This window comes from Streptomyces sp. 891-h (genome assembly GCF_022760275.1).
GTDB classification, from domain to species: Bacteria; Actinomycetota; Actinomycetes; order Streptomycetales; family Streptomycetaceae; genus Streptomyces; species Streptomyces spirodelae.
Genome location: NZ_CP050693.1, coordinates 3,718,211 through 3,833,553, shown reverse-complemented (window position 1 = coordinate 3,833,553; position 115,343 = coordinate 3,718,211). Strand labels below are relative to the sequence as shown.

101 protein-coding genes, 3 tRNA genes and 1 pseudogene (2 of these 105 running past the window's edge) are annotated in these 115,343 nt (G+C 70.9%); 56 read left to right on the top strand and 49 right to left on the bottom strand.

Annotated elements, in window-relative coordinates:
- Window positions 1–88, bottom strand: partial view of a single-stranded DNA-binding protein gene (locus HC362_RS16680; protein WP_243084742.1) — the start only. It extends 497 nt beyond the left edge of the window; 88 of the gene's 585 nt are visible here — the first part of the coding sequence; it begins with the start codon at window positions 86–88; its stop codon lies off the left edge, out of view.
- A gap of 136 nt (window positions 89–224) precedes the next feature.
- Window positions 225–515: a 30S ribosomal protein S6 gene (rpsF, locus tag HC362_RS16675; protein ID WP_209266072.1), complete on the bottom strand. Its 291-nt coding sequence runs from the start codon at window positions 513–515 to the stop codon at window positions 225–227.
- Between the two features lie 245 nt (window positions 516–760).
- Here rpsF and HC362_RS16670 point away from each other — a divergent pair, with 245 nt between their 5' ends.
- The 3 genes from HC362_RS16670 (at window position 761) to HC362_RS16660 (ending at window position 3,403) form a co-directional block, all read left to right on the top strand.
- Window positions 761–1,063 carry a hypothetical protein gene (locus tag HC362_RS16670; RefSeq protein ID WP_243084741.1) on the top strand — a complete coding sequence of 101 codons (303 nt, stop codon included), beginning with the start codon at window positions 761–763 and terminating at the stop codon, window positions 1,061–1,063.
- Window positions 1,064–1,175: 112 nt separating this feature from the next.
- A complete protein-coding gene (locus HC362_RS16665) occupies window positions 1,176–2,306 on the top strand; it encodes a peptidoglycan bridge formation glycyltransferase FemA/FemB family protein (protein WP_209266070.1) in 1,131 nt (376 codons plus the stop codon).
- Window positions 2,307–2,371: 65 nt separating this feature from the next.
- Window positions 2,372–3,403, top strand: coding sequence for an alanine racemase (locus tag HC362_RS16660; RefSeq protein ID WP_243084740.1), 1,032 nt, complete (start codon window positions 2,372–2,374; stop codon window positions 3,401–3,403).
- 169 nt (window positions 3,404–3,572) lie between these two features.
- On the opposite strand, the gene HC362_RS16655 is transcribed toward HC362_RS16660, so the two are convergent.
- Window positions 3,573–4,655 (bottom strand): inositol-3-phosphate synthase, encoded by a 1,083-nt coding sequence (locus tag HC362_RS16655; RefSeq protein WP_209266068.1) that lies wholly within the window; start codon window positions 4,653–4,655, stop codon window positions 3,573–3,575.
- A gap of 50 nt (window positions 4,656–4,705) precedes the next feature.
- Complete coding sequence (locus HC362_RS16650) at window positions 4,706–5,362, bottom strand: PadR family transcriptional regulator (protein ID WP_243084739.1); 657 nt, start codon at window positions 5,360–5,362, stop codon at window positions 4,706–4,708.
- Between the two features lie 376 nt (window positions 5,363–5,738).
- Here HC362_RS16650 and HC362_RS16645 point away from each other — a divergent pair, with 376 nt between their 5' ends.
- The 3 genes from HC362_RS16645 to HC362_RS16635 all read left to right on the top strand — a co-directional run bounded on the left by HC362_RS16645 (window position 5,739) and on the right by HC362_RS16635 (window position 11,532).
- The gene (locus HC362_RS16645; RefSeq protein WP_243084738.1) at window positions 5,739–8,441 is read left to right on the top strand and encodes a transglycosylase domain-containing protein; all 2,703 of its coding nucleotides are present in this window, start codon (window positions 5,739–5,741) and stop codon (window positions 8,439–8,441) included.
- 127 nt (window positions 8,442–8,568) lie between these two features.
- On the top strand, window positions 8,569–10,092 hold the full coding sequence (locus HC362_RS16640) for a glycosyltransferase 87 family protein (protein WP_243084737.1): 1,524 nt from the start codon (window positions 8,569–8,571) through the stop codon (window positions 10,090–10,092).
- 90 nt (window positions 10,093–10,182) lie between these two features.
- Complete coding sequence (locus HC362_RS16635; RefSeq protein ID WP_243084736.1) at window positions 10,183–11,532, top strand: MFS transporter; 1,350 nt, start codon at window positions 10,183–10,185, stop codon at window positions 11,530–11,532.
- Here HC362_RS16635 and HC362_RS16630 read toward each other — a convergent pair.
- On the bottom strand, window positions 11,486–13,063 hold the full coding sequence (locus tag HC362_RS16630) for a CCA tRNA nucleotidyltransferase (protein WP_243088640.1): 1,578 nt from the start codon (window positions 13,061–13,063) through the stop codon (window positions 11,486–11,488). The two genes, HC362_RS16635 and HC362_RS16630, sit on opposite strands and share 47 nt — an antisense overlap.
- A 204-nt stretch (window positions 13,064–13,267) precedes the next feature.
- Between HC362_RS16630 and HC362_RS16625 the strand changes: the two genes are divergently transcribed.
- The 7 genes and pseudogenes from HC362_RS16625 to trxA all read left to right on the top strand — a co-directional run bounded on the left by HC362_RS16625 (window position 13,268) and on the right by trxA (window position 23,675).
- Window positions 13,268–15,670, top strand: a complete 2,403-nt coding sequence (locus tag HC362_RS16625; RefSeq protein WP_243084735.1) for a DUF6049 family protein — start codon at window positions 13,268–13,270, stop codon at window positions 15,668–15,670.
- A gap of 38 nt (window positions 15,671–15,708) precedes the next feature.
- Window positions 15,709–17,973 (top strand): murein biosynthesis integral membrane protein MurJ, encoded by a 2,265-nt coding sequence (gene murJ, locus HC362_RS16620; protein ID WP_243084734.1) that lies wholly within the window; start codon window positions 15,709–15,711, stop codon window positions 17,971–17,973.
- Between the two features lie 133 nt (window positions 17,974–18,106).
- Window positions 18,107–20,197, top strand: coding sequence for a protein kinase family protein (locus HC362_RS16615; RefSeq protein WP_243084733.1), 2,091 nt, complete (start codon window positions 18,107–18,109; stop codon window positions 20,195–20,197).
- A 52-nt stretch (window positions 20,198–20,249) separates the two neighbouring features.
- Window positions 20,250–20,939: pseudogene (sigM, locus tag HC362_RS16610) on the top strand (RNA polymerase sigma factor SigM); the annotation flags it as partial.
- A gap of 215 nt (window positions 20,940–21,154) precedes the next feature.
- Entirely contained in the window at window positions 21,155–22,168 is a 1,014-nt protein-coding gene (locus HC362_RS16605) for a hypothetical protein (RefSeq protein WP_243084732.1), read from the top strand.
- Between the two features lie 105 nt (window positions 22,169–22,273).
- Window positions 22,274–23,260: a thioredoxin-disulfide reductase gene (gene trxB / locus HC362_RS16600; RefSeq protein ID WP_243084731.1), complete on the top strand. Its 987-nt coding sequence runs from the start codon at window positions 22,274–22,276 to the stop codon at window positions 23,258–23,260.
- Window positions 23,261–23,345: 85 nt separating this feature from the next.
- Window positions 23,346–23,675 carry a thioredoxin gene (gene trxA, locus HC362_RS16595; protein WP_209266057.1) on the top strand — a complete coding sequence of 110 codons (330 nt, stop codon included), beginning with the start codon at window positions 23,346–23,348 and terminating at the stop codon, window positions 23,673–23,675.
- A 135-nt stretch (window positions 23,676–23,810) separates the two neighbouring features.
- Here the strand turns inward: trxA and HC362_RS16590 are convergent, their stop codons facing one another.
- From HC362_RS16590 to rpmH, 9 genes are all read right to left on the bottom strand, one after another.
- Window positions 23,811–24,431 (bottom strand): GNAT family N-acetyltransferase, encoded by a 621-nt coding sequence (locus tag HC362_RS16590; protein WP_243084730.1) that lies wholly within the window; start codon window positions 24,429–24,431, stop codon window positions 23,811–23,813.
- Between the two features lie 104 nt (window positions 24,432–24,535).
- Window positions 24,536–25,717, bottom strand: a complete 1,182-nt coding sequence (locus tag HC362_RS16585) for a ParB/RepB/Spo0J family partition protein (protein ID WP_243084729.1) — start codon at window positions 25,715–25,717, stop codon at window positions 24,536–24,538.
- Window positions 25,714–26,967 (bottom strand): ParA family protein, encoded by a 1,254-nt coding sequence (locus HC362_RS16580; RefSeq protein ID WP_243084728.1) that lies wholly within the window; start codon window positions 26,965–26,967, stop codon window positions 25,714–25,716. Before HC362_RS16580 ends, HC362_RS16585 begins: the two co-directional genes overlap by 4 nt.
- 330 nt (window positions 26,968–27,297) lie before the next feature.
- Window positions 27,298–28,062: a 16S rRNA (guanine(527)-N(7))-methyltransferase RsmG gene (gene rsmG / locus HC362_RS16575; RefSeq protein ID WP_243084727.1), complete on the bottom strand. Its 765-nt coding sequence runs from the start codon at window positions 28,060–28,062 to the stop codon at window positions 27,298–27,300.
- Window positions 28,059–28,571, bottom strand: coding sequence for a R3H domain-containing nucleic acid-binding protein (locus tag HC362_RS16570; RefSeq protein WP_209266052.1), 513 nt, complete (start codon window positions 28,569–28,571; stop codon window positions 28,059–28,061). Before HC362_RS16570 ends, rsmG begins: the two co-directional genes overlap by 4 nt.
- Before the next feature lie 20 nt (window positions 28,572–28,591).
- The gene (gene yidC, locus HC362_RS16565) at window positions 28,592–29,767 is read right to left on the bottom strand and encodes a membrane protein insertase YidC (protein WP_243084726.1); all 1,176 of its coding nucleotides are present in this window, start codon (window positions 29,765–29,767) and stop codon (window positions 28,592–28,594) included.
- A 4-nt stretch (window positions 29,768–29,771) separates the two neighbouring features.
- A complete protein-coding gene (yidD, locus tag HC362_RS16560) occupies window positions 29,772–30,062 on the bottom strand; it encodes a membrane protein insertion efficiency factor YidD (RefSeq protein ID WP_243084725.1) in 291 nt (96 codons plus the stop codon).
- On the bottom strand, window positions 30,059–30,487 hold the full coding sequence (gene rnpA, locus HC362_RS16555; protein ID WP_243084724.1) for a ribonuclease P protein component: 429 nt from the start codon (window positions 30,485–30,487) through the stop codon (window positions 30,059–30,061). Before rnpA ends, yidD begins: the two co-directional genes overlap by 4 nt.
- Window positions 30,488–30,511: 24 nt before the next feature.
- Window positions 30,512–30,649 carry a 50S ribosomal protein L34 gene (gene rpmH, locus HC362_RS16550; protein ID WP_016472057.1) on the bottom strand — a complete coding sequence of 46 codons (138 nt, stop codon included), beginning with the start codon at window positions 30,647–30,649 and terminating at the stop codon, window positions 30,512–30,514.
- Between the two features lie 455 nt (window positions 30,650–31,104).
- Between rpmH and dnaA the strand changes: the two genes are divergently transcribed.
- The 14 genes from dnaA to HC362_RS16480 all read left to right on the top strand — a co-directional run bounded on the left by dnaA (window position 31,105) and on the right by HC362_RS16480 (window position 50,323).
- The gene (dnaA, locus tag HC362_RS16545; RefSeq protein ID WP_279240110.1) at window positions 31,105–33,264 is read left to right on the top strand and encodes a chromosomal replication initiator protein DnaA; all 2,160 of its coding nucleotides are present in this window, start codon (window positions 31,105–31,107) and stop codon (window positions 33,262–33,264) included.
- A 902-nt stretch (window positions 33,265–34,166) separates the two neighbouring features.
- A complete protein-coding gene (gene dnaN, locus HC362_RS16540; protein ID WP_243084722.1) occupies window positions 34,167–35,297 on the top strand; it encodes a DNA polymerase III subunit beta in 1,131 nt (376 codons plus the stop codon).
- Window positions 35,298–35,373: 76 nt separating this feature from the next.
- A complete protein-coding gene (gene gnd / locus HC362_RS16535; protein ID WP_243084721.1) occupies window positions 35,374–36,312 on the top strand; it encodes a phosphogluconate dehydrogenase (NAD(+)-dependent, decarboxylating) in 939 nt (312 codons plus the stop codon).
- Window positions 36,313–36,322: 10 nt separating this feature from the next.
- Window positions 36,323–37,438 (top strand): DNA replication/repair protein RecF, encoded by a 1,116-nt coding sequence (gene recF / locus HC362_RS16530; protein WP_243084720.1) that lies wholly within the window; start codon window positions 36,323–36,325, stop codon window positions 37,436–37,438.
- 98 nt (window positions 37,439–37,536) lie between these two features.
- Entirely contained in the window at window positions 37,537–38,019 is a 483-nt protein-coding gene (locus HC362_RS16525) for a DciA family protein (protein ID WP_243088638.1), read from the top strand.
- A gap of 262 nt (window positions 38,020–38,281) precedes the next feature.
- Window positions 38,282–40,345 carry a DNA topoisomerase (ATP-hydrolyzing) subunit B gene (gene gyrB, locus HC362_RS16520; RefSeq protein WP_279240109.1) on the top strand — a complete coding sequence of 688 codons (2,064 nt, stop codon included), beginning with the start codon at window positions 38,282–38,284 and terminating at the stop codon, window positions 40,343–40,345.
- Between the two features lie 91 nt (window positions 40,346–40,436).
- A complete protein-coding gene (gyrA, locus tag HC362_RS16515) occupies window positions 40,437–43,046 on the top strand; it encodes a DNA gyrase subunit A (RefSeq protein WP_243084719.1) in 2,610 nt (869 codons plus the stop codon).
- A gap of 18 nt (window positions 43,047–43,064) precedes the next feature.
- The gene (locus tag HC362_RS16510) at window positions 43,065–43,649 is read left to right on the top strand and encodes a DUF3566 domain-containing protein (RefSeq protein ID WP_243084718.1); all 585 of its coding nucleotides are present in this window, start codon (window positions 43,065–43,067) and stop codon (window positions 43,647–43,649) included.
- 70 nt (window positions 43,650–43,719) lie between these two features.
- A tRNA-Ile gene (locus HC362_RS16505) sits at window positions 43,720–43,793 on the top strand.
- Between the two features lie 299 nt (window positions 43,794–44,092).
- Window positions 44,093–44,989 (top strand): DUF5707 domain-containing protein, encoded by an 897-nt coding sequence (locus HC362_RS16500; RefSeq protein ID WP_243084717.1) that lies wholly within the window; start codon window positions 44,093–44,095, stop codon window positions 44,987–44,989.
- 208 nt (window positions 44,990–45,197) lie between these two features.
- Window positions 45,198–46,361 carry a YhjD/YihY/BrkB family envelope integrity protein gene (locus tag HC362_RS16495; protein WP_243084716.1) on the top strand — a complete coding sequence of 388 codons (1,164 nt, stop codon included), beginning with the start codon at window positions 45,198–45,200 and terminating at the stop codon, window positions 46,359–46,361.
- A 129-nt stretch (window positions 46,362–46,490) separates the two neighbouring features.
- Window positions 46,491–46,625, top strand: coding sequence for a DLW-39 family protein (locus HC362_RS16490; RefSeq protein ID WP_019356762.1), 135 nt, complete (start codon window positions 46,491–46,493; stop codon window positions 46,623–46,625).
- A gap of 204 nt (window positions 46,626–46,829) precedes the next feature.
- Entirely contained in the window at window positions 46,830–48,836 is a 2,007-nt protein-coding gene (locus HC362_RS16485; RefSeq protein ID WP_243084715.1) for a VWA domain-containing protein, read from the top strand.
- A gap of 41 nt (window positions 48,837–48,877) precedes the next feature.
- Window positions 48,878–50,323, top strand: coding sequence for a hypothetical protein (locus HC362_RS16480; protein WP_243084714.1), 1,446 nt, complete (start codon window positions 48,878–48,880; stop codon window positions 50,321–50,323).
- Between the two features lie 47 nt (window positions 50,324–50,370).
- Here HC362_RS16480 and HC362_RS16475 read toward each other — a convergent pair whose 3' ends face one another.
- Together HC362_RS16475 and HC362_RS16470 are read right to left on the bottom strand one after the other, a co-directional pair.
- A complete protein-coding gene (locus tag HC362_RS16475) occupies window positions 50,371–51,573 on the bottom strand; it encodes a serine/threonine-protein kinase (protein WP_243084713.1) in 1,203 nt (400 codons plus the stop codon).
- Window positions 51,574–51,595: 22 nt separating this feature from the next.
- On the bottom strand, window positions 51,596–52,147 hold the full coding sequence (locus HC362_RS16470) for a helix-turn-helix transcriptional regulator (RefSeq protein WP_209266036.1): 552 nt from the start codon (window positions 52,145–52,147) through the stop codon (window positions 51,596–51,598).
- A gap of 130 nt (window positions 52,148–52,277) precedes the next feature.
- Here HC362_RS16470 and HC362_RS16465 point away from each other — a divergent pair.
- Window positions 52,278–52,350 (top strand) — tRNA-Ala (locus tag HC362_RS16465).
- Window positions 52,351–52,425: 75 nt separating this feature from the next.
- Here the strand turns inward: HC362_RS16465 and HC362_RS16460 are convergent.
- Window positions 52,426–53,070, bottom strand: coding sequence for an LUD domain-containing protein (locus HC362_RS16460; RefSeq protein WP_243084712.1), 645 nt, complete (start codon window positions 53,068–53,070; stop codon window positions 52,426–52,428).
- Between the two features lie 178 nt (window positions 53,071–53,248).
- Here HC362_RS16460 and sigJ point away from each other — a divergent pair, with 178 nt between their 5' ends.
- Window positions 53,249–54,313 (top strand): RNA polymerase sigma factor SigJ, encoded by a 1,065-nt coding sequence (gene sigJ, locus HC362_RS16455; protein ID WP_243084711.1) that lies wholly within the window; start codon window positions 53,249–53,251, stop codon window positions 54,311–54,313.
- On the opposite strand, the gene HC362_RS16450 is transcribed toward sigJ, so the two are convergent.
- Window positions 54,273–56,393 (bottom strand): regulator, encoded by a 2,121-nt coding sequence (locus HC362_RS16450; RefSeq protein WP_243084710.1) that lies wholly within the window; start codon window positions 56,391–56,393, stop codon window positions 54,273–54,275. The two genes, sigJ and HC362_RS16450, sit on opposite strands and share 41 nt — an antisense overlap.
- A 237-nt stretch (window positions 56,394–56,630) precedes the next feature.
- Here HC362_RS16450 and HC362_RS16445 point away from each other — a divergent pair, with 237 nt between their 5' ends.
- Window positions 56,631–57,131 (top strand): STAS domain-containing protein, encoded by a 501-nt coding sequence (locus HC362_RS16445; RefSeq protein ID WP_347568447.1) that lies wholly within the window; start codon window positions 56,631–56,633, stop codon window positions 57,129–57,131.
- Between the two features lie 52 nt (window positions 57,132–57,183).
- Here HC362_RS16445 and HC362_RS16440 read toward each other — a convergent pair whose 3' ends face one another.
- A complete protein-coding gene (locus HC362_RS16440; protein WP_243084709.1) occupies window positions 57,184–58,053 on the bottom strand; it encodes a DUF5324 family protein in 870 nt (289 codons plus the stop codon).
- Window positions 58,054–58,267: 214 nt separating this feature from the next.
- Between HC362_RS16440 and HC362_RS16435 the strand changes: the two genes are divergently transcribed.
- Window positions 58,268–58,801, top strand: a complete 534-nt coding sequence (locus HC362_RS16435; RefSeq protein ID WP_243084708.1) for a peptidylprolyl isomerase — start codon at window positions 58,268–58,270, stop codon at window positions 58,799–58,801.
- Window positions 58,802–58,955: 154 nt separating this feature from the next.
- The gene (locus HC362_RS16430) at window positions 58,956–59,855 is read left to right on the top strand and encodes a rhomboid family intramembrane serine protease (protein WP_209266031.1); all 900 of its coding nucleotides are present in this window, start codon (window positions 58,956–58,958) and stop codon (window positions 59,853–59,855) included.
- 284 nt (window positions 59,856–60,139) lie between these two features.
- Here HC362_RS16430 and crgA read toward each other — a convergent pair whose 3' ends face one another.
- Entirely contained in the window at window positions 60,140–60,403 is a 264-nt protein-coding gene (crgA, locus tag HC362_RS16425) for a cell division protein CrgA (RefSeq protein ID WP_243084707.1), read from the bottom strand.
- Window positions 60,404–60,505: 102 nt separating this feature from the next.
- Between crgA and HC362_RS16420 the strand changes: the two genes are divergently transcribed.
- The 6 genes from HC362_RS16420 to HC362_RS16395 all read left to right on the top strand — a co-directional run bounded on the left by HC362_RS16420 (window position 60,506) and on the right by HC362_RS16395 (window position 65,398).
- The gene (locus HC362_RS16420; protein ID WP_243084706.1) at window positions 60,506–61,243 is read left to right on the top strand and encodes a DUF881 domain-containing protein; all 738 of its coding nucleotides are present in this window, start codon (window positions 60,506–60,508) and stop codon (window positions 61,241–61,243) included.
- A gap of 26 nt (window positions 61,244–61,269) precedes the next feature.
- Window positions 61,270–62,067: a class E sortase gene (locus HC362_RS16415; protein WP_243084705.1), complete on the top strand. Its 798-nt coding sequence runs from the start codon at window positions 61,270–61,272 to the stop codon at window positions 62,065–62,067.
- Window positions 62,068–62,173: 106 nt separating this feature from the next.
- Window positions 62,174–62,389 (top strand): hypothetical protein, encoded by a 216-nt coding sequence (locus tag HC362_RS16410; protein ID WP_243084704.1) that lies wholly within the window; start codon window positions 62,174–62,176, stop codon window positions 62,387–62,389.
- Entirely contained in the window at window positions 62,386–63,057 is a 672-nt protein-coding gene (locus HC362_RS16405) for an aminodeoxychorismate/anthranilate synthase component II (RefSeq protein ID WP_209266026.1), read from the top strand. The genes HC362_RS16410 and HC362_RS16405 overlap by 4 nt, the downstream gene beginning before the upstream one ends.
- The gene (locus HC362_RS16400) at window positions 63,054–64,466 is read left to right on the top strand and encodes a class E sortase (RefSeq protein WP_243084703.1); all 1,413 of its coding nucleotides are present in this window, start codon (window positions 63,054–63,056) and stop codon (window positions 64,464–64,466) included. Before HC362_RS16405 ends, HC362_RS16400 begins: the two co-directional genes overlap by 4 nt.
- Before the next feature lie 230 nt (window positions 64,467–64,696).
- Entirely contained in the window at window positions 64,697–65,398 is a 702-nt protein-coding gene (locus tag HC362_RS16395) for a class E sortase (protein WP_243088633.1), read from the top strand.
- A gap of 134 nt (window positions 65,399–65,532) precedes the next feature.
- Here the strand turns inward: HC362_RS16395 and pknB are convergent, their stop codons facing one another.
- From pknB to HC362_RS16365, 6 genes are all read right to left on the bottom strand, one after another.
- Window positions 65,533–67,515: a Stk1 family PASTA domain-containing Ser/Thr kinase gene (gene pknB, locus HC362_RS16390; RefSeq protein ID WP_243084702.1), complete on the bottom strand. Its 1,983-nt coding sequence runs from the start codon at window positions 67,513–67,515 to the stop codon at window positions 65,533–65,535.
- Window positions 67,516–67,696: 181 nt separating this feature from the next.
- Window positions 67,697–69,187 carry a penicillin-binding transpeptidase domain-containing protein gene (locus tag HC362_RS16385; protein WP_243084701.1) on the bottom strand — a complete coding sequence of 497 codons (1,491 nt, stop codon included), beginning with the start codon at window positions 69,185–69,187 and terminating at the stop codon, window positions 67,697–67,699.
- Window positions 69,184–70,587: an FtsW/RodA/SpoVE family cell cycle protein gene (locus tag HC362_RS16380; RefSeq protein WP_243084700.1), complete on the bottom strand. Its 1,404-nt coding sequence runs from the start codon at window positions 70,585–70,587 to the stop codon at window positions 69,184–69,186. Before HC362_RS16380 ends, HC362_RS16385 begins: the two co-directional genes overlap by 4 nt.
- A 16-nt stretch (window positions 70,588–70,603) precedes the next feature.
- Window positions 70,604–72,307, bottom strand: a complete 1,704-nt coding sequence (locus HC362_RS16375) for a Stp1/IreP family PP2C-type Ser/Thr phosphatase (protein WP_243084699.1) — start codon at window positions 72,305–72,307, stop codon at window positions 70,604–70,606.
- Between the two features lie 21 nt (window positions 72,308–72,328).
- Entirely contained in the window at window positions 72,329–72,835 is a 507-nt protein-coding gene (locus HC362_RS16370) for an FHA domain-containing protein (RefSeq protein ID WP_209209364.1), read from the bottom strand.
- 10 nt (window positions 72,836–72,845) lie between these two features.
- A complete protein-coding gene (locus HC362_RS16365) occupies window positions 72,846–73,670 on the bottom strand; it encodes a DUF3662 and FHA domain-containing protein (protein WP_243084698.1) in 825 nt (274 codons plus the stop codon).
- A 414-nt stretch (window positions 73,671–74,084) separates the two neighbouring features.
- Here HC362_RS16365 and HC362_RS16360 point away from each other — a divergent pair.
- Window positions 74,085–74,168, top strand: a tRNA-Leu gene (locus HC362_RS16360).
- A gap of 145 nt (window positions 74,169–74,313) precedes the next feature.
- Here the strand turns inward: HC362_RS16360 and HC362_RS16355 are convergent.
- On the bottom strand, window positions 74,314–74,970 hold the full coding sequence (locus HC362_RS16355; RefSeq protein ID WP_243084697.1) for an NAD(P)H-dependent oxidoreductase: 657 nt from the start codon (window positions 74,968–74,970) through the stop codon (window positions 74,314–74,316).
- Window positions 74,971–75,078: 108 nt separating this feature from the next.
- Between HC362_RS16355 and HC362_RS16350 the strand changes: the two genes are divergently transcribed.
- From HC362_RS16350 to HC362_RS16340, 3 genes are read left to right on the top strand one after another with little or no spacing between them, the layout of a single operon-like run.
- A complete protein-coding gene (locus HC362_RS16350; protein WP_243084696.1) occupies window positions 75,079–75,492 on the top strand; it encodes a helix-turn-helix domain-containing protein in 414 nt (137 codons plus the stop codon).
- 52 nt (window positions 75,493–75,544) lie between these two features.
- The gene (locus HC362_RS16345; protein WP_243084695.1) at window positions 75,545–76,366 is read left to right on the top strand and encodes a J domain-containing protein; all 822 of its coding nucleotides are present in this window, start codon (window positions 75,545–75,547) and stop codon (window positions 76,364–76,366) included.
- The gene (locus HC362_RS16340) at window positions 76,363–76,710 is read left to right on the top strand and encodes a rhodanese-like domain-containing protein (protein ID WP_243084694.1); all 348 of its coding nucleotides are present in this window, start codon (window positions 76,363–76,365) and stop codon (window positions 76,708–76,710) included. Before HC362_RS16345 ends, HC362_RS16340 begins: the two co-directional genes overlap by 4 nt.
- Before the next feature lie 36 nt (window positions 76,711–76,746).
- Here the strand turns inward: HC362_RS16340 and HC362_RS16335 are convergent, their stop codons facing one another.
- From HC362_RS16335 to paaA, 6 genes are all read right to left on the bottom strand, one after another.
- Window positions 76,747–77,850, bottom strand: coding sequence for an acyl-CoA dehydrogenase family protein (locus tag HC362_RS16335; protein ID WP_243084693.1), 1,104 nt, complete (start codon window positions 77,848–77,850; stop codon window positions 76,747–76,749).
- A 99-nt stretch (window positions 77,851–77,949) separates the two neighbouring features.
- A complete protein-coding gene (locus HC362_RS16330) occupies window positions 77,950–79,026 on the bottom strand; it encodes a 2Fe-2S iron-sulfur cluster-binding protein (protein ID WP_243084692.1) in 1,077 nt (358 codons plus the stop codon).
- A gap of 2 nt (window positions 79,027–79,028) precedes the next feature.
- Complete coding sequence (paaD, locus tag HC362_RS16325) at window positions 79,029–79,595, bottom strand: 1,2-phenylacetyl-CoA epoxidase subunit PaaD (RefSeq protein ID WP_243084691.1); 567 nt, start codon at window positions 79,593–79,595, stop codon at window positions 79,029–79,031.
- Window positions 79,589–80,311: a 1,2-phenylacetyl-CoA epoxidase subunit PaaC gene (gene paaC / locus HC362_RS16320; protein ID WP_243084690.1), complete on the bottom strand. Its 723-nt coding sequence runs from the start codon at window positions 80,309–80,311 to the stop codon at window positions 79,589–79,591. The genes paaD and paaC overlap by 7 nt, the downstream gene beginning before the upstream one ends.
- On the bottom strand, window positions 80,308–80,592 hold the full coding sequence (gene paaB / locus HC362_RS16315) for a 1,2-phenylacetyl-CoA epoxidase subunit PaaB (protein WP_209209372.1): 285 nt from the start codon (window positions 80,590–80,592) through the stop codon (window positions 80,308–80,310). The genes paaC and paaB overlap by 4 nt, the downstream gene beginning before the upstream one ends.
- Window positions 80,589–81,611 carry a 1,2-phenylacetyl-CoA epoxidase subunit PaaA gene (paaA, locus tag HC362_RS16310; RefSeq protein ID WP_243084689.1) on the bottom strand — a complete coding sequence of 341 codons (1,023 nt, stop codon included), beginning with the start codon at window positions 81,609–81,611 and terminating at the stop codon, window positions 80,589–80,591. The genes paaB and paaA overlap by 4 nt, the downstream gene beginning before the upstream one ends.
- Before the next feature lie 196 nt (window positions 81,612–81,807).
- Here paaA and HC362_RS16305 point away from each other — a divergent pair, with 196 nt between their 5' ends.
- Genes HC362_RS16305 through HC362_RS16295 form a run of 3 tightly spaced genes read left to right on the top strand, consistent with a single transcriptional unit; the run spans window position 81,808 to window position 84,584 of the window.
- Window positions 81,808–82,485, top strand: a complete 678-nt coding sequence (locus tag HC362_RS16305) for a DUF5819 family protein (protein ID WP_209266009.1) — start codon at window positions 81,808–81,810, stop codon at window positions 82,483–82,485.
- Window positions 82,486–82,502: 17 nt separating this feature from the next.
- The gene (locus tag HC362_RS16300; protein WP_243088632.1) at window positions 82,503–83,831 is read left to right on the top strand and encodes an HTTM domain-containing protein; all 1,329 of its coding nucleotides are present in this window, start codon (window positions 82,503–82,505) and stop codon (window positions 83,829–83,831) included.
- Window positions 83,832–83,840: 9 nt separating this feature from the next.
- Window positions 83,841–84,584, top strand: coding sequence for a TrmH family RNA methyltransferase (locus HC362_RS16295; RefSeq protein WP_243084688.1), 744 nt, complete (start codon window positions 83,841–83,843; stop codon window positions 84,582–84,584).
- A gap of 33 nt (window positions 84,585–84,617) precedes the next feature.
- On the opposite strand, the gene HC362_RS16290 is transcribed toward HC362_RS16295, so the two are convergent.
- From HC362_RS16290 to pdhA (HC362_RS16245), 10 genes are all read right to left on the bottom strand, one after another.
- Window positions 84,618–85,184, bottom strand: coding sequence for a proteasome activator (locus HC362_RS16290; protein ID WP_243084687.1), 567 nt, complete (start codon window positions 85,182–85,184; stop codon window positions 84,618–84,620).
- Between the two features lie 51 nt (window positions 85,185–85,235).
- A complete protein-coding gene (locus HC362_RS16285) occupies window positions 85,236–86,177 on the bottom strand; it encodes a hypothetical protein (RefSeq protein WP_243084686.1) in 942 nt (313 codons plus the stop codon).
- 334 nt (window positions 86,178–86,511) lie between these two features.
- Window positions 86,512–87,495: an NAD(P)H-quinone oxidoreductase gene (locus tag HC362_RS16280; RefSeq protein WP_243084685.1), complete on the bottom strand. Its 984-nt coding sequence runs from the start codon at window positions 87,493–87,495 to the stop codon at window positions 86,512–86,514.
- Between the two features lie 55 nt (window positions 87,496–87,550).
- A complete protein-coding gene (locus HC362_RS16275) occupies window positions 87,551–87,718 on the bottom strand; it encodes a hypothetical protein (RefSeq protein WP_243084684.1) in 168 nt (55 codons plus the stop codon).
- A gap of 135 nt (window positions 87,719–87,853) precedes the next feature.
- Window positions 87,854–88,936 (bottom strand): potassium channel family protein, encoded by a 1,083-nt coding sequence (locus tag HC362_RS16270; RefSeq protein WP_243088631.1) that lies wholly within the window; start codon window positions 88,934–88,936, stop codon window positions 87,854–87,856.
- The gene (locus HC362_RS16265; protein WP_243084683.1) at window positions 88,933–90,642 is read right to left on the bottom strand and encodes a molybdopterin molybdotransferase MoeA; all 1,710 of its coding nucleotides are present in this window, start codon (window positions 90,640–90,642) and stop codon (window positions 88,933–88,935) included. The genes HC362_RS16270 and HC362_RS16265 overlap by 4 nt, the downstream gene beginning before the upstream one ends.
- Window positions 90,639–91,559, bottom strand: coding sequence for a DUF6457 domain-containing protein (locus HC362_RS16260; RefSeq protein ID WP_243088630.1), 921 nt, complete (start codon window positions 91,557–91,559; stop codon window positions 90,639–90,641). Before HC362_RS16260 ends, HC362_RS16265 begins: the two co-directional genes overlap by 4 nt.
- Window positions 91,560–91,692: 133 nt before the next feature.
- Entirely contained in the window at window positions 91,693–93,039 is a 1,347-nt protein-coding gene (locus tag HC362_RS16255) for a dihydrolipoamide acetyltransferase family protein (RefSeq protein WP_243084682.1), read from the bottom strand.
- Entirely contained in the window at window positions 93,039–94,133 is a 1,095-nt protein-coding gene (locus HC362_RS16250) for an alpha-ketoacid dehydrogenase subunit beta (RefSeq protein ID WP_243084681.1), read from the bottom strand. The genes HC362_RS16255 and HC362_RS16250 overlap by 1 nt, the downstream gene beginning before the upstream one ends.
- Window positions 94,130–95,329 carry a pyruvate dehydrogenase (acetyl-transferring) E1 component subunit alpha gene (gene pdhA / locus HC362_RS16245; RefSeq protein WP_243084680.1) on the bottom strand — a complete coding sequence of 400 codons (1,200 nt, stop codon included), beginning with the start codon at window positions 95,327–95,329 and terminating at the stop codon, window positions 94,130–94,132. The genes HC362_RS16250 and pdhA (HC362_RS16245) overlap by 4 nt, the downstream gene beginning before the upstream one ends.
- A gap of 264 nt (window positions 95,330–95,593) precedes the next feature.
- On the opposite strand from pdhA (HC362_RS16245), the gene HC362_RS16240 reads away from it, so the two are divergent.
- Complete coding sequence (locus tag HC362_RS16240; RefSeq protein WP_243084679.1) at window positions 95,594–96,091, top strand: Lrp/AsnC family transcriptional regulator; 498 nt, start codon at window positions 95,594–95,596, stop codon at window positions 96,089–96,091.
- A gap of 56 nt (window positions 96,092–96,147) precedes the next feature.
- Here HC362_RS16240 and HC362_RS16235 read toward each other — a convergent pair whose 3' ends face one another.
- Window positions 96,148–96,780: a TetR/AcrR family transcriptional regulator gene (locus HC362_RS16235; protein ID WP_243084678.1), complete on the bottom strand. Its 633-nt coding sequence runs from the start codon at window positions 96,778–96,780 to the stop codon at window positions 96,148–96,150.
- 180 nt (window positions 96,781–96,960) lie between these two features.
- On the opposite strand from HC362_RS16235, the gene paaN reads away from it, so the two are divergent.
- The gene (gene paaN / locus HC362_RS16230; RefSeq protein ID WP_243084677.1) at window positions 96,961–98,667 is read left to right on the top strand and encodes a phenylacetic acid degradation protein PaaN; all 1,707 of its coding nucleotides are present in this window, start codon (window positions 96,961–96,963) and stop codon (window positions 98,665–98,667) included.
- A 117-nt stretch (window positions 98,668–98,784) separates the two neighbouring features.
- On the opposite strand, the gene HC362_RS16225 is transcribed toward paaN, so the two are convergent.
- On the bottom strand, window positions 98,785–100,515 hold the full coding sequence (locus HC362_RS16225; protein WP_243084676.1) for a protein kinase: 1,731 nt from the start codon (window positions 100,513–100,515) through the stop codon (window positions 98,785–98,787).
- Window positions 100,516–100,966: 451 nt separating this feature from the next.
- On the opposite strand from HC362_RS16225, the gene HC362_RS16220 reads away from it, so the two are divergent.
- Window positions 100,967–102,589 (top strand): protein kinase, encoded by a 1,623-nt coding sequence (locus HC362_RS16220; RefSeq protein ID WP_243084675.1) that lies wholly within the window; start codon window positions 100,967–100,969, stop codon window positions 102,587–102,589.
- Between the two features lie 136 nt (window positions 102,590–102,725).
- Window positions 102,726–103,775, top strand: a complete 1,050-nt coding sequence (locus tag HC362_RS16215; RefSeq protein ID WP_243084674.1) for a phosphotransferase — start codon at window positions 102,726–102,728, stop codon at window positions 103,773–103,775.
- 14 nt (window positions 103,776–103,789) lie between these two features.
- On the opposite strand, the gene HC362_RS16210 is transcribed toward HC362_RS16215, so the two are convergent.
- Window positions 103,790–104,452: a response regulator transcription factor gene (locus HC362_RS16210; RefSeq protein WP_279240108.1), complete on the bottom strand. Its 663-nt coding sequence runs from the start codon at window positions 104,450–104,452 to the stop codon at window positions 103,790–103,792.
- Between the two features lie 394 nt (window positions 104,453–104,846).
- Between HC362_RS16210 and pdhA (HC362_RS16205) the strand changes: the two genes are divergently transcribed.
- From pdhA (HC362_RS16205) to HC362_RS16185, 5 genes are all read left to right on the top strand, one after another.
- Window positions 104,847–106,349, top strand: coding sequence for a pyruvate dehydrogenase (acetyl-transferring) E1 component subunit alpha (gene pdhA, locus HC362_RS16205; protein ID WP_243084673.1), 1,503 nt, complete (start codon window positions 104,847–104,849; stop codon window positions 106,347–106,349).
- A gap of 2 nt (window positions 106,350–106,351) precedes the next feature.
- Window positions 106,352–107,332 carry an alpha-ketoacid dehydrogenase subunit beta gene (locus HC362_RS16200; protein WP_243084672.1) on the top strand — a complete coding sequence of 327 codons (981 nt, stop codon included), beginning with the start codon at window positions 106,352–106,354 and terminating at the stop codon, window positions 107,330–107,332.
- Window positions 107,333–107,347: 15 nt separating this feature from the next.
- A complete protein-coding gene (locus HC362_RS16195; RefSeq protein ID WP_243084671.1) occupies window positions 107,348–108,859 on the top strand; it encodes a dihydrolipoamide acetyltransferase family protein in 1,512 nt (503 codons plus the stop codon).
- A gap of 236 nt (window positions 108,860–109,095) precedes the next feature.
- Window positions 109,096–109,803 carry a GntR family transcriptional regulator gene (locus tag HC362_RS16190; RefSeq protein ID WP_243084670.1) on the top strand — a complete coding sequence of 236 codons (708 nt, stop codon included), beginning with the start codon at window positions 109,096–109,098 and terminating at the stop codon, window positions 109,801–109,803.
- Window positions 109,800–111,131 (top strand): MFS transporter, encoded by a 1,332-nt coding sequence (locus tag HC362_RS16185; RefSeq protein WP_243084669.1) that lies wholly within the window; start codon window positions 109,800–109,802, stop codon window positions 111,129–111,131. Before HC362_RS16190 ends, HC362_RS16185 begins: the two co-directional genes overlap by 4 nt.
- A 119-nt stretch (window positions 111,132–111,250) precedes the next feature.
- Here HC362_RS16185 and HC362_RS16180 read toward each other — a convergent pair whose 3' ends face one another.
- Complete coding sequence (locus HC362_RS16180; protein ID WP_243084668.1) at window positions 111,251–112,084, bottom strand: maleylpyruvate isomerase family mycothiol-dependent enzyme; 834 nt, start codon at window positions 112,082–112,084, stop codon at window positions 111,251–111,253.
- 155 nt (window positions 112,085–112,239) lie between these two features.
- On the opposite strand from HC362_RS16180, the gene HC362_RS16175 reads away from it, so the two are divergent.
- Both HC362_RS16175 and HC362_RS16170 read left to right on the top strand, forming a co-directional pair.
- Window positions 112,240–113,037, top strand: coding sequence for a carbon-nitrogen family hydrolase (locus HC362_RS16175; RefSeq protein ID WP_243084667.1), 798 nt, complete (start codon window positions 112,240–112,242; stop codon window positions 113,035–113,037).
- 46 nt (window positions 113,038–113,083) lie between these two features.
- A complete protein-coding gene (locus tag HC362_RS16170) occupies window positions 113,084–114,937 on the top strand; it encodes an NHL domain-containing thioredoxin family protein (RefSeq protein ID WP_243084666.1) in 1,854 nt (617 codons plus the stop codon).
- A 33-nt stretch (window positions 114,938–114,970) separates the two neighbouring features.
- Here the strand turns inward: HC362_RS16170 and HC362_RS16165 are convergent, their stop codons facing one another.
- Window positions 114,971–115,198 (bottom strand): hypothetical protein, encoded by a 228-nt coding sequence (locus HC362_RS16165; RefSeq protein WP_243084665.1) that lies wholly within the window; start codon window positions 115,196–115,198, stop codon window positions 114,971–114,973.
- 134 nt (window positions 115,199–115,332) lie between these two features.
- Window positions 115,333–115,343: the 3' portion of a M18 family aminopeptidase gene (locus HC362_RS16160; protein ID WP_243084664.1), read on the bottom strand. It continues 1,282 nt past the right edge of the window; the window shows 11 of its 1,293 coding nt (coding positions 1,283–1,293); the start codon falls outside the window, past its right edge; its stop codon occupies window positions 115,333–115,335.

Genomic DNA, 115,343 nt, shown 5'->3' with positions numbered 1-115,343 from the left:
TCGCGACCGCCGCACCGGAGGGGGTGAAGCGCAGCTCGGGGTCGTCGACGAGATTGCCGACGACCGTGATGACGGTCTCGCCTGCCATGGGTGAACCTCTCGGCGTGCTGCTGGCTGCTGTGGTGCGTGGTGGTGCTCGATGGAGCTGTGGTGCGTGGCGCCCGGGGCCGGTACGGAAGCTGGTGTCCGGAGCCCCTGGTGCCGGTGCTACTCGGGAGTCGGCCTCAGTGGGTCGACGGGCGGAGGACCTTGGTCCGCAGGACGGACTCGTTCAGGTTCATCTGCCGGTCGAGCTCCTTGACCACAGCGGGCTCGGCCTGCAGGTCGATGACCGAGTAGATGCCCTCGGGCTTCTTGTTGATCTCGTAGGAGAGACGACGACGGCCCCAGGTGTCGACCTTCTCGACCTTGCCGTTGCCCTCGCGGACGACGGAAAGGAAGCTCTCGATCATGGGGGAGACAGCGCGCTCCTCCAGATCGGGGTCGAGGATGACCATCACCTCGTAGTGACGCATGTGGAACCCACCTCCTCTGGACTCAGCGGCCACGGTCGTTCCGTGGCAGGAGGGTCGTGATGCGTTTCCGCGCCCTTTGACGGACCAGACCCGCGGCGGGCCGGTGGAATGCCACGGGGCGCAGACAGGCCAGCCTACCTGGCTGCGGCCTTCCGGTTGAAATCCGGGGGTAACCCGGAGCAATCTGGACACCTCAGATGTGAGCGGCGTTACAGTCCGCGCCACGCTCTGACAGGAGGTGCCGCATGGCACAGGCAGTGCGCTGGAACCATCCCTTCTCCTATCTGAACTCCGACGGCAAGCGGCATCCCGTGGAGAACTCCTTCGCGACCGCGACCATGGTGCTGGGCCTGATCGCCGTCATCTCCGCGTGGTGGCCGGGGCTGCATGTGCTCGGCTCGTGGACGGGGCTGGTCGGCATCCTGACCGGGGCCTGGGGCCAGTACATCTCGGCGACGACCGGTGAACGGTTCGTCACGATCATCGGACTCGGCGCCGCGGCGGTCGGCTTCTATCTGGGCGTGGCACACGGGGGCCTGGTGCCATAGCCTCCGGCGGCCCTGCCCCGCTCTCCTTCGGGGCGCAGCCCTCATACGCCAAGGGGCGGGGCAGTAGGCTTCCCGGCGAGCATCAGTCAGTTCGCCGGAGGAGCGTCCCGCCATGAGCCTGACCCTGAGGACCGTCAGCCGAGAGCAGCATCTGGCGTATATCCAGAGTCTGCCGTCGGCAAGCCACTGTCAGGTGCCCGCCTGGGCGGACGTCAAGAACGAGTGGCGCGCGGAGAATCTGGGCTGGTTCGACGAGCGTACGGGCCAGATGGTGGGCGCCGGGCTGGTCCTCTACCGGCAGCTGCCGAAGGTCAAGCGGTACCTGGCGTATCTGCCGGAGGGCCCGGTCATCAACTGGTACGCGCCCAACCTGGACGAGTGGCTGCGTCCGATGCTCGACCACCTCAAGAAGCAGGGTGCCTTCTCCGTGAAGATGGGCCCGCCCGTGGTGATCCGGCGCTGGGACGCGGCCGCCATCAAGAAGGGCATCCAGGACCAGGACGTCAAGCGGCTGCGGGACATCGAGGCCACCCATATCGAGCCGCGCGCCTTCGAGGTCGCCGACAAGCTGCGCAGGATGGGCTGGCAGCAGGGTGAGGACGGCGGCGCGGGCTTCGGCGACGTTCAGCCGCGCTACGTCTTCCAGGTGCCGCTGGAGAACCGCTCCCTCGAAGAGGTGCACAAGAACTTCAACCAGCTGTGGCGCCGCAACATCAAGAAGGCCGACAAGGCCGGTGTGCAGGTCGTCCAGGGCAACATGGCCAATCCGTACGACCTGGACGAGTGGCAGCGGCTGTACGAGATCACCGCGGAGCGCGACAAGTTCCGCCCCCGCCCCAAGGCGTACTTCCAGCGGATGTGGAACGTCCTGAACGCCGAGGACCCGCAGCGGATGCGGCTGTACTTCGCCGAGCACGAGGGCGAGCGCATCTCCGCCGCCACGATGCTGGTCGTCGGCGGCCACGTCTGGTACTCCTACGGCGCCTCGGCCAACCACAAGCGCGAGGTGCGGCCGTCCAACGCGATGCAGTGGCGGATGCTCCAGGACGCCTACGCGCTGGGCGCGAGCGTCTACGACCTGCGCGGCATCAGCGACTCGCTGGACGAGAACGACCACCTCTTCGGTCTGATCCAGTTCAAGGTCGGCACCGGTGGGCAGGCGGCCGAGTACCTCGGTGAGTGGGACTTCCCGCTCAACAAGCTGCTGCACAAGGCGCTCGACATGTATATGTCGCGGCGCTGAGCGCGCTCCCACGCGCCTGACAGCCCGACCTCCCAACTCTCCTTCAGAAAGGTTCCGTACCGGCCATGGCGCTCTCCCTCTATGTCGACACCGAACGCTGGCGGGCGCACCAGCAGACGGTGATTCAGCAGTTCCCGGGAATCGTTCCGGTCTGCAAGGGCAACGGCTACGGCTTCGGCCACGAGCGCCTCGCGGACGAGGCCACCAAGTTCGGCGCCGACATACTGGCCGTCGGTACGACCTACGAGGCGGCCCGCACCAAGGACCTGTTCGGCGGCGATCTGCTGGTCCTCACCCCGTTCCGCAAGGACGAGGAGCCGGTGCCGCTGCCGGACCGCGCCATCCGCTCTGTCTCCTCGGTGGAGGGCGTGGGCCTGATGCGCGGGGCCCGGGTGGTCATCGAGGTGATGAGCAGCATGAAGCGGCACGGGGTCACCGAGCAGGACCTGCCGCGGCTGCACGCCGCGATCGACGAGGTCCGCCTGGAGGGCTTCGCCATCCATCTGCCGCTGGACCGGGCCGACGGCTCGGACGCGGTGGAGGAGGTCATCGGCTGGATGGACCGGCTGCGGGCCGCACGGCTGCCGCTGGACACGATGTTCGTCAGCCATCTGAAGCCGGAGGAGTTCGCCGTCCTCCAGCAGCAGTTCCCGCAGACCCGCTTCCGCGCCCGGATCGGCACCCGGCTGTGGCTGGGCGACCACGCGGCCACCGAGTACCGGGGCGCGATCCTGGACGTCACCCGGGTCGCCAAGGGCGAGCGGTTCGGCTACCGGCAGGCCAAGGCCACCGGTGACGGCTGGCTGGTCGTGGTCGCGGGCGGCACCTCGCACGGGGTGGGCCTGGAGTCCCCCAAGGCACTGCACGGCATCACGCCCCGCGCCAAGGGTGTGGCCCGCGCGGGCCTGGCCACGGTCAACCGCAACCTCTCCCCGTTCGTCTGGGCCGGCAAGCAGCGCTGGTTCGCGGAGCCCCCGCACATGCAGGTCTCCATCCTCTTCGTCCCCGCGGACGCCCCGGAGCCGCATGTGGGGGAGGAACTGACGGCGATCCTCCGCCATACGACGACAACGGTGGACCGCACCGTGGACCGCTGAGCACACCAAAGGGGCGCGGGGAACGGCTCCCCCAGCCTTCGGCCGGGAGGTGCCCCCACCAGCCGAGAAGCAGCCGCGGCCCGCAACGCGCAGCCAGGGGCAGCCTCTTCCCGGCAAACTGAGGGGCCCGGGGACGCATCCCCGGGCCCCTCAGTCACATGCGGAGCACTCAGCGCTCGACCTTGCCGTCGATGAAGTCCTGCACATTCTTCCGCGCCACATCATCGAAGTACTGCACCGGCGGCGACTTCATGAAGTACGAGGACGCCGAGAGGATCGGGCCGCCGATGCCGCGGTCCTTGGCGATCTTCGCGGCGCGCAGCGCGTCGATGATGACGCCCGCCGAGTTGGGCGAGTCCCACACCTCGAGCTTGTACTCCAGGTTCAGCGGAACGTCACCGAAGGCGCGGCCCTCCAGGCGGACGTACGCCCACTTGCGGTCGTCCAGCCAGGCGACGAAGTCCGAGGGGCCGATGTGCACGTTGTCGGCGCCCAGGTCGCGGTCGGGGATCTGGGAGGTGACGGCCTGCGTCTTGGAGATCTTCTTGGACTCCAGCCGCTCGCGCTCCAGCATGTTCTTGAAGTCCATGTTGCCGCCGACGTTGAGCTGCATCGTGCGGTCCAGGATGACGCCGCGGTCCTCGAACAGCTTGGCCATCACGCGGTGCGTGATGGTGGCGCCGACCTGCGACTTGATGTCGTCACCGACGATCGGCACACCGGCGGCCGTGAACTTGTCGGCCCACTCCTTGGTGCCGGCGATGAAGACGGGCAGCGCGTTGACGAAGGCGACCCCGGCGTCGATGGCGCACTGGGCGTAGAACTCGACGGCGGACTGGGAGCCGACGGGCAGGTAGCAGACCAGGACGTCGGCCTCGGAGTCCTTGAGCGCCTGGACGACGTCGACGGGCGCCGCGTCGGACTCCTCGATGGTCTCGCGGTAGTACTTGCCCAGGCCGTCGTAGGTGTGGCCGCGCTGGACGGAGACACCGGTGGGCGGCACGTCGCAGATCTTGATGGTGTTGTTCTCGCTGGCGCCGATGGCGTCGGCCAGGTCGAGGCCCACCTTCTTGCCGTCGACGTCGAAGGCGGCGACGAACTCGATGTCGCGCACGTGGTAGTCGCCGAACTGGACGTGCATCAGACCCGGCACCCTGGCGTCCGGGTCGGCGTCCTTGTAGTACTCGACGCCCTGGACCAGCGATGCGGCGCAGTTGCCCACGCCGGCGATGGCTACGCGAACCGAACCCATTCCGGTTGCTCCCTGTTTGTTCTCGCTGAGGCTCGCGACGGAGCGCGGCCTCATCTGTCGGTGTTGTCGGACGGACCCGGCGCTGGACGGTCCTGACCGGTCTCCCGTCCCTGCCGCCCCGAACTCTCGGTGCCCTTCCGCTCGCTCTCGATGAGCTCGCTGAGCCAGCGGACCTCGCGCTCCACGGATTCCATGCCGTGGCGCTGGAGTTCGAGCGTGTAGTCGTCGAGGCGCTCACGGGTACGGGCCAGCGAGGCACGCATCTTCGCGAGCCTCTCCTCCAGCCGGCTGCGGCGCCCTTCCAGTACGCGCATGCGGACATCGCGCGAGGTCTGGCCGAAGAAGGCGAAGCGGACGCCGAAGTGCTCGTCCTCCCAGGTATCGGGACCCGTCTGGGAGAGCAGCTCCTCGAAGTGCTCCTTGCCCTCGGCCGTCAGCCGGTAGACGATCTTCGCCCGGCGCCCGGCGAGCGGTGCTGCCGCCTGCGCGCGTCCGGACTGCTGCTCCTCCGGCTGTCCGCTCGTCTCCTCCACCAGCCAGCCGCGCTGCACCAGCGCCTTGAGGCAGGGGTAGAGCGAGCCGTAGCTGAAGGCGCGGAAGACGCCGAGCGAGGTGTTGAGCCGCTTGCGCAGCTCGTACCCGTGCATCGGTGACTCGCGCAGCAGACCGAGTACGGCGAACTCGAGAACGCCTGAGCGCCTGCTCATCGTCCGCCCATCTCCGCCCACAGCCGCTTATCCCGTGCTTATCTCGCTCTGATGTATCGACTCGATACATCCCGACGATAGAACGCTGCTTCTGAAGCGACAAGAGGGGGGCCGGTGAAGGGACTCACATCACCGATTCACCGCAGTCCCTTTGCGTCGATTGAGGCGAATACGGCCTAAGGAAGGTTTTGAAGCTGCGTAGTCTGTCGGCTGTGCAGACCACGAGTACCGGGAACCAAGCAACGTCGAGGAGCGTCCTCGTCCCCGGTGCAGTGCGCCCGGGTCCGGTCCTTCCGTCCTGGCGCACTCGGGGGGACCAGAAGCCAACTGCCACCTTCAGGCGCAAGGGCCGCCTGCCCGAGGAGTAGCTGTTCCAATGAGCGGAAACCGTCGAAAGCCGCCGCAGGGGCGCGGCCGTCGTGCGGCGCAGCCGCCACCGTCCCCCGGTCGTCGCGCAGCATCGCGCGGTGGCGGGCAGGCACCGCCCTCAGCACCGGGCCCCGACGGATACGGCCGCCGAGACGCACAGGGCCACCGGTCGGAGCCGGGTGCGCCCGGACACGGTGGCCGAGCCGAGGCCAGAAGAGCCGCACAGGGCGGCGGACGGCGGCGGGCCGCCGCTGCCGCGAGCGCACAGGGCGGCCGGCGTGCGGCCGGGGGCCGGGGGCGCGGGCGCGCAGTGCCGGAGCGCAAGCGCTTCATCGATTACCCGCGCGCGGGCAAGGACGGCGTACGGCGCTGGATCCCGTCCTGGAAGCTGATGACGGGGCTGTGTCTCGGCTTCCTGGGGCTGCTGGTGGGTCTCGCGGGCATAGCCCTCGCGCTGGTGGACGTGCCGAACCCCAAGCTGGCCGCCAAGGCGGAGAAGAACGTCTACTACTGGAAGGACGGCACGCAGATGGTGGTCGCCGGCAAGGGCGACCGCAATCGGCAGATCGTCGGGATCAACGAGATCCCCGAGTCCATGCAGTGGGCCGTCATCGCCGCCGAGAACGAGTCCTTCTACCAGGACAGCGGCGTCGACCCGATGGGCATCGCCCGTGCGGTCGTCAAGATGGCGATGGGCGGTGAGACCCAGTCCGGCTCCACCATCACCCAGCAGTATGTGAAGAACACCTACCTCGACCAGTCGCAGACCCTCACCCGTAAGGCCAGGGAGCTGCTGATCTCCATCAAGGTCGGCGCGAAGATGGAGAAGAAGGACATCCTCGCCGGCTATCTGAACACCGGTTACTACGGGCGCGGCGCTTACGGCATCCAGGCCGCCGCGCAGGCGTACTACCGGGTGGACGCCAACAAACTGTCCGCGAGCCAGAGCGCCTTCCTGGCCGCGACGCTCAACGGCCCGAACCTCTACGACCCGGAGGGCGGCGTCGGCTCCGCCGCGACCCCGGAGAAGAACCTCAAGCGGGCGAAGGCCCGCTGGTCCTGGACGCTGGACCGCGAGGTGGCCACAGGACATATGAAGAAGTCCACCCGCGACGACATCAAGGCCAAGGGCTTCCCGATGCCCAAGGAGCCCAAGAAGTCCACCGAGCTCAAGGGCCAGATCGGCTACCTGGTGGACCTGGCCAACAACTACATCACCAACGACTCCACCCGCAGCGGCATCTCCCAGCGCCAGCTCGAACGGGGTGGCTACCGCATCCACACCACCTTCGAGAAGAAGAAGGTGATGAAGCTGCGGAAGACCGTCGAGCAGGTGCGGAAGAAGAACATCGATCCGGACAAGCGCGACGTCGACAAGTACGTCCAGTTCGGCGGAGCCTCGGTCCGGCCGCAGGACGGCGCGATCCTCGCCATCTACGGCGGCGCGGACGCGACCACCCACTTCCGGAACAATGCCGACTACACCGGTGTCCAGGTGGGCTCCACCTTCAAGCCGTTCGTGATGGCGGCGGCGATGCGGGACGGCGTGCGCGATCCCGAGGGGCCACCCGAGCAGGGCCCCAGCACGCGCACCAAGGTCTCGCCGAAGAGCGTCTACAACGGCGACAACAAGATCAAACTGCGCAACTACGACGGCACCGTCTGGCACGACAAGGACGGCAACGAGTGGCACCAGAGAAACGACGGCAATGAGAGCCGCGGGATGATCACCCTGCGGACGGCCATGCAGTTCTCGGTGAACACCCCGTTCATCCAGCTCGGTATGGACGTCGGCACGGACAAGGTGAAGCAGGCGGCGCTGGACGCGGGCGTCAACGAGGACAGCCTCGCCAAGACCACGCCGACCTTCTCGCTCGGTACCTCGGCGCCCAGCGCCATCCGGATGGCCAGCGCCTACGGCACCTTCGCCACCAGCGGCACACACACCGAGCCGTACTCGGTCACCAAGGTCGAGCGGAAGGGCGAGGTCAAGTACCAGCACAAGAAGGTGTCCGAGGCCGCCTTCGACCGGCCCGTCGCCGACAACATCACCAACATGCTGGAGACCGTGGTCCAGAAGGGCACCGGTACCACGGCCAAGGCCCTGGGCCGCCCGGCGGCGGGCAAGACGGGTACCACGGACGACAACAGGTCCGCCTGGTTCACCGGCTACACCCCGCAGCTGTCCACCTCGATCGGTATGTGGCGGGTCAACGACACCGCGAAGAACCAGAAGTTCCTCAAGATGTACGGCGTGGGCGGACAGAAGACCATTCACGGTGCCTCCTTCCCCGCCGAGATCTGGACCAAGTACATGAAGGAGGCCCTCAAGGGCTCGCCCGTCATGAAGTTCCCGGTGCCGGAGCCGGTCGGTGAGAAGGTCTACGGCGACGGCGCCAGCCCCTCGCCGACACCGACCGAGACCTCGGCGCCGCCGACGCCGTCGGACGAGCCCAGCGAGACACCGTCGGACGAGCCCAGCGAGTCGCCGTCGGACTCCCCGTCCTCGTCCTCCTCGTCCTGCCCGCCGATCAACCCGGGCTGCAACGAGCAGAGCAACGGGAACGGCAACGGCGGCAACGGCGGGACGGACGGACCGGGCGGTGGACCGGGAGGCGACTCCGGGGACACCGGCGACACCGGCGATCCCGGCGGCAACGATTCCGGCAGCAACATCTTCGGCGGTCCCACCGGCAGCCGGAGAGAGTGAGGGAGGGCAGGCCCTGGCGCAGCCGGTCGGCCGTCTCCCGCTCGACCGGTTCGCCACACGGAAGGCCCCCGGCTCGGACTCCGAGCCGGGGGCCTTTCCCCTGAGCGCTGTGCGGCAGGATGAATCCATGACGAGCGCCCCCACCGCACGGACCCCCGCTCCCCGCACCGGCCGGCGATCCGCCGCACGCCCCGTCGTACGGCCCACGGACCATGACGAAGTGGCGGTGGCCGCCGGCGAGGTGGCCGGCGGCCCGGCGGGACGACGCGCCGTGAGCGGGGGAGGGTGGTGGACCCCGGTGCGCGTCGTGGTGGCCGTCGCGCTGGGGATGTACACGCTCGGAATGCTGCAGAAGCTCCCGTGCCTGGACGGGGCCTGGTTCTCCGGGCAGACCTCGCAGTACATCCACGCCTGCTACTCCGACATCCCGCACCTGTACAACGGCCGCGGCTTCGCCGACGGGCTCGTGCCCTACCTGGACCGCATCCCGGACCGGATCTCCGGCGGTATGGAGTACCTCGAATACCCGGTGCTGACCGGTGTGTTCATGCTGATCGCGGCCAAGCTCACGGTGGGCGGGGACTCCCTGCGACAGGAGGAGCAGCTCTACTGGGTGGTCAACGCCGGGATGCTGATGGTCTGCCTGGCCGTCCTGGTCGTGTGTGTGGTCAGGACCCACCGCAACCGCCCCTGGGACGGCATGCTCGTCGCGCTGGCGCCCGGGCTGGCGCTGACGGCGACCATCAACTGGGACCTGCTCGCCGTCGCGATGACGGCTGCGGGGATGCTGCTGTGGGCCCGCTCGCGCCCGGTGGCGGCCGGGGTGCTGATCGGCCTGGCGACGGCGGCCAAGCTCTACCCCGTGCTGCTGCTCGGTCCGCTGCTGGTGCTGTGCTGGCGGGCCGGGCGCTGGGGGGCCTTCGGCCGGGCCGCCGGGGGAGCGGCGGTCTCGTGGGCCGTGGTGAACGTGCCGGTGATGCTGCTGTCCTGGGACGGCTGGAAGAAGTTCTACACCTTCAGCCAGGAGAGGCCGGTGGACTTCGGCTCGCTGTGGCTGATCATCCAGCAGCGCACCGGACGCACGTTCGATGACGCCAATATCTACGCCACCCTCCTGATGGCCCTCGGCTGCGCGGGCATCGCCGCGCTCGCCCTGTGCGCACCCCGCCGCCCCCGCCTCGCCCAGCTCTCCTTCCTGGTGATCGCGCTCTTCGTGCTGACCAACAAGGTCTATTCGCCGCAGTACGTGCTGTGGCTGATTCCGCTGGCGGCGCTGGCCCGCCCCAGGTGGCGGGACTTCCTCATCTGGCAGAGCTGCGAGGCGCTCTACTTCCTGGGGATCTGGATGTATCTCGCCCACACCGGCTCCGAGAAGCGCTACGGCCTGCCCGAGGACGGCTATCAGCTGGTCATCGCCGCGCATCTGCTCGGCACGGCGTATCTGTGCGCCATGGTGGTGCGTGATGTGCTGCGGCCCGAGCACGACCCGGTACGCAAGGACGACGGCTCCGACGACCCCGGCGGCGGCGTCCTGGACCGGGCTCCCGATGTGTTCACGCTGGGCTCGCCGGCCCACCAACCGGCGCGGCAGCGCTCCGCCACGACCGCGCCACGGGTTGCCGTGCGCTGGGGCGCGACACTGCGGGAGTAACAAGGAGAGGCGGCCCGTACGGCGGGGTGCGGAGCTCGCCGTTTCACGTGAAACCACCGGACGCCGCCCCGTCTGTGTGAGGCTGTCCCCATGTCCGTCGCACGTGACCTGCGCACCCTGCTCCGTTTCCCGGACTTCCGGAAGCTGCTGACGGTACGGCTGCTCTCCCAGCACGCCGACGGCATCTACCAGGTCGCACTGGCGGCATACGTCGTCTTCTCCCCCGAGAAGGAGACCTCCCCCGCCGCCATCGCCTCCGCGATGGCGGTGCTGCTGCTGCCGTACTCGCTTCTCGGGCCGTTCGCGGGCGTTCTGCTGGACCGGTGGCAGCGACGCCAGGTGCTCTTCTTCGGCAATGTGCTGCGCACCCTCCTCGCCGCGGCCACGGCAGCGCTCGTTTTCGGCGTCGTTCCCGAGTGGCTGGTCTATCTCTCCGCGCTCACCGTCACCGCCGTCAACCGCTTCGTCCTCGCCGGGCTCTCCGCCGCGCTGCCCCGCGTGGTGGACAGTGAGCGGCTCGTCATCGCCAACTCCCTCTCCCCGACGGCCGGCACCCTCGCCGCCACCCTGGGCGGTGGCGTCGCCTTCGTGGTGCGCTATCTGGCCCCTGGTACGGGACGGCAGGCGGACGCCGTCGTGCTGCTGACGGGCGCCGCGGTCTATCTGCTGGCCGGGCTCGCCTCCCTGCGGATGAGCAAGGGCCTGCTGGGTCCGGACCCGACCGAGGTACAGCCGCGCGTCCTGGCCGCGATCGCCAGCACCGCGCGGGGGCTGCTGGCGGGACTGCGCCATCTCCGCCGACGCCCCATGGCCGGCTACGCGCTGGCCGCTTCGGCGCTGATGCGGTTCTGCTACGGGGCGCTCACGGTCACGGTGCTGATGCTGGCCCGGTACTCGTGGAACAGCGGGGGCGACGGGACCGACGGCGGGCTGCAATTGCTGGGCATCGCGCTCGCCCTGTCGGGACTGGGCTTCTTCGCGGCGGCCGTCATCACGCCCTCGGCGGTCCGGAGGACGGGCATCTTCGGCTGGATGGCGCTGTGTGCGGGCATCGCGGCGGTACTGGAACCCGCGCTGGGGCTCTCCTTCCAGCCGGTGCCGATACTGCTGGCCGCCTTTGTGCTGGGGCTCGTCACCCAGGCTGGAAAGATCGCCACGGACACCGCCGTACAGACCTCCGTGGACGACGCCTTCCGGGGCCGGGTCTTCTCCCTCTACGACATGCTCTACAACGTGGCCTATGTCGGCGCCGCGGGGGTAGCTGCCGCGATGCTCCCGCCTGACGGACGCTCCGCGGCCGTCATCGCCGGAGTAGCCGTGCTCTACGCGGCCATCGCCGCCGCGCTCTTCCGTGTTTCACGTGAAACAACGGCACGCGGCGGCGCGGACCGGGTCAGTCCTCCTGCCGGAGGTCCTCCTGCTGGGCCCACCACTTCTTGAGCTCTGCCACGGCCGCGTCGTGCCCCAGCGGCCCGTGCTCCAGCCGCAGCTCCAGCAGATGCTTGTACGCCCGCCCCACCACGGGGCCCGGGCGCACACCCAGCTCCTGCATGATCTCGTTGCCGTCGAGATCGGGGCGGATGGCGTCCAGCTCCTCCTGCTCCTGGAGCCGCGCGATGCGCTCCTCCAGGCCGTCGTACGCGCGGGAGAGCGCCTGGGCCTTCCGCTTGTTCCGGGTGGTGCAGTCCGAGCGGGTCAGCTTGTGCAGCCGGCTCAGCAGCGGACCGGCGTCCCGTACATAGCGGCGTACGGCCGAGTCGGTCCATTCACCCGTGCCGTAGCCGTGGAAGCGCAGATGCAGCTCCACCAGGCGCGAGACGTCCTTGATCATCTCGCTCGGGTACTTCAGTGCGGTCATCCGCTTCTTCGTCATCTTGGCGCCCACCACCTCGTGGTGGTGGAAGGAGACCCGGCCGTCCTTCTCGAACCGCCGCGTCCTCGGCTTGCCGATGTCGTGCAGCAGCGCCGCCAGCCGCAGGGTCAGATCGGGGCCGTCCTCCTCCAGGTCGATCGCCTGGTCCAGCACGGTCAGCGAGTGCTCGTAGACGTCCTTGTGCCGGTGGTGCTCGTCGCGCTCCAGCCGCAGCGCGGGCAGCTCGGGCAGCACCCGGTCGGCCAGCCCGGTCTCCACCAGCACCCGCAGCCCCTTGCGCGGCCGGCGGGAGATGAGCAGCTTGTTCAGCTCGTCCCGCACCCGCTCCGCCGAGACGATCTCGATCCGGCCGGCCATCTCCTTCATGGCGGCCACGACCTCGGGCGCGATGTCGAAGTCCAGCTGGGCGGCGAAGCGCGCGGCACGCATCATCCGCAGCGGGTCGTCCGAGAAGGACGCCTGCGGAGTGCCAGGCGTACGCAGCCGCCCCGCTGCCAGGTCCTCCAGGCCGCCGTACGGGTCGACGAACTGCTTCTCCGGAAGCGCGACGGCCATCGCGTTCACCGTGAAATCGCGCCGGACCAGATCGTCCTCGATGGTCTCGCCGTAGGAGACCTCGGGCTTACGGGACGTACGGTCGTAGACCTCCGACCGATACGTCGTCACTTCAAGGACAAAGTCGGATTTCTTGAGCCCCACGGTGCCGAAGGCGATGCCGACCTCCCACACCGCGTCCGCCCACGGCCGCACGATCGTCAGTACGTCCTCGGGGCGCGCGTCCGTCGTGAAATCGAGATCGTTGCCGAGCCGCCCCAGCAGCGCGTCCCGTACCGAGCCTCCGACCAGGGCGAGGCGGAAGCCCGCCTCCCGGAAGCGGCGCGCCAGCTCGTCCGCCACCGGCGAGACCCGTAGCAGCTCGCTGACGGCGCGCCGCTGCGCCTCACTGAGCTGCTCGGCTGCCGGCCGGTCCGAGGTGGGACCCGCTGAGGGGGCTGCCGCTGCGATGGGCTGGTCCTGGCTGTCACTCTTGGCGTTCGGCACAACAGCACAGGTTACGTTGCCGCCCCGCCCGAAGGCGCCCCCGTTCCCGGCACCCATCGGCAGGGGGCCGTAGGGAGGGGCTCGTCGCCAAGGCGTGATCATGTGGTGGACGGCGCGGCACTTCCACCCTCCAGGCATCGTTACCATCAGGCGAACGGGACGACGACCGACGACGGGATGGACGTGCGCGTGGCCGAGGCGGCTGAGAGGCAGGCTCCCCCTGGCCCAAGGGGGACGAACCGCTGGAGGCGACGAGCCACGGTGCTCCTCCTCGCCGCCCTCCCCGTACTGGCCGGAGCGCTCCCGGCGACGGCCTCGGCGGCCACAGCGGCCTCGGCTGCTTCGGCAGCCCGCGCGGGCGCTCCTGCGGGCGCCCCTGCCGCCACCGAAGCGGCCGGCTCCCGGGCCGCCGCACCGGCCGCGCAGTCGGTCCGCACGGGCACGGGCTCCCGCAGCGCGCGCGTCTCCCTCAACGAGGTCACACCCGCCGTCCCGGAGCAGGGCGACACCCTCACCCTGAGCGGCACCGTCACCAACACCAGCAGCAAGACACTGACCCGCCTGCGGCTCGCCCCGCGCATCGGTCCGGCCCTCAGCTCGCGCAGCGCCATCGACCAGGCCGCACGCCGCAAGGGCTACATCTCCGGCGCCGACGGCATCGAGGTGCCCGGAGACCACGGGGCGCGGCTCCCCGGGCTCGCCCCCGGGATCACCCGGTCGTTCACCCTCAAGGTCCCCGTCAGCGACCTGCATCTCCAAAGCGACGGCGTCCACCAGCTCGGGGTCTCCCTCACCGGGCAGACCCGTAACCGCCCCTACGACCAGATCCTCGGCATCGGCCGCACCTTCCTGCCCTGGCAGGAGAAGGCGTCAGGGCACCGGACCCGGATGACCTATCTGTGGCCGTTGATCTCCACCCCGCATGTCACGGCACGCACGCTGTCCGACAAGCAGCAGACGCCGGTCTTCCGCGACGAATCGCTCGCCAAGGAGCTGGCCCCCGGAGGCCGCCTCCAGCAGATGCTGGAACTCGGCAAGGACCTGGACGTCACCTGGGTCGTCGACCCCGACCTGCTCGCGAGCGTCGACATGATGGCGGGCCGCTACCGGGTGCACAAGCCCGGCGGCGCCCCCGACGAGACCGTCGCCGGGAAGGGCCAGGTCTACGCCGAGCAGTGGCTGGCCGAGCTCCAGGACGCCGTGGCCGGGAAGGAGGTCGTCGCCCTCCCGTTCGCCGACCCCGACCTGGCCTCGCTCGCCCACCGCGGCACCAGCATCCGCGGCGCGCTCAGCTCGCTGGGCCACGCCACCTCGCTGGGCAGGGAGACCGTCAAGACGGTGCTCCACGTGGAACCGAGCACCGACTTCGCCTGGCCGTACAAGGGCGCCGTCGACTCCTCCATCGTGGACGTCGCCACCTCGGCGGGCGCCCACAACGTCATCGCCCGCAGCGACAGCGTCCGGGAGACCGGGCTCTCCTACAGCCCCACAGCGGCCCGCCCGATCGGCAGCGGCAACACCGCGCTGGTCGCCGACGCACCGCTGTCCACCGCCTTCGAGGGCGATCTCAGCCGCGCCGGGGCCTCCTCGCTGGCCGTCCAGCGGTTCACGGCGCAGTCCCTCGCGCTGGCCCGGCAGGTGCCCTCGCGCACCCGCAGCGTCGTCGTCGCCCCGCAGCGCAGGCCCACCGTCTCGCAGGCCCGGGCGATGGCGGCCGGCATCAAGGCGCTGGGCCGCAGCGGCTGGACCGAGACCAGCAGCCTGACGGAGGCGGCCCAGGCCAAGCCCGACCCGGGCGCCCGGCGCAAGATGCCGGCACCGTCCTCCTACCCCTCCTCGCTGCGCAAGACAGAACTGCCGACCGCCGCCTTCGAGCAGGTACGCAAGACCAAGGACGGGCTGGAGGACTTCCAGCAGATCCTCGACCGGGCCGACCGCGTCGTACCGCCGTTCACCAACGCCATAGACCGTGAGGTCTCCAACGCCTGGCGCGGCGAGGCCCGCCGGGCGCGCAGCTACCGCGACAGCGTGGAGGCGTATCTGCTGGAGCTGCGGGGCGCGGTGAAGCTCATCAAGAAGTCGGACATCACCCTCTCCGGACGCGAGGCCACCATCCCGGTGACCGTCCAGAACAACCTCGCCCAGGGGGTGGACGGGCTCGTTCTGGAGCTGCGCTCCAGCCGGGTGGGCCTGGACGTGGGCGAGCCCAAGCGGGTCAAGGTCGACGGCGAGCACACCCAGTCCCTCAAGTTCGACACCACAGCCAAGAACAACGGCCGCGCCTACGTCTACGCACAGCTCTACACGGAGGACGGCGAGCGCTACGGCAAGGTGATGAAGTTCCAGGTCAACGTGACCTCCATCACCTCGACCGTGCTGCTGGTGATCGCCGGGGGCGTGCTGCTGATCGTGCTCGCGGGCATCCGGATGTACACCCAGCGCAAGCGCTCAGGCCCGGCCCCCGACCCGGACGCGCCGCTGGAGCAGCCGGACGGCCCGGAGGGCGACGAGGCGGACGATGACGCGGACGCCGAGGCGGACGGCGAAGCGGACGGCGAAGCACCGGAGGAGAAGCCATCCGCTGACGCCGCGGACGGTGACCGAGGCGACACCGAACGGGAAAACGACAACCCCCCGGCCGCGGGTGAGAAAGTGGACCGTTGACTCATCCGGGCGAGCAGGGGCAGGGGTAGGTAGCGACGATGAACGCGCCGTATGGCGGTGACCGGGGCCGGACCCCCGGTGACGGCTCTGGCCAGCCGGAAGACGCGTATGTACCGGACTCGTACGGGCACGCCCCGTACGAGGAGTACGACCCCGCGGCCTCCCAGGACCCGCACGCCTGGCAGCCCACCCACGGGCAGACCTCCCATGGGCAGCCCACCCACGGCCAGCCGACCCACGGCCAGCCCGCTCCAGAGGGTCAGCAGCCTTTCGGGCAGCAGCAGCCGTACCCGGGACAGGCGCCCCGACCCCAGGCGTACCAGGGAGGGCAGCAGCCCCCGCAGCCGCCCGGCCCGCCCCAGCAGCCGTCGGTCCCGCCGGGTGACGCCTTCGCGCACCTCTACCGCGACCAGGGCCACGCCCCGCCGCAGCACCCGAACCCGCCGCAGTCCCCGCCCCACCCCGACCCGCAGCAGCCACACCACCCGCACCAGCAGCCCGGACAGCGGCCCGCGCAGCAGGCCCCGTTCCACCCGGAACCCACCCAGCCGCCGCAGCCCTACCCGCCCGAGCCCGGGGCACCCGGCGCGGCCGAAGAGCCCTCGGCGCAGACCGTCGACCTCGGCACCGTCGCCCCGAAGGCGGCCCCGCCCCAGGAGCCCAAGTCCGGCGGGGGAGGACTCCTCAAGTCCAGCGCCATAATGGCCGCCGGCACGATGGTCTCCCGGCTCACCGGGTTCGTCCGCTCCGCGATGATCGTCGCCGCGCTCGGCGCCTCGGCCCTCGGCGACAGCTACCAGCTCGCCATCACGCTCCCGACGATGATCTACGTGCTCACCGTCGGCGGCGGCCTCAACTCCGTCTTCGTGCCGCAGCTCGTCCGCGCCATGAAGGAGGACGGCGACGGCGGTGAGGCGTATGCGAACCGGCTGCTGACGCTGGTCGCGGTGATCCTCGGGGTGCTGGGCGTGGCCGCCGTGTTCGCCGCGCCCGTGCTGGTGCGGCTGATGTCGGTCAAACTCGCCGACAACCCGGCCGCCAACGAGGTCACCGTCACCTTCGTGCGCTACTGCCTGCCCTCGATCTTCTTCATGGGGATCCACGTGGTGATGGGCCAGATCCTCAACGCGCGCGGCCGCTTCGGCGCCATGATGTGGACCCCGGTCCTCAACAACATCGTCATCATCGCGACGATCAGCATGTTCCTGTGGATCTACGGCACCGCCGACACCTCGGAGCTGACCGTCAACACCATCCCCCCCGAGGGCGTCCGGCTGCTGGGCGTCGGCACCCTGCTGGGCCTGGTGGTCCAGGCGCTGGCGATGATCCCGTATCTGCGGGCCGCCGGCTTCCGTATCCGGCCCCGCTTCGACTGGCGCGGCCACGGCCTGGGCAAGGCCGCCAAGCTCGCCAAGTGGACCATCCTGTTCGTGCTCGCCAACCAGGCCGGTGTCCTGGTGGTCTCGCAGCTGTCCACCTGGGCGGGCACCACGGCGGCTCAAGACGGCCACTCGGGCACCGGATACATCGCCTACTCCAACGCCCAGCTCATCTGGAACATGCCGCAGGCGATCATCACCGTCTCCGTGATGGCCGCGCTGCTGCCCCGCCTCTCCCGCTCCGCCGCCGACGGTGACACCGGCGCGGTACGGGACGACATCTCGCAGGGGCTGCGCAACTCCGCCGTCGCCATCGTCCCGATCGCCTTCGGCTTCGTGGCCCTCGGCATCCCGATGTGCACGATGATCTACGGCTCGGCGGGCGTGGACGCGGCCCGTTCCATGGGATTCATGCTGATGGCCTTCGGCCTGGGCCTGATCCCCTTCTCCGTGCAGTACGTAGTGCTGCGCGCCTTCTACGCCTACGAGGACACCCGCACCCCGTTCTTCAACACGGTGATAGTGGCCGCCGTCAACGCCGCGGCGTCCGCGCTCTGCTTCCTGCTGCTGCCCGCCCGCTGGGCGGTCGTCGGGATGGCCGCCTCCTACGGGCTCGCCTACATCATCGGCGTCGGTGTCGCCTGGCGCCGACTCCGCAACCGGCTGGGTGGCGACCTGGACGGACGTCACGTGGTCCGTACGTACACGAGGCTGGCGGGCGCCAGCGTCCCCGCCACGCTCGCCGCCGGCGCCGCCGCCTGGGGCATCACCCACGTGCTGGGCATGGGCGCCCTCGGCTCGATCGCGGCGCTGGTCGGCGGAGGGATCGTTTTGGGCGCGGTTTTCGTCCTAGCGGCGAAGCGCATGCGCATCGAGGAAATGACGGCAATGCTCGGCATGGTCCGCGCCAGACTCGGCCGATGAAAACTCGGCGAGAAACCGGCGTATACAACCATCATTCGCCCCCGCGTGTCGTGCATAGCGGCGAGGTGTAGGCACAATGTTTTTGGCCGTTTCCAGGAAAACGGCCACTACGGATGGGGAGGCAGGAACGACGGTGGCGGAACGGAGCACAGCCGCTGTCGGCGTGGCCGAGACCAGCGGTGCGAACGGCGAACCGCTGACCGCCCAGCAGGACGGGGCCACGGGCGACGGTGCGACGGACGCGACGAACGGATACAGCCACGACGCCGGGTCTTCCCCGCGCAAGGGGGCCTCGGCCCACCCCTCCGACACCGCACCTGTGACGGACTCCCCCGGCGCCACGCCGCCTGCGGGGTCCCCCGAAGGGAGCAGCCCGGACGAGCCGGACTCCGCCGAGCCGGACACGGCCGCGCCGGACTCCGCCGACCGGGCACCGTCCCAGAAGGCCGACGCCTCCGACGACGCCGAGGTCGAAGCCGATACGGAAACCGCCGCCGACGCCGACACCGAAGCCGCTGAGGTTCCCGCCGCCACCTCCGAGCCCTCCGCGCCCGCCGCCGACGCCACCTCGCACGCCGACACCTCCGACGAGACCGACAAGGGCGACAGGCCCGACAACGCGGGCAAGGCCAAGGAGAAGGCGAAGGACAAGCCCAAGGACAAGGCAACCGTCGGGCTGCGGGTGCCCGAGCTGCACAGCGGCCACAAGCTCGCCAAGCGCTACCGCCTGGAAGAGTGCGTCACCCGCCTGGACGGCTTCAGCAGCTGGCGAGCCGTCGACGAGAAGCTGCGCCGCGCCGTCGGCGTGCACCTCCTCCCCGCCGGGCACACCCGCGCCCGGCAGGTCCTCGCCGCGGCGCGCTCGGCGGCCCTGCTCGGCGACCCCCGGTTCGTCCAGGTTCTCGACGCCGTCGAGGAGGACGCGCTGGTCTACGTCGTCCACGAGTGGCTGCCCGACGCCGTCCCGCTCAGCGAGCTGCTCGCCGCGGGGCCGCTGGAGCCGCACGAGGCCTACCAGCTCGTCAGCCAGCTCGCCCAGGCGCTGGCCGCCGCGCACCGCGAGGGGCTGGCGCATCTGCGGCTGACGCCCTCCTGCGTGCTGCGCACCGGAATGGGGCAGTACCGCATCCGCGGGCTCGCCGTGAACGCGGCCCTGCGCGGCGTCACCAGCGACCACCCGCAGCGGGACGACACCGAGGCGATCGGCGCCCTGCTCTACGCGGCGCTCACCCAGCGCTGGCCGTACGAGGAGGACGCGCACGGGCTGCCCGGCGTCGGCTCGCTGGACATCGGCACCCTTGTGGCCCCCGAGCAGCTCCGCGCCGGGGTCCACCGCGGTCTGTCCACGCTGGCGATGCGCGCCCTGGTCAACGACGGCGCGACGGCCTCCCGGCACGAGCAGCCCTGCACCACACCCGAGGAGCTGGCCAAGGCGGTCGCCGCACTGCCCCGTATCCGTCCGCCGGAGCCGGCCTACACCCCGCCCCCCGCCTACCAGCGCACCGGCTATCAGCAGGGCGGCTATCCGGCGCCCGGCGGTCCCGGTGGCGCGGCTCCCGGTGGTCCGGCCGCCAGGGCCGGGGCCGAGCCGCCTGCGCCGCCCACGCTGCCGGGCCGCACCGGCAAGGTCCTCAAGTGGGGCGTCTCCGCGCTCCTGATCGCCGCGCTGGGCCTGGGCAGCTGGCAGGTGGCCGACGCGCTGCTCAAGGGCGAGCCGATCACAAAGAGCCCCACCAAGCCGGCCAAGGGCCAGGAGAAGCCCGCCAAGACCGGTAAGCCCGTCAAGATCGCGGATGTCGACGACTTCGACCCGGAGAGCTCGGACGGCCGGGAGAAGCCGGAGCGGGCCCCCGACGCCGTGGACGGCAAGCCGGAGACCTACTGGCTCACGGACAAGTACATCGGCCACGCCACGTTCGGCAATCTGAAGTCGGGCGCCGGCCTCATCCTCGATCTGGGCAGGACCCGGCAGGTCAGCCGGCTCAAGGTCGACTTCATGGGCAAGACCTCGGCGAGCTTCCTGGCGGCGCCCAAGAGCGTCACCGAGAAGCCCACCTCGCTGGGCAGCTTCAGCAAGGTCACCAACGGCTCCGGCGAACACCTCACCCTGAAGGCGAAGAAGCCCATCAAGACCCGCTACGTACTGCTGTGGCTCACCAAGCTCCCGCTCACCAGCGAGGGCAACTACCGTGGTCGCGTCACGGAGGTCCAGGTCCTCAGTTGAGGTCGCTGGGCGCCGCTTCCGAGGTGGGCGCGGCAGGGTGAGGGAGGGGTTGATGGCGAGCGAGGACGCGCCCGACGGGATATCCGGGCCGGACGACAAGGAGCTGCTCGCCCGCCATGTGAGCGGCGACCCGGAGGCGTTCGGCGAGCTCGTCCGCCGCCATCGGGACCGTCTGTGGGCCGTGGCGCTGCGGACCCTCGGGGACCGTGAGGAGGCCGCCGACGCCGTGCAGGACGCCCTGATCTCCGCCTACCGCGCCGCGCACACCTTCCGCGGCCAGTCCGCCGTCACCACCTGGCTGCACCGCATCACGGTCAACGCGTGCCTGGACCGCGCCCGCAAGGCGGCCTCCCGCCGGGCCACGCTCACGGACGACACCGACCGCATGGAACAGCTTCTGGAGCCGCAGGAGTCCGCGGCCGCGCCTGTGGAGCGCCAGGATGTGCAGCGGCAGGTGGTGTCCGCGCTCTCCGAGCTGCCCGTGGAGCAGCGGGCCGCGCTGGTGCTGGTGGATATGCAGGGCTACCCCGTCGCGGAGGCCGCCGAGGTGCTCGATGTGGCTGTCGGCACCGTCAAGAGCCGCTGCGCCCGGGGCCGGGCCCGGCTGCTCCCCCTCGTCTCCCATCTCCGCAAGGGCGGCGGCGCCACCGTGGAGGGCAACGGCAGCGCGGGCGGCGACGGCGGCGCCGACGGAGACAGCAGCGCGGCACGGAACCCGTCCCCGGGGACATCCGTCCCACCACCGAGAGAGGCGCCGCGGAAGCCACCACAGAAGCAGTCGCAGAAGGCACAGGCGAAGGCCCAGGAGAAGGCACAGGCGAAGGCACAGGCGAAGGCCCAGCGGAAGACAGCACAGAAGCCTGCACAGAAGGCGGCGCAAAAGTCGACGCGGAAGGGCTCGCGGAACGCCCAGCAGGACACCACCGGCCCCGGAGCCGTGAAGGGAGGGGGGCAGGCATGACATCCACTCCTTTCCCGCACGACGCGCATCCGGAGGTCACCGAGATCTCCGCGTTCAGCGAGGGCATTCTGCCGGTCGAGCGCCAGGCGGCCCTCCGGGACCACCTGGTCGATTGCGAGCTATGTGCCGAGGTGTATGCGTCGCTGGCAGAGCTCAGTGAGACGCTCGGCACTCTGCCCGGGCCCGACCGGATGCCGGACGATGTCGCATGCCGTATCGACGCCGCCCTCGCCGCCGAGTCACTGTTGTCGACGGCGGCGGAGGGGGAGACCGGCCACGAGGCCGACCGGTCCGATGGCGTCGTTTCACGTGAAACCGGCACCTCCACCGCCCCTGCGGACACCGTCGACTCCGCGGACACGGTTTCACGTGAAACCGCGACGGTGGTTCCGCTCCGTCCCGGGCGCCGGCGCCGGACGGTGCTGCTCGTCGCCGCGGCCTCCGTCGCCGTACTGACGCTTGGCGGGGTCACCCTGCGGGCGCTGTCCAACGAGGCTCCCACCGAGGTGAGTTCGGGCACCGCTAAGTCGGCGACGGGCAAGCAGGCGCCGGATGCCGCGCCCAACCCCTCGTCCTCGACGGACACCGACGCCGGCGGCAGCAGCGACGACCAGCAGCTGCGCAAGCGCGTCCAGCGGCTGCTCTCGGATGGAGAGTCGTCGTCCCCCTCGCACAAGGCCACCGACGACCCCGCACAGCCCAGTGAGACCCCCTCGCTCGACACCAAGCGGAGCCCCGGGAGTGACGAGAGCACTCTCCGCGACGACACGCTGGGTGGCGGACAGTCCGTGCCGTCCTGCATACGTGGCGGAATCCACCGCTCGGAGACCCCACTGGCCGTCGCCCCCGAAGCCACCTTCGAGAACCGCACCGGCTATCTGGTCGTCCTGCCCCACCAGGGCGGCGACCCGAACCTCGTGGACGCCTACCTGGTGGACCCCTCCTGTGTGAGCGCCGACCCGTCCGGGCCGGGCAAGGTGCTGTTGAAGCGCACCTACCCGCGCGGGTGACACGCGGACGCGGGCACGGGAATGTCTGCCCCTTAGGATCCGTTGGACGGGGTGCAAGCCTCGGCAGAAGATCCCGGAAGCAGTCGGCAGACAAGGAAGACTCCCGTGAGCGACGTCCGTAACGTCATCATCATCGGCTCGGGCCCAGCCGGATACACGGCTGCGCTCTACACCGCCCGCGCGTCGCTGAAGCCGCTGGTGTTCGAGGGCTCCGTCACAGCGGGCGGGGCGCTCATGAACACCACCGAGGTCGAGAACTTCCCCGGCTTCCAAGAGGGCATCATGGGCCCCGAGCTCATGGACAACATGCGGGCCCAGGCGGAGCGCTTCGGCGCCGAGCTGATCCCGGACGACGTCGCGGCCGTCGACCTGTCCGGCCCTGTGAAGACCGTCACGGACTCCAACGGCACGGTCCACCGCACCCGGACCGTGATCATCGCCACCGGCTCGCAGCACCGCACGCTCGGCCTGCCGCTGGAGGAGGAGCTCTCCGGCCGTGGCGTCTCCTACTGCGCCACCTGTGACGGCTTCTTCTTCCGTGAGCAGCACATCGCCGTCGTGGGCGGCGGTGACACCGCCATGGAGGAGGCCACCTTCCTCTCCCGCTTCGCGGCCTCGGTCACCGTGGTCCATCGTCGGGACACGCTGCGTGCCTCCAAGGCCATGCAGGAGCGGGCCTTCGCCGACCCGAAGATCTCCTTCGCATGGGACAGCGAGGTTGCCGAGATCCACAGCAAGGACGGCAAGCTGTCCGGCCTCACCCTGCGCGACACGCAGAACGGTGAGACCCGCGAGCTGGATGTGACGGGCCTGTTCGTCGCCATCGGCCACGACCCGCGCGTGGAGCTGTTCACGGACGAGCTGACCCTGGACGAGGACGGCTACCTCAAGGTGGACGCTCCCTCCACCCGCACCAATGTGCCCGGCGTCTTCGCGGCGGGTGACGTGGTGGACCACACCTACCGGCAGGCCATCACCGCAGCGGGCACCGGATGCTCCGCGGCGCTGGACGCCGAGCGCTACCTGGCCGCCCTCACCGATGTGGCCACCGAGGAGACCCCCGAGCCGGAGAAGACGGCAGCAGCTGTCTGACACGGCAGCCGCCCGGTGGAGGACCGGCCCAGTCATCCACCACCCCAGCCCGATCCGCAGTCAACACAGAATGAGGAGAAGCACCATGGCCGGTGCCACCGTAACCGCGACCGACGCCGACTTCGACGACGTCGTCCTGAAGAGCGACAAGCCTGTGCTGGTCGACTTCTGGGCGGCCTGGTGCGGCCCGTGCCGTCAGATCGCCCCGTCGCTGGAGGCCATCGCCTCCGAGCACGCCGACAAGCTGACGGTGGTCAAGCTCAACATCGACGAGAACCCCGGCGTCGCCGCCAAGTACGGCATCATGTCGATCCCGACCATGAACGTCTACCAGGGCGGCGAGGTGGTGAAGACCATCGTCGGTGCCAAGCCGAAGGCGGCCATCGAGAAGGACCTCGCGGAGTTCATCGGCTGAGGACCACTCAACCGCTCAACCCCTGAGGGGCGCCGTTTCACGTGAAACGGCGCCCCTCAGTCGTATCCGGGCCCTCAGTCGTTTCTGGACACCGTCAGCCGCATCCCAAAGGCCCGAGCGCCTTGAGGGACTCGCTCACAGAGGTCGCAGCGCCGGCTCCTTGCTGTGGACCTTGCCCAGCAACTGGTCGAGGGCTCGCTCCATGTCGTGACGCCACGAGACGGTGGACCGCAACTCCAGCCGCAGCCGTGGGTAACGCGGGTGCGGGCGAACGGTCTTGAAGCCGACGGAGAGCAGATGGTCGGCCGGCAGCAGACACGCGGGTTCCGCCCACTGAGTGTCGCCGAACGCCTCTATCGCCTTGAATCCGCGCCGCAACAAATCCTTCGCCACGGTCTGCACGATCACCCGACCCAGCCCCTGCCCCTGGAACTCCGGCAGCAGGGATGCCGTCATCAACTGCACCGCGTCCGGGGAGACGGGACTGGTGGGGAAGGCGAAGGAACGCGGGACATACGCGGGGGGCGCGTAGAGCACATAGCCGACCGCGGCATCGTCGACGTAGACGACCCGGCCGCAGGAGCCCCATTCCAGCAGCACCGCCGAGATCCAGGCTTCCTTCTCCAGGTCCGGCCGCCCCGTCCGCTTCGCCTCCTCGCCGCTGACCGGGTCCAGCTCCCAGAAAGTGCAGCCACGGCAGCGCTCAGGAAGGTCCGGGAGGTTGTCCAGCGTGAGCGGAACGAGCTGTCGCCCCATGGCAGACATCGTATCCATGGGGCGACAGCTCGTCGTGCGGGTTTCTTCTGTTATGGGCTTTCCGAGTCCGGCTCACCTAGCCGGGAGTGCCTGGCCCTCGCGGCTCAGCTCTCCGGGGAGTCGCCGTCCTCCTCCTCGTCGCTCTCGGCGAGTTTCTGCTCCAGCACCCGGCCCTCTCCAGGAGCGAGCTGCCCCAGGATGCGCTCCAGGTCCTCCATGGAGGCGAACTCGACCACGATCTTGCCCTTCTTCTGGCCGAGGTCGACCTTCACCCGCGTCTCGAAGCGGTCCGAGAGCCGCCCTGCCAGATGGTCGAGGGCGGGGGAGACCCGAGCACCGGCCCGGGGCTTGGGCTTGGCACTGCCCTTCGGCTTCCCGCTCATCAGCGTGACGATCTCCTCCACCGCACGCACCGAGAGCCCCTCGGCCACGATGCGGTGAGCGAGCTTGTCCTGCTCCTCCCCGTCCTCGACGGACAGCAACGCCCGCGCGTGCCCCGCCGAGAGCACACCGGCCGCCACCCGGCGCTGGACCGCGGGAGAGAGCCGCAACAGCCGCAGCGTGTTGGACACCTGCGGGCGGGAGCGGCCGATCCGGTCGGCCAGCTCGTCATGAGTGCAGTTGAAGTCCTTGAGGAGCTGGTCGTAAGCGGCCGCCTCTTCCAGCGGGTTGAGCTGCGCCCGGTGCAGATTCTCCAGCAGCGCATCGAGGAGAAGCTTCTCGTCGTCGGTGGCCCGGACGATCGCCGGAATCCGCTCCAGGCCCGCGTCACGGCAGGCCCGCCAGCGGCGCTCACCCATGATGAGCTCAAAGCTGCCCGGCTTGAGCTCCCGGACGACCACCGGCTGCAGAAGGCCGACTTCCTTGATGGAGGTGACCAGTTCGGCCAGCGCGTCCTCGTCGAAGACCTCACGGGGCTGCCGTGGGTTCGGCGTGATGGCGTCGAGCGGTACCTCCGCGAAGAACGCTCCCCCGGCCTCGCCGGGAACACCGTCTCCTTCGGCGGCCGAGGAAGCCGTTTCACGTGAAACCGCGTCCTCGGACGAGTCCTCGCCCCCGTCCTCGTTCTCGCGCTGGGAGAGGGCGGCGACCTTGGCCGCCGCCACTCCACGTACGCGCTGCTCCGGGGCGAGCACGGGGACCGCGGTGGGGGAGGTGGAGCCCCCGGCCATGCTCGGCTGCTTCCGCTGCTCGCTCTCCGCCGAGTCAGCAGAATCCGTCCCGGTCGGAGCCGCCGGGATCAGTGCACCGAGCCCCCGCCCCAGACCCCTACGTCGCTCGCTCACTGAGTCCCCTCCGCCATGCTGCCGTACTGCTGCGCTTGTGCTTCTGCTTGTGGTTGCTGTGCTGGTGCCTGAGGTGCCGGTGTCTGCGGTGTCGGTGCCTGCTGCACCGGCACCTGCTGTCCAGGCTGTACTTCCTGGGCCTGCTGCACCTGCTGGGTTTGCTGTACCTGCTGGCTCTGCTGGGCCTGGAGCTGCTGCTGCGCTTGCTGCGCCTGCTCAACATGCGGGTCCCGCAGGGCGATCTCCCGTGCCGCCTCCAGATAGGAGAGCGAACCGCTGGAGCCCGGGTCGTAGGTGAGGACCGTCTGCCCGTAACTGGGCGCCTCCGAAATCCGCACCGACCGCGGGATGTTGGTGCGCAGGACCTCCTTGCCGAAGTGGCCTCGCACCTCCTCCGCCACCTGCGAGGCCAGCCGGGTCCGGCCGTCGTACATGGTGAGAATGATCGTCGAGACGTGCAGCCGCGGGTTCAGATGCCCCCGCACCAGTTCGACGTTCCGCAGGAGTTGCCCAAGTCCCTCCAGCGCGTAGTACTCGCACTGAATGGGGATCAGCACCTCGGCGCCGGCTACGAGCGCGTTCACCGTCAGCAGCCCCAAGGAGGGCGGGCAGTCGATGAGGATGTAGTCCAACGGCTGCTCGTATGCCTCGATGGCTCGCTGAAGGCGGCTCTCCCGCGCGACCAGCGACACGAGTTCGATCTCCGCACCGGCGAGATCGATGGTCGCTGGCGCGCAGAAGAGCCCCTCCACGTCCGGCACCGGCTGGACGACTTCCGAGAGCGGCTTGCTCTCCACCAGAACGTCGTAGATCGACGGAACCTCGGCGTGGTGGTCGACCCCCAGCGCCGTCGAGGCGTTGCCCTGCGGGTCGAGGTCGACGACCAGGACGCGGCCCCCGTGCAGGGCCAGCGAGGCGGCCAGGTTCACCGTCGTGGTGGTCTTGCCGACGCCGCCCTTCTGGTTGGCGACGACCATGATCCGCGTCTGAGCGGGGCGGGGCAGGCCCTCCCCGGCGCGGTTCATCGCTTCGACCGCTTGCTGTGCCGCGCGGCCGATCGGTGTGTCATCCATGGGCGGTGGCGTCTCACGTGCCGCGTCACCGCGGGGAGCGACCCCACCCGCGCTGGTATCCCCTGGTTCTGTGCGGGGACCGGGGACCGGGTCGGCCATCGGTCCCGCGATGTTGGCGTCGGACCGCAACGGTTCACTCTCCTCAACATCAGGCTCGCTATGAACAGAGCCTCCCATGCTTTCGGTCCCGTGAACCAGCGAGCCCCACTCAGTTGTGGACGAATCCACGTCCGAGCGGGGCTCAGGGGCGGTCTGGCCGCGCGCACTGGCGGCAGCGCGGCCTCGGTTGATGATTCCGTGCAACAGAGAGCGGCGTTTCACGTGAAACACGATGCACACGCACCGGACGGTGTCCGCCGCGACACTCCGCTCCGCGGGGTCTTAAGCGTTTTTATGGAGTAACCGAATCAGCGGTTCGGCGTCGACCGGGCGCCCGGCAGTCAACACAACCGGGCGACCCACCTCGAGGTTTCGGAAGGCATCGGAGCCTCCGACCGCCCCGACGCTTCAGCGCCGCCGGCGTCCGCCCCGCGCTGAGCGGCCGTTCGCTCGCGCCGCCTTCTCGGCCTTGACCCGACGAGCCGCGAAGCGCACCCCGCCGGGGCTCTCCCCGACCCGGGCCCGTACGACCGTGGAGGGCGGATCGACCACGCCGCGGCCGATCTGCTCCACCGTCGTCTCGACGACGCCCAGCTTGTGCAGCGCGTCCCGAGCGGCCCGGACCTCGTCCTCGGCGGTGTCGCCCTTGAGCGCCACCATCTCGCCGTACGGCCGCAGCAGCGGAACGCCCCAGCCGGCCAGCCGGTCCAGCGGCGCCACCGCGCGGGCCGTGACCACATGGACGGGCGTCAGCGTGCCCAGCATCTCCTCGGCACGGCCGCGCAGCACCGTCACATGGTCGAGCCCCAGCAGCTCCACGACCTCCTGGAGGAAGGTCGTCCGCCGGAGCAGCGGCTCCAGCAGCGTGATCTCCAGATCCGGCCGGACCAACGCCAGCGGGATGCCCGGCAGCCCCGCGCCCGAACCGACGTCGCAGACCGTGACGCCCTCGGGAACCACCTCGGAGAGCACCACGCAGTTGAGCAGGTGCCGCTCCCACAGCCGGGGCACCTCGCGCGGGCCGAGCAACCCGCGCCGTACCCCGGCGTCCGCCAGCAATTCCGCGTACCGCTCGACAGCGGGCAGGCTGTCGCCGAACGCCTTGTGTGCCGCCTCCGGTGCGGGCGGCAGCTGCGCCTGCTGCTCCGGGGGCTCCCCCGACTGCTGCGTCACGGGAGTACGACCACGCAGCGCTGCGGCTCCTCGCCCTCGGACTCACTGCGCAGTCCGGCGGCCTTCACCGCGTCGTGCACGACCTTGCGCTCGAACGGCGTCATCGGGCGCAGCTTCACCGGCTCGCCGCTGCTCTTCGCCTCCTGCGCCGCCTTCGCGCCCAGCTCCGCGAGCTCCTCCCGCTTACGGGCCCGGAACCCGGCGATGTCCAGCATCAGCCGGCTGCGGTCGCCGGTCTCCCGGTGCACCGCCAGCCGGGTCAGCTCCTGGAGGGCCTCCAGGACCTCTCCGTCCCGGCCGACCAGCTTCTGCAGGTCGCGGGACGAGCCCTCGCTGATCACCGACACCGCGGCGCGGTCGGCCTCGACGTCCATGTCGATGTCACCGTCCAGGTCGGCGATATCGAGGAGTCCCTCGAGGTAGTCGGCCGCGATCTCACCCTCCTGTTCGAGGCGGGTCAGGGTGTCGGTGTCGGCTTCGGTGCCTTCTGGGGCAGTCGTGTCCGTCACGGCGGGGACTCCTTCGGTGCTCACTTCTTGGAGGGGTGCTTGGGACGCTGCGGGCCCTTGCGCTGCTGGCCGGACTTCTTCTGGCCCGACTTCTGCTGCTGACCCGACTTGGCCTGGCCTGCCGCCTTGGACCCGCCCTGCTTCTGGCCGGCGCCCTTCTGGCCGGAGGGGCCACCCTGTTTCTGGTTCGTCTTCGGGCCGGTCTTCTGCAGGGACGTGGCGGGCGAAGCGGAGTCGTCCTTCTTGGTGCCCGTGGCAGCCGCGCCACCGGTCTGGCGCTTGGCCTTGGGCTGCCGCTTGGGCTGCTGACGCCGGACGCGGGCGGCCTCGGCGGCCTCACGCGCCTCGACCTCCTTCGGGTCCTCCTTCAGCTTGCCCTTGGCGCGCAGCTTCTCCTGGCGCTCCTGGAAGGCGCGGGAGCCGGGGGTCGGGTTGCGCTTGATCACGTACATCTGCTGGCCCATCGTCCACACGTTGGTGGTCAGCCAGTAGACGAGGACACCGACGGGGAAGTTGATGCCGAAGACGGCGAACATGATGGGGAAGACGTACATCAGCATCTTCTGCTGCTGCATGAACGGCGTCTTCACCGTCAGGTCGACGTTCTTGGTCATCAGCTGGCGCTGCGTGTAGAACTGCGACGCCGACATCAGGATGATCATGATGACCGTGACGACGCGGACGTCGGTCAGCGACGCGTTCAGCTCCTGCAGCTTGGAGGCGCTGTCCATGAACTTCGCAGCGATCGGCGCACCGAAGATGGTGGCGTTACGCGCGCTGTCGACCTGGTCCGCGGTGAGCACACCCACGGGCCTGTTGCTCGCGATGTGGTTGAGCACCTGGAAGAGGGCGATGAAGAACGGCGACTGCGCCAGGATCGGCAGGCAGCTGGAGAGCGGGTTGGTGCCCGTCTCCTTGTAGAGCTTCATCATCTCTTCGCTCTGGCGCTGCTTGTCGCTCTTGTAGCGCTCCTGGATCGCCTTCATCTTCGGCTGGAGCGCCTGCATGTTCCGGGTCGACTTGATCTGCTTCACGAAGAGCGGGATCAGGCAGATCCGGATCAGTACCACCAGGCAGAAGATGGACAGACCCCAGGCCCAACCGCTGTTCTCGTCGAAGACCAGGCTGAACAGCGAATGGAACTGGACAATGATCCAGGAGACAGCGGTATAGAGAGGACTCAGGATCGTGTCCACTTGATCAGGCTCCTTGGGCGTTGGACTGGGTCCGGTGCTGCTGCCAGCGGGAGCGGATCCGCTGGTGCCATACCGGGTGCTTCCGGGCGGGGACATGGTCGACGCCACCGGGCGACCACGGATTGCAGCGCAGAATGCGCCAGGCCGTCAGCGCCGTTCCCTTCACGGCGCCATGGCGGCCGATGGCCGTATAGCCGTAGTGCGAGCACGACGGGTAGTACCGGCACACCGGGCCGAGCATCGGACTGACGGTCCACTGGTACAGCTTGATCAACCACAGCAGCGGGTACTTCACTGAGCTCTCCCTCCCGGTTCACGGCCGGGATTTTGGGGGCTGTCCCCCGAGGCGGCAGAGCTAGGGGACCCTTTGAGCAGCTTCCGCAGCGCGGCATCCAGGTCTCGGGCCAGTTCCACGTGGTCCGCCTCAGCCGCGCCGGGTTGCGCCCGTACGACGACAAGGCTACCGGGGGGCAGCTGGAAGAGGCGGTGCCGCAGCAGATGCCGCAGGCGCCGCTTCACACGGTTACGGACAACCGCGTTGCCGACGGCCTTGCTCACGACGAAACCCGCACGCACCGGGGGAACCTCTCCCCCCGACGCGTGCGGGTCCGTTCGACTGCGTAGATGGACGACGAGGAGCGGGCGCCCGGCCCTGCGTCCTCGGCGTACCGCGGCCGCGAAGTCCTCGCGCCGCCTCAGCCGGTTCTCGGTAGGCAGCACGTCATGGACCTGTGGTCAGGCTGCTCAGGCCGACAGGCGGGCGCGACCCTTGCTGCGACGGTTCGCGATGATCGCGCGGCCGGCGCGGGTCCGCATGCGCAGCCGGAAGCCGTGGGTCTTCGCGCGGCGGCGGTTGTTCGGCTGGAAGGTGCGCTTGCTCACTCGGGGGCTCCAGAGATGCTTCGTGTCCCACGGTCACCGCAGGACTGGGTGTGGGGAGTCGACCGGCTGTCACCGTGCGCCCACGAGTAGCTCGCAACGCCCGAGTGTGCACCGCTTCATGGTCGACCGGGTTGTACCCGTTGACCTTGCCCATCGGAGGCAGGCGGCAGCAGCCGTCGACACTCGACCTGGTTACGGTACGCGGGCCTACGCCATCCGGTCAAACCAGCGCTGACGGGGCACCCCGCCGCCACCCTGTCACCGTCCGGCTACTGCACTCGTGCACAGCCTGTGGACAACGACTTGAACGGGGCAGCTTCGCGTGACTACCGTGGCCGAACTTCCTTTCCTTCCCGACCGTCCCGAGAACCATGCATTCGTGGGACCCGGTCGATCACCGGACGACCGTCACACAGCGAGTGACCCGTCACCCAGCGAGTGAGAGAGCGTGCCCCGTGGCTGACCTACCTGCCGATCTTGCCGCAGTGTGGCCACGGGTGCTCGACCAGCTGCTGCGCGAGGGACAGGGTGTCGAGGCGAAGGACCAGCGCTGGCTGCGGGACTGCCAGCCCCTCGTCCTCGTCTCCGGCACAGCCCTGCTCGGCGTGCCGAACGAGTACGCGAAAGGGGTACTGGAAGGCCGCCTCTCGCCGCTGATCACCGAGGCTCTCAGCCGCGAGTGCCAGCAGCCCATCCGGCTGGCGATCACCGTGACGGGCCCGGCCCCCGAGGCGGCGGCCCCGCCCGCGCCGGCGATCCCGTCCCCCACACCTGCCCCCGAACAGCAGCAGCCGTCCCAGCCGCAACAGCCGCCCCAGCCTCCGCACCCCGGCTCCCAGCCCCCGCACCAGCACAGCCCCCAGGACCGCTACGGCGAGGAGCGGTACGAGCAGGACAGGTACGGCGGGGACCGGCCGGGCGGCGACCGGCACGAGCAGGAGCGGTTCGACCAGCAGGAGCGGTTCGACCCGTACGAGAGCCGTGAGGTCCCCGGCGCTCGCTCCGCGTACCCGACGGACTACGCCCAGAGCCCCCACCCCACGTCCTGGCAGCAGCCGCGCGAGCCCTACCCCCCGCAGCAGCACCAGCCCCGCCAGCCCTACGACCGCCAGCAGCAGCCGTACGAGCAGCACCAGCCCTACGAGCAGCAGGGCTACGAGCAGCCCGGCTACGAGCAGCAGAGCAGCGGCTACGACACGGGCCAGGGCTACGAGGGCGCACAGAACTACGACAGCGCACAGAGCTACGAACGCGCCGGTGGCCAGAGCTATGAGCGCGGCCAGAGTTACGACGGCGGGCAAAGCTACGATGGCGGCGGCCAGGGCTACCAGGTCGGCCCGCACGGTCAGGGTGGCCAGGGCGGTCAGAGTTACGACCAGCAGTCGTTCGAGTCGTACGAGCCGCAGCAGCATCAGCAAGCGCCACAGCAGCACCAGCATCAGCAGCGCCCCCGGCCGCAGGTGCCGCAGCAGGGCCGCCCGCCCGCTCCGCACTACGACAGCCCCGCACAGCTGCCCGCACCCAGCGGAGCGCCGGGACCGCTGGCCGCGCAGCCCGCGCCGGCCACGGGCCCGGGGGAGCCGACCGCGCGGCTGAACCCGAAGTACCTCTTCGACACCTTCGTGATCGGCGCCTCGAACCGGTTCGCACACGCGGCCGCTGTCGCCGTGGCCGAGGCGCCGGCCAAGGCGTACAACCCGCTGTTCATCTACGGCGAGTCCGGGCTCGGCAAGACGCATCTGCTGCACGCGATCGGCCACTACGCGCGCAGCCTCTACCCGGGCACCCGGGTGCGCTACGTCAGCTCGGAGGAGTTCACCAACGAGTTCATCAACTCCATCCGCGACGGCAAGGCGGACGCGTTCCGCAAGCGCTACCGCGACATGGACATCCTGCTCGTCGACGACGTCCAGTTCCTGGCGGACAAGGAGTCGACGCAGGAGGAGTTCTTCCACACCTTCAACACCCTGCACAACGCCAACAAGCAGATCGTCCTCTCCAGCGACCGGCCGCCCAAGGCGCTGGAGACGCTGGAGGACCGGCTGCGCAACCGCTTCGAGTGGGGCCTGATCACCGACGTCCAGCCCCCCGAGCTGGAGACGCGCATCGCGATCCTCCGCAAGAAGGCGGTGCAGGAGCAGCTGAACGCACCGCCCGAGGTGCTGGAGTTCATCGCCTCGCGCATCTCCCGCAACATCCGGGAGCTGGAGGGCGCCCTGATCCGGGTGACGGCCTTCGCCAGCCTCAACCGGCAGCCGGTCGACCTCGGGCTGACCGAGATCGTGCTGAAGGATCTGATCCCCGGCGGGGAGGACGCGACGCCGGAGATCACCGCGCCCGCGATCATGGCTGCGACGGCCGACTACTTCGGACTGACGGTGGACGACCTGTGCGGGTCCTCGCGCAGTCGGGTCCTGGTCACGGCACGGCAGATCGCCATGTACCTGTGCCGGGAGCTGACCGACCTCTCGCTGCCGAAGATCGGCGGCCAGTTCGGCGGGCGTGACCATACGACGGTGATGCACGCCGATCGGAAGATCCGGGCTCTCATGGCTGAGCGGCGCTCCATCTACAACCAGGTCACCGAGCTGACCAACCGCATCAAGAACGGCTGAGCCCTCTCTCGGTGCCCTACCCCTGGACAGGGGGCGCCTGCCCCTTGCTGTGCGTTGCAGGCCGCGGGCGCTACTCCAGCCTTCGGCTGGGAGGTGCCCCCCCAGGCTTGTCGCGCCCACGCGGTGGAGCCGCACATTGAACACAGCCCCGCGCCCCTGACGGGGCGCGGGGCTGTTCGATTCCGGCACCGGCCAGGCTCTTGGTCCACAGCAATGGGCCGTTTACCGCTTCCACACCCTGGGGACCTTCTCCGTTGTCCCAAGGGCGTCCACAACTGGACCGCTCCGGTGGGGGTTTGCCGAGGTCACTCGGCTGTGTACTTGTGGGCGCCCGGCGTCCACAGGATGTGGAGGGCCGAGGGGGCTCCGCCCCGGGCTGTGACTTGTCCACCGGCCGCCCACAGGATGGGGGCTCTTTTCCCCAGCGATCGGCTACTTCTCCACAGTGCTGTCCACTGTTCGGCAACTCAACGCGCTCGCTCACCGGTCCGAGTGAAAGCCGTCACATCGAGGGGCAGGTTTGGGCTGTGGGAAAGGCGGGGAAAACTGTGGGCGTAGCTGTGGGCAAACCGCTCCTGCCTGTGGGCGGGGTGTGCAGAACTTTTCCGTGTCCACAGAGAACCCCCCTTCCTCCACGGGTCCACCCACAGGCGCGGTGGACAAAATTCCGGGGCTGAGCTGCGGAAACGCGCTTTTCCACCGTTTCCACAAGCCCTACTACTACGACCACACAGAGAGAGCCCGGGATTCGCTTCGAAGTGGGGGCTGTGCACAACTCGGCTCCGCGGGCCTCGACCCGGATCGCGTCGACTTGACCCGCGCCCGCACCTGCTGTCAGTCCGGTGCGTCAGACTGGTGCCCGGCAAAGCACGAGCAGAGGCAGCAGCAGGAGGCGGCTGAACGTGAAGATCCGGGTTGAACGCGATGTGCTCGCGGAGGCGGTGGCCTGGACGGCCAAGAGCCTCCCCGCCCGCCCGCCGGTGCCCGTGCTCGCGGGCCTGCTGTTGAAGGCGGACGACGGCACGCTGAGCCTCTCCGGCTTCGACTACGAGGTCTCGGCGCGGGTCTCGGTCGAGGCGGAGGTCGAGGAGGACGGCACGGTGCTGGTCTCCGGCCGGCTGCTGGCCGACATCTGCCGTGCCCTCCCCAACCGCCCGGTGGAGATCTCCACAGACGGTGTACGGGCGACCGTCGTCTGCGGCTCCTCCCGGTTCACGCTGCACACCCTCCCTGTGGAGGAGTACCCGGCGCTGCCTCAGATGCCGTCGGCCACCGGCACGGTCCCCGGCGAGGTCTTCGCCGCCGCGGCCCAGCAGGTCGCCATCGCGGCCGGGCGGGACGACACGCTGCCGGTGCTGACCGGTGTGCGTATCGAGATCGAGGGCGACACCGTCACGCTGGCCTCCACCGACCGGTACCGCTTCGCGGTGCGCGAGTTCCTGTGGAAGCCCGAGACGCCGGACGCCTCCGCCGTGGCCCTGGTGCCCGCCAAGACGCTGCTGGAGACCGCCAAGTCGCTCAGCGGTGGCGACAGCGTGACGCTGGCGCTGTCCGGCTCCGGTTCCGGTGAGGGCCTGATCGGCTTCGAGGGCGCCGGACGCCGGACGACGACGCGGCTGCTGGAGGGCGACCTGCCCAAGTACCGCACGCTGTTCCCGACGGAGTTCAACTCGGTCGCGGTGATCGAGACGGCGCCGTTCGTGGAGGCCGTCAAGCGTGTGGCGCTGGTCGCGGAGCGGAACACTCCGGTGCGGCTCAGCTTCGAGCAGGGCGTGCTCACCCTGGAGGCCGGTTCCAGCGACGATGCACAGGCTGTGGAGAGGGTCGACGCCGATTTGGAGGGCGACGACATCTCGATCGCCTTCAACCCCGGCTTCCTGCTGGAGGGGCTGAGCGCCATCGACTCGCCGGTGGCGCAGCTGTCGTTCACGACCTCGACCAAGCCCGCGCTGCTGAGCGGCCGGCCGGCCAAGGACGCCGAGGCCGACGAGGCGTACAAGTACCTGATCATGCCCGTGCGGCTCTCCGGCTGAGGGGGTATTCGGCTGGGCGTAGGGTCGAATGCGAACGAAACTGCGGAAACGCGAGAAGTACAGCTAAGGGGCAGTGATGGAGCTCGGTCTGGTTGGTCTCGGGAAGATGGGCGGGAACATGCGTGAGCGCATCCGCCGCGGGGGCCACACGGTCATCGGCTATGACCGGAATCCGGACGTCGCCGACGTCGGCAGCCTCAAGGAGCTGGTCGACTCGCTCAGCGCCCCGCGCGTGGTGTGGGTGATGGTGCCGGCGGGCGCGGCCACCCAGTCGACCATCGACGAGCTCGGTGACCTGCTCTCCCCCGGCGACCTGGTCGTGGACGGCGGCAACTCGCGCTGGACCGACGACGAGAAGCACGCCGAGGAGCTGAGGGCCAAGGGCATCGGCTTCGTCGACTGCGGTGTATCCGGTGGCGTGTGGGGCCTGGAGAACGGCTACGCGCTGATGTACGGCGGCTCGGCCGAGGACGTGGCGAAGGTGCAGCCGATCTTCGACGCCCTCAAGCCCGAGGGGGAGTTCGGCTCCGTCCACGCGGGCAAGGTGGGCGCGGGCCACTTCGCGAAGATGGTCCACAACGGCATCGAGTACGCCATGATGCAGTCCTTCGCCGAGGGCTGGGAGCTGCTGGAGGCCGCGGACTCGGTCACCGATGTGCGCGAGGTCTTCCGCTCCTGGCAGGAGGGCACCGTCATCCGCTCCTGGCTGCTGGACCTGGCGGTCAAGGCGCTCGACAGCGACGAGCACCTGGACGCGCTGCGCGGCTACGCGGCGGACTCGGGCGAGGGCCGCTGGACGGTGGAGGCCGCGATCGACAAGGCGGTGCCGCTGCCGGCGATCACCGCTTCGCTGTTCGCGCGGTTCTCCTCCCGGCAGGAGGACTCCCCGCAGATGAAGATGATCGCCGCGCTGCGCAACCAGTTCGGCGGCCACGCGGTGACGGCCGCCGACAAGTCCGGGGAGAAGGGCGCTGACGCCCCGGGTGCCGACGTCACGCCGCCCACCGGGGGCTGACGGCCAGACGATGCACGTCACGCATCTCTCGCTCGCCGATTTCCGCTCGTACGCCCGGGCCGAGGTGCCGCTCGGCCCGGGCGTGACGGCGTTTCTCGGGCCGAACGGCCAGGGCAAGACGAACCTGGTGGAGGCCGTGGGCTATCTGGCGACGCTGGGCAGCCACCGAGTGTCGGCGGACGCGCCGCTGGTACGGCAGGGTGCTCAGCGTGCCGTCGTCCGTGCCCAGGTGCGGCAGGGCGAGCGGGATCAGCTGATCGAGCTGGAGCTGAACCCGGGCAAGGCCAACCGGGCGCGGATCAACCGCTCCTCGCAGGTGCGGCCCCGCGATGTGCTGGGCATCCTGCGCACGGTGCTGTTCGCGCCCGAGGACCTGTCGCTGGTCAAGGGCGACCCGGGTGAGCGGCGCCGGTTCGTGGACGAGCTGGTGACGGCGCGTGCCCCGCGGATGGCGGGGGTGCGCTCGGACTACGAACGGGTGCTCAAGCAGCGCAACAGCCTGCTGAAGTCGGCCGCCATGGCGCGGCGGCACGGCGGCCGCGGTGTGGATCTGTCGACGCTGGACGTGTGGGACCAGCATCTGGCGCGCGCGGGCGCCGAGTTGCTGGCGCAGCGGCTTGATCTGCTGGCGGTGCTGGGCCCGCTGGCCGACAAGGCGTACGAGCGGCTGGCGCCGGGCGGCGGCCCGGTCGCGTTCGAGTACCGGGGTCCGGTGGCGGGTGCTTCCCGGGAGGAGCTGTACGCGGGGCTGCTCGCGGCGCTGGGCGAGGCCCGCAAGCAGGAGATCGAGCGCGGTGTGACGCTGGTGGGCCCGCATCGCGACGACGTACTGCTGCGGCTGGGCGAGCTGCCGGCGAAGGGGTACGCCAGCCACGGCGAGTCCTGGTCGTACGCGCTGGCGCTGCGGCTGGCCGCGTATGAGCTGCTCAAGAGCGAGGGGCATGAGCCGGTGCTGATCCTGGACGATGTCTTCGCCGAGCTGGACACCAGACGCCGGGCCCGGCTGGCGGAGCTGGTGGCCCCGGCCGAGCAGGTGCTGGTGACCGCCGCGGTTCCGGAGGACGTGCCGGATGTGCTGGCGGGTACGCGGTTCTCGGTGGCGGACGGGGAGGTGACGCCGCTTTGAACGAACGCCCGATCGAGCAGCCCGACGCGGAGTCCGGCAAGGACAAGACGCCCGCGGAGTCCGGCAAGGCCGAGCCGCCCGCGGCCAGCGGTGTCGACCTGGCCCGGGTGGCGCTGCGGGCCGCCAGGGCGCAGGCCCGAGCACGGGGAGACGAGGCGCAGCAGCGGCGGCAGGCCCGCCGGGGCGGCGGGCTGCGCTCGGGTGCCCGGCGGGACGGGCGCGATCCGCTGCCGTTGGGGGCCGCCGTCAGCAGGCTGATCGCGGAGCGCGGCTGGGAGACACCGGCGGCGGTCGGCGGTGTGATGGGGCGCTGGCCGCAGCTGGTGGGCCCGGAGGTGGCGCAGCACTGCGAGCCGCAGCGGTACGACGAGGAGGAACGCACGCTGCTGGTGCGGTGCGACTCGACGGCGTGGGCGACGCAGCTGCGGCTGCTGGCGCCGCGGCTGGTGGCGCGGCTGAACGAGGACCTGGGCCAGGGCACCGTACGGATGATCAAAGTGCGGGGTCCCGAGGCTCCGCGCAAGGGGTACGGGCCGCTGCGGGCGCCCGGCAGCAGGGGGCCGGGAGACACGTACGGGTGAGGTCCGGGGGCCTTCGGTCGCCGTGTGTATGCGGCCCGGGACAGCCGGAGACGGATCGAAGCTCTCAGTGCCACTGTGAAGCTCTTGGCCCCCCGGTCCAGATATGGGGAGTCGAACGGCTCCAGTTCAGGGCGCCACATGTGGACTCAGGCACCGGCAAACCCCCACTCCTGTCGCAGCCACCGGTACACTGGGGGACTACCGCACCGTTGCGGAACATGTCGAACGACGCAGCCGCTCCGCCTTGCCCTGGAGACGGCCTGTGCTGTGCCAGAAAGGGCGCTTCGTGGCCGATTCCGGCGATCTCAACGAGAACGACAAGACGACTCCGCCGCAGTCCGCGGAGGAAACCCCCACTCCCGTCCCGACAGGCGACGCCGAGGTGCCGTCGTACGACGCGAGCGCGATCACTGTCCTGGAGGGGCTGGACGCGGTTCGCAAACGGCCCGGCATGTACATCGGGTCGACCGGTGAGCGTGGTCTTCATCACCTGGTGTACGAGGTGGTGGACAACTCCGTCGACGAGGCGCTCGCCGGGCACGCGGACACCATCGATGTGGTGCTGCTCGCCGACGGCGGCGTCCGGGTCACCGACAACGGGCGCGGTATCCCGGTGGGCATCATCCCGTCCGAGGGGAAGCCGGCCGTCGAGGTCGTGCTCACCGTGCTGCACGCGGGCGGCAAGTTCGGCGGCGGCGGTTACGCGGTCTCCGGCGGTCTGCACGGCGTCGGCGTCTCCGTGGTGAACGCGCTGTCCACCAAGGTCGCCGTCGAGGTCAAGACCGACGGCTACCGCTGGACGCAGGACTACAAGCTGGGCGCGCCCACGGCCCCGCTGTCGCAGAACGAGGCCACGGACGAGACGGGTACCACGGTCACGTTCTGGGCCGACAGCGACATCTTCGAGACGACGGACTACTCCTTCGAGACGCTCTCGCGGCGCTTCCAGGAGATGGCCTTCCTCAACAAGGGGCTGACCATCTCGCTGACGGACGAGCGCGAGGGGCACGTCGACGAGGACGGCAGGCCCAACACCGTCCGGTACCACTACGAGGGCGGTATCGCGGACTTCGTCCGCTATCTCAACTCGCGCAAGGGCGAGCTGGTCCACGACACCGTCATCTCCTTCGAGGCCGAGGACACTGAGCGGATGCTCTCGGTCGAGGTGGCGATGCAGTGGAACAGCCAGTACAGCGAGGGGGTCTACTCCTTCGCCAACACGATCCACACCCACGAGGGCGGTACCCACGAGGAGGGCTTCAGGGCCGCGCTGACGGGTCTGATCAACCGGTACGCGCGGGACCGCAAGCTGCTGCGCGAGAAGGACGACAACCTCACGGGTGAGGACATCCGCGAGGGTCTGACCGCGATCATCTCCGTCAAGCTGGGCGAGCCGCAGTTCGAGGGGCAGACGAAGACGAAGCTGGGCAACACGGAGGCGAAGACCTTCGTCCAGAAGATCGTCCACGAGCATCTGACCGACTGGCTCGACCGGAACCCGAACGAGGCCGCCGACATCGTCCGCAAGGGCATCCAGGCGGCCACGGCGCGGGTCGCGGCCCGCAAGGCGCGGGATCTGACGCGCCGCAAGGGGCTGCTGGAGACGGCGTCGCTGCCGGGCAAGCTCTCGGACTGCCAGTCCAACGACCCGGCCAAGTGCGAGATCTTCATCGTGGAGGGCGACTCCGCGGGCGGCTCGGCCAAGTCGGGCCGTGACCCGGAGTACCAGGCCATCCTGCCGATCCGCGGCAAGATTCTGAACGTGGAGAAGGCGCGGATCGACAAGGTCCTGCAGAACGCCGAGGTGCAGGCGCTGATCTCGGCTTTCGGCACCGGTGTGCACGAGGACTTCGACATCGAGAAGCTCCGCTATCACAAGATCATCCTGATGGCGGACGCCGATGTCGACGGCCAGCACATCAACACCCTGCTGCTGACCCTGCTCTTCCGCTTCATGCGGCCGCTGGTGGAGGCCGGTCACGTCTTCCTGTCGCAGCCGCCGCTGTACAAGATCAAGTGGAGCCGGGACGAGTTCCAGTACGCCTACTCCGACCCCGAGCGCGACAGCCTCATCCAGCTCGGCCGCGAGCAGGGCAAGCGCATCAGGGACGACTCGGTGCAGCGCTTCAAGGGTCTGGGTGAGATGAACGCGGACGAGCTGCGTACCACCACCATGGACATCGAGCACCGCGTCCTGCGCCAGGTGACGCTGGACGACGCGGCCGCCGCCGATGACCTGTTCTCCATCCTGATGGGTGAGGACGTCGAGGCCCGCCGCTCGTTCATCCAGCGCAACGCGAAGGATGTCCGGTTCCTGGACATCTGACGTCGGCCCCTGGTTGCCGTTCCCGGACCAGGACCTTGCAGCGACCAGGACCGCGAAGCGCCGCACACAGAGAAGGACTTGATCTTTAACCATGGCCGACGAGACCCCCACCACCCCGGAGCCGACGCCCGACAACGCCCCGGCGCCCGACAGCGCGCTGGTGGACACCGAGGCGGGTGCGCGCGTCGAGCCCGTCAGCCTCGAGACGGAGATGCAGCGCTCGTACCTCGACTACGCGATGAGCGTGATCGTGAGCCGCGCGCTGCCCGACATCCGCGACGGCCTCAAGCCGGTGCACCGCCGGGTGCTGTACGCGATGTACGACGGCGGGTACCGCCCCGAGAAGGGCTACTACAAGTGCGCCCGCGTCGTGGGCGACGTGATGGGCACCTACCACCCGCACGGTGACACCTCGATCTACGACGCGCTGGTGCGGCTGGCGCAGCCCTGGTCGATGCGGATGCCGCTGGTCGACTCCAACGGCAACTTCGGCTCGCCCGGCAACGACCCGGCCGCGGCCATGCGGTACACCGAGTGCAAGATGGCGCCGCTGGCCATGGAGATGCTCCGGGACATCGACGAGGAGACCGTCGATTTCCAGGACAACTACGACGGCCGCAACCAGGAGCCGACGGTTCTGCCGGCGCGCTTCCCCAATCTGCTGATCAACGGCTCGGCCGGGATCGCGGTCGGCATGGCGACCAACATCCCGCCGCACAACCTGCGCGAGGTCGCCGCGGGTGCCCAGTGGTACCTCGACCACCCGGAAGCCTCCAACGAGGAGCTGCTGGAAGCCCTCATGGAGCGGATCAAGGGTCCGGACTTCCCCAGCGGCGCACTGGTGGTGGGCCGCAAGGGCATCGAGGAGGCGTACCGCACCGGGCGCGGCTCGATCACCATGCGGGCCGTGGTGGAGGTCGAGGAGATCCAGGGCCGCCAGTGCCTGGTCGTCACCGAGCTGCCCTTCCAGGTCAACCCGGACAACCTCGCGTTGAAGATCGCCGACCTGGTCAAGGACGGCCGGATCGGCGGTATCGCGGACGTCCGCGACGAGACGTCCTCGCGGACCGGCCAGCGCCTGGTCATCGTCCTGAAGCGGGACGCGGTCGCCAAGGTCGTCCTCAACAACCTCTACAAGCACACCGATCTGCAGACCAACTTCGGCGCCAACATGCTGGCGCTGGTCGAGGGTGTGCCGCGGACCCTGTCGCTGGACGCCTTCATCCGGCACTGGGTCGCACACCAGATCGACGTGATCGTGCGCCGCACCCGCTTCCGGCTGCGCAAGGCCGAGGAGCGTGCCCACATCCTGCGCGGTCTGCTCAAGGCGCTGGACGCGATCGACGAGGTCATCGCGCTGATCCGGCGCAGTGAGACCGTCGATGTGGCCCGCGAGGGCCTGATGGGGCTGCTGACGATCGACGAGATCCAGGCCAACGCGATCCTGGAGATGCAGCTGCGCCGGCTGGCCGCGCTGGAGCGGCAGAAGATCACCGCCGAGCACGACGAGCTCCAGGCGAAGATCAACGAGTACAACGCGATCCTCGCCTCGCCCGAGAAGCAGCGGCAGATCATCGGCGAGGAGCTGCGCGCGATCGTCGACAAGTTCGGCGACGACCGGCGTAGCAAGCTGATCCCCTTCGAGGGCGACATGTCCATCGAGGACCTGATCGCCGAGGAGGACATCGTCGTCACGATCACCCGTGGCGGCTACGTCAAGCGCACCAAGACGGACGACTACCGCGCCCAGAAGCGCGGCGGCAAGGGCGTGCGCGGGACGAAGCTGAAGGAAGACGACATCGTCGACCACTTCTTCGTCTCCACCACCCACCACTGGCTGCTGTTCTTCACCAACAAGGGCCGTGTCTACCGGGCCAAGGCCTACGAGCTGCCCGACGCGGGGCGGGACGCGCGGGGCCAGCACGTGGCCAATCTGCTCGCCTTCCAGCCGGACGAGCAGATCGCCGAGATCCTCGCCATCCGGGACTACGAGGCAGCGCCCTACCTGGTGCTGGCCACCAAGTCGGGCCTGGTCAAGAAGACCCCGCTCAAGGACTACGACTCGCCCCGCTCCGGCGGCGTCATCGCGATCAACCTCCGCGAGATGGAGGACGGCCGCGACGACGAGCTGATCGGCGCCGAGTTGGTCTCTCCCGACGACGACCTGCTGCTGGTCAGCAAGAAGGCCCAGTCGATCCGCTTCACCGCGACCGACGAGGCGCTGCGTCCCATGGGCCGGGCCACCTCCGGTGTCAAGGGGATGAGTTTCCGCGAGGACGACGAACTGCTCTCGATGAATGTCGTGCGGGCGGGTACGTTCGTGTTCACGGCGACCGATGGCGGGTACGCGAAGCGGACCAACGTGGACGACTACCGGGTCCAGGGCCGCGGCGGCCTCGGTATCAAGGCCGCCAAGATCGTGGAGGACCGGGGCTCACTGGTCGGTGCGCTGGTGGTCGAGGAGACGGACGAGATCCTCGCCATCACGCTCAGCGGCGGTGTGATCCGTACGCGGGTCAACGAGGTGCGGGAGACCGGCCGTGACACCATGGGCGTCCAACTGATCAACCTGGGCAAGAAGGACGCGGTTGTCGGCGTCGCACGGAACGCCGAAGCCGGTCGGGAGGCCGAGGAAGTGGAGGCCGCGGCGGGTACCCCTGACGTGGGGGAGCAGGACGCGCCCGACCCGGACGACGACTAGGACAACTAGGAGCAGGGCGTGAGTGGTGCTCAGCCGCAGCCGAAGGCTCAGCCGCAGCCGCAGGCGAAGCCCCCGTCCCCGGCCCAGCCGCAGACCGAGCAGCAGCCGCACCGGCCGCCGCAGGCGTATCCGTCCCCGGACGGGGACCGGCAGGCGGCTGCGGGCGGCCGGCCGGAGCAGCCGGGAGCGGGCACCGTACGCAAGCCCCGTACCGGGGCCCGCACGGTGCCGCGGACCCGTAAGGCCCGGCTGCGGGTGGCGAAGGCCGACCCGTGGTCGGTGATGAAGGTCAGCTTCCTGCTGGCCGTGGCGCTGGGGCTGTGCACCATCGTGGCGGTCGCCGTGCTGTGGATGGTGATGGACGCGATGGGCGTCTTCTCCACCCTCGGCGGCACCGTCAGCGAGGCCACCAGCGCCGAGGGCAACGGCGGCTTCGACCTGGAGACGTTCCTCTCGCTGCCCCGCGTCCTGCTCTTCACCTCGCTCATCGCCGTGATCAACGTCGTCCTGGCCACCGCGCTGGCCACCCTGGGCGCCTTCATCTACAACCTCTCGGCGGGCTTCGTCGGCGGGGTCGAGCTGACCTTGGCGGAGGACGAGTAGCCCGGCCCCCGGCCCGTACGGAACCGATTTGGGACCACGGCTGAAGTGCGCTAACCTTTCTGTGCAGCGCGCGGCTATAGCTCAGACGGTTAGAGCGCTTCCCTGATAAGGAAGAGGCCCCAGGTTCAAGTCCTGGTAGCCGCACAGTGGCGGAACGCCGGCACGGAAGGCCCGGCCCCTCGGAAGAGGGGCCGGGCCTTCCGCGTGCCGTGGGTGGTCCCCGGTGACGGTGGGTGCGGGTAGCGGGGCGGCGAGAGCGGCGGACTGCTGATCGGGGACAAAAGGGTCCTTGTCCGCAAAGAGCTCTCTTTCTCGACTGTCGTGCAACCTTCTGGCCCTTTCGGGGATCTCTTTCCCCGAGTCAACAGACTCCTTCGAAACTTGGCCCCTTCCACGAGCAGCCGGCTCGCGGGGCCCCTTCTCCACTTGGGGAACACATGCGTATGCGTGCCACTGCCGCCGCCGTGAGCGGTGCCCTGGCTCTGTCCGCTCTCGCGATACCGGCCGCCCTCGCGGCCGAAGCCCCGGCGAAGGACGCCGGGGCGGCTGTCAGCGCCGCCCACGACGCCGATGTACGCAAGGCCGTCTCCACGCAGCGTGAGGCCGCCCCGTTCGGGATGCGCGCCACCGCGCCCGACGACGGCTACGGCGACACGACCGTCTCCGGCGTCGTCGTCAACTCAGGCAAGGACGTGGTGCTGGGCACCACCAAGACCAAGACGGTGACGGTCTCCTACAAGGTGACCGACGACTCCGGTGTCGCCTGGTCCGACTCCGTGCTGTGGCACGGTTCGAGCGTGGACGACATCGACACCGGTGTCCTGGCGAACGAGGCCGAGGCCACCTGCACGGTCACCTCGGCCACCACCGCCACCTGCAAGCAGACCTTCACCATCGACCCGCAGGTGGATCTGTTCAACGCGGCCGCGGGCACCTGGAAGGTCTCCGTCGTCGCGCAGGGCAACGACGCGGACTGGGTCGACCGGGACGTCGCGAAGACCTTCGCGATGAAGCGCTACTCCAAGCTCACCGTGAACGCTTCCCCGGAGCCGGTGAAGAAGGGCCGGACGATCACCATCTCCGGCTACCTCTCCCGGGCCAACTGGGACACCTCCAAGTACGCGGGCTACACAAAGCAGACGGTGAAGCTGCAGTCCCGTCCGATGAGCGGTGGCAGCTACGCGACGCTCAAGTCGTACACCACCGGCAGCGGTTCGTCCGCCGGGAAGGTCAAGACCACCCGTACCGCGGGCAAGGACACCTGCTGGCGCTACTCCTTCGCCGGCACCTCGACCACGCCGTCGGTCACCTCGAAGGGCGACTGCGTCGACGTCCGCTGAGCGGCGCCCGGGGGGATGAGGGAGTGAGGGGGCGGGCCGTGCGGCGAGGCGAGCCGTCGGCCGTCGAGCGGTCGGCCGTCGAGCCGTCGGCCCGCCCCAGGGGCCCCGGCGGCGGCGCCGACGTTTGCGCCGCCGCGGGCCCTGGTACCGGTAGCGCGACCTGACCGTCGGCGCCGGCCGGCGCTTCCTCGGCGAGCGGAGTGCTGCGATGACCAGTCCCGATCCCGGCCACCGGTCCGAGAACGGGCCTGAACACGAGCCTGAGCACAAACCCGAGCACGAGCACAAGCCCGAGCACGAGCGTGAGCCCCGGCCCAGGACGGAGCCCCAGCCCGGGCCGAGGCCGGAGGGTGAGCCAGGGCCGGAGCCGGGGACGGAGCGTGCGGGTGCGTGGGATCCCGAGCGGGAGAAGACGTCCGGGCGGCGCCCGGAAGGGCCGCCACACCCGCGCAGCGGGACGCTGGGCCAGACGTTCAAGCGCACCCTGACCGAGTTCAAGGAGGACAACCTCTCGGACTCGGCCGCCGCGCTCACCTACTACTCGGTACTGTCGATCTTCCCGGCGCTGATCGCGCTGATCTCGCTGGTCAGTCTGGTGATGAGCCGGCAGAAGATCATCGACACCCTCAACGACCTGGTCAGTTCGATCGGCCCGGCATCCGCCGTGGACACGTTCAAGAAGCCGATCGAGTCCATGGCGTCCGGCTCCGGAACCCCCACCGCGATGCTGATCGTCGGCGTGCTGGGCGCACTGTGGACGGCCTCGGGATACGTGGGCGCCTTCATCCGCGCCTCGAACGTCGTCTACGAGGTGGAGGAGGGCCGCTCCGTCTTCCAGCTGCGCCCCGTGCAGCTCCTGGTGACGCTGATCGCGGTGCTGCTCCAGGCGCTGGTGCTGGTCGGGCTGGTGGTCAGCGGTCCGCTGGCGAAGAAGGCCGGGAACGCGCTCGGTCTGGGGGACGCGGCGGTGACGGCGTGGGACTGGGCCAAATGGCCGGTGATGGTGCTGGTCGTCATCCTGATCATCGCGGTGCTGTACTACGCCTCGCCCAATGCGCGGCTGCGCGGCTTCGCCTCGGTGCTGCCGGGCGCCGTACTGGCGCTGGTGGTCTGGCTGATCGCCTCGGTGGGGTTCGCGTTCTACGTGGCGAACTTCGGGTCGTACAACAAGACGTACGGGGCGCTGGGCGGCGTCGTGGTCTTCCTGGTGTGGCTGTGGCTCACCAACCTGGCCATAGTCCTGGGCGCCGAGTTCAACTCCGAGCGGGAACGGGCCCGGGAGCTGGCCGAAGGGGTGCCGGGTGCCGAGCGGGAGATCCAGTTGGAGGAGCGCTCCAGGACGAAGCGGAAGAAGCGCTCCCGGACCGCGTGAGGAGGCGGCCGGCCGGGGCCCCGGCGGCACGTCGGGGCGCCGTCGGGCCGACCCGGCTGTTCGGGGAGGCTGTTGGGTATCATCGGCCGCCAGAGAGGTCCCAATGTCTAAGAAGGACGAGGTAGCGCGGTGAAGAAGCTTTTCCTGGTCGCACTGGCCGCCATCGGCGGTCTCCTCGTGTACCGCCAGATCCAGGCGGACCGCGCCGAGCAGGATCTGTGGACGGAGGCGACCGACTCCGTGCCCGCAGGTTCGGGTGTGTAACCCCAGCGAACGGTGAACGTGAGGCCCTGGCCGCTTCTGGCGGCCGGGGCCTCCGTCGTGTCCGGCCCTTTGTCCAGGGGAAATTGGAAGCCGCCTGCTGTTTCTGTACCGTGACACTCACCCCCTTGCCGCTTGCTCCTGCAAAGATTTACGGTGCTCTCGCAAAGCTGCGGGAGATCCGAGGGGCCAAGGGGGACGAAGGACATGCGACCAGAGCGAAGCCGGCTCGCCCGGGGAGTGACCGGAGGAGCGCTGCTGGCCTTCCTCGCCGGGCCGCTCACCGGGGCCGCGCAATCCGCGCCAGCCGTGCCAGCCGTGCCAGCCGCACATGCCGCGCCAGCCGCACATGCCGCCTCCGGCAAAGAAGCGCTCGTCCGCAACTCGCTGGAGATCGTGCTGGACTCCTCCGGCTCCATGGCCGACAAGGACGGCTCCGGAAGGAGCCGGATGCAGTCCGCGCGCAAGGCGGTCGGCACGCTCGTCGACAGCCTGCCCGACGCCTACCCGACCGGGCTGCGCGTCTACGGCGCCGACAAGGCCGACAGCTGCACCGACACCCGGCTCGTCCAACCGGTCGGCGCACTGGACCGGGCCGGCATCAAGAAGGCGGTGGCCCAGGTGCGGCCCAGGGGGGAGACGCCCATCGGCCACGCGCTCGAGAAGGCCGCAGCGGACCTGCCCCCTGCGTCGAAGAGCGCACCGGGCCGCCGCACCATCGTGCTGGTCTCCGACGGCGAGGACACCTGCGGGACGCCCGATCCCTGCGAGGTCGCCGAGGAGCTGTCCAAGGACGGCCTCGACCTGCGGATCGACGCCATCGGCTTCCAGGTCGAGGGCAAGGCACGCAAGCAGCTGGAGTGCATCGCGCGGGCCGGGCACGGCGAGTACTACGACGCACCCGAGGCCGAGGACCTGGCCCGCGAACTGGAGCGCGCCGGACGGCAGTCCGCGGACGGCTACCGCCTCCGGGGCAAGCGTGTCACCGGCGCGCACTCCTCGGCCGATGCGCCCACGCTGCGCCTCGGCGGTCAGTACCTGGACACCATCGGGCCCGGCGAGACGCGCTGGTACGCCGCCCGGCTCGACGGCGGGTCCGGCGCGCGGACCGCGGACTTCGCCGCCACCGGCGTGCCGCAGCCGGGCGCGCGTGTGGCCGGTCTGGACGGGCTGAAGCTGACGATGCGCAGTCCGCACGGCAGCAGGTGCGGCCACGACCGCGCCTGGTTCCAGCAGAGCGAGGGCGGCACCCCGGTCACCGCGGCCGTCAGCCGTGTCCCGAGCGAGGACGGCGTCCTCGACTGCGACAAGCCGGGGCTGTTCACCTTCGAGCTGAGCCGCGACTCCGACGAGGACTCCGACCGGGCACGCTGGCCCGTGGAGCTGCGGCTGGGCGCCGAGCGTCCGCTGCCGCACGGCACCTCCCCGGCCCGCGCCGAGACGGGGTACCGGGACAATGGCAGGGACGCCACCCTGCCCACCGGAACGCCCAGGGACATCGAGGGCGGTACCGGCTTCAACGACGCGAGGAAGCTGCGCGAGGGCGTCTGGCGGGACACCCTGGTGCCCGCCCAGACCCGCTGGTACCGGGTGCCGGTGGGGTGGAACCAACAGCTCCGCTACGACGTGGAGTTCGCCAACGAGCCCAAGCGGCAGCAGGGCGGCAGCCCCTTCTCCTACGTACGGACCCAGACGTACGCGCCCGGGCGGCTGCCGGTCACGGACGGGCCGGAGTTCTCCCCGCGGCGGCCCTACCGGGGTGACCCGGTCAAGGTGTCGCACGGTACGGTTCCCGTCTCCTGGAAGAACCGCGCGGAGCCGTCGGCAGCCGTGCGGCCCGTACGGCGGGCCGGCGACTACTACATCGCCGTCACGCTGGGCTCCGGAGCCGCCCGGATCGCCGAGAACGCCGCGGTCCGTGTCGTCCTTCGCGTCGGCGTCAAGGGCCGGGCGAAGCAGGGGCCCGAGCACGACGCGCCGTTCGCCGACGCGGCCGCCGCGCGGGACGGTGGCGGCGCGGCCGACGGCGACGGCACCGGCGGCGGTGACGGTGACGCGAACGGGCAGCAGGCGGCGGGCACCGGCCCGCACCCGGCCGTACTGGCCGGCGGTGGGGCCGCCGCGGTGCTGCTGGTGGCAGGAGGGGCCTGGTACGCGGTGCGGCGCCGTGCCAGGGTCCGGAGCGTGAACGCGACGAGGGGTGGCACGTGGTGACAGGGGTTACGGGGGCGGCTGGTGAGGCTGGAGCGACTGAAGTGACCAGCACGACCGGTGCGGCCAGTGCGGCCAGTGCGGCCAGTACGACCTGTGCGACCGGTGCGACCGGGCTCGACCACCGGTTCAGGAGGCGCGCCGCCGCGGTGGCGGCCGCCCTGTGCGCGACCGCCGTGGCACTGGGCACCTGCGCACCGGGCGCCTGGGCGGCGAACGGCGGGCCGTCGGGCGACCCGCGCACCTACCGGACGGCCGAGGACGCGGAGAAGGTCACCGGCAGCTCCAGCAGCGCGGACGCGCCCGAACTGACATCCGGACTGTTCACCGACCGGATCAAGCCGGGCGAGGAGAAGTACTACGCGCTCGACCTGGACGCCAGGTCGGACGTACACATCACCGCTACCGGGGTCCCGGACCCCGGCACCAGGATCACCTACCAGGACGGCCTCCAGGTGACGCTGCAGAACACCGACGGCGACACCTGCGGCCGGGGCGACACCAAGGGCAGCGGCGACACCGCCTTCCCGCTCTCCGCCCACGCCTCCCGACTGATGGGCGACCCCGACGACGAGGCCTGCCGCGTCAAGGGGCCCTACCTGGTGCACGTCGTCCGCGAAGAGGGCGACAACTCCGACCCCAGCTCCTGGCCGCTGGAGCTGTCGGTGATGGAGGAGCCCGGTCTCAAGGGCGGCATCCCCGCGCCCCGCCCGGGCACCGAGGAGGAGACCGACGAGAACAACACCCGTCCCGCGCCGCCCTCGGGCCCCGCGAAGACCCGCAAGGGCGGCACCGGCTTCAACGACGCGCGAGCTGTCGGCGACGGCGTCTGGAAAGACCGACTCCGGCCGGGCGAGACGCGCTACTTCCGGGTGCCGGTGGACTGGGGCCAGCGGCTGTACGCGCGCATGGAGGTGCCCAACGCTGCGCGCGAGGCCAAGACCGGCAGCTCCTTCCTGCCGCACGGCTTCCGGATGAACGTCTACAACCCGGCGCGGGCGCCGCTCTACGACGAGGAGGTCAAGAGCTACAACGGGGACGGCGCCGAGTTCGACCGCTACAGCAACCCCGTCCGCTACGAGAACCGCTTCCTCGACAGGGACTCGGTCTCCGGCACCCGCTTCGCCGGCTGGTACTACGTGGCCGTCACCGTCGGCCCGGACATGGTCCAGCAGTTCCCCGACGGCACGCCCGTCACGCTGCGGATCGGCGTCGAGGGCCACGCGAAGGCGTCACCCTCGTACGACGGTGACGCCAGGGCCGCCGGGTTCGGGGTCGACGACCAGGACCGCGAAATGGCCGAAAAGGGGCTGACCGAAGCCGAGGCCGACAGCAACGCGACCCTGCGGATATTCGGCTGGGCCGGAGTCGGTGCGGGGTCCGCGCTGTTGCTCGTCCTCGCGGTGTGGCTGCTCACAGCCCGCCGTCGGGCGGCTGCCGCCGCCGCACCGCAGGGTTGGCCCCCGCACCCTCCCTACAGCCACGGCTAGCGGCTGCGCCGCGGTGCTTTTTCCGGGGAGGGGTCTGTTCCGGGTGCCTAAGCCGTGACGGTGAGGGCCCAGATTCCCGCGGCGAGGCAGGCGAGGGCCACCAGCAGCATCGGTATGGCGACCTTCGCCGGGGGGCCGGGTTTGCGCGCCGCAACCGGTACCGGAACCGGAGTCGGCGGCTCCGCCATGGGCTGGTACGCCGAGTAAACCTGAGGCTGCACGGGCGTCGGAGTCGGCATCGGCGCCGGTGCCGGGGGCTGAAGCGGGAAGGTCCCGGTGGGCGTCGCCGGGGCCACAGCAGCCGCAGTCGCCACAGGTGCAGCAGCCGGGCTCACCGGAGCCGCAGCCGGGCCCGCGGGGGTACCGCCCTCCAGCGGTCCCTCGGGGCCGAATCCCTCCGGCAGCGGTCCCAGGTGGTCGAACACCTCGACCGTCTCCTGCTCCACCGTCGCGTCCCGGTCCAGCAGCTCGACCGCGCCGGCCAGCGCCTTGCGGGCACCCGTAGCGGTACGGAACCGCAGGCCGGGATCGGGCTGCAGCAGCTGCCCCAGCACCTGCCACAGCGGCTCGGGAACCCCCTCGGGGGCCGCGGGCATGCCGTGCTCGTACTGCTCGAACAGCTCCTGCGCGTCCGGCTTCTGCCCGGTGAGCAGATAGAGCGCCACCAGTCCGACCGCGTACAGGTCGGAGGGGAAGTCGGCCTCGGCCTCCAGCATCTGCTCGGGTGCGAAGTAGCCGGGCGTACCGACGACGTAGTTGGTCTCGGTCAGCCGGGGCTCGCCCTTGCGCATGGAGATGCCGAAGTCGGACAGCCGCAGGTGCGGCCGGCCGGTTCCGGTGGGCTCCAGCAGGATGTTCGCGGGTTTGATGTCCCGGTGCACCACGTCCTCGGCGTGCACCGCGGCCAGCCCGGAGAGCAGTTGGTCGAGCAAGGTGCACACGAAAGTGGGGGGCAACGGGCCGTAGTCGCCCACGAGATGGGCCAGCGAGCCGCCCCTGACCAGGTCCATGGTGAACAGGACCTTCTCGTCGTCGGCAGCCCAGCTGGTGGGGGCCAGCACATGCGGATGGTCGATGCGCAGGGACTGCTCGCGGACGAAGCGCAGCAGGGTGTGGGCGTCGGACTGCTGCAGCACCTTGGCGGCCACGTACCGCTTGCGCCGGTGGTCCCAGGCGCGCCAGACCATGCCGACACCGCCGCGGCCGATCGGATCGACCAGCTCGTACCTGCCGGCGAAGACCTCTCCCATGGTGGTGCGCCTGCTTCCGCTCTCAGCTCTGATGCGCCTCGTAGTGCTTGACGGCGTCCGCGGTGCGGCCAGCGCCGTAGACCCGGAGGAACTCTGCCAGCTCCGGGTGCGAGGGGGCGAGCGCGTTCGACGCCTCGATGATGTCCGCGGCGTCCGAGACGGAGCGCAGCAGGGCCTGGATCTCCCGTACGACGCGCTTGACGGGGGTCTGGGAGGCGCCGGAGGACGACGTCTGAGTGGTGTTGTGGAGTACGCTGCCGCCCGCTGTACGGCGGATCTCGTCCATCCGGCTGGTCGCGTCGGCCGCGCTGACATCGCCGCGCGCCACCTCGGCCGCCAGCTCCTGGAGGGCCTGGACGCGCTGGACGACGGCCGGGTTCCCAATCTTTGCCCGCTGCCCGCTCATGAGCTGCGAAAGCATAGGGGCGGACAGTCCGAGCACCGTCGCGAGGCGCGCCTGGTTGAGCCCGAGGTCCTCGATCAGACGCCGGAAGAGAGTCCCCAACGGCTCGCCGTACCACTGACTCTGGAGCTCGCGCGCCTTCGCTGTCGGGTCCTGTGCTGCTGCGTCCATGGCGTCTCCCCTGGGCTGCCCTGTTTCACTTCGCTCGCGCGAACTTGCCGTGCATCCTACGGACGGTGACAGGGGCGGGGCGATACCCGGTCGGAATTCGCCCGCAGGAGCCGGTACCCTGGTGCGCGACGGGGCCATAGCTCAGTTGGTAGAGCGCTGTCTTTGCATGGCAGATGTCAGGGGTTCGACTCCCCTTGGCTCCACGTCACCAGAGGCCGTCCGACCTACGGAAACGCAGGTCGGGCGGCCTCTGTGGGGTGTGACGCCGATGGCCGGGTTCAGAAGCCGGTGGCTTTGCGGAGCAGCAGGACGGTGCTGCGCCCCGGGAAGGGTTCCGCGTTGAGGACGAGAAGGCGGTTGACGGCGCTGGGCCTGCCGTGGGCCGCCTGGGTGCGGGCGCTTTCCAGCGGGAGGCAGTGGTCTTCGACGCGGCGCAGCGCGGTGCTCAGGTCGGGCACCACCTTCTGTGCCCCGACGATCCAGATCGCGCGGCCGGCGCCGCCCGAGTAGCTGGGGAGTTGGCTTCCGCTGCCCGAGGCCGCCACGAGGGAGCCGGTTTCGGTGACGGCGGCGACGCTTCCCACGACGACGTCGGGAGTGGCCAGCAGCCGCCGGATCTCGTCCATCTGAGTGGCGCGGTCCATGGCCAGGACGCGTGGCTTGACGGCCTGGTACCGCCCACCGGCGTTGATGTCCTCGTCGATGCCGGAGAGGCGGAGAGTCTCGCTGGCCCCGGTGAACACACTGGTGCCGTCGGGTATCAGCTCGTGGACGCGGGTACGCGCGGCGGCGGCGTCGTCGAGGACCTCCACGGTGAAGCCGTGTGCGGTGAGGGCGGCGGCCGTCCGCTCGAGGACCTGCGCGGGCGCCGGGGCGGCGAACGCCGGCGTGGCCGGCAGTGGGGCAGTCTGCTGGGCAGTCATGGTTTCGGTGAGCTTCCTGTTCGCTGGACGATGTGGCTGTCTCTCCTGTTCGACAAGACAGCCGTGCGGAATGTGAGCGACATGTGCGGGGAAGCCGCCGCCTCACAATCGGGCGGGCTGTCTTGTCGGACCTGTCGAACGGGTGAGCGCAGCTGCGACCGAGGGAGCCGTCGACACCATGACCCACCATTCCGGGCCGGAACAGGGGCGGCCCGATCCGGGCCTTGAGGCGATCATGAGCGAGCGGCGTCAGCTGATCAATCTCGCCTACCGGCTGCTGGGCTCCCTGGCCGAGGCCGAGGATGCCGTCCAGGAGACGTACACCCGCTGGTACGCCATGTCACGGCGGCAGCAGGACGCCATCGCCTCCCCCGGGGCCTGGCTGACGACGGTCACCAGCCGTATCTGCCTCAATCTGCTCGCCTCGGCCCGGGCCCGGCGGGAGACCTACGTGGGCGCATGGGTTCCCGAGCCGCTGCCCGAACGTACGGAGTGGGCCGGCGGACGGCCGGGCGGTGCGGCCGTGGACGACCCCGCCGACCGGGTCACCCTGGACGAGTCGGTCGACCTGGCCTTCCTGGTCGTCCTGGAATCGCTGACCCCGGCCGAGCGCGTCGCGTTCATCCTGCACGATGTCTTCCGCTATCCCTTCGCCGAAGTCGCCCGGATCGTGGGCCGTACCCCGGCGGCGTGCCGCCAGTTGGCCTCCTCGGCCCGCCGCCGTATCCGCGCCTCGCGGCCTTCCCCGGCTCCGGCGGCCCAGCGCGCCGATGTCGTCAGGAACTTCAAACAGGCATGGGAAGCCAAGGACATCGAGGCCCTCATCGGGCTGCTCGACCCCGACGCCACGGCGGTCGCCGACGGCGGCGGCCTGGCCACCACCTTCCTGCACCCCATCGAAGGCGGCGAGCAGATCGCGCACGCCTGGGTCGAGCTCGCCCACCGGAGGACGGGCAACACGACGTTCCTGGAACGCACGGTCAACGGTCAGCCGGGCCTGGTGGTTCAGCAGGACGCCGTCACCGTGACGGTGTTCGCCTTCGAGGTCGCGGGCGGCCGGATCACCCACATCTGGGTCATACGCAACCCCGAGAAACTCCGGCACTGGACGACTGGAGCCCCGCGGAGCGGAGAGCTCGCCCAGGTGCCGGGTGAGGAGGACGGGACCGACAAGCCCCCTCGGGCCTCACCGGCGGGGCCTGTCACAGGCGGGGTTCCGGGTCCGGGTGGGTGGCCCAGGTGAGGACCTGGTCGCGGTCGGCGTGCAGGGCTCTGCGGAAGAGTGCCTCGTACGCGGTGTCGCCGAGTTCGGTACGGGCCCTGGCCTGGCCCTCGTCGCGCAGGGGCGCCACCTCGGGGGTGCCGCGTTGCGGGTGCCCGACCATTTCCCAGTGCTGCGCTCCGGCGCCGTAGGCGAGCGCGGCGAGTTCGGGCTCGCCCTGCTGGGCCCAGGCGGTGGCCAGCAGCTCCAGGCCCAGCGCGATGCCGAAGCGGTCGCCGATGCGGCGCTTGGCGTCGAGCATGTCCCGTGCGTGGGAGCCGGCCGCACTCGCGCGGTTCTCGAACAGCGCGATCAGGGCGAGCTGGTAGTCGGTGTAGGAGCGGGTCCAGAACTCACCGAGGTGCACGCACTCCTCGCGCAGGGTCCCGGCTTCGCGGCGGGCTTCTTTGAGGCGTCCGGCACCGGTGAGCGCGAAGATCCGCATGAGCCGGCACAGTGTGCTGCCGAAGGCGGGGCCGGGTGCCGTACGGGTGTCCCGCAGGGCCGCGTCGGCCGTGGCCAGCGCGGCCAGTGGGCGTCCGGTGAACAGCGAGGCGAGGCCCTCCAGGTAGGCGGCCTGGCACAGCCCTTCCTCGTCCCGGGTGGCCAGGGCCGCCTGCCGGGTCAGTTCGGCGAAGGTGCGGCCCGCTTCGTGGTCCCCTTGCAGCAGCCGGGCCAGCCCCAGCGTCCACAGGCCCTGGGTGCGCGCCCGGCCCGGCCCGTCGGTGCAGGCCAGGGCCAGCTCCAGGTAGTGGTGGGTCTCGTAGAGGTGGCCGCAGCACACCCAGAAGAACGCCACGTTCCCGGCCAGCTCCAGGGCCGCGGCCGGGTCGGAGTCCAGCAGGAAGCGGAGCGCCTCGCGCACGTCGTGGTAGAGCTCCTCCATCCGCTCGTACCACGCCTGCTGGCGCGCGCCGAGCCATTCGGCGCGGGCCTGCCGGGAGAGTTCGACGACGGCCGCGGCGTGCCGCTCCGCGACCTGGTGGCTCTCGCCCAGCTCCCGCAGCCACATCCGGCCGTACTCGCGGATGGTGTCCAGCAGCCGGTAGCTCTCGTCCTCGGCCGTCACGACGGACTTGTGCACCAGCCCGGCGAGCGCTGAGCGCAGCTCCTCCCCGGTCAACGGGCCGCCTGTGCAGACCTGTTCGGCGAGTACGGCGTCGAAGGCGGCGGGGAAGACGGTCAGCCGGGCCCACAGCAGCCGTTCGGTGGGGCGGCACAGCTCGTGGCTCCAGCCCACCGCGGTGCGAACGGCGCTGTGCCGGGCGGGGCGGCGGGGGTTGTCGCAGGGGCCGGGCTCCCCGGGGTCGTCGGGCAGGTCCAGTCCGGAGCGGATGCGGTCGGCCGTCTCGGCCAGCGTGTGGTGGCGCAGCTGTGCGGCGGCCAGTTCCAGTGCGAGCGGCACCCCGTCCAGCCGGGTGCACAGCTGGGTGGCCAGCCGCCGGTCAGCGAGGGCGTGCAGCGGTCTGCCGACGGCTTCGGCGCGCTGCCGGAAGAGGGTGACCCCCTCGGTGGCGGGCGCGAGCGGCGGCACAGGGAGCACGGCCTCGCGTACGGCACCCAGCGGCTGTCTGCTGGTGGCCAGCACGGTGAGGTTGGGGCAGGCGGTCAGCAGCTCTCCGATGAGGTGGCGGCAGTACGGCACGAGGTGTTCGCAGGAGTCGAGCGTCAGGAGCACGGTACGGTCCGCGACCCAGCCGCACAGGGCGTCCAGCGGTATGCGGGGGCTGTGGTCGAAGATGCCGAGGGCGTCGGCGACGGTGGCGGCGAGCAGTTCGTCGCTGCGCAGCGGCCACAGGTCGGCCCAGTAGAGGGTTCCGGTCTCCTCGCGGGGTGCCGCCCCGGGGCGGGGCCGGGGGGTGTGCTCGCCGGACGGTTTGTGCAGTGCGTACAGGTTGTGCAGGGCATGCAGGGCGTGCAGCGCGAGTCTGGACTTCCCCACTCCGGCGCCGCCCACCAGGGTGATCAGCCGTTGCTCCCTGAGCGCTTTGGTCAGCTGTGCAAGCTCGGCCGCCCTGCCGACGAAGGATGTTGTCTCCTCAGGGATGTTCTGCTGCTGCACAGGTTCAGTCTTCCTGCCCGAGTGCTCCGTAGTCCGCCACTTTCGGGTTTCTCCTGGATGAGCTTGGATGAGTCCCGATGGGGAGAACTCGTGAGAGTGAGGCGCCAACTCGCAAGCGGAGTTTGGGTTTTACACTCGTTCGAGTGACGATGCAGGGGTGGCGCAGCGCCACCCCCAGAGGTCCTGCCTATGCTTACGGGCCGATTTCCCCGGACTCCTACGGTCACAAGGTCATACGTGAGGGCACCGATGGCACCGCACCCGGACGAGAGCGGCCGCAGGCTGTCCTCCACCGAACGAGAGGAGCCCCGCGCGATCGGGGAGGAGCCCTGGGCCGACGAGCATGAGGCCCCTGCCGGGTCCGAGCAGGACGGCCCTGCAGGGACGGTGCTGACCCGCGCCGAGCCGGGCCGTACGGTTGTCGAACTGCACGGCGAGATCGACCTCGCGGTGGTGCTCGAGACCACGCCCCAGCTCTACGCGCTGACCACGGCACCCGCCCCGCGACTGGTCGCCGATCTGCGGCCCGTCACCTTCATCGACTGCAGCGGGCTCGCACTCCTGGTCGACATCCGCTCCCGGGTGCTGGCCAGCGGCGGCAGTTTCACACTGGTGTGCGTCGACCCCCGGGTACTGCGCCTGCTGCGGATCACCGGGCTGGATGACGTACTCGTCGCGGTGCCGTCCCTGGAGGAGGAGGGGGCGCATGAGCACACCGGGAGGGGGCGGGAGAGCTGAGTCTCCCGCCCCCTCCCGTCACCGGTGTGCGCCCCGCGCGCCCGCCCGGCGGTCACTTCTTGCGGCGGCCCCCGTTCCCGGAGGCCCCGGAGTTCCCTGAGCCCTCGGCGCTCCGGGAGTCCCCGGCGCTACCGGACTTGCCGGTGCTGCCGGACGACTTGCCGGTGTCCCCGGAGCCGCCGCTGCTGCTGCCGGACTCCGCGTCGTCCTGCTTGGCCTTCACCTCGGGGTCGAGCTCGGCGTCGAGCGTGGAGTCGCCGCCGCCCTCGACGGGTGAGCCGTTCACGCCGGCGAGCGACCCCCGGTCGCCGACCTCCGTGGCGGCCGGCGGCTCGACCAGCCAGTCCGGGTTCGCCTGCCGGTCCCACCAGCGCCAGGCCGCGTAAGCGCCGCCGGCGACCAGCCCGACCAGACCGGCCCGCCAGAGGAACCGGCCTGCGCGGGAGCGCCTGCGGCGGCGGCGCGAGAGCTTCTCGATCTCCTTGACGGACACCTGGCCGCGCAGCGCGGCCACGGCAGCGGCACCGCGCTGCGCCGCTTCCTCGCGGGCGGGCCCCGCGGCCGCGCGGGCCTCCGTCACGGCGCTCTCGATCCGCGGTCCCGCGTAGGCGGCGGCCTTCCGCGCGGCCTTGCGGGTCTGCTGGGCCGCCCGGCCGGCGGCCACCTCGACCTCGGAAGGGAGGGTGTCGCGAGCCCGTGCGACCCGGGGGCCGACGTAGTGCTCGTATCCTTCGCGGGCGGAGTGGCGGGCCTGCTCGGCGGCCTTGGAGACCTTCGGCCCGAGCCGCGCACTCGCCTCATGCGCGTAGCGCGCCGCGGTGTCCTTGGCCTGGCCCGCATGGGGCCTCACCACCTCCGCGGCGTGGCGCACGCTCTCCTTGGCGGTGCCGGTCGCAGCGCGCACGCTTTCCTTGGCGGTCACGGTTCCTCCTCCTCGGTGGCTCATGACTCAGGGCAGTCGCTCCGCCGACCCTTTTCGGCAGCGGAGGACAGGAAGTCGTTTTTCCACCTGTTTCGAAGATCATGCCTGCCCGTGCTCTGCCCGGCATCTCCCGGTCGGGCATCCGGGTCAGCCACTGCCCCCAGCGTCCGTGCGAGGATCGGGGCAGTCAATGCAGACAGATGGAAGGTAGATCGTGGCCGAGCAACTCCACGCCACCCTGAAGACCAACCACGGCGACATCCGCGTTCAGCTCTTCCCGAACCACGCGCCGAAGACGGTCAAGAACTTCGTCGAGCTCGCCGAGGGCTCCCGCGAATGGACGCACCCGGAGACGGGCCAGAAGACCACCGCGAAGCTGTACGACGGCACCGTCTTCCACCGGGTGATCAGTGGCTTCATGATCCAGGGCGGGGATCCGCTGGGCAACGGCACCGGTGGCCCCGGTTACGAGTTCGGTGACGAGATCCACCCCGACCTCGCTTTCACCAGGCCGTACCTGCTGGCCATGGCCAACGCGGGCCCCGGCACCAACGGCTCGCAGTTCTTCATCACCGTCGGCGCCACCAACTGGCTGACCGGTAAGCACACCATCTTCGGTGAGGTCGCTGACAAGGGCAGCCAGGAGGTCGTCGACGCGATCAGCGGTACGCAGACCAACCCCCGCACCGACCGTCCGCTGCAGGACGTGGTGCTGGAGTCGGTTGTCATCGAGCGGCAGCAGGCATAGCCGACAGGCAGCACGAGCGAGCCGACCGGCAGCGCGAGCAGGCCGAGCGGCACCAGGGGAGCGCCGGGCGGCCGCGGGCCGGCGGCGGGAACCGCACGCCCCACCCGTCCGTATTCTCGGCGGGTGGGGCTGATGCGTACGGGACACTGGAGGGGTGAGCGTGGAGCAGGACGGACAACCCGGGGGTGGGGCCGAAGGGCGGGCGCCGAGACACTGCTACCGGCACCCCGACCGGGAGACGGGCATTTCGTGTACGCGTTGCGAGCGGCCCATCTGCCCTGAGTGCATGGTGCCGGCGTCCGTCGGATTCCAGTGCCCCGAGTGCGTACGGTCCGGATCGGGCACCGGACACCGGCCGGGCGCCAACCGGCCGAGGACGGTAGCGGGCGGCCGGGTGACCGCGGACCCGCGGCTGGTCACCAAGGCGCTGCTGGGCGTGAACGTCGCCGTCTTCATCGCGGTGCTCGCGGTCGGCGACCGGCTGCTGGACCAGCTGCTGCTGTTCGGGCAGGCGGTGACCGAGCCGTACGGTCCGCTGGAGGGCGTCGCGGAGGGGCAGTGGTACCGGCTGCTGACCTCGATGTTCCTGCACCAGGAGATCTGGCACATCGCGATGAACATGCTCGGCCTGTGGTTCCTGGGCCCGCCGCTGGAGGCGGCCCTGGGCCGGGTGCGGTTCCTGGGCCTGTATCTGGTCTCCGGGCTCGCCGGCGGCGCGCTCACCTTTCTGGTGGCGGCACCGCAGCAGGCCTCGCTGGGCGCTTCCGGTGCGATCTTCGGCCTCTTCGGGGCGATGGCCGTGCTGATGCGGCGGCTGCGCTACGACATGCGGCCGATCCTGATCCTGCTGGCGATCAACCTGGTCTTCACCTTCACCTGGAAGAACATCGCCTGGGAGGCGCACGTCGGCGGGTTGGTGGCGGGCCTGCTGCTGGCCTGGGCCCTGGTGCACGCGCCCCGCGAGAGGCGGGCGCTGGTGCAGTACGGCGCCTTCGCACTGATGATCGCGGTGATCGTGGTGCTGCTGGTGGTGCGGACGCTCCAGCTCGGCTGACTCGGCCGGGTCGGCCCGCGCCCGGTGGACAACCGGGCGCGGAGCCGCCCTTCCGGAGCTCGGAAGGGGGTCCGCCGCCGGGTTGTCCACAGCGGGTACGGAATCTTGTGCATGGCGTGGCCCGTCCGGGGGCACCTTCGCTCAGGTGTGCGTTTCCCTTGCGATTCCTCGCCCGACCAGGGCTCTCCGCCCCGGCCGTGCAGTCACACCGGCGTCAACGCGCCGAAAGTTATCCACAGATCTTGTGAGTTTTCCAAGGCTGTGGATCAGCCTGTGGATAACTCTTATTTCCACTGGGTGGAGACGACGAAGCCGGTCGCGATGAAGCCGAACCCGACCACGATGTTCCAGTCGCCCAGCGACTCGATCGGAAGCGTGGTGTCGGTGACATAGAACACCACGATCCAGGCGAGACCGATGCCGAACATCGCCAGCATCAGGGGCGCCACCCAGCGGCGGCCACCGCCCCCACGCAGATCGATCTGGGTGGCCTTCTTCTCCGGCGGGGGTGTGAAGTCCGCTTTCTTCCGGGTACGTGACTTCGGCACGAGAGACTCTCCTGTCGATGCTCTGCTGACCGCCGTACGGCCCACTGGGACGGTGGTCCGTTAGCGTAGTGCTTTCCCAGGGCGGAGGGAGACAAGGGTACGGTGACCAGATCGTTGATCCGGCCTGCACGGCTGGCCGCCATAGGCGTCTTCGCCCTTGCGGGCCTCATCTTCTGGGTCAGCTTCAACACGGCGCAAGGGACGAACATCCGCAGCGACGGTTCCATGCTGCGGCTCTCCGACCTCATCCAGGAACGCAGCAGACAGAACGCGGAGCTCGACAGCCAGGCCGCGGCAATGCGCCGGCAGGTCGACAAGCTCGCCCGGCGGGACGACGGCAGCAGCCGCGACCAGGACCGCAGGCTCGGCAGACTCGAGAAGCTGGCCGGCCTCGAGAAGATCTCAGGCCAGGGCCTGACCGTCACCCTCGACGACGCCCCCAGCAACGCGACCGCCAAGGTCCCCGGGCTCCCCGACCCCGAACCCAACGACCTGGTCATCCACCAGCAGGACCTGCAAGCCGTCGTCAACGCGCTCTGGCGGGGCGGGGCCAAGGGCATCAAGGTGATGGACCAGCGGCTGATCTCCACCAGCGCCGTGCGCTGCGTGGGCAACACCCTCATCCTGCAGGGCCGCGTCTACTCCCCGCCCTACAAGGTCACTGCCGTCGGTGACCGGGAGAAGCTGCGCACCGCGCTCGACAGGGCACCCGCCATCCAGAACTACCTCGAGTACGTGGACGCCTACGGCCTCGGCTGGAAAGTCGAGGAGCACAAGGCGCTGACTCTTCCCGGCTACTCCGGCACAGTGGATCTCCGGCAGGCCAAGCCCCTGGAGTGACCGTGACTGTGCGGGAGTGAGACGGCGTGGCGTTACGAGCGGTCGTACGAAGCCTCAGCGAGCTGTGCATCACCGTCGGCCTGATCATCGTCCTCTTCGTCGTCCACCTCCTCTACTGGACGGGGCTGCGCGCCGACGCCGCCGCCGACGACGAGATCGCCCGGCTCCAGAAGAAGTGGTCTTCCGGGCCGGTGCGCGGAGCCGGCGGGGAGCCCGCCGGAAAGGGCGAGGGCCGCGGCAGCGACGACGACGAACGGCCACACGGCGGCGACGGCACGCCCGGTGGCGACCGGGGTCGACCCGGGCACCGGACCGGAGAGGCGACGCCGGGCGGCTACCGGGACGGCACCTCCTTCGCCGTCATGTACATCCCCCGCTTCGGCCGCGACTGGTCCCGGCCCGTGCTGGAGAACACCCGCGCACAGACCCTGCGCAAGGGCCTCGGCCACTACAGGCGCACCGCGGCGCTCGGGCAGCGCGGCAACTTCGCCGTCGCGGGCCACCGCCGCACCTACGGCGACCCCTTCAAGGACTTCCCCCGGCTGCGCCCCGGCGACCATGTGTACGTCACGGACGGCGGCACCTGGTACACCTACACGCTCACCCGGCGGCCCTACCGCACGCTGCCCGGCGACACCGGAGTGCTCGACTCCGTTCCCGCGCCGCTGGACAAGTCCGCCGCCCCCTTCGACCGGCCCGGCCGGTACCTCACCCTGACGACCTGCGATCCGGAGTGGGGCAGCAGCCACCGGCTGATCGCCTGGGCGCGGCTGGACGCCACCCGCCCCGCGAGCGCGGGCAAGCCGGCCGCGCTCACCCGCTGACGCCCCGCTCACCGGCTGACGCCGTACTCTGACGCCGTACTCTTGGGTGTGCCGAACGGCACGCGTGCCCGGTGTGGCGCGGGAGGAGAGAGGACGGCATCGCGGGATGTACGGCTGGATCTGGCGGCATCTGCCGGGCAACGTGTACGTACGTGCACTGATTTCGGTGGTGCTGGTGGTCGGGGTTGTCTTTCTGCTGTTCCAGTACGTCTTCCCGTGGGCGGAACCGCTGCTGCCGTTCAACGACGTGACGGTGGACGGCGCGGCCGGAAGCACCGGTCCCGTTCGCTCCGCCGCTGAGATCGCCGGGGGTGTGGCGTGAGCGCCCGCATTCTGGTCGTGGACAACTACGACAGCTTCGTCTTCAACCTCGTCCAGTACCTCTACCAGCTCGGCGCCACCTGCGAGGTGGTACGCAACGACGAGGTCGAACCGCGCCACGCGGAGGAGAGCTTCGACGGCGTGCTCCTCTCCCCCGGCCCCGGGGCGCCCGAGGAAGCCGGGGTCTGCATCAGCATGGTGCGGCACTGCGCGGCCCGCGAGATCCCCGTCTTCGGCGTCTGTCTGGGCATGCAGTCGATGGCGGTCGCCTACGGCGGGGTCGTCGGCCGGGCGCCCGAGCTGCTGCACGGCAAGACCTCCGTCGTCTCGCACGAGGGCGCGGGCGTGTTCGCCGGGCTGCCCTCGCCCTTCACCGCCACGCGCTACCACTCGCTGGCCGTACGCGGCACGCTGCCCGACGAACTGGAGGTCACCGCCTGGACGGCGCCCGGCGGCGAATCGGTTGACGGCGCCGACCTGGTGATGGGGCTGCGCCACCGCGAGCTGCCCGTCGAAGGAGTCCAGTTCCACCCCGAGTCCGTACTCACCGAGGGCGGCCACCGGATGCTGGCCAACTGGCTGGTGCGGTGCGGGGACACCGGGGCCGTGGAGCGCTCCGCGGGGCTGGAGGTGCCGCGCGGCGCCGGTCTGGGGACGGTCACCGGGTGACCACGGGCCACGGTGACGGCAGGGGGGCGCAGGGCCACTCGTACGGCGCCGGGGACGATCCGGAATACGACCCCTACCGCGCGGCCGTCGACGCCCTCGCCGATCCGCTCAACGACCCGCTGCCGGGCCAGCGCCCGCCCGAGCCCCCACCGCAGCCGGACCCTCCAGCGGCCGCTGAGGGGGCGTACGGGGCCGAGGGCGGCCAGGCGGCCGACTGGTACGCGGCACAGCCGCAGCCGCGGCCTCAGCCGTCGGCAACGCCCCCGCCGACGGCGACCCCGGCGTCGGCCCCGACGCCGTACGAGCCGCACGGTCCGTACGGTCAGTCGGCCGAGCCGCCCCAGCAGCCCGTGCAGCCGGTGCAGCAGCCCGTGGCACCGCCGACCCAGCAGCGCATGTCGCCGCCGGCTCAGCGGGCCGCGCAGCAGCCCATGGGGACCGAGCGACAGCCCGGCGGGCCCGCGCGGCAGCCGGGGCCGCACCAGCCTGGGCAACCCCAGCAGCCTGCGCAGCCGCAGCAGTTCGGGACGGGGCCGCAGCAGGGCCGGGGACGGGCGGCCGCGGAGGACCGCAGCACGGTGGGGCTGCGGCGGCCGAGCCCGCAGGAGCTCTCGCTGGGCGAAGCGGTCGACGCGCCCGCGGGCCGTCCCCGGATCGAACGCCCGCCCGGCCCCTCGCGGTTGGAGGCCCGCAGGGCGGCCCGGGCGCTGCGTCCAGGGCCCGGGATCATCGCCAGCCGCGCCATCGGTGAGGTGTTCATCACCTGTGGCGTACTGATGCTGCTCTTCGTCGCCTACCAGCTGTGGTGGACCAACGTGCTCGCCGACCAGCAGGCCGGCGGCGCCACCAACAGGCTCCAGAAGCAGTGGGACGAGCACAAGCCCGGCGACGGGGTCGACCCCGAGCGCAAGGCGGGCGCCTTCAAGCCCGGCGAGGGCTTCGCGATCATCCACATCCCGAAGATCGACATCACCGCACCCATCGCCCAGGGCGTCTCCAAGACGAAGGTGCTCGACAGGGGCATGGTCGGCCACTACGACGAGAAGCCGCTCAAGACGGCGATGCCCTGGGACAAGAAGGGCAACTTCGCGCTGGCCGGCCACCGCAACACCCACGGCGAACCGTTCCGCTACATCAACAGGCTGGAGGCGGGGGACGAGGTCGTGGTGGAGACGCAGTCGAAGTTCTACACGTACAAGGTGACGCGGCAGCTCCCCTCCACCTCGCCGTCCGATACGGGAGTGATCGACCCGGTTCCGCCCAAGTCCGGCTTCACCAAGCCCGGTCGCTATATCACGCTGACCACCTGCACACCGGAATTCACCTCGAAGTACCGTCTGATCGTCTGGGGCAAAATGGTGGACGAACGTCCGCGCAGCAAGGGCAAGCCGGACGCGCTCGTCGACTGACGCCGGCGGGCGGAAGCCCGGCGTGGCGACCAGCGAGACAGCGGCGGAGGCGGCAACAAGTGAGCGAGGCCAAGCGGGACGCTTCCGCGGGAAGAGCTGCACGCGACGAGTCGGCCCCCGAGCCGGCCCCCGAGCAGGATGCGGACGCCGCGTCGGACGAGGCCCCGGCAGCAGACACCACCGCAGACGCTTCAGACGACGCCGCAGACGCCGCAGCCGAGCCGGAGCCGGTGGCCCGGACCAAGGGCCGGTCCGAGGCGCGGCGGGGGCCGATAGCCGTGGCTGTCGGCGTCTTCGGGGAAATCCTCATCACCGCCGGGCTGGTGCTCGCGCTGTTCGTCGTCTACTCGCTCTGGTGGACGAACGTCCTCGCCGACCGGCAGGCGAAGAAGGAGAGCGACAAGGTCCGCGAGCACTGGGCAGCGGACCGGGGTCCGGGGAACCTCGACACCCGGGACGGCCTCGGCTTCCTGCATGTGCCGTCGATGTCGTCCGACGACATACTGGTCAAGAAGGGCACCGACCCCAAGGAGTTGAACCAGGGGGTGGCGGGCTACTACACCGAGCCCGTCAAGTCAGCGCTGCCGTTCGACCAGTCGGGTAACTTCGCGCTCGCCGCGCACCGGGACGGGCACGGGGCGAAGTTCCACAACATCCACAAGATCGACAAGGGCGATCCGGTCGTCTTCGAGACCAAGAACACCTGGTACGTGTACAAGGTGTTCAAGACCCTGCCGCAGACGTCGAAGTACAACGTCGACGTGCTGGATCCGATCCCCAAGGGCTCGGGCAAGAAGGAGCGGGGCCGCTACATCACCCTCACGACGTGCACGCCGGTCTACACCTCGAAGTACCGCTACATCGTCTGGGGCGAGCTCGTCCGCACCCAGGACGTCGACGAGGACCGCACGCCCCCCGCGGAACTCCGCTGATCCGCCCCTGCCCCTGCCCCTGCCCCTGCCTCCGCCTCGGCTTCTGCTGAGCCGAGGCCAACACCGAGGGCCGGACCAACGCCGAGGCCGCCGGGCGCACGGCCCGGCGGCCTCGGTTCACCGCTGTGTGTCCGTCAGTGGCGGAGCCCGCCGAAGAAGCCGCCGTCGTCGCCTCCGTCGCCGCCGTCACTGCCGCCGTCCGGACCGCCGGGGCGGGTGATGATGTCCACCTTGTCGCCCTTCTTGCCCTGGGTGTTGGGCTGGGGTGTGGTGGTGACGACCACCGCGTTGCCGCCCTGGGGGCCCTGGACGGTGCCGACGGTGAACCCGGCGTCCTGGAGGGCCTTCTTGGCGTCCTTGAGCTTCTGGTTGGTGACGTCGGGGACGGTGGCCGGCTGGTCGGCGGGTGCCTTGGCGACGGTCAGGGTGATGGTCGTGCCCTCGGGCTGCTTGCCCTGGCCGGGGTCCTGCTTGAGCACCTCGCCCGCCGGCCTGGTCTCGTCGTCCTGTTCGGCCTTGGAGACCTTGAAGCCGAGCGCTTCGAGCTGGGTCTTGGCCTGGTCGAAGGGCTTGCCCACGACGTTGGGCACGGTGGGCCGGGACTCGGTGGCCACGGTCACCGTCACCGTGGAGCCCTTCTTGGCCTTCTGGCCCTGGCCGGGGTCCTGGCTGAGGACCGTACCTGCCTGCTGGTCCTCGGACTCCTGCTGCTTCTTGGCGACCTTGAAGCCCGCCTCGTTGAGCTTCTGCTTGGCGTCCGCGTAGACGTCGCCGATGACGCCGGGGACGCTGCGCGGCGCCTTGTCCCGCGGCCCCTTGGACATGACCAGCGTGACGGTGCTGTCGGGCTCGACGCTCTCCCCGACGCCCGGGTCCGTCTTGCAGACGGTGCCCTTCTTCTCGTCGCAGAAGACGCTGTCGCCCTTGTCGGCCTTCAGTCCGGAGTTGCCGAGCTGTTCCTCGGCCTCCGAGGCCGACAGCCCCTTGACGTTGGGTACGTCGACGTTGTTGCTGGGCGAGTCGAGCAGCGCCTTGCCCACGAAGATCGCGCCGACGAGCACCAGGATGACGGCGAGCGCCAGCAGGATGGTGGAGAGCGGGTTCTTGCCCTTGCGGCGGCTGCGCTGATCGTCGTAGTAGCCGCCGTCCTCCGCGCGCATCGGGGGCAGCATGGAGGTCTGCGGTTCCTGTGCGCGCAGCGCGGTGGTGGGCTGGTCCTCGGGGTAGCCGCCGGCGCCCATGGGCGCCGCGACGGGCTGGCCGTCGAGGCACGCCTCGATGTCGGCACGCATCTCGTCGGCGCTCTGGTACCGGTAGTCCGGGTCCTTGACGAGGGCCTTCATCACGATCGCGTCCATGGTGGGCGAGATCTCGGGGTCGAAGGCGCTGGGCGGCTGCGGCTCTTCCCGTACGTGCTGGTAGGCGACGGCGACCGGGGAGTCGCCGACGAACGGCGGGCGTACGGTCAGCAGTTCGTACAGCAGACAGCCCGTGGAGTACAGGTCGGAGCGGGAGTCGACGGTCTCGCCCTTGGCCTGCTCGGGGGAGAGGTACTGGGCCGTGCCGATCACGGCGGCCGTCTGCGTCATCGTCATGCCGGAGTCGCCCATGGCGCGCGCGATGCCGAAGTCCATGACCTTGACCTGGCCGGTGCGCGTGAGCATGACGTTGGCGGGCTTGATGTCCCGGTGGACGATGCCGTTGCGGTGGCTGTACTCCAGCGCCTGGAGGATGCCGACGCACATCTCCATGGCCCGCTCGGGCAGCAGCTTGCGCCCGGAGTGCAGCAGCTCACGCAGCGTGGAGCCGTCCACGTACTCCATGACGATGTACGGGATGGAGACCCCGGAGCCCCCGGTGGAGCCGTCGTACACCAGGTCCTCGCCCGTGTCGTACACCGCGACGATCGCCGGGTGGTTGAGCGAGGCGGCCGACTGGGCTTCACGGCGGAAGCGGGCCTGGAACGACGGATCGCGGGCGAGGTCGACGCGGAGCGTCTTGACCGCGACCGTGCGGCCCAGCCGGGTGTCCTGGGCGAGGTATACCTCGGCCATGCCTCCGCGGCCGAGCACCGAGCCCAGCTCGTACCGGCCGCCTAGGCGACGCGGCTCTTCCATAGTCTCCAGCCCTCTCCGGTCTTCCGTGCCGCGGTGTCCGGAACTCCCCCGGCCTCCGGCCGGGTGGTGCCCCAAGGCTTGCGACACGGCGGTGTGCTGCTCGGCATACGGTACCCGCCACTGGGAGCGTGCCTGTTGTGGCCATGGTGACCGGGCTCACCTCACGCTGCGCCGGGGTGCGTCACTTCTTCCCGTCGAGGACGGCCTCCATCACGCTCTTCGCGATGGGGGCTGCCAGCTTGCCGCCCGCGATGTCGTCGCGGAGTGTGTCGGAACTCTCCACCACCACCGCGACGGCGACGGGAGAACCGTCACCCGTCTTCGCATACGAGATGAACCAAGCGTACGGATTGTCCTTGTTGTTCTCGCCGTGCTGGGCGGTACCGGTCTTGCCACCCACGGTGACGCCGGGGATCTGCCCGGACTTACCGGTGCCGTCCTTGACGACGGTCTCCATGGCCGACTGGAGCTTCTGCGCGTTCTCCGCCGAGACCGGCTGGCTCAGCTCCTCCGGCTTGGTCTGCTCGACCACGTTCAGGTTGGGCGCGACGAGCTGGTCCACCATGTAGGGCTTCATCAGCTTGCCGTCGTTGGCCACGGCCGCGGCCACCATCGCCATCTGGAGCGGGGTGGCGCGGTTGGACGCCTGGCCGATGCCCGCCATGGCGTTCTGCGGCCGGTTGTCCTCGGGGTAGATGCTCTTGGCCGGCCGGACCGGGGTGTCCAGGTCCGGGTCCAGCGTGCCGCCCTCGGTGTCCTTCTCGAAGCCGAACTTCTCGGCCATCTTGATCATCTCGTCGTTGCCGAGCTTGTCGCTCATCTTGGCGAAGACGGTGTTGCAGGACCACTGGAGCGCCACCCGGATCGAGGCGTTCTTGCAGGCCGGGTTGTTCCCCTCGTTGCCCAGGTCCTTGGTGGTCTGCGGCAGCCGGTACGGGTCCTCGGAGTCGGTCTTGGAGTCGAGGTCGTACTTGCCGGACTCCAGCCCCGCCGCCGCGGTGACGACCTTGAACGTCGAGCCGGGCGGGTAGGTCTGCCGCAGCGCCCGGTTGAGCATCGGGTCGTCGGGGTTGTTCTTCTTCTGCAGCCCGTTGTAGGCCTTGCTGTCCTTGTCGCCCATGCCCGCGAAGGAGGACGGGTCGTAGGAGGGCTTGTTGGCCAGCGCGAGGATGGCGCCGGTCTTCGGGTTGATCGCGGCGACCGCGCCCTTCTTGTCACCGAGCCCGTCGTAGGCGGCCTTCTGTGCCTTGGCGTCGAGCGTCGTGACGACGTTGCCGCCCTTCTGCGGCTTGCCGGTGATCATGTCGATGGTGCGGTTGAAGAACAGCCGGTCGTCGTCGCCCGTCAGGAACGGGTCGTACAGCTTCTCCAGCTGGTTGGCGCCGAACCCCTGCGAGGCGTAACCGGTGACCGGCGACCACAGCTTGCCGTTCTTGTAGGTGCGCTTGTACTTGAAGTCGGTGCCGTTGACGACGGTCGAGCCGGTGACCGCCTTGCCGTCGACGATGATGTTGCCGCGCGGCTGGGCGTAGCGGGCAATGGCGACGCGTCTGTTCTTCGGGTCGGTCTTGAGCTCCTCGGCCTGGACGAACTGCAACCAGTTGGCCCGGGCCAGCAGGGCGAGGACGAGCAGACCGCAGAAGATCGCGATCCGGCGCAGCGGCTTGTTCATGGACGGACCACCTGAGTCATCTCTGCATCGGGCGAGGGCGCCGGCGCCGGTGCCGGCCGGCGCGCCGTGTCACTGATCTTGAGCAGGACCGCGATCAGCGCCCAGTTCGCGACGACGGACGAGCCACCCTGCGCCATGAACGGCAGGGTCATACCAGTGAGCGGGATCAGGCCCATCACACCGCCGGCGACGATGAAGACCTGGAGACCGAACGCCGAGGAGAGGCCGATGGCCAGCAGCTTGCCGAAGGGGTCACGGGCGGCGAGCGCTGTACGGATGCCCCGCTCGATGATCAGGCCGTACAGCAGCAGGATGGCCATGACTCCGCACAGCCCCAGCTCCTCGCCCACGGTGGCGAAGATGTAGTCGCTCTTGGCGGCGAAGTTGATCAGGCGGGAGAAGCCCTGCCCCAGTCCGGAGCCGAGTGTGCCGCCAGAACCGAACGCCCACAGCGCCTGCATGGGCTGCTCGGAGCCGTCCTTGAACGCCTGCATGGGGTCGAGCCAGTCCTGCACCCGGCCCTGGACGTGCGGCTCGAAGCTGGCCACCGCCACGGCGCCGCCGACGGAGAGGGCGAGACCGAAGACGATCCAACTCGTGCGCTCCGTCGCCACGTACAGCATGACGACGAAGAGGCCGAAGAAGAGCAGCGAGGTGCCCAGGTCGGTCTCGAATACGAGGATCATCAGGCTGAGCGCCCAGATGACGAGGATCGGCCCCAGGTCCCGGCCGCGCGGCAGATACAGGCCCATGAAGCGGCGGGAGGCGAGCGCGAGCGCGTCCCGCTTGACCATCAGGTACCCGGCGAAGAACACCGCGATGATGATCTTCGCGAACTCGGCGGGCTGGAGGGAGCCGACCCCCGGGATCGTGATCCAGATCTTCGCGCCGTACTTCGCCGGGAAGAAGATCGGCGCCGCCAGCAGGACCAGCGCCACGGCCATCGAGATGTAGGTGTACCGCTGGAGGACGCGGTGGTCCTTGAGGAAGACCAGCACCAGCACGAACAGCGCGACGGCCAGCGCCGACCACATCAGCTGGGTGGGGGCCGCGGCGCCGCCGGTGCTCGCCTTGGTGATGCTCGGTTCCAGGTCCAGCCGCCAGATGAAGACCAGGCCCATGCCGTTGAGGAGGGTGGCGATGGGCAGCATCAGCGGATCCGCGTAGGCCGCCCAGCGCCGCATGGCCAGGTGTGCCACGCCGGCGAGCAGTCCGAGGCCGAGGCCGTAGCTGAGCATGCCCGAGGGCAGTTCGCCGTCCTTGGCCAGCCCCACGTTGGCGTACGCGAAGACGGGAATGAGCACCGCGAAGGCGAGCATCGCCAGCTCGGTGTTGCGGCGGCTCGGCAGTCCGCCCGAGGACACGGTCGTGTTGCTGCCCGTGGTGGTGAGGTTGCTCATTGCCTTGTGCCGCCCCCTACGGCCCGGTGCACTGCTTGGCCAGCTCCTGCTGCTTCTCCGTGAGCTCGGGGCTCGGTGAGGGAGAGCTGGAGGCGGCGTCAGTGGTGTCGTTGGTGGAGCCGGAGGTGAAGGCGGTGTGGGTCACCGTGCCCACACCGGCGTTGGCCTCACCGACGCCGGCGGTACCCGTGCCCGTACCGGCGGTCCCGGTGCCGGTGCCGCCGTTGGTGGCCGTGTCGCCTGGCGTGTTCTGCTCGTCCTTGCGCTGCTTCTCGGAGTCCTTGTCCCCGCCCCCGGAGCCCTTGTCGCCCTTGCCGGAGTCCTTGGGCTTCTTCTTCTCCTCGGCGACGATCTTGCAGACCTCTGCCTGGTCGCTCAGCTCGTCCAGCTTGGCGCGGGCCTCGCTCCGGCTGCCCATCGCGATCGTGTCGCGCAGCTCCTTGCGCTGCCAGCCGGCGAGGTACTTGAGTTCGATCTCGGGGTGGTCCTGCTCGACCTTGTGCAGCTTGACGCCCGCCAGCTCCTGGTTGATGCCGCGGTAGAGGGCGACGTGGTCCTCGTTGGCGCCGACGTAGAACTGCGTCTGCGTCCACCGGTAGCCGCCGTACAGGCCGCCGCCGACCACGGCCAGCGCCAGCGCGATCCACAGCGAGCGCTTGAGCCACCTGCCCTTGCCCTTGCGGGGCTTGCTGAAGTCCGTTTCGGCGTAGGGGCCGAACGCCCCCGGGGGCGGGGCCGACGGGTCGGCGGTCGGCGGGCCGAACCCCTCGGGCGCTCCTGCCTGCCCCTGCTGCGGGACTCCGCCGCCGCGCCCCAGTTCGGCGGCGCGGGCCGCCGGGGTGCTGCGGGCCGCGCCGTCGCCGCCCAGCGGCTGCTGGCTCTCGGCGACCGCGCCGACGATGACGGGGGTGTCGTTGAGCTGGCCGTGCAGGGTGTCCTCGGGCCCGAGGGAGTCCACGTCCAGCACATCGGCGACGATGCAGGTGATGTTGTCCGGGCCGCCGCCGCGCAGCGCGAGCTGGATCAGCTCCTGCACGGTGTCCTGCGGGCCGTGGTAACTGGCCAGCGTCTCCTCGATCGTCTGGTGCGAGACGACCGCCGAGAGCCCGTCCGAGCACAGCAGATAGCGGTCGCCCGCGCGCACCTCGCGGATCGACAGGTCCGGCTCCACATGGTCGCCGCTGCCCAGCGCCCGCATCAGCAGCGAGCGCTGCGGGTGTGTGGTGGCCTCTTCCTCGGTGATCCGGCCCTCGTCCACCAGCCGCTGCACCCAGGTGTGGTCCTGGGTGATCTGCGTGAGCTGGCCGTCCCGCAGCAGGTAGGCGCGCGAGTCGCCGACGTGGACGAGACCGAGCCGCTGACCCGTCCACAGCAGCGCGGTCAGGGTGGTGCCCATGCCTTCCAGCTGCGGGTCCTCCTCGACCATGACGCGCAGCTGGTCGTTGGCGCGCTGCACCGTCGTACCGAGCGAGGTGAGGATGTCCGAGCCGGGGATGTCCTCGTCGAGCTGGACCATGGCGGAGATCACCTCGGAGGAGGCGACCTCCCCGGCGGCCTGGCCGCCCATGCCGTCGGCGACCGCGAGCAGCCGTGGACCGGCGTAACCGGAGTCCTCGTTGTGCTCGCGGATCATGCCGTCGTGTGATCCGGCGGCAAAGCGCAGTGACAGGCTCATGCGCACCTCGCCCGTCGGCTCCGGGTACATCCGCACGGTGCCCACCCTCCGGTCGTCATGTCGGTACTACTTCCGCAGCTCGATGACCGTCTTGCCGATACGGATCGGCGCTTCGAGCGGGATCGGCGTCGGTGTGGTGAGCCGGGTCCGATCGAGATAGGTGCCGTTGGTCGACCCGAGATCCTCGACGATCCACTTTCCGTCACGGTCCGGGTAGATCCTGGCATGCCTGCTGGACGCGTAGTCGTCGTCCAGCACGATCGTGGAGTCGTGCGCGCGGCCCAGGGTGATGGTCTGGCCCTGGAGGGCCACGGTGGTGCCGGTGAGCGACCCCTCGGTGACGACCAGTTTGGTGGGGGCGTTCCGTCCGCGTCCGCGCCTGCCGCCGCCCTGCGGGGGCTGCTGGGGCTGGGGCCGCTGCGGGGGGCGCTGCGCCTCGGCGCGCCGGGCGGTGCGCTGCGTCACCCTGGTGCCGAACAGGTCACTCCTGATGACCTGGATGGACACGATGACGAACAGCCACAGTACGGCCAGAAACCCCAACCGCATGACCGTGAGGGTCAGCTCTGACATTGCCCCCGCTTCACCCTTCGGCTTGCCGGTAAATGATCGTGGTACTGCCCACGACAATGCGTGAGCCGTCGCGGAGCGTAGCGCGCGTGGTGTGCTGTCCGTCTACCACGATCCCGTTTGTGGAGCCCAGATCCTGGATCGAGGAGGGGTTTCCCGCGCGGATCTCGCAGTGACGGCGCGAGACCCCGGGGTCGTCGATCCGCACATCGGCCTCCGTGCTGCGGCCGAGCACCAGGGTCGGGCCCGAGATCTGGTGGCGGTTGCCGTTGATCTCGACCCAGCGCCGGGTCTCGGTGCCCGGCAGCGGGCCCGCCGAGCCCGCGGGACCCGGCGCGTAGGACGGCGGGGCCGTGGGGGCGGGCGGTGCGGTGGCGGGGCGCGGAGGGTATCCGGCGCCGCCGTACCCGGCGCCGGCCTGGGCCGCGCCGCCGCCGCGCTGCGGGGGCTGCTGCTGGGAGGTGCTGGAGGCCAGGGTGCGGCTGCGTACCCGGTAGAGGCCGGTGTCGAGGTCGTCGGCCTTCTCCAGATGGACCTTGATCGGGCCCATGAACGTGTAGCGCTGCTGCTTGGCGTAGTCCCGCACCATGCTGGCGAGTTCATCGCCGAGCTGTCCCGAGTAGGGGCTGAGCCGCTCGTAGTCCGGCGGGCTGAGTTCGACGACGAAGTCGTTGGGGACGACCGTCCGCTCGCGGTTCCAGATCGTCGCGTTGTTGTCGCACTCCCGCTGGAGGGCGCCCGCGATCTCCACGGGTTGCACCTCGGACTTGAACACCTTCGCGAAGGTGCCGTTCACGAGTCCCTCGAGTCGCTGCTCGAACCGCTTCAGTACTCCCACGACGCACCTCCTTCCCAGATGTTCTCCGGCCTAGTGCCTGCTTCGTGCCTGGCGCCTTGCTGCGTATCCGCCTCGTACCTGCTTCCCAGTGTCCTCGGGATCCGGGCACGACGCTTCCGCGGTACTGCTTACTGATCGTATCCACGCGCGGGGAAATCGACTGGTTCCCCACCGGGGCCCGGTGCTCAAGTGTTGCCCCTCACAGTGGTCCGCGCGTGCCCCCGCCCACAGTCGCTCGTACCGCTCTACACCCTCGCATGGATAGTAGAGCGCGCGCGCTGGGTCCCGCACCGAGTGTCCTTCGGAGCCGGTCACGGGGAGGGCCGGAATACGGATGTGAGTCCACCCCCGGCAGCGTGCTAATCTTCTGGATGTCGGCAGGCGCCCGCACCGGGCGAGGCGACAACACCCAATGCGCGGGTGGCGGAATAGGCAGACGCGCTGGATTCAGGTTCCAGTGTCCGAAAGGACGTGGGGGTTCAACTCCCCCCTCGCGCACAGAGAGAAGGCCCTCACCGGAGTCCGGTGGGGGCCTTCTTCGTTTCCGTTCCCGGGCCGCTTCCGGGCCGCTTCCGGGCCGTTCCCGGGCCGCTTCCGGGCCGTTCCCGGGCCGCTTCGGGGTTTCGTTCCGGGGGGTGGCGGCTCAGGCGGCGAGCCGGGCCGCCAGCGCCTTGCCGCGGGACTCGGCCGCCTCGTGGGCCTTGGCGCGGGAGTCCTTGGCCGCCTCGATCAGGTGTTCCATGCCGGGCGTCGACTCGGCCAGCGTGAGCTCCGGCACGATGAAATCGAGGTCCAGCCCGAAGCCGCCCTCGCCCAGCACCTTCTCCAGGTAGGGCAGGACGAACTCGAAGCTCTCGCGCGGCGTGCCCGGGCCGTAGCCACCGCCGCGGCTGGCGACCACCGTGGCCGGCTTTCCGGCCGCCGACGGGCTCTCCGTACCGGTGGTGCGACCCATGATGATCACGTGGTCGAGCCACGCCTTGAGGGTCGAGGGAATTGTGTAGTTGTACATCGGGGCGCCGATCAGCACGGCGTCCGCCTGCTCCAGTTCGGTGGCCAACTGGTCGCGCAGCGCGAAGGCGGCGGCCTGCTCAGGCGTGTGGTTCTGCGGCGGTATGAAGCCGGCCACCGCTCCCACGCTCTCCAGATGCGGAATCGGGTCGGCGTTCAGGTCGCGGTAGATGACCTTTCCGTCCGGGTGCTGGGCCTCCCAGGCCGCACGGAAGGAGGCGGTGACGGAGCGGGAGACCGAGGCGCCGTCGGGGTGGACGGAGGTGTCGATATGGAGAAGGGTGGCCATGGGGGGCTCCTAATGATTCGTAAGCTGTCGAACTTTCCGACGGAACTAGTTGTACCACAGCTACTTACTTTTCTGCACCTACTTGCCCGATGGCAGTATCCTGGAGCCATGTCAGAGCTTGGAGAGAGGCGCGACCCACCGCCGGAGGGCGCCCCCGGGGCCGTTCCCGCCGTTTCGGCCTGCACCGAGCCGGAGAGCGGCATCACGCGCGTCTTCCACCTGCTCGGCAAGCGCTGGACGGGGCTGATCCTGGCCGCTCTGATGAGTGGGCCGGGTCACTTCGCCGAGCTGCGCCGTGCCGTTCCGGGCATCAGCGAGCGGATGCTCTCCGACCGGCTGACCGAGCTGGCCGCGATGGGCCTGGTCTCCCGGTCCGTCGAGGAGGGCCCGCCCCTGCGGGTCAGCTACCGCCTCACCGACGCGGGACACGCCCTGAGGCCCGCCATGATCGAGCTCACCCGCTGGGCGGACGGTCACCTGCCGGAGTCCGGCGCCCAGTGCCCGGAGGCGTTCCGGGAGTGATCGGCGGCGATCTGGGGCCGAGCCCGGGCGCGGCAGTCGTAGGGTGGTGGCGATGAACGCCAACTCCTCAGCCAAGGCGAGCGAAGAACCCGGTACCGAGCGCTTGGAGAAGGCGGTGCGGGCCGCCGAGGCCGCGCTGATCGAGTACGAGATCGCGGTCGAGACCTTCCGGGTCGAGGTGGAGAACTTCTCCCGGCTGCACCACCAGCGGCTCGGCCCTGTCTACGCCCGGCTGGACGAGCTGGACGCACAGATCGCCGAGGCGATCGCGGCCCGCACCGGCGACCCCGAGGACATCCGCAAGGCCGACGCGGCGCGCGGTGCCGTGCTGCCGATGCCGAAGGTCGACGAGCTCTTCTTCGGCTGGATCGACTCGGACGGCATGCTCCCCGAGGCCCAGGCCATGCTCAACGAGCAGTCCGTCAGCCCGCCGAGCCGGGTACGGCCCGGCGAGGAGGCCCGCAAGGCCTACCGGGACCTGGTCCGCAAGGCCCACCCCGACCTCGCCCAGGACGACGCGGAGCGGGAGCGCCGCGAGGAGTTCCTCGTGCGGGTGAACAAGGCGTACGCGGACGGTGACGCGCCCGCGCTCGCCGCGCTCGCCGAGGAGTGGGAAGCGGGCCCGCTGCCCGAACCCGTGGCCGAACTGCTGCGCAGCGAGGAGCTGTACGCGCGGCTGGAATGGCTGGCGCAGCGCAAGGAGATGCTCGCCGAGATGGCCGCGGAGCTGGAGGAGAGCGCGATCGGGGCCATGCTGAAGCTGGCGCCCGACGACCCCGACGCACTGCTGGAAGAGATCGCCGAGCAACTGCTCGGGCAGGTGGCCGAGCGCGAGCGCGAGCTCGCCCGGCTGAGAGAGGGAGAGCAGGAATGAACGCCCTTCCCGGGCAGGTGCCGCAGACCGACGCCGCTTCCGTACCGGCCGACGCGCTGCTGCTGGACGTCCGCGAGGACGACGAATGGGCAGCCGGGCGCGCCCCCGGCGCGCTGCACATTCCGATGAGCGACTTCGTCGCGCGCCAGGGCGAGCTGACCGAACGGCTGGGCGAGGGCGAGCGGGTCTACGTCGTCTGCCGCGTCGGCGGCCGCTCGGCACAGGTCGCCGCCTACCTCGCCCAGCAGGGCGTGGACGCGGTCAACGTCGACGGCGGAATGCTGGCCTGGCACGCCGCGGGGCGTCCCCTGGAGGGGGACGCGGGGCCGGCTTTCGTGCGGTAGGAGTTCTTGCTCCGGTGAGGGGGCGCACCTCTCAGGTCAGTGGGTGGCGAGGAGGTCCGCGAGGGCTTCCTCATGGGCGGCGGCCGATCCATAGGAGAGCTCCCACTGCTTGGCCCAGGCGTGGAACCGGTGCAGCGGATAGTCGGTGTCGGCGCCCATCCCGCCGTGCAGATGCTGCGCTGTCTGCACCACCCGGCGCACCCCGTCGGCCGCCCACATCTTGGCGACCGCCACATCGGCCGGCTCCAGCCGCCAGGCCGCCTGCCAGAGGGTGGCCTCCATCGCGCGCAGATCGATATAGCGATCAGCGGCCTGGACGGCCACCGCCTGGAACGTGGCGAGGGGGAACCCGAACTGTTCCCGGCGGCTGACGTATTCGCTGGTCATCTCCAGCACCCGGCTGCCCAGGCCGAGCGCCAGCGCACAGGTGCCGGTCGCCAGCAGCCGGTGCAGTCTGCCCGGCGCCTCGGGGTGGTCGACGACGTCACGCGACCGTACGCGCACCCCCGCCAGTTCCACCTCCGCATAGCGCTCACCGTTGGTGGACGCCTGCTCGGCCGCCGAGACGCCCTCGGCGCCGGGTGCCACCAACGCCAGCAGCGGCCGGCCGTCGGCCGTGTGCGCCGGTACGACGACGAGGTCGGCCGTCGCAGCCCAGGGAACGGCCGTCTGTACGCCGTCCAGCAGCCAGCCGCCCTCCTCGGGCGCCGGGCGCGCCGTGACGGCACGCTCGGCAGGCTCGTGACCGGTGCGGCCCTGCCCGGCGACGGTGAGCACCAGCTCGCCCGCCGCCACCCGTGGCAGCAGCTCGGCACACAGCTCCTCGGTGCCGTGGGCGGCGAGGGTGAACGCCGCAGCGCTGGTCTCCAGCAGCGGCACGCGCGCCAGTGCGCGGCCCGCCTCGCGCAGCACCAGACACAGCGCCACCGGGTCGAGCCCCAGGCCACCGTGGTGCGCGGGCACGGCCAGCCCGAGCAGGTCGGAGCGCGCCAGTTGCTGCCACAGCGCGCGGTCGAAGTCGTCGGCGACGGTCCCCTGGGTCACCGCCGGACTTTCCACGGCGTCCGGTGTCACCTGTGAGAAGACGGCCTTGGCGGCTTCCTGGGCTGCCTGCTGCTCTTCGCTGAAGCTGAAATCCATGGCGCTCTCCCCGGGGTTTCCGCTGAATTCTTCGAACGGAACTGACGCACCGTCAGATTAGGGTGAGCGGGCGGACTTCACCAGAGGGCAAGGGCGGACTCAGGCGTCGAAGTCCACCTCCACCTTCTCGGTCAGCGGATGCGACTGGCACGCCAGCACATAACCCGCCTCCACCTCTTCGGGCTCCAAGGCGAAGTTGCGGTCCATATGGACCTCCCCGCCGAGCAGCCGGGCCCGGCAGGTGCCGCAGACCCCTCCCTTGCAGGCATAGGGGGCGTCGGTCCTGTTCCGCAGTACCGTCTCCAGCAGCGTCTCCCCCTCCTGCGCGGGCCAACTGCCGCCGCGTCCTGCCAGGGTGGCGCTCACCGTCGCGGAGCCGGTCAGCCCTCGGGCGGGCGGTGGCTGGGGCGCTGTCCCAGCGCCCGCATCCGCGTGGAAGATCTCCTGATGGACGCGGTCCCGTGGCACGCCCAGCGTCCGCAGGGCTCTGCTCGCACCCTCCACCAGCCCGAGCGGGCCGCACAGATACCAGCCGTCCATCTCCCGTATGCCGGAGGCGGTCAGCAGCGCGGGCAGCAGCGCCGTCAGCCGTTCCTCGTCCAGCCGGCCGGAGGGCAGGCCGCTGTGCTGTTCCTCCCGGGAGAGGGCCGTCACCAGGTGGAAGCGGTCGGGCCAGCGGTCCTTCAGGTCCGCGACCTCTTCCAGGAACATCGTCGAGGCGGCGGTGCGGTCGCTGCGTATCAGACAGAAGCGGGCCTCGGGCTCGTCGGCCAGCAGCGTTCCGGCCATGGACAGCACGGGCGTGATGCCGCTGCCGCCCACCACGGCGGCATACCGGCCCGGCCGGGTCTCCAGCACGAAGCGGCCCATCGGCGGCAGCACGTCGACCGTGCAGCCCTCGGTCAGCTCCTTGAGCGCGTAGGTGGAGAACTCGCCGCCCTCCACCAGCCTGATACCCACCCGCAGCGTCGCGGGGCGAGGGCTTGCCGGGTCGCACAGCGAGTAGGTGCGGCGGATCTCCTCGCCTCGTTCGCTCATCCGCCGCAGGGTGAGGTGCTGTCCGGGGACGTAGCCGAAGGTCTCGCGCAGCTCGGGCGGGACGTCGAGGGTGAGTGCTGCCGAGTCGTCGGTCAGCCGGTCGAGGGACCGGACGCGCAGCGGGTGGAAGACAGGCACCCTCAGACCTCCTTGAAGTGGTCGAACGGCTCCCGGCAGGCCGTGCAGCGGCGCAGCGCCTTGCAGGCGGTGGAGGAGAACCGGCTGAGCAACTCCGTCTCCGCCGCACCGCAGTGCGGGCAGCGGACCGGCTCGGCCTCGCGCGCGGGGTCCGGCGCGTGCCTGGTGGGGGAGAGACCGACCAGGACGGGGCCGGACGCGCGGGCGCCGGCGCGCGGGGGCGCGATGCCGTACTCGGCGAGCTTGCGGCGGCCCTCCTCGCTGATGTCGTCGCTCGACCAGGGCGGCGAGAGCACCGTGCGGACCTCGACCTGCTCGGCGCCGGCCTCGGTGCGCAGCACCCGTTCGATGTCGGCCGCCATCGCCTCGACCGCCGGGCAGCCGGTGTAGGTGGGGGTCAGCTCGACCAGGACGTGGCCGGGCTCGGGCTCGGTGACCCGGCGCAGTACGCCCAGCTCCGCCAGGGTGATCACCGGGAGCTCCGGATCGGGCACCGCCCCGGCCAGCTCGGCGAGGACCCTCGGCCGGGAGCTCTCCCCGGCAGCGGCAGCGGCTGAGGCGGTCACCATGTGGCCCCCGGGTGGCTGCGGTGCAGATGCTGCATCTCGGCGAGCAGCCGTCCGAACGGCTCGGTGTGCAGCCCCTGGCGGCCGGCACCGGCGGCCCAGGCGTCCTTGCCGGGTCCCTGGGGGACGGTGAGGCCCGCGCGGTCGAACACCTCACGGATGTCCGCTCTCCACTCCTCGGCCAGCTCCTGCCACTCCACCTCCAGCCCCTCGATCGGCTCGAACAGCTCGCCTGTGTACCGCCAGAGCGCGTCGGCGGCGCGCTGGGTGCGGGCGTGGCTCTCCTCGGTGCCGTCGCCCAGCCGCACCGTCCACTGCTCGGCGTGGTCGCGGTGGTAGGCCGTCTCGCGGACCGCCTTGGCCGCCAGCGGGAGCACCGGGGACAGCCGGGCGTAGAGCGGCTGTTGATAGGCGGAGAAGAACAGCTGCCGCACGATGGTGTGCGCGAAGTCGCCATTGGGCTGCTCGACCAACTGGCAGTTGCGGAAGGCGCGTTCCTCCCGCAGATAGGCGATCTCGTCCTCGCTGCCCAGCACATCGGCGAGCCCGGCGTAGAGCGCGCGGGCCTGGCCCAGCAGATCCAGGGCGATATTGGCCAGCGCCACCTCCTCCTCCAGGACGGGGGCGTGTCCCGCCCATTCGCCCAGGCGCTGGGAGAGGATCAGAGCGTCGTCGCCGAGGGGGAGGGTGGCCAGGGCCTGCGGTGCTGTGGCTGTCACAGGTTTCGCACCCCCTCCGGGACCTCGTAGAACGTCGGGTGGCGGTACGCCTTGTCGGCGGCGGGCTCGAAGAAGGGGTCCTTCTCGTCCGGTGAGGAAGCGGTGATCTCGCTGGAGGGGACCACCCACAGGGAGACGCCCTCGCTGCGGCGGGTGAACAGATCCCGGGCGTTGCGGAGCGCCATCTGCGCGTCCGGGGCGTGCAGGCTTCCCGCGTGGGTGTGCGAGAGGCCGCGCCTGCTGCGTACGAAGACCTCCCACAGGGGCCAGTCGGTGCTCATGACGCACTCCTCACCGCGTGTTTGGCGGCGTGGGCCGCGGCTGCCTCGCGGACCCAGGCGCCGTTCTCGTGTGCCGTACGGCGCCGGCGCAGCCGCTGCTCGTTGCAGGGCCCGTTGCCCTTGAGCACCTGGCGGAACTCCTCCCAGTCGATCGCGCCGAAGTCCCAGTGGCCCCGCTCCTCGTTCCAGCGCAGCTCGGGATCGGGCAGGGTGAGACCCAGCGCCTCCGCCTGGGGTACGCAGATGTCCACGAAGCGCTGACGGAGCTCGTCGTTGGAGTGCCGCTTGATCTTCCAGGCCATGGACTGGGCGCTGTGCGCCGACTCGTCGTCCGGCGGGCCGAACATCATCAGCGAGGGCCACCACCAGCGGTCCACCGCGTCCTGTGCCATCGCACGCTGTGCCTCGGTGCCCCTGGCCAGGGCGAGCAGCAGCTCGTAGCCCTGGCGCTGGTGGAAGGACTCCTCCTTGCAGATCCGGACCATGGCGCGGGCGTAGGGGCCGTACGAGCAGCGGCACAGCGGGACCTGGTTGGTGATGGCGGCGCCGTCCACCAGCCAGCCGATCGCTCCGACGTCCGCCCAGGTCAGCGTGGGGTAGTTGAAGATCGACGAATACTTCTGGCGGCCGTCGTGCAGCTTGTCGAGCAGCTCCTCGCGGCTCGTGCCCAGCGTCTCGGCCGCGCCGTAGAGATACAGGCCGTGGCCTGCCTCGTCCTGCACCTTGGCCATCAGGATCGCCTTGCGGCGCAGCGACGGTGCGCGGGTGATCCAGTTGGCCTCCGGCTGCATGCCGATGATCTCGGAGTGCGCATGCTGGGCGATCTGGCGGATGAGGGTGGAGCGGTAGGCGTCCGGCATCCAGTCCCGCGGCTCGATGCGCTCGTCGGCGGCGACGGCCGCATCGAAGGCTTCCTGCAGGGCGCCTTCGGCCTCAGGCCCGAGCTCGGCCGCGCCCGGCCCGCCGTGCGCTTGTGCTCCCGCCGTGCCCCCGCGCGGCGGTGATGTCACCGATGCCATACAGCCCCCTGATCCCTCGGTGTCCAGCCGACCGACCGATCGTTCGGTTCAAGGATGGGCGCGGGTTCCGAGGCTGTCAAGGGCGAATGCCACCGACCGGCGGGGGCAGGCGTCCGGGCCCCAGTACCCTCTGAGAGTCTCTGAGGCGGACCGGCCCGGTCATGGGCATGGAGAACATGGGGAGCAGGGGTAGGGCATGGAGCCAGCGGCGCACCAGGCGCCCGGGGGGGAAGGCACGCGCGGGATCGCCGCGCTCTCGCTGCCCGCGCGGATCTTCGTGGCGATAGCCGTGGCCGTCGTCACGGTCGGAATCGCGTTCCACGTGGCGATGGTCTTTCTGCAGACGGCGCCGGACAACACCATCAGCAAACGGCACGGGGAACTCGTCGACTCGTACGTCTACCCGGAGTTCGAGCGCAACTGGAAGCTGTTCGCCCCCAATCCCCTCCAGCAGAACGTCGCCGTGCACGCCCGCGCGACCGTGACCAAGCGCGACGGCAGCACCGAGAACACCGGTTGGGTCAACCTCAGCGCCATGGACGGCGAGGCCATCCACGGCAATCCGGCCCCCAGCCACACCCAGCAGAACGAACTGCGCCGCGCCTGGGAGTTCTACGCCGACAACCACGACGAGAAGGGCAAGCCCATCGGGCTGCGCGGCCGGCTCTCCGAGCAGTACATCAAGCGCATCGTGATGCGGCGCTTCGGGCCCGAGCTCAACGGTGGCAGCGTCGAGCGCATCCAGGTGCGCTCCGCCGTCACCCCGGTCGCCCCGCCCGAGTGGAGCGAGGAGAGGGCCCAGGTGAAGACCACGTACAGCACCCAGCCCTGGTGGCAGGTCACCAGCGCCGACCTTCCGGGAGGCGGCAAGTGACGGACGAGGGACGGTACATGGGAACCGAGGGGCCGCGTACCCGGCTCGAACGGTGGGTCTCGCGCGGCCTGACCCGGATCACCGCGCAGGCACTCGGCCCCTACCAGACGGCGATCGTGCGGATCGGGTTCGGCGCGGCGTGGTTCTTCTTCCTGCTGCGCGAGTGGCCGCACCGGCAGGAGCTGTACGGACCGGACAGCCCGTGGGCCTGGGGACTGGCCCGGCAGCTGATCGAGACCAACGACGCCTTCACGGTGCTGATGTGGTCCAGCAGCGACAGCTGGTTCCAGCTCGTCTACCTCGTGGCCATGGCCGCCGCCGCGGCAGTGCTGCTGGGCTGGCACACCCGGGCGGCCACCGTGCTGTTCATGGTCGGGGTGCTCTCGCTGCAGAACCGCAGCGTCTTCATGGGCGACGGCGGGGACAACATCATCCACCTGATGGCGATCTACCTCGTCTTCACCCGCTGCGCCCAGGTGTGGTCCCTGGACGCCCGGCGGGCCAGGCGTGCCCGGGAGCGCCACGCGGCGTCCCCCGACGGACAGTGGGCTCATGGTGAGCCGTCGGCCCCTGGCGAACTCCCGCAGGCCGCCGGGCCCGCGGAGACGACGGCAGGCGTCGGGGGTGTGGTGCTGTGGAGCGCGTTCGGTGCCGTACTGCTGGGCAGCACCGTCGCGGGTGGGCTCAGCATCGGCTGGGCGCTCTTCTTCTGGGCGCTGTGGGCCGCGCACGGCCTGTGGTGGGCCGTCAACCGGGCCGCCGTACGAGGCGGCGCGGCGGTGCGCGAGATACGCGACGTGTGCGACATCCTCGCCAACCTCGTCCACAACGGCGTGCTGCTCGTCGTCATGATCGAGGTCTGTCTGGTCTACTCGACGGCCGGCTGGTACAAGATCCAGGGCAGCCGCTGGCAGGACGGCACGGCCGTCTACTACCCGATGAACCTGGACTACTTCACGCCCTGGCCCGAGCTGAGCCACCTGCTCGCCGGCAACGGCGTCATGATCTTCCTGGTCACCTACGGCACCGTCGCCACCCAGGTCGCCTTCCCCTTCACCCTGCTCAACAGGCGGGCGAAGAACGTGCTGCTGACCTTCATGATCATGGAGCACCTCAGCATCGCCGTACTGCTCGGGCTGCCGTTCTTCTCGCTGGCGATGATCGCGGCCGACGCGGTCTTCCTCCCCACCGTCTTCCTGGTGTGGCTCGGCCGCCACACCGGAGCGCTGGGCGGCCGGGTGCGGGGTCTCCTGCCGGGCGGCGGCCCCAGGGCGCCCCAGCCGGTGCCCGAGCCGGTCGCCGAGGTCCCTCAGGTGTCGGCGTACGGGCCGGGCGGGCAGCCGTAGGGTGGCCGGGTGACGGGTGAGACAGCCGAGACGGCCGAGAGCCGGTGGGCGCGGTACGCCGAGCAGGGCGTGCTGCTGGACGGTTTCCACGCGCTGAAGCACGCGCTGCGGTTCGGCGCCCGGGTCCCGGTCGCGCTCGCCACCGACCGCCGTGCGGCGCTGGCGCTCGCCGCCGAGCTCGCGCCCGACCTGACCGGAACACTCGACGGGCTGCTGCGCGAGGTGTCGGGTTCGACGCTGGGCGCCCTCGTGCCCCGACCGCACCCCACAGGTGTGGCGGCGCTCGCGCTCCCTCAGACCACCGCGCTCCCGGCCGCACCGGAGCGGGAAGCCCCGCTCGTCGTCCTCGACAACCCGCGCAATCTGGGCAACGTGGGCGCCGTCGTACGGCTGGCGGCCGGCGCCGGTGCCGCCGGGGTGCTCACCACCGGTGACCTCGACCCCTGGCACCCCGTCGCGGTACGCGCCGGTGCCGGGCTGCACTTCGCCACTCCGGTGCAGCGGCGCCAGGTGGCCGGGCTGCCGGACGGCCCCGTGCTGGCCTTCGACCCGGAGGGCGCGGACCTGCGCTCCGTCGACGTGCCCGCCGGAGCGCTGCTGGCCTTCGGTTCGGAGCGGCACGGCCTCTCACCGCAGATGCGCGCCCGCGCCGACAGCCTGGTGGCTCTTCCGATGCGCCCCCAGGTCTCCAGCTACAACCTGGCCACCAGCGTCGCGATGGCGCTGTACCACTGGCTGGCCAGGCCGAGCTGACGTACGCCTTTGCGGGCAGGGCCGTGCAGGCGGCTACAGGTAGGGGCCGCCCGTGCGGCGGTGTGCCTCGTTCGGCTGGCCGCCCTCGTCCGGCATGACGCCGGGCGGCAGCGCCCTGCGCATCTGCTCCAACTGGGCGCGGGCCGCCATCTGCTGGGCGAACAGCGCGGTCTGGATGCCGTGGAAGAGCCCCTCCAGCCAGCCGACCAACTGGGCCTGTGCGATGCGCAGCTCGGCGTCCGTGGGCGTCGACTCCTCGGTGAAGGGCAGGGACAGCCGCTCCAGCTCCTCGATCAGCTCAGGAGCGAGCCCGTCCTCCAGCTCCTTGATCGAGCTGGTGTGGATCTCCTTCAGCCGCGCCCTGCTGGCCTCGTCCAGCGGTGCCGCCTTCACTTCCTCGAGAAGCTGCTTGATCATGCTGCCGATCCGCATGACCTTCGCGGGCTGCTCCACCATCTCCGTAACAGGGACCTCAGCCTGCTCATCGCCCTCGCCGTCGCCGTTGCCCTTGGCGGCGGTGCCCCCGAGAGCCATCCCGTCCGGGCCCACGACGAGGACCTGCGGGCTCTCCTGCGACTTCTCGTTGCTCGGCTGTGTCATGCCCCCCATTCTGCATCCGTCGGGCGGGCGACGCCGAGCGAGGGCCGAACCTCAGCGTCGGCGCAGCCGCAGCGCCAGGAAGGCGAGCCCCAGCCCCATCAGCGTCAGCCCCGTGCCGAGCGGCAGTACGGGCAGCACCTGCCCGGACGGCTGCGCTGCGACACGGTCGCCCTGTCCGTCCGCGCCGTCGCCATCCGGGCCGTCGGGCGCGTACAGGTCGTACTTGCCGATCGACTGGCCGGGCGGGCGCGGTGCGGTGGGGTTCCCGAACGAGGAAGGGGGACGCAGGCCGGACTGCTCGTTCGGGTGACGTACATGTTCCCGGCGCTCCTTCTCGCGCTGCCGCTGCTCCGCTTTACGACGTGCGCGCTCCTGCCGCTCGCGCAACTGGCGCTCCGCGCGCCGGTGCCGCTCCTTCTGCCGCTCGCGCCGCTCCTGCTCCTCGGCACGCTCCTTCCGTTCCCTGCGCTCTTCGCTCTCCTCGCGCTTTTCGCGCTTCTCCTCCCGTTCCTGCCTGTCGCGCTCTCCCCGTCGCTGCTGCGCCTCGCGCTGTTGCGCCTCGCGCTGTTGCTCCGCGCGGCGCTGTTCCCGCTGTGCCGCTCGCTCTTCCCGGTTTCCCTCCTCGTTTCTCTCCTCCCTGCCGTCCCGCTCCAGGAGCGCCTGGACGACCGGGGCGCCGGGCGGGCGGCCAAGGCCCTCGGAGAGGCGCGGACCCGGCTCCGGGGCGCCGGACAGCGGTGACCGGGCGCCCGGCTGCGGGAACGAGGGAAGCTGCGGCAGTTCGGGCAGCCGGGGGGCTTCCGGAAGCCGGGGGGTCTGTGGCGGCCGGGGTGGCTCGGGCAGGTGAGGCGCTTCCGGCAACAGCGATGACGGGGTCGGCAGGGCCGACCCCAGCAGGGGTGCCCGCAGCAGGGGTGAGTCCTGCTCTTCCGGCTCCTCGGGCGCCTCCGAGGCGCCGGCCGAGTCGGTCGCGCCGACCGACTCGGATGCCACGGGCACCTCCGGGAGGGGCGCCCAGGTGTGGCCGGGCGCCGCCTGGCCGGTCAGGGGTTCCGGATGGTCCCCCGCAGTGGCGACAGGCGCGGGAAGCGCAAGAAAAGCGCAGGTCAACAAGGTGACCGCAGTGCTCCGTCGCTGAGTGTGCCGCACGACCGTGACCCTTCCGAGCTGGATGGTCCGCAGACCAGACCAGCGTCACACGAAGGGACAAAACCGGCATTTCGGATAAGGGGATCGGGTGAGCGGAGGGCTCCATACGGAGCTGCTCCGCCTCCGTCCTGGCTCCCGCCCCCACCCCCGGCTCCCGCCCCACCCCCGGGGCCGACCCTCAGCCGGTCGTGGTCAGCAGGATCTTGCCCACATGGGTGCTCTCGTCCAGCGTGCGGTGCGCACGGGCCGCCTCGCGCATCGGGACGGTGCTGTCGATCACCGGCCGCACCCGGCCGTCGGAGAGCAGCGGCCAGACGTGCTCGCGTACGGCCGCCACGATCGCCGCCTTCTCGGCCGGCGGCCGGGCCCGCAGCGAGGTGGCCGTCACCGCGCCGCGCTTGGCCAGCAGCGCGCCCAGGTTGAGCTCGCCCTTGGTGCCGCCCTGCATACCGATGACCGCGAGCCGGCCGTTGACCGCGAGGGCCTTGACGTTCCGCTCCAGGTACTTGGCGCCCATGTTGTCGAGGATCACGTCGGCGCCCGCGCCGTCGGTCGCCGTGCGCAGCTCCTCGACGAAGTCCTGCTCGCGGTAGTTGATCAGGATGTCGGCGCCGAGCTCGGCGCACCGCTGAAGCTTCTGAGCAGTACCCGCCGTCACCGCCACCCGGGCGCCCACCGACTTGGCGAGCTGGATGGCCATGGTGCCGATACCGCTGGAGCCGCCGTGCACCAGCAGGGTCTCCCCCGGGCGCAGATTCGCCACCATGAAGACGTTCGACCAGACGGTGCAGGTGACCTCGGGGAGACCGGCGGCGGTCCTGATGTCCATGCCGTCGGGGACGGGCAGCAGCTGCCCGGACGGTACCGCGACCTTCTCGGCGTAGCCGCCGCCACCGAGCAGCGCGCACACCTTGTCGCCGACCGCCCAGCCGGACACGCCGGGGCCGACTGCGGAGACCCGGCCCGCGCACTCCAGGCCCGGGTAGGGGCTCGCACCCGGCGGCGGATCGTAGAAGCCCTGGCGCTGCAGAACGTCCGCCCGGTTGACGGCGCTCGCCGCGACGTCGACGAGGACTTCGCCCTCCCCGACTTCCGGGTCCGGGACCTCGGCCCAGACCAGCGCCTCGGGGCCGCCGGGTTCGGGAATCGTGATCGCATGCATGCGGCCGACGCTACCCGCCCCCGCTCGGTGGGCCACGGGGCGGGCGGTGGGCCGGTCAGGCGGCGTAGGTGAAGCGGAGCTTCTGGTCCGGGGTCGGTACATACGCCTGGTGGCAGCCGGTGCAGAACCAGAACCAGGAGTCCTCCTTGCCGGGTCCCGTCTCGCGCGTGTCCTTCCACAGCAGGCGTGCCGGGCAGTTGGGGCAGGTGGGCGGCGGGTCCATCGCGTCATCGTCACGCGTCGGCCGCGCTGGGGGCCGTCAGGCGCAACCACAGTCACCTGAAGGGATGAGAAGGGCGGCTGACCGCCCCCCGACATCTGCTCCTGCCGTATCCCGCCTGCTCCCGCCTGCTCCCGCCTACCGCGCGTCGCCCCGTCGCTCGCCGGGTTCCGGGCGTGTCCGCGAGGCGCGGTGGATGACGACCAGCCGGTCGGTGAGCTCCAGGGTGGCCGCCTCCGGATCGTCGTAGGCGAGGATGCGATGGCCGCGCACGACGGAGACGACCAGGTCGGCGCAGTCCCGTGGGGAGCCTCCCGCCTCGGCCTTGGTGACGGGGCGCTCCTTCAGGTCGAGCCCGGTGCCCTGCTGGATGAGGTCCTCTATCACCGAGCTGGCGTTCGGGCTGAGCATCGCGAGACCGAGCAGCCGGCCCGCCGCGCTCGCGCTGGTGATGACCTGGTCGGCGCCCGACTGCCGCAGCAGGGGCGCGTTCTCCTCCTCGCGCACCGCCGCGACGATGTTGATGCGCGGGTTCAGCTGCCGTGCCGTCAGCGTCACCAGCACGGAGGTGTCGTCACGCTGGGGTGCGATCACGATCTGCTTGGCCCGCTGCACCTCCGCCCGTATCAGCACCTCGCTGCGGGTGGCGTCGCCCTCCACCCCGGCGAAGCCTTCCGCGTTGGCGGTTTTGACGGCCTGCGCGAGCGGGTCGATGACGACGATCCGGTCGCGGCTCTGCCCGGTCGAGAGCAGGGTCTGGACGGCCGAGCGGCCCTTGGTGCCGAATCCGACGACGACGGTGTGGTCGCGCAACGCGGACCTCCAGCGGTTCAGGCGCCACTGCTGGCGGGTGCGGTCCGTCAGCGCCTCGAGCGTGGTGCCGATGAGAATGATCAGGAACAGCACGCGCAGCGGCGTGATGACGAGCGTGTTGACCAGCCGTGCGCTGTCGGACGCGGGGGTGATGTCGCCGTAGCCGGTCGTGGAGAGCGTGACGGTGGTGTAGTACAGGCAATCCAGAAAGGACACGCCGGCGTCGCTGTTGTCCACATAGCCGTCCCGGTCCAGATAGACCAGCAGCACCGTCACCCACAAGACGACGAGCGCGGTCAGCAGCCGCCGGATGACCTGCCGCTGCGGACTGATGTCCGGCCGCGGCAGCAGTACCGAGCCCTGGGGCCGCGTCGCACCGCCCGCTCCCGTGCCGCCGGGCCGCTTCACCACGGCAGCTCCAGTACGGGCACGTCCGTGCCGGGTGCGCCGCCGCCGGGCGGCACCACGGCCAGCGCGTCGCAGGAGGCCACCCCGCGCAGCATGGCGGGACCGGAGTACCGCAGGGGCCGGATACGCGCCCGGATACCGGAACCCTCGTACCGTACGGGCACCAGCCGCGTGTCGCGCGGGTGGCCGGAAACCTCGGCGCCCAAGGTGGCCGCGCGCGCCTCCGGTTCGGTCCGGCCCGCGAGTGCGCGCAGCAGGGGAGCCGCCAGGGTGACGAGTCCGGAGAGCGCCGCCAGCGGATTGCCCGGCAGTCCGACCAGATACCGGTTGCGCGGTTGCTTTCCCGCCCCTCGCGGTGCTGTCGCCGGTCCCAGTGCGGCCAGCAGCATGGGGTGCCCGGGGCGGACGCGTACTCCGTGCACCAGCAGTTGTGCTTCCAGGCGGCGCAGCGTCGGCTGGAGGTGGTCGACGGGGCCGCTCGCCGTGCCGCCCGTGGTGACGACGACATCGGCCGTCGTGGTGGCCACCGCCTCGTGCAGCGCCTCCGCGTCGTCCCCCAGCAGCCGGGTGACGGTCACCTCGGCGCCCAGGGCCGTCAGCCACGGCTCGACCATCGGCCCGAGCGCGTCCCTGATGCGGCCGTCGCGCGGCAGTCCGCGGTGCAGCAGTTCATCGCCCAGGACGAGCACTTCGGCTCTCGGGCGCGGCACGGCCGACAGTTCGTCGTAACCGGCCGCCGCCGCCAGCCCGAGCACGGCGGGGGTGACGGTCAGCCCGGCGGGCAGCAGTTCGTCTCCCCTGCGGCACTCCTGTCCGCGCGGACGGATGTCGGTTCCGGGCTGCGGGGGAGTGGCCGTGCGCAGCCGCGCGCCGGTCCGCTGGGCCGCCTCCGAGCGCAGTACGGCGCTGGTGCCGGGCGGGATACGGGCACCGGTCGCGATGCGTACCGCCTCTCCGTCGGCGAGCTGCGGCGGCTCGGAGCGGTCACCGGCCAGGACACCGGGGCGCTCGGTGCCGTCCGCCGCGCGGGCCGGCTCCCAGGGGCCCGGCCCCGACACCGCCCAGCCGTCCATCGCCGAGGTGTCGAACGACGGCAGGTCTGTCAGGGCACGCAGCGGCGTGGCGAGAGTGCGGCCCAGAGCGTGCGCCAGTGGCACGGTTTCGGCGGGCAGCGCGGTTGCCGCCGAGGCCGCCAGCGCGACGGCCTCGCGCCAACTGGGCGGCGGCTTGCGCGCGCTGTTCCCGGGCCCTTGCGCGTGCCCGGGCTGGTCCGCTTTCCCGGAACCCTCCGCGGGATGGTGAGCGCCCCCTCGCGGGGCCTCCGGGGTGTGCTGCGGCGGGCCGTTCCGGTGCCGCCCTGGGCCCTCCCCGGGGTGGCCCGGCGGGACGGGGCCGGTGCTGCCGGCACCGCCGCGACCGCCGCTGCCGCGTTCGTCACCGTCCCGCTTGTCGCCGTGTGGGCCGTGTTCGCCGTGTTGGCCGCGTTCCCCGCCTGTGCCCCGGCCTCCGTGGCCGCCGGCCTCGCCGGGGCGACCGTGGTCCTGGTGCTCTCCCATGGGGCCCATCGCGCTCCCGGCGCTCTCGGCGTTCTCGCCCCACTCGATACGGCGGATGCGCTTCAGGCGTGGCGCGGGTGGCGGCTCCGGGCGGGTCCGGCCGCTGTTGGCGAGGGCGATGGCCTCGTCGAGTTCGTCGGCGCCGCTCATCGGCCGTCGCTGCCCTCGGAGTTGTCGGAGTTCTCGGCGTTGTCGGAGGTCCCACCGGCCTCGTCGGCCCAGCGCCGGGCCAGCCGCGCCGCCGCCTCGGCCGCCCGTTCGACGTCCTGCGCCGAACCGCCCGCGCGCGCCGCCGCATAGCCCACCAGGAACGTGGTGAGCGGCGCCGCCGGGCGCGCGACACCGTGTGCGGCGTCCCTGGCGAGGTCGAGCAGCGCGGCGGTGTCGACGTCGAGCTCGATGCCGAGTTCGGCCTTGACCGCGGAGATCCATTCATCCAGCACGGTTTCATGCTCCCTGATGCGGGCCCTCGCTGTGGCGATGTCTTCCCAGGTGTCGCAGTCGAGTGCGGCGGCGGTGACGGAGGGAGTGGTCACCCGGTGCAGCATCAGCCCTTGGAGCACCATGCGCAACGGCAGACCCACGAGTGTGCCGTACTCGGTACGCAGCAGCGCGAGTTCGCGGCGCAGCGGCTCCATCCGGTAGGCGGCGAGCAGCGGTTGGTCGCGCCCGTCGTACGCGACCGCCACCTCGCACCCGTCGGGTACGGCGACCAGCGCGCGCACCGCCCGCTCCGAGAGGAACGGCAGATCGGCCGAGACGACCAGCACGGTGCCGACCGGGCCGTCCGCTGCGGCGGGGCGGTGCCGTGCCGGGCCCTCCAGCGCGTCCAGGCCCGCTTGCAGCGCCACGAGCGGGCCGCCGCCGGGCGGCTCCTCGCGGGCCCACAGCACCGGGCGGTACGTCGGCCGGCGCGGGCCCACCACCACCGTGGCGGTCGCGTCGGCGCACGCCGCCAGGACGCGGTCGAGCAGCGGCCTGCCGCCCACCGTCACGGCGGGCTTGTCGGCGCCGCCCAGCCGCCTCGCGCCGCCACCGGCGAGGACGAGCGCCGCGTACGGGCGCACGGCGGCACCCGGTGAGGCGCCCGGCGCCGCACGCGGCCGTCCGGCGGCCTCACGCGCGGTCTGCGGGCGGTCGGGCGGTCCGGCCGCTGAGGGTGGTCCTGGAGCCTGCGTCACGCCTCAGAGCGTACGGAAGTCAGAGCGTGCGCAGCAGCCTCGCCGGATGCTCGACGCAGTCCGCCACATGGCGCAGGAAGCCGCCTGCCGTGCCGCCGTCGCACACCCGGTGGTCGAAGGTGAGCGACAGCTGTACGACGCTGCGGACGGCCAGCTCGTCGTCGACCACCCACGGCTTGCGGGCGATACGGCCGACGCCCAGCATCGCGGCCTCCGGATGGTTGATGATCGGGGTGGAGCCGTCCACGCCGAAGACGCCGTAGTTGTTCAGCGTGAACGTGCCGCCCGTCAGCTCGGCCGGGGTGAGCGTGCCCGCGCGGGCGGCCTCGGTGAGCCGGGCCATCTCGGCGGTGAGCTCTTCGGCGCTCAGCGTGTGCGCGTCCCGTACGACTGGTACGACGAGCCCTCTGTCGGTCTGTGCGGCGAACCCCAGATGCACCTCGGGCAGTACGACGATCTCGCGTGCCTCGGTGTCCACCGTCGAATTGAGCTCGGGGAACCGCGCCAGTGCCGCCGTGCACACCCGTCCCAGCAGCGCGAGCAGCGATATGGACGCGGGGGAGCGGTCCTGTGCGGTGGCGGCGTTCATCTCCTTGCGCGCGGCGAGGAGTTCGGTGGCGTCCGCGTCCACCCAGCAGCTGGCGTCCGGGATCTCGGCCCAACTGCGAGCGAGCCGTTCGGCAGCCGTTCCGCGCCTGCCGCGCAGCGGGATACGGCGCTCCCGCGGCGCCCTCTCCGGCGCGCGACCGCGCTGAGCGGCACCGTGCTGGGTGCTGCTCTCCCGTACGGTGCTCTCCCTCCCGGTGCGCACGGCACGCTCCACATCGGCCCGCAGGATGAGACCGTCCGGGCCGCTGCCCGTCATCGTGCGCAGATCCAGTCCGTGCTCACGGGCCAGGCGGCGCACCAGCGGAGAGATCACCGGGACGGGGGCGCCCCGGTCCGCGCCGGACCGGAGCTCCTCCCCTGCCCCCGTCCCCGCTCCGGGCGCGGCGAGGCCGGGCGGGCGCAGGGCGGCACGGGGCCGGCGCCCGGTGGGCTCCGCCGTCCCATAGCCGACCAGCACATTGCCCGAGCCGCCCACGTGTTCCGGCTCAGGGGCGGCAGCCGCCTTGCCGCCGGGGCTCACCGCGACGGTGACCAGGGGGGCGCCCACGGCGACCTCGGCGCCCTCCCCGGCGGCGTGCGAGGTGACCACTCCGGCGTACGGGCAGGGGACCTCGACCAGCGCCTTGGCCGTCTCCACCTCGACGACCGGTTCGTCCACCCGTACGGTCTCGCCGACCGCGACCAGCCACCGGACGATCGTCGCCTCTGTCAGCCCCTCCCCCAGGTCCGGCAGGGTGAACTCGCGTACCTCGCCCATCAGACGGCACCTCCGCCCCGGCCCTGGCCGAAGCCGCCGCTCTCGGTGAAGCCGCTCTCCCACTGGAGCCGTGCGACGGCGTCCAGAACCCGGTCGACACCCGGCAGGTGGTGTCGCTCCAGCATCGGCGGCGGGTAGGGGATGTCGAACCCGGCGACGCGCAGCACGGGCGCCTCCAGATAGTGGAAGCAGCGCTCGGTGATCCGGGCCGCGATCTCGCCGCCGGGCCCCGCGAAACCGGGCGACTCGTGCACCACCACGGCCCGCCCGGTGCGCCGTACGGAGGCGGCGACCGTCTCCTCGTCGAAAGGCACCAGGGAGCGCAGGTCGATCACCTCGAGGTCCCAGCCCTCGGCGCCGTTTCCGTGCTCCTCGCGCGCGGCCTCGGCGGCCTCCAGACAGACCGGCACGGACGGGCCGTAGGTGATCAGCGTCGCGGAGCTGCCCCGCCGCCGTACGACGGCCCGGCCGATACCGGGCACCGCCTCCGGTTCCTGCGGGTCCCAGTCGGCCTTCGACCAGTAGAGCCGCTTGGGTTCGAGGAAGACCACCGGGTCGTCGGATGCGATGGAGGCGCGCAGCAGCCCATAGGCGTCGGCGACCGTGGCGGGGGTGACGACGTGCAGCCCCGGGGTGGCCATGTAGTACGCCTCCGAGGAGTCGCTGTGGTGCTCCACGCCTCCGATGCCGCCGCCGTAGGGGATGCGCACCGTCAGCGGCATGGGCATCTTTCCGCGGGTGCGGTTGCGCATCCGGGAGATGTGCGAGACCAGTTGCTCGAACCCGGGGTAGGCGAACGCGTCGAACTGCATCTCCACGACCGGCCGCAGCCCGTACATCGCCATGCCGGCCGCTGTGCCGAGGATGCCCGCCTCCGCCAGCGGTGTGTCGGTGCACCTGTCGGGGCCGAACTCGGCGGTGAGCCCGTCCGTCACCCGGAAGACGCCGCCCAGGGTGCCCACGTCCTCACCGAAGACGTGCACATCGGGGTCGTCGGCCATGGCGTCCCGCAGGGCGTGGCGCAGGGCCTGGCCCATGGTGGCGGACTTGCGGTCCGCCGCTGCCGCCGCGGGCTGTCGCACCGCTGTGCTCATCGGGTCTCCTCCCCCGCTGTCGTGCTGCCCGCTGACTGTGCGGCGGTGGCCGAGCGCTGCTCCGCCTCCAGCTCGGCCCGCAGCTGTTCCGCCTGGTCGCGCAGCTGCGGCGTCGGCTGCGCGTAGACGTGCGCGAACAGCTCCGCCGGGTCCGGCTGCGGGTCCTGGTGCATCCGTTCGCGCAGCTCGGCGGCCTGCCGCTCGGCCGCCTCCGCGGCCTCCCGGACGGTCGCCTCGTCGAGCAGTCCGCGGTCGCGCAGCTCGCGCTCCAGCAGGGTGACGGGATCGTGCTCCCGCCAGGCCTCGACCTCCTCGTCGGTGCGGTAGCGGGTCGCGTCGTCGGCGTTCGTATGAGCCTCGAGCCGGTAGGTGACCGCCTCCACCAGGGTGGGGCCGCCGCCGGCGCGGGCGCGGTCCAGCGCCTCGCACAGCACCTCGTGCACGGCCACCGCGTCGTTGCCGTCCACCAGCCGTCCGGGGATGCCGTAGCCGACCGCCTTGTGCGCCAGGGAGGGCGCCGCGGTCTGCTTGGCCAGCGGTACGGAGATCGCGAAGCCGTTGTTCTGCACCAGGAAGACGGCCGGTGTCCGCCATACGGCGGCGAAGTTCAGCGCCTCGTGGAAGTCGCCCTCGCTGGTGCCGCCGTCGCCGACCAGCGCCAGCGCGGCCACATCGTCGCCCTTCAGCCGCGCGGCGTGGGCCAGCCCGACCGCGTGGGGCAACTGGGTGGCCAGCGGGGTGCACAGCGGCGCGACCCTGGTGCCGGGCGAGTCGTAGCCGTGGTGCCAGTCGCCGCGCAGCAGGGACAGCACCTCCACCGGGTCAAGACCGCGCGCCACGGCCGCGAGCGTGTCGCGGTAGCTGGGGAAGAGCCAGTCGCGCTCACCCAGCGCGAGCGCCGCGGCGACCTGGCAGGCCTCCTGGCCCCGCGACGACGGGTAGACCGCCAGCCGGCCCTGGCGGGTCAGCGCGGTGGCCTGCTCGTTGAACCGCCTGCCGCGCACCACGGCCGCGTACAGCCGGCGCAGCAGCCCCGCGTCCGGACCCGGTGCCCCGTCCTGGGCCGTACGGGTCCCGCGGGTCCCCAGTACGCGGTAGGGCTCGGCGTCGGGGAGGAGCGGTGCGGCGTCCGTACGGGGACGCCACGAGGGGGGAGGCGCGGGGGCGTAGGCTCCTGGCTGCTCTAGGACCGTCATGACGAGCACCTCCTCGTGGGCGGGCTGCGGCGCGGGCAGGCGGGGTACGCCTGACACATCGGCCTGCTGGCGCGCCGGCCTGCCGATGGCCGTACCACCGGCAGGCCGGGCCGGTGACCGAGTGGGCCACCCCTACCGATTGTTCGGTCGCCGGCACATTTTGGCTACGGGTGGCCCCGGCCTGTGGACAACTGGCCCGCAAAACCGTTCGATGACCGCAGAGTGTCCATTCAGGGGAGGCGAGGGACCGTGCGGGGTGAACAGATGGCCAACGATCCCGAGGAGGCGGGACCGCACGCCGGGCACCGGTTTCCCGCCCGGCCGCTGGACGCGATAGACCGCGACATCGTGCGTCTGCTGCGCGCTGACGGGCGGGCCTCCGTCCGCTCGGTGGCCGAGCGTGTGCACGTCTCCCGTGCCAACGCCTACGCCCGCATCAACCGGCTCATCGACGACGGGGTGATCCGGGGCTTCAGCGCCCGTATCGACCAGGAGCGCGCGGGTCACGGCGCCTCCGCCTACATCACCCTCAAGATCGTCCAGGACTCGTGGCGCAGCGTCCGCGAGAAGCTCCAAGAGCTGCCGGGCGCGGCCCACATGGCGCTCGTCAGCGGCGACTTCGACGTACTGCTGCTGGTGCACACGCCGGACAACAGGGCGCTTCGCGACCTCGTCCTGACGCGAATCCAGTCGATGCCGGAGGTGCTGAGCACCCGCACCCTGCTGGTGTTCGAGGAGACCGACCTGGAGCCGGGGCCCTGACGGACCTGGAGCCCGGGCCCTGCCGGATCGGGAGCCGGGGCCTCAGGGAGGCGCGGTCAGCTCGTGCGCAGGCCCGCAAAGGCGGTGCGGACCACGGCCTCGGCGACCTCCGCGCTGGTGTTCGAGCCTCCGGGTGCGGAGGAGTCGCCACCGGCGGCGCCGTTGTGCGCGGCGCGGTCCGGGCGGTACCACTCGGCGATCGAGTTGATCATGCCGAACAGCAGCCGGGTCGCCAGCCGCGCGTCCACATCGGAGCGCAGGTCCCCCTCGGCCGCCGCCTGCTTGACCAGCTCGGCCACCCGCTGGTCGAACTCGCGCCGCCGGGACATCGCCCACAGCTCGGTCTCGGTGTTGCCGCGCACCCGCAGCAGCAGCGTCACATAGGGCAGCTCGGCCATCAGGACCTCGACCGTGCGGCGCGTGACGTGCTCCAGCCGCTCCACGGCCCGCCCCTCGCGCGCCGGGGCCTCCTCCAGCACCGCGAACAGCCCGTCCAGCGCGCGGCTTATTCCCCGGCGCAGCAGCTCCTCCTTGCCGCGCACATGGTGGTAGATCGACGACTTGGAGATGCCGGCGGCCTTCGAGAGGTGCTCCATCGAGGTGCCGTCGTAGCCCCGCTCGTTGAACACCCGCACGGCGACGGAGAGCAGCGAGTCGGGCGTGTAGGTGTCGCGCTTGACCGTGGGCATGCGGCCGATGCTAGCCGGGCGGCCCGCGGGGCCTTCCGGGCGCTGGGCGAAGTTGTCCACAGGTCTCCGGACCCCCTTGCACCGACCGATCGTTCGGTAGCAGTATCTACCAGGTGAGCGGCCGCGGCAAAGCCGTCGCCACCCGCATTCCGTCCCAGCTCAGCGAGGAGTTGGTCCCGCGTGACCACCGGTATCGGAACGACCACTGCCCAGCTCATCGACAAGCACCGCCCCACCCTGGACCGCGCGCTGGAAGCGATCCGCAGCAGGGAGTTCTGGACCCCGCATCCCGAGCACCCCAAGGCGTACGGCGAGGGCGCGGCCGAGGAGGGCAAGGCGGCCTTCGACGCGCTGCGCGGCAGCCGCTTCGAGCTGCCGGGCCAGCCGGTCTCCGGCGAATGGGTGGCCTCCGAGGTGTCGCCGTACGGGCTGGAGCTGGGCATCTCCTACCCCCGCGCGGACGAGGGGGCGATCGACGCGCTGCTGTCGGTGATGCGCGGGGGCCTGCCGGCCTGGCGCAAGGCCGGAGCGGAGGCGCGCGCGGCGGTGTGCCTGGAGATCCTGGCCCGGATCAGCGCCCGCACCCACGAGTTCGCCCAGGCCGTGATGCACACCAGCGGCCAGGCGTTCATGATGGCCTTCCAGGCGGGCGGCCCGCACGCGCAGGACCGCGGTATGGAGGCGGTGGCCTACGCCTACGCCGAGCAGGCGCGCACCCCCGAGCGTGCCGCCTGGGAGAAGCCGCAGGGCAAACGGGAACCGCTTCGGGTCACCAAGGAGTTCACCCCGGTCGGACGCGGTGTCGCGCTGCTGATCGGCTGCAACACCTTCCCCACCTGGAACGGCTTCCCCGGCTTCTTCGCCTCGCTGGCGACCGGCAACGCCGTGCTGGTCAAGCCGCACCCGCGGGCCGTGCTGCCGCTCGCCCTGACGGTGCGGATCGCCCGCGAGGTGCTGGCGGAGGCGGGGTTCGACGCCGATCTGGTGGCGCTGGCAGCCGAGGCGGAGGGCGACGGCATCGCCAAGGACCTGGCCACCCGTCCCGAGATCCGGGTGATCGACTACACCGGGGGCTCGGCGTTCGGCGAGTGGCTGGAGGCCAACGCCCGGCAGGCCCGGGTCTACACCGAGAAGTCGGGCGTGAACACGGTCGTCATCGACTCCACCGACGACTACCAGGGCATGCTCGCCAACCTCGCCTTCTCCCTCTCCCTCTACAGCGGCCAGATGTGCACGACGCCGCAGAACCTGCTGATCCCGGCCGGCGGCATCACCACCGAGTCCGGCCCCAAGTCCTACGACGAGGTGGTGGCCGACCTCGCCGGAGCCGTCGGCAAGCTGCTCGGCGACGACGCGCGGGCCAACGCGCTGCTGGGCGCCCTCGTCAACGACCAGGTGCGGGAGCGCCTGGAGGCGGCACCCTCGCTGGGCGAGGTGGCGCTGCCCTCCCGCGCTGTGGCCAACCCGGAGTTCCCCGGGGCCACGGTGCGCACCCCCGCCCTCGTCAAGCTGGACGCCACCAAGCCGGAGGCGGAGGCGGCGTATCAGCAGGAGTGCTTCGGCCCTGTCGCCTTCGCGGTGGCCGTCGGCTCCACCGAGGACGCGCTGGAGTTGCTGCGCAACACCCTGCAGGCCAAGGGCGCCATGACGGTCTCCGCCTACACCACCTCGGCGCAGGTGGCCCGCCAGGTGGAGGAGGTGTGCTTCGACGAGCCCGCGCAGCTCTCGCTCAATCTGACAGGCGGTGTCTACGTCAACCAGACGGCCGCCTTCAGCGACTTCCACGGCTCGGGCGGCAACCCCGCGGCCAACTGCGCACTGTGCGACGGGGACTTCGTCTCCGGCCGGTTCCGAGTGGTGGAGGTGCGCCGGATGACACAGGAGTGAGCCGGGGCGGCCCGCACAGCACGGTGCCCCCGGGCGGGACACCCGGGGGCACTCGGCGGCACTCGGCAGCTTTCAGTGGCTCTCAGCGGCTCACTGGCTCTCGGCGGACGGCACGTCTCAGTCGGCCGGCTGGCCGGTGGAGACCGTCAGGTCGATCTTGTCCTTCTTCGGGTCGAAGTCGTCCAGGGAGTCAGGGCTCTGCTCCAGGACGGTGTTCTTCCCCCAGACGTTCTCGTCCTCCTTGGTCACCTCACCGAGCTTCCAGCCGGCGGCGCGCAGGCAGGCCTTGACGGAGGTGAGGTCCTTGATCGTCAGGTCGGGGACCATGACCTTGCTCTTGTCGCTGTAGGACTCCGTGGCGTCGGTGCACTTCGAGGAGTCGATGGTGCGGCTCTTGTCGGGTCCCTTGAAGCCGCCGGAGTCCGAGCCGCCGCTGTTGGTGGTGTCCCCCTCGTCGGTGGTGGCGGTCGGGGAGGGCTTGGGCTTGGCGGTGGGCTTGGGGTCGGGGTCGTCCCCGCCGTCGGAGAGCCCGATGATCACAAAGACCAGGGCGACGATGACGGCCACGGCTGCCAGGCCGTAGCCGGCCATGGCGCCGGGCGAGGGCTTCTTGCCGCCCGAGCCGCCGTTGCCGCCAGGCGTGGACCCGTGCGCACCGATCGTGTAGGGCGGCGGCGTGGAGGGGCCGGCCGGGGACGCCTGCGGGTAGCCGTAGCCGGGACCGGGCACGGGGGAGGTCTGGGTGGGGGGCGGGGGGGTGGAGGGGCCGAACCCCCCGCTGTTGTACGGCCCCGGCTGCCCTTGCCCCTGCCCCTGCCCCTGCGGCTGGTACGGCGTCTGCACCCCGCCCTGCTGCGGCTGGGAGGCGGCGTCGACCGGCGGGAAGACGGCCTGGCCCACGCCGGCGCCGCTGTTGGCGGGCGGACCGCCGCTGATGATGATGGGCGAGGCCCCGGCCGCGACGCCGGAGCCGCCGATGCGGGTGCACTCGTCGTGCATCGCCTCGGCCGACGGGAAGCGCTCGTTGGGGTTCTTCTTCAGGGTCCGGGCGACCAGCGCGTCCACCGCAGGGGGGATGGACTGGTTGATGGAGGAGGGCGTGGGCGGCTCCTCCTGGACGTGCGCGTAGGCGATGGCCAGCGGCGAGTCGGCGTCGAACGGCAGCCGCCCGGTGAGCAGCTCGAAGAGCATGATGCCGACCGAGTACAGGTCGGAGCGGGCGTCCACGCCGCGGCCGAGGGCCTGTTCCGGTGAGAGGTACTGCGGGGTGCCGACGACCATGCCGGTCTGTGTCATGGATGTCACACCGGACTGCATGGCGCGCGCGATGCCGAAGTCCATGACCTTGACCACGCCACGCTTGGTGAGCATCACGTTTCCGGGCTTGATGTCCCGGTGCACGAGGCCCATCTCGTGGCTGACCTCGAGGGCCGCCAGCACATCGCCGGTGATCTTCAGCGCTTTGTCGGCCGGCATCGCGCCGTACTGGGCGATGTCCTCGTCCAGTACGGTGCGCAGCGGCTTGCCCTCGACGTACTCCATGACGATGTACGGCACCAGGGCGCCGTCGATCTCGTCCTCGCCGGAGTCGAAGACGGAGACGATGTTGGTGTGCGTCAGCTTGGCGACGGACTGCGCCTCGCGGCGGAACCGCTCGCGGAAGGACTGCTCCCGGCCGAGTTCGGTGTGCAGCGTCTTGACCGCGACCTGCCGGTCGAGCACGGAGTCGTAGGCGAGATAGACGGAGGCCATCCCGCCGGCGCCGAGCAGTGAACGGAGCTGGAAACGCCCCCCGCCGACCATGCGGCCCAAGTAGTTGCCGGCCGCCTGTGCGCCGTCGTCGCTCATCTGACTGCTTCCCCCTCGGCGGCGCTGCCCCCGTGCAGGTACGTTGAGTGATCCTTGACCCTGATACTGGCCCAAGTTTGCCCGGGGGTTCGGTCACGTCAAGTTCGTTGCCCGTTCCGTGACCGAATGCGCATACGCCCTTCGCGAGCGGCGCCCCGGACGGTTCCACGAGCGTAGAGGGTGCCGCTCAGCGGCTGTGCGCAGGGTGTGCGCGGGGGTGTGCGCGAGGGGTGCCGCGGGGCCGGGGCGGAGAGGGGGCGGGGGCGGTCGCGGGGGGTTGTTGTGACGTTCTTGAGACCGACTTGCGGGGGCGCCTCTCAGCTTGTTGGATGACCACTCCTTGGCTTCGGTATTCCGTCCCACCCATTCCACCCCCCGCGTGCCTGTAGCCTCCTTGGGGGGAGTGTCCACCGCGCGCAAGCCCGCGGATTCGAATCGACGGCGAGGACTGATGGCACAGACGCAAGCCGCCGGGGGCCCTTCGGACCCCGACGCGACGGGCGGCGGCTCCCTGCCCGATTCGCCGGAATTGTGGGGCAACAACGGCCTGGTCGGCGACGGCAGGTACCGCCTGACGCACCGCCTCGGCCGTGGTGGCATGGCCGAGGTGTTCGGCGCCGAGGACCTGCGCCTCGGCCGTACGGTCGCGGTCAAGCTGCTGCGCTCGGACCTGGCCGAGGACCCCATCTCCAAGGCGCGCTTCACGCGCGAGGCCCAGTCCGTCGCGGGCCTCAACCACCACTCCGTCGTCGCGGTCTACGACTCGGGCGAGGAGTTCATCGGCGGCAATGTCACGCCGTACATGGTGATGGAGCTGGTCGAGGGCAGCACGATCCGCGATCTGCTGCTCAACGCCGACGCACCGCCGCCGGACCAGGCGCTGGTCATCGTCTCCGGGGTGCTGGACGCGCTGGCCTACAGCCACCAGCACGGCATCGTGCACCGTGACATCAAGCCCGCCAACGTGATCATCACGCAGGGCGGCGCGGTCAAGGTGATGGACTTCGGCATCGCCCGCGCCATGCACGGCGCCTCCAACACCATGACGCAGACCGGCATGGTGATGGGCACCCCGCAGTACCTCTCCCCCGAGCAGGCGCTCGGCAAGACCGTCGACACCCGCTCCGACCTGTACGCCACCGGCTGTCTGCTGTACGAACTGCTGACCCGGCGTCCCCCGTTCACGGGTGAGACGCCGCTGTCGGTCGTCTACCAGCACGTCCAGGACGACCCGGTGCTGCCGTCCGAGGTCTCGGACGCGGTGCCGCCGGAGCTGGATGGCCTGGTCATGCGGGCGCTGGCCAAGGATCCGGACGACCGGTTCCAGTCGGCCGAGGAGATGCGCGGGCTGACGCAGTACGCGCTGCAGATGCTGCACGAGCAGGGCAGCCACACCGGCGGCCTGTGGAACACCGGCCCGGCGGCGCACACCGGGGGCTCGACCCAGGTCATGGGCGTCGCGGGGGCGGGTGCGCGCCCGCACCCCTCGCACTCGGACACCTCGCAGATGGGCGCTCCGCTGCTGGCCGGCCCCCGGGACGACGACGGCGGCTTCGACGGCGGGCCACGGCGCGGCGGCAGCGGCGGTCGCGGTGGCGGCAAGGGCGTACGGTACGCGCTGGTCGCCTTCCTCGCGGTGATCGCCATAGCGGGCGGCATCTTCTACGCGCTCAGCGCCAACAACGGCAAGGGCGACAAGCCCGACAACACCAAGCCGAGCACGTCCCAGTCGGAGAAGCACAAGCCCTCCAAGGAGCCGTCGGCCACTCCCACGGAGACCGAGCAGGAGCAGCCGGGCACCTCGGACGGCACCGGCGACTGGACGCCGAGCGACCGGCCCTCGCAGTCGTATCCGAGCCAGACGCAGCCGAGCCAGACGCAGCCCTCGCAGACCGGCGACCCGAGCCAGACGGAGGGCGGCGGCAACGACGGCGGGTCGGGCGACGGCGGCGACGGCGGCAAGCCGAGCAACAGCCAGTCGCCGCCCTCCGGTGGCGACAACGCCGGAGGCGACAGCCAGGGCGGCAACGGCGGGTCGGGCGAAACCGGCACCATTACCGGTACCGAGGAGTAGGCCCCGCGACCCCGGGGGCAGGTACCGGCCCCGGCCGGGCGACTGCCCCCGCCGTGCGTCAGCCGGGTGTTGACGCGCTGTCCACAGGGGGTTGACGAGGCGGCGCCGGGCCCTCGGAGGGCTCTACGATGCGGCCGTGCAGCCGTCTTCCCCCGCCCTCACGGAGGGCACGCTCCACACCCTGTTGCGGCAGTACGACGGTGTCGGGGAGCCCCTCTCCTGCACGCCTGTCTCGCACGGACTGCTCAATCGCGGCTACCGCCTGACGACCACACGCGGCCGCTACTTCCTCAAACACCACCTCGACGGCCCGGGCTCGCTCGGCCGCATCGAGCGCCAGCACCGCGCCACGGCGCGGCTCGCAGCGCTGGGACTGCCCGTCGTGCCGGTGGTTCCGGCGGTGCGGGCGGCGACGGGGGCCCGGGTCCGTACCGTCGCCGTCGCCGGGAGGCGCTGCTTCGCGCTGCACCCGTGGATCGAGGGCACGCACCGGCACGGCAGCGAGCTGACCGTGGCCCAGTCGCAGGTGCTGGGCGCGCTGCTGGGCCGGGTGCACGTCCGGCTGGCCCGCGCCCTGCCTCGGGCGCCGCACACCAGCCATGAGAGCGCCGATCCGGCGGCGACGTACGACGAGATCGGGGCGCTGCTGGAGCGGATCAGGGCCCGTGGCCGCCGGGACAGCTTCGACGAGCTGGCCGAGCACCGGCTCACCGAGCGCCGGGAGCTGCTGCGCCGCTACGCGGACCAGCGGCCCGCCGCCGTTCCTGCCCGGTTCACCGGCTGGGTGCACGGGGACTTCCACCCGCTCAACCTGCTCTACGCGCCCACCGGGCGCAGCCCCAGGCCGGTGGCGATCCTGGACTGGGACCGGCTGGGGGTGCACCCCAGGGCCGAAGAGGCGGTGCGCGGCGCGGCGATCTTCTTCCTGCGTCCCGGTGGCACGCTCGACCTGCGCAAGGTGCGGGCCTTCGCACGCGCCTACCGGGGCGGCGCGGGTGCTTCCCGCGAGGAGCTGGCCGCCGCCGTGCACCGGGTGTGGTGGGAGCGGCTGAACGACTTCTGGATGCTGCGCTGGCGCTACCAGTTGCGCGATGTACGCGCCGACCCGCAGTTCCCGGCGGCGGCAGCGCTGGTGGTGTGGTGGAGCGGCCACTACGAGGCGGTGCGGGCCGCGTTCTGCGACTGACGCGCGGTACCGAGTCAGTGCCCGGAGGTGCGGAGGCGGGCGATGTAGGCGGCGGCCTGGGAGCGGCGCTCCATGCCGAGCTTGGCCAGCAGCCCTGAGACGTAGTTCTTGACGGTCTTCTCCGCGAGGTGGAGGCGCTCGCCGATGGCCCGGTTGGTCAGCCCTTCCCCGATCAGCTCCAGGATCGCGCGTTCCTGCGCGGTGAGCGCGGCCAGCCGGCCGTCCTGTCCTACGGCGCTGCCCCGGCCGTGCAGCCGGTCCAGTACGCGCCGGGTGGCGCCCGGGTCCAGCAGCGAGGCGCCCGCTGCCACGGCGTGCACGGCCTGCACCAGCTCGCTGCCGCTCAGGCCCTTGAGTACATATCCGGAGGCGCCGGCCACCACCGAGGCCAGCAGCGCCTCGTCGTCCGCGTAGGAGGTGAGCATCAGACAGCGGATCGACTCGTCCCGGGAGCGCACCTCGCGGCAGACCTCGATACCGCTGCCGTCCGGTAGCCGTACGTCCAGAATGGCGACGTCGGGCCGGGCTTCGGCGATGCCGTCGAGCGCGTCGGCCGCCGTTCCCGCCTCGCCGGTGATCTCCACGCCGCTGTCGGCCGCGAGCATGTCACGTACGCCCCGGCGGACGATCTCGTGATCGTCGACCAGGTATACCCGGGTTCGTCCGTTTTCGGGCACCTGTCCAGTCTCACATATTGATCCCCCCTTCACTCTTCCCGGGCTCCCGCGCCCCGGGTTACCGTGCGGATGTCCGCGGCTCGCGAGGCCGTGACCAGTGATGTCCCGACTCGGTGCACAACTGCTCGGACTTCCTCGTTCTTACTTGGATTTCCGAGCAAAGTTGCAGGTCAGGGCCGCCTCGTGCGTCTATGGAGATGCCAGCCATGGCTGGGGCGTCCCGACCGGGGTCGGGACAGCGGGCCGCGACCGGGACAGCAGTCACCACCCGGTGCCGACCGCGACGCTCCCACCCCGTGCGCCGCACGGGACCGGGCGAGCCTCCCCCCGCCAGTGGGCGGGGGAGCCCCAGGTCACCGGCAATCCCGGGGGCCGGACAGACGGAGGAGCACACGTGACCGTGGAGAGCACTGCCGCGCGGAGCACCGCGCGCCGCAGCGGCACCGGAGGAAAGCGCGCCACCCAGGCCGCCACCAGCGGCAAGGCAGCCGAGAACGGCGCCGCCGAGGCCCCCGAGGCCCCCGAGGGCGCGTCCGCGCAGGGGAAGCCCCGCAAGTCCGCTGCGAAGTCCGGGGGGAAGGCCCCGGCCAAGACCCCCGCCAAGGGCGCCCGGAAGCCCGCAGCCAAGAGCGCAGCGAAGCCCGCAGCCAAGAGCACGGCGAAGCCCGCCTCGAAGGCCCCGGCGAAGAGCGGGGCCGCCGCCAAGGCCCCGGCCGGAACGGCGGCGAAGACCCGTACGCGGGCGGCCGGCGCCAAGGCCAAGGCGTCCGCGAAGGCCGGCGCCGACGGCTCGGGGCACACCGATCCCGAGCTGGTCCAGCTGCTGACGCCCGAGGGTGAGCGCGTCACCCATCCGGAGTACGACGTCGACCTGAGCGCCGAGGAGATCCAGGGGCTCTACCGCGACATGGTGCTGACCCGGCGCTTCGACGCCGAGGCCACCGCGCTCCAGCGCCAGGGAGAGCTGGGTCTGTGGGCCTCGCTGCTCGGCCAGGAGGCGGCGCAGATCGGCTCGGGCCGCGCGCTGCACCCGGACGACTACGTCTTCCCCACCTACCGCGAGCACGGCGTCGCCTGGTGCCGCGACGTGGACCCGACGATGCTGCTGGGCATGTTCCGCGGGGTGAACAACGGCGGCTGGGACCCCAACAGCAACAACTTCCACCTCTACACGATCGTCATCGGCTCCCAGGTGCTGCACGCCACCGGGTACGCGATGGGCGTGGCCAAGGACGGCGCCGACTCGGCGGTGATCGCCTACTTCGGTGACGGCGCCTCCAGCCAGGGCGACGTCGCCGAGGCGTTCACGTTCTCGGCCGTCTACAACGCGCCGGTCGTCTTCTTCTGCCAGAACAACCAGTGGGCGATCTCCGAGCCCACCGAGCGCCAGTCCCGGGTGCCGATCTACCAGCGCGCCCAGGGCTTCGGCTTCCCCGGCGTCCGGGTGGACGGCAACGACGTGCTGGCCTGCCTCGCGGTGACCAAGGCCGCCGTCGAACGGGCCCGCTCGGGCGAGGGCCCCATGCTGATCGAGGCGTTCACCTACCGGATGGGTGCCCACACCACCTCCGACGACCCCACGCGCTACCGCACCGACGAGGAGCGCGCCGCGTGGGAGGCCAAGGACCCGATCCAGCGGCTGCGCAGCTATCTGGAGAACGAGAAGCTGGCCGACGACGCCTTCTTCGCCCGCATCGAGGAGGAGAGCGAGGCGATGGGCCGGCACGTGCGCGAGGCGATCCGTACGATGCCCGACCCCGACACCATGGCGATCTTCGAGAACGTCTACGCGGACGGGCACGCGCTGGTGGACGAGGAGCGCGCCCAGTTCGCCGAGTACCAGGCGTCGTTCGCGACCGAGTCCGACAGCGGCTCCGCCGCGGTGGAGGTCAACTGATCATGGCTGTCCAGAAGCTTCCGGTCGCCAAGGCGATCAACCTCTCGCTGCGCACGGCGATGGAGAACGACCCCAAGGTCCTGGTCATGGGCGAGGACGTGGGCAAGCTCGGCGGCGTCTTCCGGGTCACCGACGGGCTGCAGAAGGACTTCGGCGAGGACCGGGTCATCGACACCCCGCTGGCCGAGTCCGGCATCGTCGGCACGGCGATCGGGCTGGCGCTGCGCGGCTACCGGCCCGTGGTCGAGATCCAGTTCGACGGCTTCGTCTTCCCCGCCTACGACCAGATCGTCACCCAGCTCGCCAAGATGCACGCGCGGGCACTGGGCAAGATCAAGCTCCCGGTCGTCATCCGGATTCCCTACGGTGGCGGCATCGGCGCCGTCGAGCACCACAGCGAGTCCCCGGAGACGCTGTTCGCGCACGTCGCCGGGCTCAAGTGCGTCTCACCGTCGAACGCGGCCGACGCCTACTGGATGATGCAGCAGGCGATCGAGAGCGACGACCCGGTGATCTTCTTCGAGCCGAAGCGGCGCTACTGGGACAAGGGCGAGGTCGATCCCTCCGCCATCCCGGCGCCGCTGCACTCCGCGAAGATCGCCCGCCAGGGCAGCGGGCTGACGCTCGCCGCGTACGGGCCGATGGTGAAGGTCTGCCTGGAGGCGGCTGCCGCCGCCGAGGAGGAGGGCAACTCGCTGGAGGTCGTGGACCTGCGTTCGATGTCCCCGATCGACTTCGACACCCTGCAGCGCTCCGTCGAGAAGACCCGCCGCCTGGTGCTCGTCCACGAGGCCCCGGTCTTCCTCGGCACCGGAGCCGAGATCGCGGCGCGCATCACCGAGCGGTGCTTCTACCATCTGGAAGCACCGGTGCTGCGTGTCGGCGGTTTCCACGCGCCGTACCCACCGGCCCGGCTGGAGGACGAGTACCTGCCGAACCTGGACCGGGTGCTCGATGCCGTCGACCGCGCGCTGGCGTACTGAGGGAGAGCCGTGACGATGACCAACAGCGGACAGACTTCACCGACGGCCGCCGGTATCCGTGAGTTCAAGATGCCCGACGTCGGCGAGGGACTGACGGAAGCCGAGATCCTCAAGTGGTACGTACAGCCCGGTGACACCGTCACCGACGGGCAGGTCGTCTGCGAGGTGGAGACGGCCAAGGCCGCCGTCGAGCTGCCCATCCCCTTCACCGGTGTGGTGAGCGAGCTGCGCTTCGACGAGGGCACGACGGTCGATGTCGGCACCCCGATCATCACCGTGGACACCGGCGGCCCGGCCTCCGGTACCGGCGCCGGTGACGCCTCGGCGGCCCAGCCGGCGATGGAGACCGGTGCCTCAGCGGCGGCCGAGGTCGCCGGGGAGGCGGCAACCCAGGGAGAGGCCGAGGCCGAGGCCGAGCCGGAGGGGCGGCAGCCCGTGCTGGTCGGCTACGGCGTCGGTACCAGCTCCACCAAGCGGCGCCCGCGCAAGCCGGTGCCGAGCGCTGCGGCGGGGCCTGCCGCCACCGAGGCGCCGGCCCCCGCGCCCGCGCCCGCTCCCGCTCCCGCCGCGGAGCCCGTCGCTCCGGCGCCGGGCAGCAACGGCCATGGCGCGGCGCGCCCGCTGGCCAAGCCCCCGGTGCGCAAGCTCGCCAAGGACCTCGGGGTCGATCTGACCGCGGTCACCCCCAGCGGTCCTGACGGGATCATCACCCGCGAGGACGTGCACGCGGCGGCGGCGACTCCCGCGGAACCGACAGCGGCGCCATCGGCGCCGTCGGCACCTTCGACGGAGCCCGCGGCGGAGCCCGTCGCGCCGGGTGCCGGTGCCCGGGAGACCCGTGTCCCCATCAAGGGCGTCCGCAAGGCCACGGCGCAGGCGATGGTGAACAGCGCGTTCACCGCGCCGCATGTCACCGAGTTCGTGACCGTGGACGTCACCCGGACGATGAAGCTCGTCCAGGAGCTCAAGCAGGACCCGGACATGGCGGGGGTACGGGTCAACCCGCTGCTGTTCGTCGCCAAGGCGTTCCTGCTGGCCATCCGGCGCAACCCGGAGGTCAACGCGGCCTGGGACGAGGAGCGCCAGGAGATCGTGCGCAAGCACTACGTCAACCTGGGCATCGCGGCCGCCACTCCGCGCGGGCTGATCGTTCCGAACATCAAGGACGCACAGGACAAGACCCTGCCCGAACTGGCGTCCGCTCTCGGTGAGCTGGTCACCACGGCGCGCGAGGGCAGGACCAGTCCGGCGGCGATGGCCGGGGGCACGGTGACGATCACCAATGTCGGCGTCTTCGGTGTGGACACCGGTACGCCGATCCTCAACCCGGGCGAGTCCGCGATTCTGGCCTTCGGGCAGATCCGTGAACAGCCCTGGGTGCACAAGGGCAAGGTCAAGCCGCGGCACGTCACCACGCTGGCGCTCTCCTTCGACCACCGCCTGGTCGACGGTGAACTCGGCTCCAAGGTGCTGGCCGACATCGCGGCCGTACTGGAGCGCCCCAAGCGCCTGATGACCTGGGGCTGAGGCTCTGAGGGGTGTGGGGGCGCAAGCCCCCGCACCCCCACGGCGCGTCGGGGCTCCGCCTGTGCCCGTGCGGGGTATCAGGGGCGGAGCCCCTGAAAATTGGTCCGCCGGTACGGCGAGGAACCACGACGGCGAGGGCACGACGGCAGGAGAGGCGCCCTCAGCTACAACGCTCGGCTCCGTCCACATCGCGGAAGCGATCCCTCACGCATGCGTGTTGTATCTATGCTGTGCGCATGACTTCTCCCGCGTCGGCCAAGCCCGCTCAAAAGGAAAGCCGGCAGCCGCCCGCCGCGGAGCGCGTGTACGCGCACGTCAAACAGGCGGTACTGGAGCGGCGGTACGAAGGCGGCCTGCTCCTCACCGAAGGTGAGCTCGCCGAGGCGGTGGGCGTCTCGCGTACCCCCGTGCGCGAGGGGCTGCTCCGGCTGGAGGTCGAGGGCCTGATCCGGCTGTACCCGAAGAAGGGCGCCCTGGTGCTGCCGGTCTCCGCGCAGGAGATCGAGGACGTCGTGGAGACCCGGCTGCTGGTCGAGCAGCACGCGGTACGCCGCGCGGTCCCCGTGACGCAGGCGCTGGTCGACCGGCTGGAGGAGACGCTGGCCGAGCAGATCGCGCACGCGGAGGCGGGCGACCTGGCCGCCGTCTCGGCGGCCGACCGCTGCTTCCACGCCACCATCGTCGAGGCCACCGGGAATCAGATCCTCACCCGCCTCTACGACCAGCTGAGGGACCGCCAGCTGCGGATGGGCGTCGCCGTGATGCACGCGCACCCCGACCGGGTCGCGAAGAACATCACCGAGCACACCGACATCCTGCGCACCCTGCGCGAGGGGGACAGCGAGGCGGCGGCGCACGCGGTGTACCAGCATGTGAGCCGCGTGCGTCACCTGGTGCGCGGCGAGGAGATCCGGGACATCCACCGGCTCGGTGATCCGCGATGACCGTGTCCACCTCCGCCGATGTCCGGCTGCCCGGCGACCCGCCGGGCGGCCCCCGTGCGGTGTGGGTGTGGGGAATCGGCGTCGCTGTCTACTTCGTCGCCATCACCTTCCGCACCAGTCTCGGCGTCGCGGGCCTCGACGCCGCGCACCGCTTCGACATCAACGCCTCCGCGCTCTCCAGCTTCTCCATCCTCCAACTGCTGGTGTACGCGGGGATGCAGATACCCGTGGGCCTGCTGGTGGACCGGTGGGGGACGCGCCGGGTCCTGATGCTGGGCATCCTGCTGTTCACCGCCGGCCAGTTCGGCTTCGCGCTCTCCTCCTCGTACGGCACGGCGCTGGCCTTCCGCGCGCTGCTGGGCTGCGGCGACGCGATGACGTTCATCGCCGTACTGCGGCTGGGCGCGCGCTGGTTCCCCGCGCGCCGGGGGCCGATGATCGCGCAGATCGCCGCGCTGATCGGGATGTCGGGGAACCTCGTCACCACGCTGGTGCTCGCCCGGGTCCTGGAGGCGTTCGGCTGGACCCCGACCTTCGCCGGAAGCGCGGCGGGCGGGCTGGCCATCCTGCTGCTGGTCGCCTTCTTCCTGCGCGACCACCCGGAGGGATACGAGCCCCCGGCCGTGCCCAAGGGCGGCGACGGCAGGTCAGGTTCGGGCGGCTCCGGCTACATCCGGCGGCAGATCGGCGCCGCCTGGCGGGAGCCGGGCACCCGGGCCGGCATGTGGGTGCACTTCACCTGCCAGTTCCCCGGCATGGTCTTCCTGCTGCTGTGGGGCATGCCGTTCCTGGTCGAGGCCCAGGGCCTGGACAAGGGGACGGCGGGGGAGCTGCTGACCCTCGTGGTCGTCTCCAACATGTGCTGCGGCCTCGTGTACGGGCAGGTCATCGCCCGGCACCACACGGCACGTACCCCGCTGGTGCTCGGTACGGTGGCCGCCACCGCGCTCGCCTGGGCGGCGACTCTCGCCTGGCCGGGGCACGCGCCGATGTGGCTGCTGGTGCTGCTGTGCGTCGTACTCGGCGCGTGCGGGCCGGGCTCGATGATCGGTTTCGACTTCTCCCGCCCCGCCAACCCGCCCGAGCGCCACGGTACGGCCTCCGGCATCGTCAACATGGGCGGCTTCACCGCTTCGATGACGACGCTGTTCGCCGTCGGTGTGCTGCTCGATCTGACCGGCGACAACTTCCGGATCGCCTTCGCCGTCGTCTTCGTCCTCCAGGCCCTGGGACTGGTCCAGTTCGCACGGCTGCGGGGGCGCGCGGTGCGCCGTGAGCGCGAACGCATCGTGGCCAGCCGCGTCGAGGCCGTCCACGTTCCTGTGTAGGCCGACGACGCCGGGAGGGGGCTGCCCCTGTCCCGCCGTTGCGGACCGCGGGTGGGCTTCGGTTGCGCGCGCAGTTCCCCGCGCCCCTGACGGGCGCAGCCCCCGTCACAGCGTCGCCCTCAGGGCGTCGTCGAGAAGTGCCTCAGGATGGCGGCAGCCAGATCCGCGTCTCCGTCGACCTTCACGTGCTCCGCGACGGCCTCAGGCCGTACGCGGCCCGCGGCGAGCCGGGAGTAGGTCTCCCAGTCCATCGCGAGGGTGGCGGCGGGGCCCAGTGAGACGCTGCCGTCCACGGAGCCGTTGCCCGCCTGGTCCACCCGTACCGTCCGCATGAACTCGACCGGGCCGCTCACATCGAAGACGACCGCGCAGTTGGCCGGCGCCCCCGCGTCCTTGGCGACGACCTTCGGCAGGCGGGAGAGGAACACATCGCGGGCCACGAACGCGCCCGGGGAGTCCAGGTTCCCCGGCTTGTCCAGGGCGCGGCGCAGATCCTGCTCGTGCACCCACACATCGAAGGCGCGCAGCATCAGCTGCCGCTCCAGCGGCAGCTTGCGGGGGCCGAACGGCAGGACGCTGTTGACCTCGTCCTCGGGGCCCCGCTTCTCGTTCCGCAGCTGCCGCGAGCGGCGGATGAGCGTGTACTCGAACTCGCTGGTCATCTCCGGCCCGGTGTGGTGGCGCCGCACATCCACCTGCACTTCCATATGGCGGCTGACCTCGTCCCGGACGTGGTAGATGTCGCGCGGGAGGGAGTGGATGGGCCTGGGGTCCCCCAGCAGCTCACACTCCATGCCGATGATGTGGGAGACCACATCGCGGACCGACCACCCCGGGCACTCGGTCCGCCCGTTCCACTCCCCTTCCACAAGCGGAGTGACCAGCTCGGATATCGCTTCCATGGACTGCGTCCAGGCGTCAACGTAGGGCTGAAGGCTTGGGTGGTCGGTCACGGGACCCCTCGGCGTTGCGGTTCGTTCGCGGGCTGGACAGGGCAGGGTGCTGATGCTGGGTGCTCTCAAGTTACGCTGCGCCCGGGCACCCCGGCAGTGCTTTTGGGACGATGCTAGGCCCAATCGACCCCCTCGATCGCATGGACGGTGGTACGGTGCGCGCTTCTCTTCTGCAGATTCAGGTGGACCCTCACGAGTCGGTCGATTCCCGCCGGGAACGGGTCGCTTCCCTCGTCCGTGAGCAAGCAGGTGCCGACCTGGTCGTGCTGCCCGAGCTGTGGACCGTCGGTGCCTTCGCGTTCGAGCGCTTCGCCACCGAGGCCGAGGAGACGGATCCGGCCACCGGGCCGACGGCGCTGGCCATGTCGGCCGCCGCACGGGACGCCGGCGTATGGCTGCACGCGGGCTCCGTCGTCGAGAAGGGTCCCGAGGCCGGGGCCCTCTACAACACCTCGCTGGTCTTCTCCCCCAGCGGCGAGCTGGTCGCCACCTACCGCAAGATCCACCGCTTCGGCTTCGACCGGGGCGAGGCCACCTTGCTGGCCGCCGGCACCACCCCCGTCACCGTGCCGCACCCGCAGGCCACCCTCGGCCTGGCCACCTGCTACGACCTGCGCTTCCCCGAACTCTTCCGCGCCCTGCTCGACGCGGAGCCCGAGGGCGCCCGCGTGCTGGTCGTCCCGGCCGGCTGGCCCGCCAAGCGCGCCGAGCACTGGACGCTGTTCGCCCGCACCCGCGCCGTGGAGAACCAGTGCTTCGTGCTGGCCTGCGGTACGGCGGGCAGCCACGCCGGTGTCGCGCAGGCCGGACGCAGCGCGATCATCGACCCCTGGGGCGAGATCCTGGCGCAGTCCGAGGACAACGCGGAGACCGTCGTCACCGCCGACCTGGACGTCTCCCAGGTGGACAAGGTCCGCGAGGCCTTCCCCGTGCTCAAGGACCGGGTGCTGTAAGGCCCGGGTGCTCCGGGCCGCCCGCGGGGGTGGCACCCTTGTCCGTATGACCTCTCGTGCCCGTGTCCGCGCCCCTGAGCTGCACGGACGGTCCTGGATCAACACCGGCGGCGAAGAGCTCGGCCTCGCCGCGCTCCGGGGCCGGATCGTGGTGCTCGACTTCTGGACCTTCTGCTGCATCAACTGTCTGCACGTCATCGACGAGTTGCGGGAGCTGGAGGAGCGGCACCGGGACACGGTCGTGGTGATCGGGGTGCACTCGCCGAAGTTCGTGCACGAGGCGGAGCCCGCCGCCGTGGTGGACGCGGTGGAGCGGTACGGGGTGGCGCACCCGGTGCTGGACGACCCCGAGCTGGCCACCTGGAAGCAGTACGCGGTGCGGGCCTGGCCGACGCTGGTGGTGATCGACCCGGAGGGGTACGTGGTCGCGCAGCACGCCGGGGAAGGGCATGTGCACGCGATCGAGAAGCTCGTCGGCCAGTTGGAGGCCGAGCACGAGGCGAAGGGGACGCTGCGGCGGGGCGAGGCGCCGTTCACCCCGCCGGAGCCGGTCGCCGGTGATCTGCGGTTCCCGGGGAAGGCGCTGGCGCTGCCGGCCGGTGGCTTCCTGGTCTCGGACACCACGCGGCACCAGCTCGTGGAGCTGGCCGCCGACGGCGAGACCGTGCTGCGGCGGATCGGCGACGGCGAGCGAGGGCTGGCCGACGGCGCGCCGGACGTGGCGCGGTTCAGCGAGCCGCAGGGCCTCGCGCTGCTGCCGGACGGCGACGTGCTGGTCGCCGACACCGTCAACCACGCGCTGCGCCGCCTCGATCCGGCCACCGGTGAGGTGCGGACCGTCGCGGGAACCGGTGCACAGTGGTGGCAGGGGGCGCCCACGGAAGGCCCCGCGCGCCAGGTGGCGCTCTCCTCACCCTGGGACGTGGCATGGTTCGCGGGACGCGTGTGGATCGCGATGGCCGGGGTGCACCAGTTGTGGACGTACGACCCGGAGGCGGGGACCGTCGCAGCGGCGGCGGGGACGACGAACGAGGGACTGGTGGACGGCCCGGCCGCCGAGGCGTGGTTCGCGCAGCCGTCCGGGCTCGCCGTCGCCGCCGACGGCGGCAGGCTGTGGGTGGCCGACTCGGAGACCAGCGCCCTGCGCTGGGTGGAGCGCGCGGGGGACGGGTTCGCCGTGCGGACGGCGGTCGGCACCGGCCTGTTCGACTTCGGCCACCGGGACGGCCCGGCCCAGCAGGCCCTCTTCCAGCATCCGCTGGGCGTCACCGCGCTGCCCGACGGGTCGGTCGCGGTCTGCGACACCTACAACCACGCGCTGCGCCGCTACGACCCCGCCACGGGTGAGGTGGGCGAGGTGAGCACGCTGGCCACGGATCTGCGCGAGCCGTCGGACGCCGTGCTGGTCTCCGGCGACTCCCAGGGCACGCCCGAGATCGTCGTCGTCGAGTCGGCGGGGCACCGGCTGACCAGGCTGCGGCTGCCGGAGGACGCCGTACGGGTCGAGGCCGTCGCGCACCGTACGCAGCGTGCCGCCACCGAGGTCGCGGCGGGCGCGCTCCGGCTCGACGTCGTCTTCAGTCCGCCGCCCGGGCAGAAGCTCGACGAACGCTACGGCCCCGCCACCCGGCTGGTGGTCAGCTCCACCCCGCCCGGTCTGCTCGCGGCGGGCGAGGGGACCGGCACCGACCTGCACCGCGAGGTGATGCTGAGCGGTGCGGCAGGCACCGAGGGCGTGCTGCACGTCTCGGCGATGGCCGCCTCCTGCGACGAGGAGGGGGAGTACCCGGCCTGCCATATGCACCAGCAGGACTGGGGAGTTCCGGTCCGGCTCAGCCCGGACGGCACCGACCGGCTGCCGCTGGTGCTGGCGGGGCTGGACGAGGGGGCCGAGGGCTGAGGGCCGGGCCCGGGGAGCGGCAGAAGCGCCGGCTCACTCGATGTGGTGCCTGTTGTACTCCTCGACCACCGGTGCGCCCGGGGACGGGGGCTCGACGCGGCGGCGCTTGAGGATGCTGATGTAGGTGCACAGCCCGATCGTGCCGACGATCAGCAGGATGACGCCCATCAGATCGATGTTGATCCCGCTGATGTCGAGGTTGACGGCCAGCGTCAGAATCGCCCCCACGGCCATCATGCCAATGCAGATGATGATGCCCATGAGTGATGCCTCCAAGCTCGGTTGAGCCGAACCGGCTCTGTGGGGCGAGCCGTTCGCTTACCGGGCGCGGGTACCCCCCTCAAAGGGCGGCAATCAGGGCGTAATCGGCAACCGGCGCCGGAGCACCGGGCCCGTCACTCGTCCA

Excerpts from the sequence above, each read along its gene's own strand:
- HC362_RS16630 (WP_243088640.1), bottom strand. The coding sequence starts at position 13,063 with ATGGGTGCCGGGAACGGGGGCGCCTTCGGGCGGGGCGGCAACGTAACC.
- HC362_RS16605 (WP_243084732.1), top strand. The coding sequence starts at position 21,155 with ATGACATCCACTCCTTTCCCGCACGACGCGCATCCGGAGGTCACCGAG.
- murJ (WP_243084734.1), top strand. The coding sequence starts at position 15,709 with ATGAACGCGCCGTATGGCGGTGACCGGGGCCGGACCCCCGGTGACGGC.
- HC362_RS16500 (WP_243084717.1), top strand. The coding sequence starts at position 44,093 with ATGCGTGCCACTGCCGCCGCCGTGAGCGGTGCCCTGGCTCTGTCCGCT.
- HC362_RS16300 (WP_243088632.1), top strand. The coding sequence starts at position 82,503 with ATGGGAACCGAGGGGCCGCGTACCCGGCTCGAACGGTGGGTCTCGCGC.
- HC362_RS16485 (WP_243084715.1), top strand. The coding sequence starts at position 46,830 with ATGCGACCAGAGCGAAGCCGGCTCGCCCGGGGAGTGACCGGAGGAGCG.
- HC362_RS16475 (WP_243084713.1), bottom strand. The coding sequence starts at position 51,573 with ATGGGAGAGGTCTTCGCCGGCAGGTACGAGCTGGTCGATCCGATCGGC.
- HC362_RS16225 (WP_243084676.1), bottom strand. The coding sequence starts at position 100,515 with ATGAGCGACGACGGCGCACAGGCGGCCGGCAACTACTTGGGCCGCATG.
- HC362_RS16250 (WP_243084681.1), bottom strand. The coding sequence starts at position 94,133 with ATGAGCACAGCGGTGCGACAGCCCGCGGCGGCAGCGGCGGACCGCAAG.
- HC362_RS16635 (WP_243084736.1), top strand. The coding sequence starts at position 10,183 with ATGTCCGTCGCACGTGACCTGCGCACCCTGCTCCGTTTCCCGGACTTC.
- HC362_RS16645 (WP_243084738.1), top strand. The coding sequence starts at position 5,739 with ATGAGCGGAAACCGTCGAAAGCCGCCGCAGGGGCGCGGCCGTCGTGCG.
- HC362_RS16280 (WP_243084685.1), bottom strand. The coding sequence starts at position 87,495 with ATGCATGCGATCACGATTCCCGAACCCGGCGGCCCCGAGGCGCTGGTC.
- HC362_RS16640 (WP_243084737.1), top strand. The coding sequence starts at position 8,569 with ATGACGAGCGCCCCCACCGCACGGACCCCCGCTCCCCGCACCGGCCGG.
- pdhA (WP_243084680.1), bottom strand. The coding sequence starts at position 95,329 with ATGACGGTCCTAGAGCAGCCAGGAGCCTACGCCCCCGCGCCTCCCCCC.
- HC362_RS16240 (WP_243084679.1), top strand. The coding sequence starts at position 95,594 with ATGGCCAACGATCCCGAGGAGGCGGGACCGCACGCCGGGCACCGGTTT.
- HC362_RS16655 (WP_209266068.1), bottom strand. The coding sequence starts at position 4,655 with ATGGGTTCGGTTCGCGTAGCCATCGCCGGCGTGGGCAACTGCGCCGCA.
- paaB (WP_209209372.1), bottom strand. The coding sequence starts at position 80,592 with ATGAGCACCGACTGGCCCCTGTGGGAGGTCTTCGTACGCAGCAGGCGC.
- HC362_RS16370 (WP_209209364.1), bottom strand. The coding sequence starts at position 72,835 with ATGTCAGAGCTGACCCTCACGGTCATGCGGTTGGGGTTTCTGGCCGTA.
- HC362_RS16305 (WP_209266009.1), top strand. The coding sequence starts at position 81,808 with ATGGAGCCAGCGGCGCACCAGGCGCCCGGGGGGGAAGGCACGCGCGGG.
- HC362_RS16345 (WP_243084695.1), top strand. The coding sequence starts at position 75,545 with ATGAACGCCAACTCCTCAGCCAAGGCGAGCGAAGAACCCGGTACCGAG.
- HC362_RS16195 (WP_243084671.1), top strand. The coding sequence starts at position 107,348 with ATGACCAACAGCGGACAGACTTCACCGACGGCCGCCGGTATCCGTGAG.
- pknB (WP_243084702.1), bottom strand. The coding sequence starts at position 67,515 with ATGGAAGAGCCGCGTCGCCTAGGCGGCCGGTACGAGCTGGGCTCGGTG.
- trxA (WP_209266057.1), top strand. The coding sequence starts at position 23,346 with ATGGCCGGTGCCACCGTAACCGCGACCGACGCCGACTTCGACGACGTC.
- HC362_RS16380 (WP_243084700.1), bottom strand. The coding sequence starts at position 70,587 with ATGAGCAACCTCACCACCACGGGCAGCAACACGACCGTGTCCTCGGGC.
- HC362_RS16165 (WP_243084665.1), bottom strand. The coding sequence starts at position 115,198 with ATGGGCATCATCATCTGCATTGGCATGATGGCCGTGGGGGCGATTCTG.
- HC362_RS16350 (WP_243084696.1), top strand. The coding sequence starts at position 75,079 with ATGTCAGAGCTTGGAGAGAGGCGCGACCCACCGCCGGAGGGCGCCCCC.
- HC362_RS16220 (WP_243084675.1), top strand. The coding sequence starts at position 100,967 with ATGGCACAGACGCAAGCCGCCGGGGGCCCTTCGGACCCCGACGCGACG.
- HC362_RS16355 (WP_243084697.1), bottom strand. The coding sequence starts at position 74,970 with ATGGCCACCCTTCTCCATATCGACACCTCCGTCCACCCCGACGGCGCC.
- HC362_RS16410 (WP_243084704.1), top strand. The coding sequence starts at position 62,174 with ATGTACGGCTGGATCTGGCGGCATCTGCCGGGCAACGTGTACGTACGT.
- HC362_RS16580 (WP_243084728.1), bottom strand. The coding sequence starts at position 26,967 with ATGGGAGGCTCTGTTCATAGCGAGCCTGATGTTGAGGAGAGTGAACCG.
- HC362_RS16660 (WP_243084740.1), top strand. The coding sequence starts at position 2,372 with ATGGCGCTCTCCCTCTATGTCGACACCGAACGCTGGCGGGCGCACCAG.
- gyrA (WP_243084719.1), top strand. The coding sequence starts at position 40,437 with ATGGCCGACGAGACCCCCACCACCCCGGAGCCGACGCCCGACAACGCC.
- HC362_RS16170 (WP_243084666.1), top strand. The coding sequence starts at position 113,084 with ATGACCTCTCGTGCCCGTGTCCGCGCCCCTGAGCTGCACGGACGGTCC.
- HC362_RS16470 (WP_209266036.1), bottom strand. The coding sequence starts at position 52,147 with ATGGACGCAGCAGCACAGGACCCGACAGCGAAGGCGCGCGAGCTCCAG.
- HC362_RS16385 (WP_243084701.1), bottom strand. The coding sequence starts at position 69,187 with ATGAACAAGCCGCTGCGCCGGATCGCGATCTTCTGCGGTCTGCTCGTC.
- HC362_RS16590 (WP_243084730.1), bottom strand. The coding sequence starts at position 24,431 with ATGGGGCGACAGCTCGTTCCGCTCACGCTGGACAACCTCCCGGACCTT.
- HC362_RS16460 (WP_243084712.1), bottom strand. The coding sequence starts at position 53,070 with ATGACTGCCCAGCAGACTGCCCCACTGCCGGCCACGCCGGCGTTCGCC.
- rpsF (WP_209266072.1), bottom strand. The coding sequence starts at position 515 with ATGCGTCACTACGAGGTGATGGTCATCCTCGACCCCGATCTGGAGGAG.
- HC362_RS16235 (WP_243084678.1), bottom strand. The coding sequence starts at position 96,780 with ATGCCCACGGTCAAGCGCGACACCTACACGCCCGACTCGCTGCTCTCC.
- HC362_RS16265 (WP_243084683.1), bottom strand. The coding sequence starts at position 90,642 with ATGAGCGGCGCCGACGAACTCGACGAGGCCATCGCCCTCGCCAACAGC.
- HC362_RS16335 (WP_243084693.1), bottom strand. The coding sequence starts at position 77,850 with ATGGATTTCAGCTTCAGCGAAGAGCAGCAGGCAGCCCAGGAAGCCGCC.
- recF (WP_243084720.1), top strand. The coding sequence starts at position 36,323 with ATGCACGTCACGCATCTCTCGCTCGCCGATTTCCGCTCGTACGCCCGG.
- paaA (WP_243084689.1), bottom strand. The coding sequence starts at position 81,611 with ATGGCATCGGTGACATCACCGCCGCGCGGGGGCACGGCGGGAGCACAA.
- sigJ (WP_243084711.1), top strand. The coding sequence starts at position 53,249 with ATGACCCACCATTCCGGGCCGGAACAGGGGCGGCCCGATCCGGGCCTT.
- HC362_RS16290 (WP_243084687.1), bottom strand. The coding sequence starts at position 85,184 with ATGACACAGCCGAGCAACGAGAAGTCGCAGGAGAGCCCGCAGGTCCTC.
- HC362_RS16495 (WP_243084716.1), top strand. The coding sequence starts at position 45,198 with ATGACCAGTCCCGATCCCGGCCACCGGTCCGAGAACGGGCCTGAACAC.
- HC362_RS16255 (WP_243084682.1), bottom strand. The coding sequence starts at position 93,039 with ATGGGCGAGGTACGCGAGTTCACCCTGCCGGACCTGGGGGAGGGGCTG.
- HC362_RS16185 (WP_243084669.1), top strand. The coding sequence starts at position 109,800 with ATGACCGTGTCCACCTCCGCCGATGTCCGGCTGCCCGGCGACCCGCCG.
- paaD (WP_243084691.1), bottom strand. The coding sequence starts at position 79,595 with ATGGTGACCGCCTCAGCCGCTGCCGCTGCCGGGGAGAGCTCCCGGCCG.
- HC362_RS16275 (WP_243084684.1), bottom strand. The coding sequence starts at position 87,718 with ATGGACCCGCCGCCCACCTGCCCCAACTGCCCGGCACGCCTGCTGTGG.
- HC362_RS16190 (WP_243084670.1), top strand. The coding sequence starts at position 109,096 with ATGACTTCTCCCGCGTCGGCCAAGCCCGCTCAAAAGGAAAGCCGGCAG.
- HC362_RS16340 (WP_243084694.1), top strand. The coding sequence starts at position 76,363 with ATGAACGCCCTTCCCGGGCAGGTGCCGCAGACCGACGCCGCTTCCGTA.
- HC362_RS16200 (WP_243084672.1), top strand. The coding sequence starts at position 106,352 with ATGGCTGTCCAGAAGCTTCCGGTCGCCAAGGCGATCAACCTCTCGCTG.
- HC362_RS16650 (WP_243084739.1), bottom strand. The coding sequence starts at position 5,362 with ATGAGCAGGCGCTCAGGCGTTCTCGAGTTCGCCGTACTCGGTCTGCTG.
- HC362_RS16665 (WP_209266070.1), top strand. The coding sequence starts at position 1,176 with ATGAGCCTGACCCTGAGGACCGTCAGCCGAGAGCAGCATCTGGCGTAT.
- gnd (WP_243084721.1), top strand. The coding sequence starts at position 35,374 with ATGGAGCTCGGTCTGGTTGGTCTCGGGAAGATGGGCGGGAACATGCGT.
- HC362_RS16670 (WP_243084741.1), top strand. The coding sequence starts at position 761 with ATGGCACAGGCAGTGCGCTGGAACCATCCCTTCTCCTATCTGAACTCC.